The 111,563-nt window shown below is 63.7% G+C and carries 110 protein-coding genes and 2 tRNA genes (1 of these 112 running past the window's edge); 40 read left to right on the top strand and 72 right to left on the bottom strand.

The genetic code is table 11. The features are described from left to right. Nucleotides 1-48 precede the first annotated feature (48 nt). The 3 genes from QJT82_RS19610 to QJT82_RS19620 are packed head-to-tail and all read left to right on the top strand — an operon-like array spanning nt 49 to nt 894. Nucleotides 49-270, top strand: a complete 222-nt coding sequence (locus tag QJT82_RS19610) for a hypothetical protein (protein ID WP_281446654.1) — start codon at nt 49-51, stop codon at nt 268-270. Between the two features lies 1 nt (nt 271). Next, complete coding sequence (locus QJT82_RS19615; protein ID WP_264641811.1) at nt 272-628, top strand: hypothetical protein; 357 nt, start codon at nt 272-274, stop codon at nt 626-628. After that, complete coding sequence (locus tag QJT82_RS19620) at nt 625-894, top strand: hypothetical protein (RefSeq protein WP_264641810.1); 270 nt, start codon at nt 625-627, stop codon at nt 892-894. Before QJT82_RS19615 ends, QJT82_RS19620 begins: the two co-directional genes overlap by 4 nt. 352 nt (nt 895-1,246) lie before the next feature. Here QJT82_RS19620 and QJT82_RS19625 read toward each other — a convergent pair whose 3' ends face one another. After that, a complete protein-coding gene (locus tag QJT82_RS19625) occupies nt 1,247-1,873 on the bottom strand; it encodes a recombinase family protein (protein WP_264641809.1) in 627 nt (208 codons plus the stop codon). 620 nt (nt 1,874-2,493) lie between these two features. Between QJT82_RS19625 and QJT82_RS19630 the strand changes: the two genes are divergently transcribed. From QJT82_RS19630 to QJT82_RS19640, 3 genes are all read left to right on the top strand, one after another. After that, complete coding sequence (locus QJT82_RS19630; protein ID WP_264641808.1) at nt 2,494-5,886, top strand: phage tail tape measure protein; 3,393 nt, start codon at nt 2,494-2,496, stop codon at nt 5,884-5,886. Between the two features lie 175 nt (nt 5,887-6,061). After that, nucleotides 6,062-6,325 (top strand): hypothetical protein, encoded by a 264-nt coding sequence (locus QJT82_RS19635; RefSeq protein WP_264641807.1) that lies wholly within the window; start codon nt 6,062-6,064, stop codon nt 6,323-6,325. A gap of 145 nt (nt 6,326-6,470) precedes the next feature. Beyond that, nucleotides 6,471-6,674 (top strand): AlpA family phage regulatory protein, encoded by a 204-nt coding sequence (locus QJT82_RS19640; protein WP_264641806.1) that lies wholly within the window; start codon nt 6,471-6,473, stop codon nt 6,672-6,674. Between the two features lie 20 nt (nt 6,675-6,694). Here the strand turns inward: QJT82_RS19640 and QJT82_RS19645 are convergent, their stop codons facing one another. Further along, complete coding sequence (locus QJT82_RS19645) at nt 6,695-9,292, bottom strand: AAA family ATPase (protein WP_264641805.1); 2,598 nt, start codon at nt 9,290-9,292, stop codon at nt 6,695-6,697. 131 nt (nt 9,293-9,423) lie between these two features. On the opposite strand from QJT82_RS19645, the gene QJT82_RS19650 reads away from it, so the two are divergent. Continuing rightward, nucleotides 9,424-10,431 carry a DUF4238 domain-containing protein gene (locus QJT82_RS19650; RefSeq protein WP_264641804.1) on the top strand — a complete coding sequence of 336 codons (1,008 nt, stop codon included), beginning with the start codon at nt 9,424-9,426 and terminating at the stop codon, nt 10,429-10,431. Between the two features lie 147 nt (nt 10,432-10,578). Here QJT82_RS19650 and QJT82_RS19655 read toward each other — a convergent pair whose 3' ends face one another. The 11 genes from QJT82_RS19655 to QJT82_RS19705 form a co-directional block, all read right to left on the bottom strand. After that, the gene (locus QJT82_RS19655) at nt 10,579-11,406 is read right to left on the bottom strand and encodes a hypothetical protein (protein WP_264641803.1); all 828 of its coding nucleotides are present in this window, start codon (nt 11,404-11,406) and stop codon (nt 10,579-10,581) included. 115 nt (nt 11,407-11,521) lie between these two features. Beyond that, nucleotides 11,522-13,240, bottom strand: coding sequence for a restriction endonuclease subunit S (locus tag QJT82_RS19660; protein WP_264641802.1), 1,719 nt, complete (start codon nt 13,238-13,240; stop codon nt 11,522-11,524). Then, on the bottom strand, nt 13,237-14,691 hold the full coding sequence (locus QJT82_RS19665) for a class I SAM-dependent DNA methyltransferase (protein WP_264641801.1): 1,455 nt from the start codon (nt 14,689-14,691) through the stop codon (nt 13,237-13,239). Before QJT82_RS19665 ends, QJT82_RS19660 begins: the two co-directional genes overlap by 4 nt. A 3-nt stretch (nt 14,692-14,694) precedes the next feature. Further along, nucleotides 14,695-17,139 (bottom strand): DEAD/DEAH box helicase family protein, encoded by a 2,445-nt coding sequence (locus QJT82_RS19670; RefSeq protein ID WP_348652647.1) that lies wholly within the window; start codon nt 17,137-17,139, stop codon nt 14,695-14,697. A 443-nt stretch (nt 17,140-17,582) separates the two neighbouring features. Further along, nucleotides 17,583-17,660: transfer RNA gene (locus tag QJT82_RS19675), tRNA-Pro, on the bottom strand. Between the two features lie 98 nt (nt 17,661-17,758). After that, a complete protein-coding gene (locus QJT82_RS19680) occupies nt 17,759-18,352 on the bottom strand; it encodes a MerR family transcriptional regulator (protein ID WP_028340938.1) in 594 nt (197 codons plus the stop codon). A gap of 128 nt (nt 18,353-18,480) precedes the next feature. Continuing rightward, on the bottom strand, nt 18,481-18,816 hold the full coding sequence (locus QJT82_RS19685) for an integration host factor subunit alpha (protein WP_035631661.1): 336 nt from the start codon (nt 18,814-18,816) through the stop codon (nt 18,481-18,483). Between the two features lie 129 nt (nt 18,817-18,945). Then, on the bottom strand, nt 18,946-19,923 hold the full coding sequence (locus tag QJT82_RS19690) for a beta-ketoacyl-ACP synthase III (protein WP_028340939.1): 978 nt from the start codon (nt 19,921-19,923) through the stop codon (nt 18,946-18,948). Further along, the gene (gene plsX / locus QJT82_RS19695) at nt 19,920-20,981 is read right to left on the bottom strand and encodes a phosphate acyltransferase PlsX (RefSeq protein ID WP_028340940.1); all 1,062 of its coding nucleotides are present in this window, start codon (nt 20,979-20,981) and stop codon (nt 19,920-19,922) included. Before plsX ends, QJT82_RS19690 begins: the two co-directional genes overlap by 4 nt. Nucleotides 20,982-21,290: 309 nt before the next feature. Then, nucleotides 21,291-21,884: a DUF177 domain-containing protein gene (locus QJT82_RS19700; protein ID WP_028340941.1), complete on the bottom strand. Its 594-nt coding sequence runs from the start codon at nt 21,882-21,884 to the stop codon at nt 21,291-21,293. Then, nucleotides 21,881-22,432 (bottom strand): ubiquinol-cytochrome C chaperone family protein, encoded by a 552-nt coding sequence (locus QJT82_RS19705; RefSeq protein ID WP_028340942.1) that lies wholly within the window; start codon nt 22,430-22,432, stop codon nt 21,881-21,883. Before QJT82_RS19705 ends, QJT82_RS19700 begins: the two co-directional genes overlap by 4 nt. Nucleotides 22,433-22,569: 137 nt before the next feature. Here QJT82_RS19705 and bamE point away from each other — a divergent pair, with 137 nt between their 5' ends. Continuing rightward, on the top strand, nt 22,570-23,046 hold the full coding sequence (gene bamE, locus QJT82_RS19710; RefSeq protein WP_018271914.1) for an outer membrane protein assembly factor BamE: 477 nt from the start codon (nt 22,570-22,572) through the stop codon (nt 23,044-23,046). Nucleotides 23,047-23,190: 144 nt separating this feature from the next. Beyond that, entirely contained in the window at nt 23,191-24,198 is a 1,008-nt protein-coding gene (locus QJT82_RS19715) for a tripartite tricarboxylate transporter substrate binding protein (protein ID WP_028340943.1), read from the top strand. 42 nt (nt 24,199-24,240) lie between these two features. On the opposite strand, the gene QJT82_RS19720 is transcribed toward QJT82_RS19715, so the two are convergent. From QJT82_RS19720 to glyA, 9 genes are all read right to left on the bottom strand, one after another. Then, entirely contained in the window at nt 24,241-24,396 is a 156-nt protein-coding gene (locus QJT82_RS19720; protein ID WP_016844991.1) for a hypothetical protein, read from the bottom strand. A gap of 154 nt (nt 24,397-24,550) precedes the next feature. After that, nucleotides 24,551-26,671 carry a sodium-translocating pyrophosphatase gene (locus tag QJT82_RS19725; RefSeq protein WP_028340944.1) on the bottom strand — a complete coding sequence of 707 codons (2,121 nt, stop codon included), beginning with the start codon at nt 26,669-26,671 and terminating at the stop codon, nt 24,551-24,553. Nucleotides 26,672-26,956: 285 nt separating this feature from the next. After that, nucleotides 26,957-27,958, bottom strand: coding sequence for a thiamine-phosphate kinase (thiL, locus tag QJT82_RS19730; RefSeq protein ID WP_028340945.1), 1,002 nt, complete (start codon nt 27,956-27,958; stop codon nt 26,957-26,959). A gap of 136 nt (nt 27,959-28,094) precedes the next feature. Further along, nucleotides 28,095-28,589: a transcription antitermination factor NusB gene (nusB, locus tag QJT82_RS19735; protein WP_028340946.1), complete on the bottom strand. Its 495-nt coding sequence runs from the start codon at nt 28,587-28,589 to the stop codon at nt 28,095-28,097. 2 nt (nt 28,590-28,591) lie between these two features. Then, entirely contained in the window at nt 28,592-29,083 is a 492-nt protein-coding gene (ribH, locus tag QJT82_RS19740; RefSeq protein WP_016844995.1) for a 6,7-dimethyl-8-ribityllumazine synthase, read from the bottom strand. 214 nt (nt 29,084-29,297) lie between these two features. After that, nucleotides 29,298-29,906 (bottom strand): riboflavin synthase, encoded by a 609-nt coding sequence (locus tag QJT82_RS19745; protein ID WP_028340947.1) that lies wholly within the window; start codon nt 29,904-29,906, stop codon nt 29,298-29,300. After that, the gene (ribD, locus tag QJT82_RS19750) at nt 29,906-31,078 is read right to left on the bottom strand and encodes a bifunctional diaminohydroxyphosphoribosylaminopyrimidine deaminase/5-amino-6-(5-phosphoribosylamino)uracil reductase RibD (protein WP_028340948.1); all 1,173 of its coding nucleotides are present in this window, start codon (nt 31,076-31,078) and stop codon (nt 29,906-29,908) included. Before ribD ends, QJT82_RS19745 begins: the two co-directional genes overlap by 1 nt. Beyond that, nucleotides 31,075-31,557, bottom strand: a complete 483-nt coding sequence (gene nrdR, locus QJT82_RS19755) for a transcriptional regulator NrdR (RefSeq protein WP_016844999.1) — start codon at nt 31,555-31,557, stop codon at nt 31,075-31,077. Before nrdR ends, ribD begins: the two co-directional genes overlap by 4 nt. 84 nt (nt 31,558-31,641) lie before the next feature. After that, nucleotides 31,642-32,943 (bottom strand): serine hydroxymethyltransferase, encoded by a 1,302-nt coding sequence (glyA, locus tag QJT82_RS19760; protein ID WP_028340949.1) that lies wholly within the window; start codon nt 32,941-32,943, stop codon nt 31,642-31,644. A 627-nt stretch (nt 32,944-33,570) separates the two neighbouring features. On the opposite strand from glyA, the gene QJT82_RS19765 reads away from it, so the two are divergent. After that, a complete protein-coding gene (locus tag QJT82_RS19765) occupies nt 33,571-35,847 on the top strand; it encodes a TonB-dependent siderophore receptor (RefSeq protein ID WP_028340950.1) in 2,277 nt (758 codons plus the stop codon). A gap of 191 nt (nt 35,848-36,038) precedes the next feature. Here the strand turns inward: QJT82_RS19765 and QJT82_RS19770 are convergent, their stop codons facing one another. The 3 genes from QJT82_RS19770 to QJT82_RS19780 are packed head-to-tail and all read right to left on the bottom strand — an operon-like array spanning nt 36,039 to nt 39,003. After that, the gene (locus QJT82_RS19770; protein WP_028340951.1) at nt 36,039-37,538 is read right to left on the bottom strand and encodes a tripartite tricarboxylate transporter permease; all 1,500 of its coding nucleotides are present in this window, start codon (nt 37,536-37,538) and stop codon (nt 36,039-36,041) included. Next, on the bottom strand, nt 37,538-38,038 hold the full coding sequence (locus QJT82_RS19775; RefSeq protein WP_028340952.1) for a tripartite tricarboxylate transporter TctB family protein: 501 nt from the start codon (nt 38,036-38,038) through the stop codon (nt 37,538-37,540). The genes QJT82_RS19770 and QJT82_RS19775 overlap by 1 nt, the downstream gene beginning before the upstream one ends. Further along, nucleotides 38,035-39,003, bottom strand: a complete 969-nt coding sequence (locus tag QJT82_RS19780; RefSeq protein WP_028340953.1) for a tripartite tricarboxylate transporter substrate binding protein — start codon at nt 39,001-39,003, stop codon at nt 38,035-38,037. Before QJT82_RS19780 ends, QJT82_RS19775 begins: the two co-directional genes overlap by 4 nt. 331 nt (nt 39,004-39,334) lie before the next feature. Between QJT82_RS19780 and QJT82_RS19785 the strand changes: the two genes are divergently transcribed. The 3 genes from QJT82_RS19785 (at nt 39,335) to QJT82_RS19800 (ending at nt 41,090) form a co-directional block, all read left to right on the top strand. Further along, complete coding sequence (locus tag QJT82_RS19785; protein ID WP_028340954.1) at nt 39,335-39,568, top strand: hypothetical protein; 234 nt, start codon at nt 39,335-39,337, stop codon at nt 39,566-39,568. Nucleotides 39,569-39,677: 109 nt separating this feature from the next. Next, entirely contained in the window at nt 39,678-40,067 is a 390-nt protein-coding gene (locus QJT82_RS19790; protein WP_028340955.1) for a PRC-barrel domain-containing protein, read from the top strand. An 843-nt stretch (nt 40,068-40,910) separates the two neighbouring features. Beyond that, nucleotides 40,911-41,090, top strand: coding sequence for a hypothetical protein (locus tag QJT82_RS19800; RefSeq protein ID WP_028340956.1), 180 nt, complete (start codon nt 40,911-40,913; stop codon nt 41,088-41,090). A 526-nt stretch (nt 41,091-41,616) separates the two neighbouring features. On the opposite strand, the gene QJT82_RS19805 is transcribed toward QJT82_RS19800, so the two are convergent. Further along, nucleotides 41,617-41,874, bottom strand: a complete 258-nt coding sequence (locus QJT82_RS19805) for a DUF3551 domain-containing protein (protein WP_080686760.1) — start codon at nt 41,872-41,874, stop codon at nt 41,617-41,619. Nucleotides 41,875-42,064: 190 nt separating this feature from the next. On the opposite strand from QJT82_RS19805, the gene QJT82_RS19810 reads away from it, so the two are divergent. Next, nucleotides 42,065-42,445 (top strand): hypothetical protein, encoded by a 381-nt coding sequence (locus QJT82_RS19810; RefSeq protein WP_028340957.1) that lies wholly within the window; start codon nt 42,065-42,067, stop codon nt 42,443-42,445. Between the two features lie 313 nt (nt 42,446-42,758). On the opposite strand, the gene QJT82_RS19815 is transcribed toward QJT82_RS19810, so the two are convergent. The 4 genes from QJT82_RS19815 to QJT82_RS19830 all read right to left on the bottom strand — a co-directional run bounded on the left by QJT82_RS19815 (nt 42,759) and on the right by QJT82_RS19830 (nt 45,077). Then, entirely contained in the window at nt 42,759-42,980 is a 222-nt protein-coding gene (locus QJT82_RS19815; RefSeq protein WP_016845010.1) for a hypothetical protein, read from the bottom strand. Nucleotides 42,981-43,000: 20 nt separating this feature from the next. Beyond that, complete coding sequence (locus QJT82_RS19820; RefSeq protein WP_016845011.1) at nt 43,001-43,231, bottom strand: hypothetical protein; 231 nt, start codon at nt 43,229-43,231, stop codon at nt 43,001-43,003. Nucleotides 43,232-43,434: 203 nt separating this feature from the next. Beyond that, a complete protein-coding gene (locus QJT82_RS19825) occupies nt 43,435-43,953 on the bottom strand; it encodes a MarR family winged helix-turn-helix transcriptional regulator (RefSeq protein WP_028340958.1) in 519 nt (172 codons plus the stop codon). A gap of 662 nt (nt 43,954-44,615) precedes the next feature. Beyond that, complete coding sequence (locus QJT82_RS19830; RefSeq protein WP_016845013.1) at nt 44,616-45,077, bottom strand: DUF6163 family protein; 462 nt, start codon at nt 45,075-45,077, stop codon at nt 44,616-44,618. Nucleotides 45,078-45,290: 213 nt separating this feature from the next. Between QJT82_RS19830 and hemB the strand changes: the two genes are divergently transcribed. The 3 genes from hemB (at nt 45,291) to QJT82_RS19845 (ending at nt 48,035) form a co-directional block, all read left to right on the top strand. Further along, entirely contained in the window at nt 45,291-46,355 is a 1,065-nt protein-coding gene (gene hemB / locus QJT82_RS19835) for a porphobilinogen synthase (RefSeq protein ID WP_028340959.1), read from the top strand. A gap of 259 nt (nt 46,356-46,614) precedes the next feature. Further along, nucleotides 46,615-47,172 carry an RDD family protein gene (locus tag QJT82_RS19840; RefSeq protein ID WP_028340960.1) on the top strand — a complete coding sequence of 186 codons (558 nt, stop codon included), beginning with the start codon at nt 46,615-46,617 and terminating at the stop codon, nt 47,170-47,172. Nucleotides 47,173-47,258: 86 nt separating this feature from the next. Then, a complete protein-coding gene (locus tag QJT82_RS19845) occupies nt 47,259-48,035 on the top strand; it encodes an arginyltransferase (RefSeq protein ID WP_028340961.1) in 777 nt (258 codons plus the stop codon). A gap of 99 nt (nt 48,036-48,134) precedes the next feature. Here QJT82_RS19845 and QJT82_RS19850 read toward each other — a convergent pair whose 3' ends face one another. After that, nucleotides 48,135-49,508, bottom strand: coding sequence for an Nramp family divalent metal transporter (locus tag QJT82_RS19850; RefSeq protein WP_028340962.1), 1,374 nt, complete (start codon nt 49,506-49,508; stop codon nt 48,135-48,137). Between the two features lie 121 nt (nt 49,509-49,629). Between QJT82_RS19850 and QJT82_RS19855 the strand changes: the two genes are divergently transcribed. Genes QJT82_RS19855 through QJT82_RS19865 form a run of 3 tightly spaced genes read left to right on the top strand, consistent with a single transcriptional unit; the run spans nt 49,630 to nt 53,171 of the window. Next, nucleotides 49,630-50,760 carry a PspA/IM30 family protein gene (locus QJT82_RS19855; protein ID WP_051447881.1) on the top strand — a complete coding sequence of 377 codons (1,131 nt, stop codon included), beginning with the start codon at nt 49,630-49,632 and terminating at the stop codon, nt 50,758-50,760. Further along, the gene (locus QJT82_RS19860) at nt 50,757-51,419 is read left to right on the top strand and encodes an OB-fold-containig protein (protein ID WP_028340964.1); all 663 of its coding nucleotides are present in this window, start codon (nt 50,757-50,759) and stop codon (nt 51,417-51,419) included. The genes QJT82_RS19855 and QJT82_RS19860 overlap by 4 nt, the downstream gene beginning before the upstream one ends. A 3-nt stretch (nt 51,420-51,422) precedes the next feature. Next, on the top strand, nt 51,423-53,171 hold the full coding sequence (locus tag QJT82_RS19865) for a flotillin domain-containing protein (protein WP_035631642.1): 1,749 nt from the start codon (nt 51,423-51,425) through the stop codon (nt 53,169-53,171). 184 nt (nt 53,172-53,355) lie between these two features. Here the strand turns inward: QJT82_RS19865 and QJT82_RS19870 are convergent, their stop codons facing one another. Beyond that, nucleotides 53,356-54,165: a LuxR family transcriptional regulator gene (locus QJT82_RS19870; protein WP_259242779.1), complete on the bottom strand. Its 810-nt coding sequence runs from the start codon at nt 54,163-54,165 to the stop codon at nt 53,356-53,358. Between the two features lie 36 nt (nt 54,166-54,201). Next, nucleotides 54,202-55,767, bottom strand: a complete 1,566-nt coding sequence (locus QJT82_RS19875) for an amidase (RefSeq protein WP_259242777.1) — start codon at nt 55,765-55,767, stop codon at nt 54,202-54,204. A 232-nt stretch (nt 55,768-55,999) separates the two neighbouring features. On the opposite strand from QJT82_RS19875, the gene QJT82_RS19880 reads away from it, so the two are divergent. Beyond that, nucleotides 56,000-57,241 carry an MFS transporter gene (locus QJT82_RS19880; RefSeq protein WP_035631662.1) on the top strand — a complete coding sequence of 414 codons (1,242 nt, stop codon included), beginning with the start codon at nt 56,000-56,002 and terminating at the stop codon, nt 57,239-57,241. 112 nt (nt 57,242-57,353) lie between these two features. Here the strand turns inward: QJT82_RS19880 and QJT82_RS19885 are convergent, their stop codons facing one another. Then, nucleotides 57,354-58,610, bottom strand: a complete 1,257-nt coding sequence (locus QJT82_RS19885; RefSeq protein ID WP_028340968.1) for an adenylate/guanylate cyclase domain-containing protein — start codon at nt 58,608-58,610, stop codon at nt 57,354-57,356. Nucleotides 58,611-58,784: 174 nt separating this feature from the next. Here QJT82_RS19885 and QJT82_RS19890 point away from each other — a divergent pair, with 174 nt between their 5' ends. Further along, complete coding sequence (locus tag QJT82_RS19890; RefSeq protein WP_028340969.1) at nt 58,785-58,976, top strand: hypothetical protein; 192 nt, start codon at nt 58,785-58,787, stop codon at nt 58,974-58,976. Here the strand turns inward: QJT82_RS19890 and QJT82_RS19895 are convergent, their stop codons facing one another. Beyond that, the gene (locus QJT82_RS19895; protein ID WP_028340970.1) at nt 58,977-59,855 is read right to left on the bottom strand and encodes a DMT family transporter; all 879 of its coding nucleotides are present in this window, start codon (nt 59,853-59,855) and stop codon (nt 58,977-58,979) included. It lies immediately after the preceding gene. A 79-nt stretch (nt 59,856-59,934) separates the two neighbouring features. Between QJT82_RS19895 and QJT82_RS19900 the strand changes: the two genes are divergently transcribed. Beyond that, nucleotides 59,935-60,753 (top strand): helix-turn-helix domain-containing protein, encoded by an 819-nt coding sequence (locus QJT82_RS19900; RefSeq protein WP_035631643.1) that lies wholly within the window; start codon nt 59,935-59,937, stop codon nt 60,751-60,753. Here QJT82_RS19900 and QJT82_RS19905 read toward each other — a convergent pair. The 13 genes from QJT82_RS19905 to rpoZ all read right to left on the bottom strand — a co-directional run bounded on the left by QJT82_RS19905 (nt 60,744) and on the right by rpoZ (nt 73,799). Next, nucleotides 60,744-61,559, bottom strand: coding sequence for an N-acyl homoserine lactonase family protein (locus QJT82_RS19905; protein WP_051447888.1), 816 nt, complete (start codon nt 61,557-61,559; stop codon nt 60,744-60,746). The two genes, QJT82_RS19900 and QJT82_RS19905, sit on opposite strands and share 10 nt — an antisense overlap. Nucleotides 61,560-61,696: 137 nt before the next feature. Beyond that, on the bottom strand, nt 61,697-62,653 hold the full coding sequence (locus tag QJT82_RS19910) for a cation diffusion facilitator family transporter (RefSeq protein WP_028340972.1): 957 nt from the start codon (nt 62,651-62,653) through the stop codon (nt 61,697-61,699). 173 nt (nt 62,654-62,826) lie between these two features. Next, nucleotides 62,827-65,082 (bottom strand): DNA topoisomerase IV subunit A, encoded by a 2,256-nt coding sequence (parC, locus tag QJT82_RS19915; RefSeq protein ID WP_028340973.1) that lies wholly within the window; start codon nt 65,080-65,082, stop codon nt 62,827-62,829. An 81-nt stretch (nt 65,083-65,163) separates the two neighbouring features. After that, on the bottom strand, nt 65,164-65,421 hold the full coding sequence (locus tag QJT82_RS19920) for a hypothetical protein (protein WP_035631644.1): 258 nt from the start codon (nt 65,419-65,421) through the stop codon (nt 65,164-65,166). Nucleotides 65,422-65,584: 163 nt separating this feature from the next. Further along, nucleotides 65,585-66,334: a DNA repair protein RecO gene (recO, locus tag QJT82_RS19925; protein ID WP_028340974.1), complete on the bottom strand. Its 750-nt coding sequence runs from the start codon at nt 66,332-66,334 to the stop codon at nt 65,585-65,587. 56 nt (nt 66,335-66,390) lie between these two features. Next, nucleotides 66,391-66,771: a hypothetical protein gene (locus QJT82_RS19930; RefSeq protein ID WP_028340975.1), complete on the bottom strand. Its 381-nt coding sequence runs from the start codon at nt 66,769-66,771 to the stop codon at nt 66,391-66,393. A gap of 14 nt (nt 66,772-66,785) precedes the next feature. Continuing rightward, nucleotides 66,786-67,709 carry a GTPase Era gene (gene era / locus QJT82_RS19935; protein WP_016844010.1) on the bottom strand — a complete coding sequence of 308 codons (924 nt, stop codon included), beginning with the start codon at nt 67,707-67,709 and terminating at the stop codon, nt 66,786-66,788. Further along, complete coding sequence (rnc, locus tag QJT82_RS19940) at nt 67,702-68,523, bottom strand: ribonuclease III (protein ID WP_028340976.1); 822 nt, start codon at nt 68,521-68,523, stop codon at nt 67,702-67,704. Before rnc ends, era begins: the two co-directional genes overlap by 8 nt. Next, nucleotides 68,520-69,281 carry a signal peptidase I gene (gene lepB / locus QJT82_RS19945; RefSeq protein ID WP_028340977.1) on the bottom strand — a complete coding sequence of 254 codons (762 nt, stop codon included), beginning with the start codon at nt 69,279-69,281 and terminating at the stop codon, nt 68,520-68,522. Before lepB ends, rnc begins: the two co-directional genes overlap by 4 nt. Nucleotides 69,282-69,564: 283 nt before the next feature. Beyond that, a complete protein-coding gene (gene acpS / locus QJT82_RS19950) occupies nt 69,565-69,981 on the bottom strand; it encodes a holo-ACP synthase (protein ID WP_028340978.1) in 417 nt (138 codons plus the stop codon). Further along, entirely contained in the window at nt 69,978-70,748 is a 771-nt protein-coding gene (locus QJT82_RS19955; protein ID WP_028340979.1) for a pyridoxine 5'-phosphate synthase, read from the bottom strand. The genes acpS and QJT82_RS19955 overlap by 4 nt, the downstream gene beginning before the upstream one ends. Nucleotides 70,749-70,904: 156 nt before the next feature. Beyond that, nucleotides 70,905-73,196 (bottom strand): bifunctional (p)ppGpp synthetase/guanosine-3',5'-bis(diphosphate) 3'-pyrophosphohydrolase, encoded by a 2,292-nt coding sequence (locus QJT82_RS19960; RefSeq protein ID WP_028340980.1) that lies wholly within the window; start codon nt 73,194-73,196, stop codon nt 70,905-70,907. Nucleotides 73,197-73,406: 210 nt separating this feature from the next. Continuing rightward, nucleotides 73,407-73,799, bottom strand: coding sequence for a DNA-directed RNA polymerase subunit omega (gene rpoZ / locus QJT82_RS19965; RefSeq protein WP_016844003.1), 393 nt, complete (start codon nt 73,797-73,799; stop codon nt 73,407-73,409). A 362-nt stretch (nt 73,800-74,161) separates the two neighbouring features. Here rpoZ and QJT82_RS19970 point away from each other — a divergent pair, with 362 nt between their 5' ends. Both QJT82_RS19970 and QJT82_RS19975 read left to right on the top strand, forming a co-directional pair. Then, complete coding sequence (locus QJT82_RS19970; RefSeq protein WP_028340981.1) at nt 74,162-74,794, top strand: NYN domain-containing protein; 633 nt, start codon at nt 74,162-74,164, stop codon at nt 74,792-74,794. Further along, nucleotides 74,775-75,434 (top strand): uracil-DNA glycosylase, encoded by a 660-nt coding sequence (locus QJT82_RS19975; protein WP_028340982.1) that lies wholly within the window; start codon nt 74,775-74,777, stop codon nt 75,432-75,434. The genes QJT82_RS19970 and QJT82_RS19975 overlap by 20 nt, the downstream gene beginning before the upstream one ends. A 180-nt stretch (nt 75,435-75,614) precedes the next feature. Here QJT82_RS19975 and QJT82_RS19980 read toward each other — a convergent pair whose 3' ends face one another. The 4 genes from QJT82_RS19980 to dapA form a co-directional block, all read right to left on the bottom strand. Continuing rightward, nucleotides 75,615-76,196, bottom strand: coding sequence for a peroxiredoxin (locus QJT82_RS19980; protein WP_028340983.1), 582 nt, complete (start codon nt 76,194-76,196; stop codon nt 75,615-75,617). A 100-nt stretch (nt 76,197-76,296) separates the two neighbouring features. Then, nucleotides 76,297-76,770 carry an SsrA-binding protein SmpB gene (gene smpB, locus QJT82_RS19985; RefSeq protein WP_016843999.1) on the bottom strand — a complete coding sequence of 158 codons (474 nt, stop codon included), beginning with the start codon at nt 76,768-76,770 and terminating at the stop codon, nt 76,297-76,299. A 1-nt stretch (nt 76,771) separates the two neighbouring features. After that, entirely contained in the window at nt 76,772-77,188 is a 417-nt protein-coding gene (gene mscL, locus QJT82_RS19990) for a large conductance mechanosensitive channel protein MscL (protein ID WP_028340984.1), read from the bottom strand. A gap of 59 nt (nt 77,189-77,247) precedes the next feature. Continuing rightward, nucleotides 77,248-78,138 carry a 4-hydroxy-tetrahydrodipicolinate synthase gene (gene dapA / locus QJT82_RS19995; RefSeq protein ID WP_028340985.1) on the bottom strand — a complete coding sequence of 297 codons (891 nt, stop codon included), beginning with the start codon at nt 78,136-78,138 and terminating at the stop codon, nt 77,248-77,250. A 331-nt stretch (nt 78,139-78,469) separates the two neighbouring features. Between dapA and QJT82_RS20000 the strand changes: the two genes are divergently transcribed. The 5 genes from QJT82_RS20000 to QJT82_RS20020 all read left to right on the top strand — a co-directional run bounded on the left by QJT82_RS20000 (nt 78,470) and on the right by QJT82_RS20020 (nt 83,290). Then, the gene (locus QJT82_RS20000; protein WP_245288726.1) at nt 78,470-80,971 is read left to right on the top strand and encodes a transglycosylase SLT domain-containing protein; all 2,502 of its coding nucleotides are present in this window, start codon (nt 78,470-78,472) and stop codon (nt 80,969-80,971) included. Nucleotides 80,972-81,210: 239 nt separating this feature from the next. After that, a tRNA-Ser gene (locus tag QJT82_RS20005) sits at nt 81,211-81,304 on the top strand. Between the two features lie 296 nt (nt 81,305-81,600). Further along, on the top strand, nt 81,601-81,882 hold the full coding sequence (locus QJT82_RS20010) for a hypothetical protein (RefSeq protein WP_051447883.1): 282 nt from the start codon (nt 81,601-81,603) through the stop codon (nt 81,880-81,882). A gap of 285 nt (nt 81,883-82,167) precedes the next feature. Further along, the gene (locus tag QJT82_RS20015) at nt 82,168-82,842 is read left to right on the top strand and encodes a hypothetical protein (RefSeq protein WP_028340988.1); all 675 of its coding nucleotides are present in this window, start codon (nt 82,168-82,170) and stop codon (nt 82,840-82,842) included. Between the two features lie 166 nt (nt 82,843-83,008). Continuing rightward, nucleotides 83,009-83,290 carry a hypothetical protein gene (locus QJT82_RS20020; protein ID WP_028340989.1) on the top strand — a complete coding sequence of 94 codons (282 nt, stop codon included), beginning with the start codon at nt 83,009-83,011 and terminating at the stop codon, nt 83,288-83,290. Between the two features lie 428 nt (nt 83,291-83,718). On the opposite strand, the gene QJT82_RS20025 is transcribed toward QJT82_RS20020, so the two are convergent. Continuing rightward, nucleotides 83,719-84,627: a DMT family transporter gene (locus tag QJT82_RS20025; protein ID WP_259242765.1), complete on the bottom strand. Its 909-nt coding sequence runs from the start codon at nt 84,625-84,627 to the stop codon at nt 83,719-83,721. A gap of 96 nt (nt 84,628-84,723) precedes the next feature. On the opposite strand from QJT82_RS20025, the gene QJT82_RS20030 reads away from it, so the two are divergent. Next, on the top strand, nt 84,724-85,512 hold the full coding sequence (locus tag QJT82_RS20030) for a helix-turn-helix transcriptional regulator (RefSeq protein WP_035631649.1): 789 nt from the start codon (nt 84,724-84,726) through the stop codon (nt 85,510-85,512). Nucleotides 85,513-85,727: 215 nt separating this feature from the next. Here QJT82_RS20030 and gcvA read toward each other — a convergent pair whose 3' ends face one another. After that, nucleotides 85,728-86,627 (bottom strand): transcriptional regulator GcvA, encoded by a 900-nt coding sequence (gene gcvA / locus QJT82_RS20035; protein WP_028340993.1) that lies wholly within the window; start codon nt 86,625-86,627, stop codon nt 85,728-85,730. Between the two features lie 186 nt (nt 86,628-86,813). Between gcvA and QJT82_RS20040 the strand changes: the two genes are divergently transcribed. The 4 genes from QJT82_RS20040 (at nt 86,814) to QJT82_RS20055 (ending at nt 90,210) form a co-directional block, all read left to right on the top strand. Continuing rightward, nucleotides 86,814-87,317, top strand: coding sequence for a PaaI family thioesterase (locus QJT82_RS20040; RefSeq protein ID WP_028340994.1), 504 nt, complete (start codon nt 86,814-86,816; stop codon nt 87,315-87,317). Next, nucleotides 87,317-88,579 (top strand): MFS transporter, encoded by a 1,263-nt coding sequence (locus QJT82_RS20045; RefSeq protein WP_259266155.1) that lies wholly within the window; start codon nt 87,317-87,319, stop codon nt 88,577-88,579. The genes QJT82_RS20040 and QJT82_RS20045 overlap by 1 nt, the downstream gene beginning before the upstream one ends. 89 nt (nt 88,580-88,668) lie before the next feature. Then, complete coding sequence (locus QJT82_RS20050) at nt 88,669-89,373, top strand: helix-turn-helix domain-containing protein (protein WP_051447884.1); 705 nt, start codon at nt 88,669-88,671, stop codon at nt 89,371-89,373. 72 nt (nt 89,374-89,445) lie between these two features. Further along, nucleotides 89,446-90,210: a sulfite exporter TauE/SafE family protein gene (locus QJT82_RS20055; RefSeq protein ID WP_028340997.1), complete on the top strand. Its 765-nt coding sequence runs from the start codon at nt 89,446-89,448 to the stop codon at nt 90,208-90,210. 41 nt (nt 90,211-90,251) lie between these two features. On the opposite strand, the gene QJT82_RS20060 is transcribed toward QJT82_RS20055, so the two are convergent. From QJT82_RS20060 to QJT82_RS20105, 10 genes are all read right to left on the bottom strand, one after another. Next, on the bottom strand, nt 90,252-90,518 hold the full coding sequence (locus QJT82_RS20060; RefSeq protein WP_018271956.1) for a hypothetical protein: 267 nt from the start codon (nt 90,516-90,518) through the stop codon (nt 90,252-90,254). Nucleotides 90,519-91,599: 1,081 nt separating this feature from the next. Beyond that, a complete protein-coding gene (locus QJT82_RS20065) occupies nt 91,600-92,022 on the bottom strand; it encodes a hypothetical protein (protein ID WP_155258521.1) in 423 nt (140 codons plus the stop codon). A 30-nt stretch (nt 92,023-92,052) separates the two neighbouring features. Continuing rightward, the gene (gene gatB, locus QJT82_RS20070) at nt 92,053-93,540 is read right to left on the bottom strand and encodes an Asp-tRNA(Asn)/Glu-tRNA(Gln) amidotransferase subunit GatB (RefSeq protein ID WP_016843985.1); all 1,488 of its coding nucleotides are present in this window, start codon (nt 93,538-93,540) and stop codon (nt 92,053-92,055) included. Between the two features lie 247 nt (nt 93,541-93,787). Beyond that, nucleotides 93,788-95,149, bottom strand: a complete 1,362-nt coding sequence (locus QJT82_RS20075) for a patatin-like phospholipase family protein (RefSeq protein ID WP_028340998.1) — start codon at nt 95,147-95,149, stop codon at nt 93,788-93,790. 156 nt (nt 95,150-95,305) lie between these two features. Beyond that, a complete protein-coding gene (locus tag QJT82_RS20080; RefSeq protein ID WP_028340999.1) occupies nt 95,306-95,596 on the bottom strand; it encodes a hypothetical protein in 291 nt (96 codons plus the stop codon). 3 nt (nt 95,597-95,599) lie between these two features. Then, complete coding sequence (gatA, locus tag QJT82_RS20085) at nt 95,600-97,075, bottom strand: Asp-tRNA(Asn)/Glu-tRNA(Gln) amidotransferase subunit GatA (RefSeq protein ID WP_028341000.1); 1,476 nt, start codon at nt 97,073-97,075, stop codon at nt 95,600-95,602. Next, a complete protein-coding gene (locus QJT82_RS20090) occupies nt 97,072-97,314 on the bottom strand; it encodes a hypothetical protein (protein WP_028341001.1) in 243 nt (80 codons plus the stop codon). The genes gatA and QJT82_RS20090 overlap by 4 nt, the downstream gene beginning before the upstream one ends. Before the next feature lie 78 nt (nt 97,315-97,392). Beyond that, nucleotides 97,393-97,680, bottom strand: a complete 288-nt coding sequence (gene gatC, locus QJT82_RS20095) for an Asp-tRNA(Asn)/Glu-tRNA(Gln) amidotransferase subunit GatC (RefSeq protein WP_016843980.1) — start codon at nt 97,678-97,680, stop codon at nt 97,393-97,395. Nucleotides 97,681-98,041: 361 nt separating this feature from the next. Next, the gene (locus QJT82_RS20100) at nt 98,042-99,121 is read right to left on the bottom strand and encodes a nitronate monooxygenase family protein (protein WP_264641799.1); all 1,080 of its coding nucleotides are present in this window, start codon (nt 99,119-99,121) and stop codon (nt 98,042-98,044) included. 18 nt (nt 99,122-99,139) lie between these two features. Next, nucleotides 99,140-100,180 (bottom strand): nitronate monooxygenase, encoded by a 1,041-nt coding sequence (locus QJT82_RS20105; RefSeq protein WP_080686762.1) that lies wholly within the window; start codon nt 100,178-100,180, stop codon nt 99,140-99,142. Between the two features lie 58 nt (nt 100,181-100,238). Here QJT82_RS20105 and QJT82_RS20110 point away from each other — a divergent pair, with 58 nt between their 5' ends. The 3 genes from QJT82_RS20110 (at nt 100,239) to QJT82_RS20120 (ending at nt 102,616) form a co-directional block, all read left to right on the top strand. After that, a complete protein-coding gene (locus QJT82_RS20110) occupies nt 100,239-101,129 on the top strand; it encodes a LysR family transcriptional regulator (RefSeq protein ID WP_028341004.1) in 891 nt (296 codons plus the stop codon). Nucleotides 101,130-101,204: 75 nt separating this feature from the next. Then, a complete protein-coding gene (gene ruvX, locus QJT82_RS20115; protein ID WP_028341005.1) occupies nt 101,205-101,687 on the top strand; it encodes a Holliday junction resolvase RuvX in 483 nt (160 codons plus the stop codon). Nucleotides 101,688-101,689: 2 nt separating this feature from the next. Further along, nucleotides 101,690-102,616 carry an AEC family transporter gene (locus QJT82_RS20120; protein WP_028341006.1) on the top strand — a complete coding sequence of 309 codons (927 nt, stop codon included), beginning with the start codon at nt 101,690-101,692 and terminating at the stop codon, nt 102,614-102,616. Nucleotides 102,617-102,661: 45 nt separating this feature from the next. On the opposite strand, the gene QJT82_RS20125 is transcribed toward QJT82_RS20120, so the two are convergent. The 3 genes from QJT82_RS20125 to QJT82_RS20135 all read right to left on the bottom strand — a co-directional run bounded on the left by QJT82_RS20125 (nt 102,662) and on the right by QJT82_RS20135 (nt 105,546). After that, nucleotides 102,662-103,780 carry a GNAT family N-acetyltransferase gene (locus tag QJT82_RS20125; RefSeq protein ID WP_245288724.1) on the bottom strand — a complete coding sequence of 373 codons (1,119 nt, stop codon included), beginning with the start codon at nt 103,778-103,780 and terminating at the stop codon, nt 102,662-102,664. Nucleotides 103,781-104,104: 324 nt separating this feature from the next. After that, nucleotides 104,105-105,316: an ABC transporter substrate-binding protein gene (locus QJT82_RS20130; RefSeq protein ID WP_028341008.1), complete on the bottom strand. Its 1,212-nt coding sequence runs from the start codon at nt 105,314-105,316 to the stop codon at nt 104,105-104,107. Nucleotides 105,317-105,375: 59 nt separating this feature from the next. Further along, complete coding sequence (locus QJT82_RS20135; protein ID WP_155258522.1) at nt 105,376-105,546, bottom strand: hypothetical protein; 171 nt, start codon at nt 105,544-105,546, stop codon at nt 105,376-105,378. Nucleotides 105,547-105,661: 115 nt separating this feature from the next. On the opposite strand from QJT82_RS20135, the gene QJT82_RS20140 reads away from it, so the two are divergent. Next, nucleotides 105,662-106,027: a hypothetical protein gene (locus QJT82_RS20140; protein WP_051447885.1), complete on the top strand. Its 366-nt coding sequence runs from the start codon at nt 105,662-105,664 to the stop codon at nt 106,025-106,027. A 163-nt stretch (nt 106,028-106,190) separates the two neighbouring features. Here QJT82_RS20140 and QJT82_RS20145 read toward each other — a convergent pair whose 3' ends face one another. The 5 genes from QJT82_RS20145 to QJT82_RS20165 form a co-directional block, all read right to left on the bottom strand. Next, nucleotides 106,191-106,964, bottom strand: a complete 774-nt coding sequence (locus QJT82_RS20145) for a CPBP family intramembrane glutamic endopeptidase (protein WP_028341009.1) — start codon at nt 106,962-106,964, stop codon at nt 106,191-106,193. A 128-nt stretch (nt 106,965-107,092) separates the two neighbouring features. Continuing rightward, entirely contained in the window at nt 107,093-108,736 is a 1,644-nt protein-coding gene (locus QJT82_RS20150; protein WP_028341010.1) for an acyl-CoA dehydrogenase family protein, read from the bottom strand. Nucleotides 108,737-108,895: 159 nt separating this feature from the next. Then, nucleotides 108,896-109,348, bottom strand: a complete 453-nt coding sequence (locus QJT82_RS20155; RefSeq protein WP_028341011.1) for a hypothetical protein — start codon at nt 109,346-109,348, stop codon at nt 108,896-108,898. A gap of 32 nt (nt 109,349-109,380) precedes the next feature. Then, a complete protein-coding gene (locus QJT82_RS20160; protein ID WP_028341012.1) occupies nt 109,381-109,794 on the bottom strand; it encodes a hypothetical protein in 414 nt (137 codons plus the stop codon). 227 nt (nt 109,795-110,021) lie between these two features. Next, nucleotides 110,022-110,756, bottom strand: a complete 735-nt coding sequence (locus QJT82_RS20165; RefSeq protein ID WP_028341013.1) for a M15 family metallopeptidase — start codon at nt 110,754-110,756, stop codon at nt 110,022-110,024. Between the two features lie 268 nt (nt 110,757-111,024). Here QJT82_RS20165 and QJT82_RS20170 point away from each other — a divergent pair, with 268 nt between their 5' ends. After that, nucleotides 111,025-111,563: the 5' portion of an aspartate carbamoyltransferase catalytic subunit gene (locus tag QJT82_RS20170; RefSeq protein ID WP_026192854.1), read on the top strand. Its footprint extends 415 nt past the window's final position; 539 of the gene's 954 nt are visible here — the first part of the coding sequence; the start codon lies at nt 111,025-111,027; the stop codon falls past the right edge of the window.

Consider the following 111,563-nt stretch of genomic DNA (forward strand, 5'->3'; position numbering starts at 1 on the left):
ACTATGCGCAGACCGAGGAGTTCGGTATAGCCGCGTGACTCAAACCAAATGGCCTCCGGCAATCCCGGGGCGGTTCACAACGCTCGATACGAGCGTACCCGCACGATTGGCGTCGTGCTGCCCATTTCCCTCGCCGATGCAATCGAAGAGCAGGCAAAATCCGAGCTGATCGCCAAATCCTCTTGGATGCGGCGCGCGCTCTTGGCCGCTCTGAACAACGCCTGCCTGCGCGAGGAAACTCCGTATGGCCGTGAAAGCGAGACTGCCTGAGATGACCGACCAAATTGAAGACGCGATCGTCTCTGCCGCCCGCGTCAAAGGCTTTGCGATCAACTCCACGACCATGACAACGGTCGCAATCGATTTGGCCGGAAGCACCCTGGCTGACGATCTGATCACGATACCGGGAAAGGGTTCGCTGTCCATCCAAGATTATCTTCGCGACCTGCATGACCGCGCACCGTCCGGCTTCAGTCGGCTGCAACAGCCAGACAAACCGGACGCCGAGCAAACAGTCACGGAGCTTCGCCGGAAGCGACCGCTCGACGCCGCATGGCATGACCGCCACTCCAGAGCCACAGGCATCACCAAGACCATGATGGACGAAATCGCGAGGAGCCGCGCATGACCTATCGAAGATTACGAAGTTCAGTTGCCACCAGGGAGGCCATCGAAGCGATTCCGCCCGACGCACGGGAGCAACGGGCTCAGCATCTCGTGGCCCGTGAACGAGGCCAGCGACTTGCCGCTGCTCAGGCCGCCGTGGCAGCCGCGCTTGAGGCGCATGAACGCGCACTGGCCAGTGTTCCAGCGGCTGAGGCCGATCTCAAGGCCGCCCGTGCAAAGCTCGACGAAGTCGAGAGGGAGGTAGCAGCGGCGACGCCGGCTGCTTAAATGTTTGGACCGCGGTTTTCAGCTTCTCCAGAGTCGCCGCGATCCATCGGAGGCGCGGTAGATGATATTCAGACGACTCGCAGGACTGCACGCACTCGCGTTGGCTCTCACTGTTGCGCCTCTCGCCCTGCTTCCAACACCGGCAGCCGCTGAGAGCCTGTATGCGACACCGACCCGCGATGGTCGTGAACGTATCCCTCGCACCGGCGCTTGCCCTACGGGCTTCGTTGGCAAGGGCAACTTCTGTGAGGCGCTGCACCAGGACACACGGCGCGCCTTCCCCGTCATCCCGGGCAAGCCGTGCCCGTCCGGGTCGTTCAGGAGCGGCGATGCCTGTGTCAGTTTTAGATGATCAAGCGGCCTTCTGATCCTTCATCCGCTTGACGATCTTCGCGATAGTCGCCCGGCCACACCCAGTCGCCTTTTGAATGTCGTTCCACGACATCCCGGAGGTCAGCATGCCTTCGATACCGGCATTCCGATCCACGTTTTCCGGACGGCCTTGAAACTTCCCTTCCACCCGCGCCTTGGCGACTCCTTGCGCCTGACGGCGGCGGCGGTCTTCGTAATCCTTCCGTGCCGTCGCAGCCAATAGATCCAGCAAAAGGCCATTCACAGCCTCCAAAACGCGGCCAGTGAAACCATCCGCGTTAGAACCCATGAGTTGGTGCGACGTTGGCAGGTCAAGAGCGACAATGCGGACGCCCTTGGCGTCGATCGTGGCCCGGAGTTTCTTCCAGTCGGCGTCGTTGAGACGGCTCAGCCGATCCACTTGCTCAATCAAGAGAACGTCGCCCTCTTGAGCGTCGGACAGCAGCTTGAATAGTTCCGGCCGATCCAACTTCGCACCGGACTCGTTCTCGCGATACCACGACGCGATCTTGAGCCCGCGTTCGGTAGCGAAGGCTTTCAACTGGCCCTCCGCACGGCTCGCGTCCTGATCCCGAGTGCTGGCCCGCAAATATGCGCGTACGAACATTGGAAAGACCCTCAAAGTTCCGTTTGACTAGTTCTCTTATATTGGTCTCGTTTGACTAGTTCAAGATCTATCTTCGAGACCCTCCAAGCCGGTGCCGCTGGGGTATACCCAAAGTGAACTAGGCTCTTTACCTTGGTCACCTGCGCCGCGCAGTGGCCCTGCCCGGCCCCTGTGCTGGCCGCGCCATGGCGAGGGGCTGCCGAGAGGCACGGCCACGGTGGTGCTCTCGGTCGATCGACGGCCAGCGACTCAGCCGTCCGCCAGCGCGTCCCGCACGCGTGGCGGCTGTCAGTCCTACAGCCGGTGAAACCGTCTGCCCCTGCCCCTGAGAAGATGCTGGCCCATGGCTGCCATGGACTCGACGGGTCGCACCCAGCACTGACCGTTCGTCACGGTGATAGTCGACGCGGAAAAGGCCAGTGAGGTTTCCCAGCGCTCGCGAGCGCGGAAGGGGTGAAGGCGAGATTTTTTGCGCGGCATGCCCCCTCGGTTGGCCACCCCCTTCCTACTAGCGAGCAACAAAAGGGCTTTTCTCAGACCCCACCCCCAAAAGAAAAAGACCCGTCCCCATTCGGGAGGTCATCGTCCGCGCGCTCGGCGCGCCAATTAACAAGAGAAACATGTCAGAGATCATCAACGTCCACGCATCATTGACCGCGAGCGACACCGCGAGCCCGGTCATCGCCGGCCTCCTCAAAAACGTGCGCAAGCTTGAGGCAGCAATCAAGTCCATCAACGGCGTCTCAGCGTCCAAGCTGTTCCCGGATAATCTTTCGACCGGGCTTCAGAAGTTCACGGACGATGCTCGCAAGGCCGCTGCGACCTATCGCAATGAGTGGAAGAGTGCCTATGACGCTCGCCTGCGTGATGTCAGGGCATTCCATCGTGAGTTGGACCGACTCGACCGCCAGCCCCTCAACCGCCGACAGGCTGAGCAGCGTCTCGTTGATCGTGGTGTTAGGTCTACCAACCGCGGTGCGCTTCCCCGTGGCATCTCGCCAACCACCGCGCTCATTTCCGGCGGCATCACCATCTCTGGCGTGGCATCCGCGTTCAAGAAACGGATGGAAGCTGAGGCTGCCGAGACCAAGGCGCAACTCTTCGGCGGCTTGTCCGCAGCAGAAGTGAAGCGGCTTCGTGGCTCTTGGTCGGACGAGGTCGCGATCAAGTTCGGCGAAACCGCGGCAGCGGTATTAGATAGCTACACGGAGGCATTGAAGCAGGGCTTCGACGGCACGGCCGCAAAGAAGATCACTGAGAACGCCTTGGAAGCGTCGTCAGCGCTCGAAATGAACATCGGCGAGCTGATGAAGCTGGCAGGTAAGACTGCGACCAGCCTCTATGGCAACGTCCGGAACGCCGACCCAGCCCGCGTTGCCAGAATGATGACCTCGGTTGCTGTTGCCGCCGCTGCGACCGCCGCAGACCCGAATGAAGTGGTTGAGGCGAACAAGCGTGCCCTGTCCGCCTTGAGCACGACGAAGATGAAGGAAACCGACCTGAGCGCCTTCACGTCGGTTGGCATCTCGGCAGGTCTACAGCCGAACAAGGCAGGCACGTTCCTCGGTTACCTGACCTCGGAATTTGCAAACGCCGGCAACGCTCGCGGCCAGCGCGGCAAAGATCTGGACCAAGCTGCACGTATGATCGGGTACGGCAGCCGCGCGCAGATGGCTCAGAGGATGGCCTCGGCTCCAACCGAGTTCATGTTGGATATGTTTTCGAAGATGAGGAACATGCCTGAGCAGAACCGAGCGAAATTCGCGAATTTCGCCGGCATGCGGGAGTGGCGCGATGAGCTGGTGCAGATGGCCAAGGCCGCCGATCAAATCCGGGAGACCTTGAAGGAAATCGATCAGAAAAGCGACGCGGTTTCCGCGTTCTCCCGTACCAAGCTCAACTCGCTTCAGAAGCGCTGGGACCGCATCAAGACGATGTTTGGTCTTGCATGGGAAAAATTCGGAAGCGGATTCGAGCAGAGCTTCATTGAAGTGTCGGATTGGTTCGATAAGCACACCAGCATCGTCACCTCCGGCAACATCGCGGAGAAGTCGAGAGAGTTTGTCGAAAGGCTGAAGAAGGCCTTCGGCGTCGCCAACATGGGCGAGGCTCTCGACACGATCGCCGTGAAAATATCGTCGATCGACGTAGACAAGATCATCGGGTTTGCGTCGGGCTTCCTGGGCGGGCTCAAGTCAGTCTCCGATACCGTCATCACCATGTTGAAGGGCGTTGCCGCCGCCATGGGCAAGGACGGCAACAGTGCTGAAGTCCTGGGTAAGCTGGCCGGCCAGATCGTTGGATTGTCCGTTGCACTCGGACTGCTCGCCCCGGTTATCGCCGTGCTCTCTGGCTTCGCGACCATCATCAGCCGCATTGCCGGGCTTCTCGCTGGCCGCGCACTGCTTGGGGCTGCCAGAGCGAACCCTGTCGGAACGACCGCGTGGCTCGCTTGGCTGCTGGCACAAAACAGCGACATTGGCGTTTCCGACTCCGCGATCAAGCGGCCTGGAGAAACGACAAGCCAGTGGCGAGAACGTCAACGTCAGCACAAGAAAGACCTGTACCACAAGCAGTCTGGTGAGGGGTTCGAGCCGACGAACATTCACCCGATGAACTATCTGTCAGACAAGCTCGACAAGTTCGGCGGCAAGATCGAACGCGCCTCGCTCATGAGTGCCGATTTCAGTTCTCGTGGCCGCCTCTACGGTGTCGGCGGTGGGCTCAGTGGTAGCACGGCAGTGGGCGCCAACATGAACCGCATCGCCGGCGGTGTCGGCACTCCCGATGCTCTATGGAAGAGCGTCACGCCAGGCGGCAAGCTCCCGAACTTCGGTGTCGGCTCCGGTGGCATCATCAAGCGCAGCAGCATCCCGTCCTTCAATGGGTCGGGTGGCAGCTTGGCGGGCGGCGGCGGCCTCAATCGCAGCGCGTTCGAGAAGGTGTTCGCTGGAACGGCGATGGCCGGTAAATACGATCAGGTCGTTGCGGCGGCCAAAGCAAACGGCATCAGTCCAGCGCTTCTGGCGGGCGTCATGGCTCACGAGACTGGCGCGGGCAAGAACCTGAACGGCAACAACCCGGGCGGAGTCATGGACCCGTCGACCAACTGGTCGAGGAAAATGCGGTACGGCAGCCTCGACGCTGGCATCGACAAGACGGCGGCCACCGTAGCGAAGAACTTCCACCGGGCCGGCGGCGATCTCGGTGTCATGGGCAGAAAGTTCTACGCTCCGATCGGAGCGGCGAACGATCCGAACGGCTTGAACAGGTATTGGTCTGGCGGCGTCGGCAAGTACATGAAACAAATGTCAGATGGCACGTCTGGCATTCCTGTTACGCCTGGAACGGTGGATACCAACAACTTCAAGGGAGTTCCACTCAGGGGCGGTGTTGATCCGCGCATCCAGGAAATCGTGAATGCCGGAGCAACCCATCTGCCGGAGGGCTACTCGCTCAAGATGACCTCGGGATTCAGAGGCGCCGGACAAGCCAACCACAACGGCAACGCCGCCGACTACCAGATCATCGGGCCGGACGGAAAGGCGCTCCCGAACCGAGGCAATGATCCGACTGGCATGTACCGTCTCCTGGCTCGCTACTCCTACGGAGAGATGCTGGCTCGGTATCCCGAGTTGAAGGGTAGATTCGCCTGGGGTGGTGCCTTCGGCACGAAGCTCGGAGGCGGAGGTCCTCGCGACCTGATGCACTTCGACGTCAACGGAGAGCGGGGTCGATACGAACAATTCCAGCTCCGCAACATGGGAGCAGTCCCCGGCACGCGCTACGGCATCACCAGCGGCGTACCGACGCCGGCCGAGGCTGTTCGTAACGTTCCCGTGGCTCCGGTCGCTCCTGCGACGCTGGGCGCCGGTCAGATGCGTGGCGGTTCCGCGACGATCAACATCAACGGCAACAGCCACGACCCGGAAGCTCTCGCAACACTGGTCCAGCGCCGCGTTGACGAGCAGATGAACTGGCGGACCCACGACACTGACTCCGAATATACCTAACGACTAACCCGGCCCTACGGGGCCGGAAGGGAGAGTCATCACTGTGAGGCGGATGTAGCCTCGCCTCCTCGCCTTGATAGCTCTCCCGTTTGCATTTGCACGAATGCAACGCCCTTGAATGCGTACATGGCCTTAGTCACTGTGTCTCTGGTCAACACGCGAGAGGATCATTCTGATGAAGAAAGAATATCGAGACTACATCACCGAATTTTGCAGCGGAAAATGGATTGCCAAACCTATGGATGGAGACCAGTTCGAGATGCGATCAGTCTATCCTCCGCGCCTTAACGCGGCCATCGATGCACTCCATGCAGCCCTGGAGCAAATCCCGACCGTCCCCGTTGCCGAGATCACCGGGCCGCGTTGGCTGAGGGAATGGCTGGCGCGCCCCACCGTTATCATCGACCTCGATGCAGCGTATGCACGCGGTGCTTGCTGAGACGTAAGCCAGTCCGACCATCGGACCCTTTGGAGCGCCCTCGGCCAGTCCAGCCGATGGCGTTGTTGCTTCGTTCGCATGGACTGATCGCGATCCGATGCATCACACTTGCCGCCCAACGCCTTTTAACGCTCGAAGGAAACTCATGAACGACAACAACCAGACACCCCGCAAAATGCTGAACCTGAAGCAGGTGCTCGCGCTCGTGCCATTCAGTCGATCAACCATCTATCGAGAGATGGAGGAAGGTCGTTTCCCGAAGGCTCGCGAGATCGCGCCGCGCCGCGTCGCTTGGTACGAGGACGATGTGTCGGCTTGGCAGCTTGAGCTAGATCGAAAAGTTGCGTGAATCGAAACGTTGTCTCTTCATCACTTCTTCCGTCGTTTGCGGATGGCCTCCACCCACTTCTCAAGTGAATCGATGTCTTCCTTCAATTCTGCAGGTTCCGGCACGGGTGCGCGCGCAGCTGCCGCCTGATCATGACCTGTCAACCATCTTGAACACTTCGTCATTGCCGCGTCTAACTCTCGACAATCCTCGGCGGTGATGTCAGCCACCATAGCCACTTGCTGTGTTTGAACGCTGGGACGGAACCGTTCAACAATTCCGCCTAGAAGCACCTCTTCAAGCGCACGCTCCCAGGCTTCACGCAACAAGCCGTACGTGTGCTTCGCATCTTTTTCGTAGGCGTCCTGATGGCCATTGCGAAAGAGCTTGTCAGCCGCCTGGTGGGCGTTCTTGAGGTATCCGATCTTCTTTTTGACGGGCAGCGCGACCCATGGCAACTCCTCGACGCATACGCCCGCGCCCTTGGAGAGCTGTCGTATATGCTGGTCTAGTTGTTCGACTTTAAGTTCTTCGGAAATTTGCTTGAGAAAGAGCAGAAACACGACATCGTGCGTGAACACAATGACCTGCCTGACCTTCGACTCCTTTACAAGCCGCCGAGCTACGCTTTCGCGCCACCTGTAGTCCAGTGATGAAACGGGATCATCGAACACTATCCCTGAGGGGTCATCGGCTGTGCTAAGCTCCGCGAAGAATGCTGCAATCGATAAACATCGCTGTTCTCCTTCGCTCACTACTTTCGGCAACTCCACTCCCGGGGCGCGCGTCAGTCCCAGCTTGTGATATAGAATACCATCCGCTCCGCCTGCCTCTCGAAGCTCGACCTCAACGTGACGAAAATTCAATTCCTTAAGCTCATCTTGGAAGCTTTGCTTTAGCTTTTGGGAAACGACCGTCTTCGTAACAGTGGTGCTCTTTTGAGTAATCGCCTGCGTCTTCGTCTCGTCGATAGCTAGACCGTAGGCGGCATATTTCTTCTTGCGCTCAATCTCGCCAAGCACGGCCGGAAGATGTTGCGCAAGCAGCTTACGAGCGTGCAACTCGTTCAACTCAGCGCTCATAGGTTTTTGAACTTCGTCAGCCTTTGCCTCGTAAATTGCTTCGATCCGAGCCTGCAGCTGCTCGGCCAGCTCGACTACTGCATCAACCGTGCTCACCAAGTCCGGGCAGTCAGAGCTGAGCGGCTCGTCCTTGGTTAACGCTAAGACTACCGCGGTACGGCGTCGCTCGTTGGTGGCAAGCGCCGCTGCTATGGCGTCAGCCAGCACGCCCTGCTCGATCCGAATTTCCTTGAGTAATTCGTCAATCGATTCCGTAGAGATCCTAAGATCGATGAACGTTTTTCTGAGTTGAGCAAACCTTTCTCTAAGCCCGCGCAACTCCCTTTCCGAAGTTGAGGTCACAAACGCCTCGAACTGCCTCAGTCTATGGCTTGCGGCATGAGCGATGTCCTGCTGGCAGAGCACGCAGCGCGACCCGCTATCGACCACGGGAAATGACTGACCAGGATAAGCACTCTCCGCAGAGAACCGTCGCGCCGCCTCCCAAAGCGACGTCCACGCTTCCGAGCCAGTTCCGGTTAGCACGTCGCCAGAGAACGTCACCTCGCGTAACCTCTTCGCCTCCTCACTCTTGTGATGGACCTCTACTCGAAGAGCGAACACGTCCGCCACGGCGTTGGCGGAAAGTGCCGCCTCGACCTCCTCTAGTTGCCTTACAAGCGATCGTACGCGCGTTGCGCGAATATTGAGCTGCTGCGCGAGCTTCTCCCGATCACCCGCTCGCAGGTCGTTCAACGACTTCTCAAGGAAAGTAGATCGCGCCTCCTCCTCCGGAGACAGTTGGGCCAAGGCCTGGACAGCTTCTGGCTTCGTGAGAGAGCTGACACTCGCGAGTAGCCTCGCAGCAGCGGTGCCGTCCGGGATCCTCTGCTGCACAGCGCTCAACGTATTCGATAAGAGCGCGCGCTGTTCACTCTCAAGGTTCGCGCGAATGGTCTTACACGCTTTAACGAGCTTATCGAACAAGTCGAGGCCGAAAGGCCGGAATGCGACGTCGGTCTTTTCGGTCAGGTACACCGCGGCAGATTGCGTGTCGAATACGCTTACCCGAGAAATGAATTCGTCCTCGCCACCACCGACCCACTCACGGGCCTGAGCTTCGTCTCCAACCCGATATTTGATTGCCACCCCAACAGCCGGCGGCGCGCCACCGGAAATAACATTTCCTAAGATTTTCTCCCGGCCGCGCGCACGGCAGGCGCTCTTGAGTATTCGGGTGTAGCCGCTCTTACCAGCAGCATTGTCACCGTAGACCACGGTGAGTTGGGAGCCAAACCGAAGGGTTTGGTCTTCAGCAAGTGCATTGACACCCCGTTGATGAAAGATGGACAAGAGCGAAGCCGGAACAGTGCCTGCCGCTTTTATCGGAACATCATCTTGCGTGAGCGGAGTCATATCCACCTGCTCCGCCAACCCAAACGAACATTTGCAAATCGCCCCGAGTGACTCGATGTCGCCCTCGGACAGGTCGCCATTTTGAACAAGGCGGCGCAGAGCGTCACGTTGCCACGCCGGCCGTTCATACGACCAATCAAGTATTTCTTGAATTACGGTCACGGAGGACTTCCTACTATGAAAAATAACCCTTAGGTTGCACAGCCAGCTGGCACGGTCAATTCGGCTATGGCCAGACCGCATGAGCAAAGACCAGTGCGGGTCACAGAGCCGCAAATAATGAGCTTCGAATAGTGAGCGATGAGAAGAAGGGAACGGCGGCGCGTAAGCACCACTACGTGCCGCAATTCTACTTGCGCGGATTCACCGACGAAAAGGGACAGCTTCTGGTCACGGATCGTCCCAGTGAAAAGACATTCCGCACTGACCCCAAGAACGTTGCAGCGCAGCGTGACTTTAATGCCGTGTCGATTGAAGGTGTTGACCCCCAAGCAGTCGAAAAGGGACTAGCAGAGTTCGAGGGAAAGGTTGCCCCCGCGCTGGAGAGAATAAAGACGGCGACATCCCTCTCTGCCAAGGCGGATCGGGAGCTGCTGATGAGCCTCATCTGCGGTTTGGCGATTAGAAATCCGCGTCAACGGGCCACAATCAACGACTTCGTCAGCGAGATTGCTCAGGCAGTGGCTGAAATGGCTTTGGCAACGAAGGAGAGATGGGACAGTCAAGTCGCGCAGATGAAAGCCGACGGCGCGTGGGACGACAGTACCAACGTAACCTTCGAAGATATGCAAAAATTCATAAAGGCGCGAAACTACAAGATCGAGGTCGCCAAAGAGTTCAACATCGGAGTTGAAATCGAACAACACGAACGACTGCTCGAACACATCTCAGCGCGCAAATGGCAGATCGTCAAAGCAAAAGATGGATCTGGCGGCTTCGTCACAACGGACGTGCCGATATGTCTTCGTTGGTCGGACAATATGGATCATGGCATGTTTGGTCCGGGCTTCGGCGTACCTGGTACGCAGGTCATTTTCCCGCTCTCGAGCAAACTCGCCCTCATGGGTAGCTTCGAGGGCCAGGAGAACACCGTTGAGGCCGACGTATTTACAGTTGGGAGTATGAACTCCATCATCATTAGCAATGCGCGAAGACAAGTTTACTCTCAGGATTATAATTTCAGCTACATGCGACCATTTCCCGAAGAGATCGGGAGTGGAGCAACGCTCAATCAAGACGCGACATTCTTAGCAGCCGGCAAGCCGAAACAAGGGAACATCCTCCCACTGCGGAGCAAATAACTTATTGCTCGCTTCGGTGTGCGGCGCAATCCAGGCGCACCTAACAGCGATCGACGTCTCGAACCAGTTTGATCATGCATAATTCTCGCGGCCGAAGTTTGCGATGAACACCTTCATAGTGATCTCTCACCTTCCTGGTCTAGTCGATTAACTGCCGCGGGCAAGCGCGGCCTGGACCAGTTCGGTGATGCGTTCGTACGCAATCTCCTCGATCTCTTCTCGTTCAAAGTCGCTGTCCGTGACGTCACGCTCGTGAAACATTTGAAGGACCGCGTCACCAAAGTACTCAACCTCCTTTTCCCAACTTTCGAAGATCGCCTCCCCATAAGCACCGGTCTTTACGAGCTTGCGGTACCGTGTGAGGAGAGCCGGAAGGTGGGGTGCTGTTGCGCGGTCAAGGTACATCTGCAGCCGTGCGATCTGCTTCTCTCTCGAACCGATTCGTTGGCGCTGCTCTCCTTCGCAACGCTTCTCCCAGAGCTGCATAAGCACCTGCCATTCGCGAAACAGCAGATCGCCGACAGGACCTATCCCACCATGCCAGGCCGTTAGGAGACCAGCGATGTACCGTTCATCTTCTGTAAAGTACCGCTCAACTACGGCCGCTATTGACGTTTCTAGACAGACTGGCTCACCATTGTTGATACTGGGCTCGACCTCATCGGCGATGAATTGGAAGGTCTTAGCACGAGCAGACCTCCACGCACTCCACCATCGGCCGGGCAAAGGCTCATCGCAGTCCGAGGCATCTAAACAAATTCGCCACAGCGCTTGGCCTACGTAGAATTCGACAAGTTCATATGAACCAAAGTCTCTCACATGCACCGACGCCTTGCGGGCAAATGGCGCCAACGTTCGCTTGCGCTGATTTTCGTCGTCCTTTGCTTTGAGATAAGGCACTAGAACGTCGTCAAGATGGCCAACCGTAAACCTGCAAACGGGATTATCGAGATTGTGCTCTTTCAGAAACTTCATGGCTGAGATGCGTGCTGCTCCGATTTCCTACCTCGGGTTGGCGGTAGTTGAGGCTTGATGAGGTGTACTTCCCGATGAACCGGTTTGCTGACGTCTACGTTCTACAGCCGCGCAGTCATTCCGCGGCTTCAAGTTTCCGGACATCAGTCGGCCCCAGGGCTTCAACCAACAGCGCCTCAAGCAAGCGGTGGCGGATCATGGCAGCGGCGGTAAGGTTCGCCGCCAGCCGATCGCAAAGCGCCATTAGTGCGCGAACCTTGGCTAATATACGGTGTTGTTCGGCGAGAGGTGGAATCGGAAACGCCAGTTTGCGTAGATCCACTAGATGCAAATGTTTAAGGGCGGCGCCCTTCGGAACGATGGTATCGCGAATAAGGTCAGCGCTGATACATAGAGCCAAAAACGGAGCGATTACAGGCAGGACCATTTTCATCAGCGCAACCGACACAAAAATTGAGAACGGCCGGTCCGTCTCGACGACGCGCGTGACCCCGATCGTACCATCCTTCGTAATTAGCAAATCTCCTTTCTCCGGGTGCGTCCGCTTGATGAATTCGGCGTGGTCGCGGTCCGTAATGAACTTAGTCTCCCGAAAGCTTATGCCCGGGCCCTCCGTCAGGTTCTTCACCGTGACGAACGGTATTCCTGACGCAACATAGTTCGGCGTCTTATGCACCCCGTCGCTTATCTTCAACGAGAGGTCCTGCGCTCTGGCCCAGCACCAACCCGAGGGAGTTGAAAAAGGCTTCTCAGCTTCATCCACACCTGGCAGCGGTCGATCGCCTTTGATGCCGCGTTGTTCCAATAGTTGGCTCTTCTCCTTCGCGATCCGCTCCAGTAGGCCCGCAGCAGGCTCGTCGCCCACATCCTGCGGCGCCAGCTTCCCGCTGACTGCCAAGTTGAGGATCGTCCGGCGCAAATGCGCGATCTGATCGTCGCGTGCGGTCAGGGCTGGCAAAGATTCAAGGGCAAAGACGACATCCTCGCGGAAGTCGTTAGGATCAGGCGAGTTGAGCCGGGCGTGGATCGCCCTCCCCAGTTGGTCGCGCACCGCCTCGCGGCTCCCCCGCGCAGCCTCAAGCCTGTCGCACAAGATCATCAGCTCATCGACTTTAGCGACGATCCGGTGCTGCTCAGCGAGCGGTGGAAGGGAGAACCAATGACTCCGAATAGTCGAAAACGTAATGTTGGCTATGTTGGTGGTCTGAGCAGAGCCAGTCCGAAAGGCTTGACCGGAGTATTCGGACGTCAGAAAAATCTTCGCATATTGCGGAACGATGCCGCGTACCCGTATTGCCGCAAGGAAAGCTCCGAAAGTTGCTTCGTAGCGTACATCATCGACAATTGAGCACTTACCCACGAGCGCGTAGCTATTTGCAATTGAGATGAGAATATCTCCGACTTTCACCGATTGATCGTCACTTGAGAAATGTTTTGGAACGTAGATCAAATCATCCCAAACCGTCCTGTCTTGGATGTTTCCCGATCGCAAACAGGGAATCAGTCCTGGACGCTGCGCATTCGATTTTTCGGACGCAGGGAATGAAATGCCGCGCACAAGGTCGGCAACCGCTCCCAGGTGGGTCCATTCCCAACAGGACGGTATCTCAAATGGAGCGGTCTCGCTTGGCGAGGGAGATTTGGATCTCTTAGTCTGCTGCTCTTTCTCCGCAGCAATCCGACTCAGCAATGCCGACGCCGGTTCATCTTTCGCGTCCTGCGGCACGAGCTTACCGCGCACGGCTAGGTCGAGAATGAAGCGGCGCAGGCGGGTGATCGCGTTGGGCGCGTCGGCGATCTCGTAATAGTGCGATAGTAGGCGTTCAGCATTCATTGGATGAGTGCCTCAGCGAGAATTGCCTTCAACTGAGCGCGCAAGCCCGATGCCTCGGCCTCGGCGGCAGCTAAGTCGGCCAGCAGCGTCTCAGGATCGCCGTGATCGTCAATCACACCATGCGGATTCTTGACGTCGAGATTGTAGCCGCGCGCTTTGATCTCCTCTGCGCTAACGCGCCACGCCTGCGCCGTCTCTTCGCGGCCTTTCCGCTCGATACCGCCCCACCAGTCGATGCAACCTTGGAAATGTTCCAGCCGGATCGGCCTCGTCATCGAATAGGCTTTCTGGCCTTCCGGCAATCGATGCTCGTAGAACCAGATGTCCCTAGTTGGCGCACCCTTCTCGAAGAACAGCAAGTTGGTACCGATCGAGGCGTAAGGTTTAAACACTGAATTGGGCAGGCGGACGATGGTGTGGAGGTTGCACTCCTCCATCAAGTGCTCCTTCAGTCGGGCTTTGACACCTTCTCCGAACAACGTGCCATCGGGCAAAACCACCGCGGCACGGCCGTTTACCTTGAGCAAGCGCACGATGAGGGCGAGAAACAGATCGGCCGTCTCCTTGGTCCGGAAGGTCGGAAAATTGTTTTCAATGCCGTCTTCCTCGCGACCGCCAAACGGTGGATTGGTGAGCACGATATCGACGCGCTCATCTTTTCCCCACGAAATCAGTGGGCGAGCCAACGTGTTGTCGTGGCGCACGAAGCTTGGGTCTTCGACGCCATGCAAAAGCATGTTGGTGACGCACAGCATGTGCGGGAGCTGCTTCTTCTCTACCGCACGCAAAGCGCCGTGCATCTTTTCGCGTTGCTTGGGGGTTTTGACGTAAGTCTTCTCCATGTGACGGATGGCACAAGTGAGAAAGCCGCCCGTGCCGCAGGCGGGATCCAAGAGAATCTCGCCCGGATGCGGGTCGATTCGGTCGGCCATGAACGCCGTAACGGCACGTGGCGTGTAATATTCTCCCGCATTGCCGGCCGATTGCAGGTCGTTGAGCAGCTGCTCATAGAACTCGCCGAAGTGCCGTCGCTCGTCGAGATTGTTGAAATCTATTTCGTTGATCTTGTTGACCACCTGCCGGATGAGATGACCGGATTTCATATAATTATAAGCGTCCTCGAATACGTCGCGCACGACACGCCGTCGATCACCCGGTTTGCCGGTGAGCTTCAGCTCTTTCAATACCGGGAACAGCTCGTCATTGATGAAATTCAGCAGCGACTCGCCGGTGATGCCCTCGGGGTCCGCCGCCCAGTTGCGCCACTGATACTGTTTCGGGATCGGTGAGCGGTAACCGTCCCTGGTCAGTTCGAGTTCCTGATCCTGATCGTCGATGATCTTGAGAAAGAACATCCAGGTAAGCTGGCTGATGCGCTGCGCATCGCCGTCGACGCCGACGTCCTGGCGCATGATGTCCTGAATGGATTTGACAGTGGTGCGAACGATCATTGCCTATGCGGTCTCCTGATACAGTGCGTCCTGCATTTCGTGGACGGCCTTCTCGAAGCCCTCCTTGCCGCCAAACGCCTTAATGAGTTGGACGACGCTTCCCATCTCGGTAAAGGGTGTCACCTTCAGCACGTTGGCGTCATCGAGATTGAGCACGCCTTCGTCGTGATATTTTTCGAGCAGCGCATCGAGCACGGCGCGGGCCTGCGGCCCATATTTGGTGAACACGTCCCGCTTCCTGACGTTCTCGGCCCGCTCGCGCCGCGTCAGCGGCTTCTTGTCGAATGCGATGTGGCAAATTAGATCGAAGGGGTCGAGGTCCTTGCCAAGCTCCTCGGCGATGGGATCAAGCGGCAATCCCTCGGCCTCCAGTTCCTCGATGATCGCCTGCTTGCGCTCGGCCGACTTCCAGCGCTTGAGGAAATCGTCGAGGCTGGCGAAGCGCCTCTTCAACGCTGCCTTGGTAAAATCGCGCAGGGATTCGGTGACAAGCTTGCCGTTTTCGTCCAGATATTCGACGCGCTCGGTGAGGATGCGGGCGCCGACGCCATCGACGTAAATCTTGCGGATCGGGTCACCGGGCGGTGACGGCAGGCCCGGCTGATCAACGATGGTTTCATCCTCACCTGGCATCGGTGGGATCGTATCGTCGCCCTCGGCTGTGGCCGGCTCATCGTCGGGCGGCGCGATTGGATCGCCTTCGTCGGGCGTGTAAATCTGTACCGGATCGCCATCGAAATCCGGATCGGCGAAATGGCTCGTCGCGCCGCGAAAGTCGATCAGCGTGAAGAAGAACTTCTTGGAATCTTCATGAACGCGGGTGCCGCGCCCGACGATCTGCTTGAACTCGGTCATCGAGCCCACCGCGCGATCGAGCACGATCAGGCGACAGGTCTGCGCATCCACGCCAGTAGACAGAAGCCGCGACGTTGTGACCAGCACGGGATATTTTGACTCCGGGTCGATGAAGTTACCGAGCTGATCCTGACCTTCCTTGTCGCCGCCGGTGATGCGCATGACATAGCGCTGGTTCTCCGCGACCAGATCGGCATTCTCATTTATCAAAGATTGTCGCATCCGCGCCGCGTGCTCCTCATCGACGCAGAACACGATGGTTTTCTGAAACCGGTCGCCGCTTTCTTTGAGGAACTCGGTGATCTTTTTCGCGGTGAGCACAGTGCGGTCGTCGAGCACCAGTGTGCGGTCGAAATCCTTGGCATTATAGATGCGGTCCTCGACCTCGTTGCCGTCGCGATCAAGCTGCCCGAGTTCCGGGCGATAGCCTTCCACGTCGCGGTCGATGTGAACCTTGATGACCTTGTAGGGCGCGAGAAAGCCGTCGCTGATCCCCTGCTTCAGCGAATAGGTGAAGACCGGCTCACCGAAGTAATCGGTGTTGGAGACGTATTCGGTTTCCTTCGGCGTAGCGGTAAGGCCGATCTGCGTCGCGCCGGAAAAATGGTCAAGGATTTCCCGCCATGCCGAATCCTCTGCCGCGCTGCCGCGATGGCACTCGTCGATCACAATAAGATCGAAGAAGCCGGGCGAGAACTCGCGATAGAGCTTCTGGCGTTCCTCGGGGCCGGTGATCGCCTGATAGAGCCCGAGATAGATCTCGAAGGCGCTGTCGATCCGGCGCTTCTTGTCGAGCGCCAGCGTCAAATCAACCGTAGTGCCATCCTGCCGCTCGATGGTCTTGGCGTTGGTCGAAAGCTTCGCCATCGCCGGGCCGAACGGGCGGAAGTCGTTCACCATTGTCTGGTCGATGAGCACGTTGCGGTCGGCAAGGAATAGGATGCGCCTCTTGCGACCCGCCTTCCATAGACGCCAGATAATCTGAAACGCCGTGTAGGTCTTGCCCGTGCCGGTCGCCATCACCAGCAGCACGCGGTCCCGGCCCTTGGCGATTGCCTCGATCGCGGCGTTGACGGCGTTTACCTGATAATAGCGGGGAGCCTTGCCGCTTCCGTCGTCGAAATAGTCCTGTAGCACGATCTGTTCGGCCTCGGCGTCGAGGCTCTTCCAGGCGCAATACCGCGCCCACAGATCGGCAGGCGACGGAAAGTCGTCAAGGCCAAGGTTCGCTTCGACCGGGACGCTCCGCCCGGTGCGGTCATGGAACACGAAGCCGTCACCGTTGGAGGAAAACACGAAGGGGATATCCAGGGTCGCGGCGTAATCGAGGCCTTGCTGAATGCCGTCGCCGACACTGTGGTTGTTGTCTTTGGCCTCGATCAGCGCGATCGGGATGTTCGGCTTGTAATAAAGAACGAAGTCGGCCTTCTTCGCTTTACCGCGCGTGACGAGCTTGCCGCGAACGATGATCCGACCCTTGGTAAAATAGACTTCTTCGCGCACCTGCAACATTTCGTCCCAGCCGGCGCGCTTGACGGCTGGCAGGATGAACTTGGTGCAAATGTCGCGCTCGCTCAAACCTCGCTTATCCATCCCCTGCCGAACCCCTCGCGGCCCCTTCAACGCTATACAGGCACAAAGTGCGAGGCTGCCTCCCCGCCAATCACCGATTGTAGCCACCGAATCCGGTCGCATCCAGCGTGGCTCGTCTGTACAATAGTCGAACGGCTTTCGTGCATTTGGGAATCTACTGCCGACACTAGCGCTGCTGATCCGCATCGCCTTGGGTTGTACTGCGGCCAGGAGCGATATGATCTCGGCTGAATGGGCCGACTCATTGTGCTCGGCGATAGAACTGATTTCGGCGACAGAGGCTCGTCTCCGCCGGTCCAAAACTCAAAGAGAATCGGCGATTCGCGAGAGTGCCTAGACCACGTAGTTCTCCGTTCCTTGCCCCAACCTTGCCCCAACGAATTTTGGGGGCAAGGACTAAAAATGGGAAAGCACGAGAACCTACTGATTTTATTTGATTATTTTGGTCGGAGCGAGAGGATTTGAACCTCCGACCCCTAGTCTCCCAGACTAGTGCGCTAACCGGGCTGCGCCACGCTCCGATGCCGTTCCATTAGCTGCGATCCTGCGTTCGCGCAAGGCGGGGCAGGCTCTCAAAGACTGTATTCCGAGGTCGGTTCCCTTAGCAGGCGTCCTTGCCTTAGCCGTCCTTCATCGCCGCGTCGATCACCTGCCGGCAGGCGACCAGCTCCTGCAGCACGCGTTCGAGCCGCTCCCGATCGACTGACGGAACGGAGGGACGAACCGGCGGCGCGGCGGGCGCCTTGCCCGGCTGGGCGTGCGCCTTGTAGGTCGACAGGATCGGATCCTCGTCGGGATCGACGAATCGGTAGTCGATCCCCTTCTCGTCGCCATCGCCCTCCTCGCCGTCGAAATCGAGGCCGTCGCTGCTCTCGAGGTCGTCGGGCTCGGCCATGCTGTTGCCGACGGCTTCCTCGACCGCGCCGAACGAGACCGCCGCGGTCTGGTCGGCGATGCCCTGCACCGACTTGATGCCGTGCTCCTTCAGGATCCGCTGCACGCCGCGGATGGTGTAGCCCTCGCCGTACAGCAGCCGGCGGATGCCCTTGAGCAGGTCGACGTCGTCGGGGCGATAATAGCGGCGTCCGCCGCTGCGCTTCATCGGCTTGATCTGCGCGAAGCGCGTTTCCCAGAATCTCAGCACATGCTGGGGAATATCGAGTTCATCAGCGACCTCGCTGATGGTACGGAACGCATCCGGCGCCTTGTCCAAATGCCCGCTCCTCTGGCTTCAATGCCTGGAGCCTTTTCCGTTCCAATTGAATCGGAACGGGGCTCCGGATTCTAGTTTTGCCGCGTTTTCTTCACGCGAACCGGGTATCCACTTCGCTTGAAAACGCTCTAGTCGGCCTTGCTGCCGTCGCCATTGGTGACGACATGGCCATTGATCCGCTGCTTCAGGATCGCCGACGGCTTGAACACCATCACCCGCCGCGGCGAGATCGGCACCTCGGTGCCGGTCTTCGGATTACGGCCGATACGCTGGCCCTTCTTGCGCACCATGAAGGAGCCGAATGAGGACAGCTTCACCGTCTCGCCCTTTTCCAGGCAATCGGTGATCTCCTTCAGCACCAACTCGACAAATGCCGACGATTCCGTGCGCGAAAGACCCACCTTTTGGTAGACCGCCTCACACAAATCGACGCGCGTAACTGTTTTTCCGGTTCCCGTGGTCATCGCCTGCCCCGCACTCTCGGCGAACAATTTCTTGACTGAAATTAAAAGCTTAGCGCGCAATGGTCAACAGCGACAAGCATCCGGGTGCAGAAAGATACCAGCAACCTGTCGATACTCTTTGGCGATGCGCTACCAGCGCACGAGCGCCGAGCCCCAGGTGAAGCCGCCGCCCATCGCCTCGAACAGCACCAGATCGCCCTTCTTGACGCGCCCGTCCTTCACGGCGACCGACAGCGCGAGCGGGATCGAGGCCGCCGACGTGTTGCCGTGCTTGTCGACAGTCAAGACCACCTTCTGCGGCGCAATATGAAGCTTGTGCGCCGACGCATCGATGATTCGCTTGTTGGCCTGGTGCGGAATGAACCAGGTGATGTCCTCGGCGGTGAAGCCGGTGGCGTTGAAGGCGTCGACGATCACGTCGGTGATCATGCCGACGGCGTGCTTGAACACCTCGCGGCCCTCCATCCGGAGATGCCCGACCGTCCGGGTCGAGCCGGGCCCGCCATCGACGAACAGCTTGGCCTTGTGGCGGCCGTCGGAGCGCAGATGCGTCGTCAACACGCCGCGGTCGCTGGTGGTGCCGGAATGCTGCTGCGCCTCCAGGACGACCGCGCCGGCGCCGTCGCCGAACAGCACGCAGGTGCCGCGGTCGTTCCAGTCGAGGATGCGCGAGAAGGTTTCGGCACCGATCACCAGCGCCCGCTTGTGGGTGCCGGCGCGCAGGAAATTATCGGCGGTGGCCAGCGCGAAGACGAAGCCGGAACAGACCGCCTGCAGGTCGAACGCGACGCCATGGTTGATGCCGAGCCCGTGCTGGACGGCGACCGCGGTGGCGGGAAAGGTGTTGTCGGGCGTCGAGGTCGCGAGCACGATCAGGTCGATCGACTGCGCATCGACTTGCGCATGGGCGAGCGCGGCCTGCGCCGCCTTGATCGCCAGATGCGAGGTGAATTCGTCGTCGGCCGCGATGTGGCGCTCGCTGATGCCGGTGCGCTGCACGATCCAGTCATCCGACGTGTCGATCCGGCTGGCCAGTTCGGCATTGGTCAAAACCCGCTCCGGCAAATATGAGCCGCAGCCGAGCACTACCGAACGTATAGCAGTCACGAGACAGCCTCCTGCGCGGTCTGCGCCTGCACCAAGGCGCTGCCGTCGCGATTAAGCATCTGATTGATCTTGGTGAGGAGATCGAAGTGGGCCATCTCATAGCCAACATCCACCGCATAGGCAAAGCCTTCCGCGTTGGTGCCGCCATGGCTCTTGACCACCACGCCCTTCAGGCCGAGCAGCAGGCCGCCATTCGACTTGTTGGGATCGAGCTTGTCGCGCAGCTTCTGGAACGCGCCGCGGGCCAGCACATAGCCGATCCGCGCCAGCCAGCTCGATGACATGGCCTCGCGCAGCAGCGTGAACATCTGGCGCGCGGTTCCCTCGGCGGCCTTGAGCGCGATGTTGCCGCTGAAACCTTCCGACACGATGACGTCGGCGAGGCCCTTGCCGATCGCGTCGCCCTCGACGAAGCCGATATAGTTGAACTGGGTCGAGTTCATCGCGCGCAACATCTCGGCCGCCTCGCGGATTTCCCCATGCCCCTTGATCTCCTCGGATCCGATATTGAGCAGGCCGACGGTCGGCCGTTCGAGGTTGAACAGCACGCTCGCCATGGCGCTGCCCATCACCGCCAGCGTCGCCAGATGGCGGGCGTCGCCGCCGATCGTGGCGCCGAGGTCCAGCACGACAGAGTCGCCGCGCAGCGTCGGCCACACCGCCGCAAGCGCCGGGCGGTCGACACCGGGCAGCGTCCGCAGATTGAGGCTGCCCATCGCCATCAGCGCGCCGCTGTTGCCGGCGGAGACCGCGACGTCGGCCTGGCCATGCTTGACGGCGTCGATCGCGAGCCACATCGAGGACGCCCTGCGGGTCCGCCGCAGTGCCTGGCTCGGCTTCTCATCGTTCTTCACGGCGACGTCGGTATGGATCACTTTCGATACCGCCTTCAGCGCCGGATGCTTGGCAAGCTCCGGCTCGATCTGGGCCCGGTCCCCGACCAGCAGGAATTCGCTGTCGGGATGACGGCTTAACGAGATTGCGGCGCCGGGAATGACGACGGAAGCGCCGACATCGCCCCCCATGGCGTCAAGCGCTATTCGAACCTTTTGAGGCATGAACGTCCCGGAAGCCTGCTTTCCCGCAGCCTTCAGACGAAGACCGCGAGTTTGAAGTCACCGCCGTCAACGGCGCGCGGCGAAACACCAACTCGCGTCCCGGCCGGGCCGCGACAATAGCGTGTCCTCGATCCGACACAACCTCTTGACCGCAAATGAGGCAGCTGCCGAACCGTCACGCAACACATCAAAGCATACCAGAAATACATTGTATTTCAATGTATTGTGACGCTTATTTGAAGTAACTGGGAACACCGCTCGCGCAAGCTTGCAGGCAAGCCATCCCCGCAAATGTGGCGCCGGCTACCCTCAATTCCCCTTGGGCTTCTTGCCGTCCGGCTTTTCCTTCAGCGCCTTCAGGGCCGCGAAAGGATGATTTTCCGGGTCAGGCACATCAACCTTCTGTTCAAAGACCGCATCCACCTTGCGCGGATACGGGTCTATGCCGAGAAACAGCGCATCGGTGGCGAGCCGGCCGATGTCGATGAAGCCGCCGACGATCGGCTCCGGCGGGTCCGGCGTTTCCTCATCGCTGTCATCGGCGTCGTCGACCAGGTCGGCCATTTGCGGAATCTGCTCGGGCGGCGCGAACACCACATCGATCGGCTCATCGATCTCGTTCTCGATCGGATCGAGCGTCACCACGCAGGTCTGCCCGATCCTGGCCTTAACTCTGCCGGTGACGTGGTAGCTGCCGTCGCGCTTGGGCTGCAGGTCGAACTCTGCATGCGCGGAGACGACTTCCCGCAACTCGGCAAGTTCGGCCATCGCCTTGCGCGCCGCCTCGTCGGCCGCGATCTCGCGATGCAGGCCGGTCTCCGGGATCTGCGCGACATTAACGAGAACCCGCCAGGGGTCGCGGTCGCGCCGTGCATCGGGCTGCCCTGTGGTGCCGCCGCTCATGCCGCGGTCCCCGCAGCCTGTGGTACCGGAAAGCGCCACGCGCCCTTGGCCAACGCCGCGAGATCGGCGCGCGCCAGCTCTTCGATCGCCTCCCCGGCGTAGGCGGCGAGCTCGCGGGCCTTGTCGATGTTCTGACCGTTGAGGATGTTCTTGCAGAACGACTCGGCCAAGGCTGCCTCGCTGTCGGTCAGCGCCAGATCATAGGCCGCGGTGCGGCCGTAGAAGGCCTCGCCGAAGGCCTGCATGCGCTTGGGCACCGTGAGGTCGCCGACGCCCATTTCGCGCAGATTGTCGTCCATATCGATGCAGAAATGATCGAACAGGGCCTGGGACAGCCCCACGCCGCCCTCGACGGATTTGAGGCGCCGCAGCACCAGCCACAGATGCATCAGAAGCAGGTCAAAACGGCCGTTAACCGTGTCCGGAACGCCCAAGTCACGGTAAAACAACGGTTCTCGCGCCTGCGTCACGATCATGCCATAGATGGTCTCAATGGTGCTGCGCGCGGGCACCCGGGGTCTTCTGAAGTGATTGAACGGCCAAAGCATGACGGGTTCCGGCTGCCGGTCCCCAAAGGGTCGCCTGTTGAGAGGTCGCCCATTGGAGCTCGGCATGATTGCAATCCATTGAGCTGCCCGGTACGTCAATGCCTCGGCCGATGCAAGGGGACGGATCAGTTCCGCCGATGAACCACACTCTTTCACGACAGTCTCGCGCCGCTTCCGCGCGCGGGTTCTTTTCGCGTCTCCGCGCCGTCGCGGCGATTGGCCTCGTCTGCGCCGCACTCGGCGGCTGCGCCGGCGAACAATTCCAGAAGGGCTACATCCTGCCGGAAGGGGCGCTCGAGCAAATCCCGATCGGCGCGAGCCAGGACCAGGTGCTCATCGTCCTCGGCACGCCCTCGACGGTCGCAACGCTGGACGGCGAGGTGTTTTATTACATCTCGCAGCGGACCTCTCGCCCGGTCGCCTTCATGAATCAGCGGGTGATCGACCAGCGCGTGATCGCGGTCTATTTTGACAAGAACCGGCAAGTGCGCCGGCTCGCCAATTACGGCCTGAAGGACGGCAAGATCTTCGACTTCGTCAGCCGGTCCACGCCGACGTCGGGCCAGGAAATGTCCTACCTGACACCGCTCTTCAAGCTGCTGAGCTTCAACTAGAGCGAAGTGGACTCCGGTTCGCGTGAAGAAACGCGTCAAACCGGAGTCCAGAGCTTAAGCCGCTGCGCCAAGTTGTCGCTTGCCCGAGGGGCAAGCGGTCCCCTAGTTTGCTCGCAAACAAAAGCCTGAGCAGGGGGTAAACGCATGAGAGCCAAGAGATTTTCCCGTCGTACGGTATTGTCGGGCACAGCAGCAATGACGGCCGCGTCGATCCTGCCGCGCACAAGCCTCGGCGCCGGCGACTGGCGGCCGACCGAGACCGTCCGCATCATCGTGCCGGCGGCGGCGGGCGGCTCGACCGACGTGATGGGGCGGCTGCTCGCGGCGCATTTGCAGCCGCTCTGGGGCCAGTCGGTGGTGGTGGAGAATCGCTCCGGCGCCGGCGGCACCATCGGCACATCCGAGGTCGCGCGCGCCAAGGGCGACGGCCACACCATCCTGATCGGCAATCCCGGCCCCAACGCGATCGCCTACAGCATCTTCCGCAACCTGACCTACAAGGCCGACCAGTTGCAGCCGGTCTCCAACATGATCCGGATCCCGAACATCGTGTCGGCGCATCCGTCGACCGGCCTCAAATCGATCCCCGAATTGATCGCCTTCCTGAAGCAGAACCCGGACAAGCTCACCTACGGCTCGTCCGGCACCGGACAGAGCCCTCACCTCACCGGCGCCTGGTTCCTGCAACTCACCGGGCTGAAGATGACGCACGTGCCGTTCCGCGGCGCCGGTCCCGCATTGCAGGCCGGGCTCGCCGGCGACATCCAGATCCTGTTCGACAATCTCTATCCGTCGCTGCCGCAGGTGCAGGACGGCAAGCTGAACGGCCTCTGTGTCACCACGCCGGAGCGCAGCGATTCCGCACCGAACCTGCCGACGATGCGCGAGGGCGCGCCGGAACTGGCAAAGTTCGACGTCTCGTCCTGGTTCGGCGTCTTCCTGCCGAAGACCGCGCCTGCCCCGGTGCTCGACGAGCTGAACCGCCAGGTCAAGGCGATGCTGGAGCGCGACGACGTCAAGAAGAACATCGCCGGCATGGGCGCGCGCGCCGACTACGGCACGCCCCAGCAATTCTCCGATTTCGTCGACGCCGAGACGAAGAAGTTTGCCGCAATCATCGAGAAGGAAGGCTTGCAGATGGAGGTCAAGTAGCAGCCGCCGCCGCGATCGTTCGTGAGCATGTCGCGCTTCATGCTACGACGACTTGTTGATCTTCTTGACCTTGGCGTCGGTCGCTTCAATCGACATCGCCAGTTCGAGGATCGCCTTCGAGAGCAGTTCGATGGCCTCCTTCTGATCCTGTGACTTGGAAGCGCGGAGCGCGTAGTTCCGTGCGGATGAGAGCGACATCGATTGATCTCCGTGTTGTTCGCGTCTGGGTCTCGGCGGATATCGTTGGCGGAAAGTCGATCAGTTCGGCAAGCACACCGAAAGAAGCCCATGCAGAAATAAAAATCCCGCGGCTCGCACCGCGGGATTTTGCGCTTCAGTCGTGTCGCGCCGCTCAGTGCGCCAGGATCGCCAGCAGCAGCAGCGCCACGATGTTGGTGATCTTGATCATCGGATTCACCGCCGGGCCCGCCGTGTCCTTGTAGGGATCGCCGACGGTATCGCCGGTCACCGCGGACTTGTGGGCGTCAGAGCCCTTGCCGCCGTAGTGGCCGTCCTCGATGTACTTCTTGGCGTTGTCCCATGCGCCGCCGCCCGAGGTCATCGAGATCGCGACGAACAGACCGGTGACGATGACGCCGAGCAGCATGGCGCCGACCGCGGAGAAGGCCGCCGACTTGCCGGCTGCGCCACCGCCCGCGATCGCATAGATCAGGAAGTAGACCACGATCGGCGACAGCACCGGCAGCAGCGACGGGATGATCATCTCCTTGATGGCCGCCCGGGTCAGCAGGTCGACGGCTTTGCCGTAGTCCGGCTTGTCGGTGCCCTGCATGATGCCGGGCTTCTCGCGGAACTGACGGCGCACTTCCTCGACGATCGCACCGGCGGCGCGACCGACTGCGGTCATGCCCATCGCACCGAACAGATACGGCAGCAGGCCGCCGAACAGCAGGCCGACCACGACGTAAGGATTGTTCAGGGAGAAGTCCGGGTTGACGCCCTTGAAGTAGGCATGGGCGTTGGCGTCGCTGATGAAGAATTTGAGGTCCTGGTTATAGGCCGCAAACAGCACCAGCGCACCGAGACCGGCGGAGCCGATCGCGTAGCCCTTGGTCACCGCCTTGGTGGTATTGCCGACCGCGTCGAGCGCGTCGGTCGACTTGCGCACTTCCTTGGGCAGCCCCGCCATCTCGGCAATGCCGCCGGCATTGTCGGTGACCGGGCCGAAGGCGTCGAGCGCGACGATCATGCCGGCCAGCGCCAGCATGGTGGCGGTCGCGATCGCGATGCCGAACAGGCCGGCCAGGCTGTAGGTGACGAGGATGCCGGCGATGATCACGATCGCGGGCAGCGCGGTCGCTTCCATCGAGACCGCGAGACCCTGGATCACGTTGGTGCCGTGACCGGTGACCGAGGCCGAGGCGATCGACTTCACCGGGCGATAGTCGGTACCGGTGTAGTATTCGGTGATCCAGATGATCAGGCCGGTGACGACGAGACCGACCACGCCGCACCAGAACAGCGCCATGCCGGTATAGTCGACGCCGTCGAGCTTGCCGAAGCCGACCAGCCAATTGATCACGAGCGCGACGCCGACCAGCGACAGGATGCCGGTGGCGATTAGGCCCTTGTAGAGGGCGCCCATGATGGACTGGCTGGCACCGAGCTTGACGAAGAAGGTGCCGATGATCGAGGTGATGATGCAGATACCGCCGATCGCGAGCGGCAGCGTCATCATGTTCACCAGGATCGGCGTCTTGGCGAAGAAGATCGCCGCGAGCACCATGGTGGCGACCGCGGTCACCGCATAGGTCTCGAACAGGTCCGCCGCCATGCCGGCGCAGTCGCCGACATTGTCGCCGACGTTGTCGGCGATGGTGGCCGGGTTACGCGGATCGTCCTCGGGGATGCCGGCCTCGACCTTGCCGACGAGGTCGCCGCCGACGTCCGCACCCTTGGTGAAGATGCCGCCGCCGAGACGGGCGAAGATCGAGATCAGCGAGGCGCCGAAGCCGAGCGCCACCATGGCGTCGACCACGGTGCGGCTGCCCGCTTCGAGACCCATGAACTTGACCAGCACCATGAAGTAGATGGTGACGCCGAGCAGCGCGAGACCGGCAACCAGCATGCCGGTGATCGCGCCCGCCTTGAAGGCGAGCTCGAGGCCGCCGGCGAGCGAGGTGGTTGCCGCCTGCGCGGTGCGGACGTTGGCGCGCACCGAGACGTTCATGCCGATGAAGCCGGCAGCCCCCGACAAGATGGCGCCGACCGCAAAGCCGATCGCCACGAGCAGGCCCAGGAAGTAGGCCAGCACCACGAAGATCACGATACCGACCATGCCGATCGTAGTGTACTGCCGCCGCAGATAGGCCTGTGCGCCCTCGCGCACCGCGGCCGCGATTTCCTGCATGCGGGCATTGCCCGCATCCGCGTTCAAGACCGACTGCGTCGCCCAGATCGCGTAGACGATGGAAAGCGCCCCGCAGAGCACAATCAACCATAAAGCTGTCATGTTGCCTCAGATCCTTGATGTAACCCCCGCGCCTTCTTGTGCCGCTAGGGGGCGGCAGGCGCTTATTTTGCGAGGACAATCCTCCCCAAAAACGGATTGCCTCAAATCGGGCGCGACCTTGCCAAAATCGTTACCGGTGTGCAACGCCACCTGTGGCCGAAAACGCCGATATCGGCAGCTATTTAGAAGGAGAATCGGCGCCATCAGGCGCGGGAAGTCTAGCGCTGCTTCCGTTCCGACGCGTTTTCTTAACGCGAACCGGTGCCCGCTTCGCTCGAAAACGCTCTAGAAATGGCTGTAGGACAGCCGCTTCAACTTCAGTTCCCGACCCTGCCCGTCAAGGAAGCTTGGTGGCGACAAGCCTGCGATCAGGCCGCCGATTGCGGTTACCGCGACCCTGGCCTGCCGTGCGTCCCGCAGAAACGCGTCGACATGATCGCTCGGGACCGCGCACAAGAGCTCGTAATCATCACCGCCGGCCACCAAGGTCTCGATATCAATCGCCTTGCGCGCGAGCAGCCCTGCGGCTGCAGACGACAACGGGACACTCGGCACATTGATCACGGCCGCCACACCACTGGCTGCGCAAAGCTTGGCCAGATCGCCGGCAAGACCGTCGGACACATCCATCGCGGCGCTGGCGTGGGTGCGGACGGCCTTGGCCAACGCGTTGCGCGGCTGCGGAACGCGGTAACGGGCGGCAAGAAAATCCCGCCCGACAACATCGTCCGCCAGAGCCGCGGCGACCGGGCCACCCCGGAGCACATCGAGGCCGAGCGCGGCGTCTCCGATTGTGCCGGTGACGAACACACGGTCGCCCGCCTGTGCCCCCGCGCGATGCACCATCGTGCCCTGCGGCACCCGGCCGAACGCGGTGATCGAGATCATCAGCGGCCCCGGCGTCGAGACCGTGTCGCCACCGAGCAGCGGGCAGCCGAAATGCGCGGCGTCCTCGCCGAGCGCCCGGGCAAACGGCTTCAGCCAGGCCTCCTCGGCGCCGCGCAGCGCCAGCGTCAGCACGAAGCCTGCCGGCACCGCGCCCTTGGCGGCGATGTCGGAGAGGTTCACCCGCAGCGCCTTGCGCGCCAGCGTATCGGGCGGATCATCGAGAAGGAAGTGCACGCCCTCGACGATGGCGTCCGTGGTGACCACGATGTCCTCGCCGGCAGCCCTCAGCGCGGCGGCGTCATCGTCGAGCCCGAACGCACCCGGATCGGTCGCGAGCGGCTTGAAATAGCGCGCGATCAGGGAGTCTTCGCCGGATATCGGTTTGTCGCTCTGCGTCACGATAGCAGCCCCGTCATCCTGAGGTGCGAGCGGAGCGAGCCTCGAAGGATGCACGGCCCCAGCCGGGCCGCCGCCCTTCGAGACGGCCGCTGCGCGGCCTCCTCAGGGTGACGGTCAAGCGATCATATGTCTCCACTCAGCTCCGCACAAACTCGTCGCCGCGGAACTGGCGCGCGATCTGGTCGAGCACGGCGTTGACCATGCCGGTTTCGTCCTTTTCGACGAAGGCGTGCGCGACATCGACATATTCGGAGACCACCACCCGGCCCGGCACGTCCTTGCGGTGCTCGAGCTCGTAGGAGCCTGCCCGCAGCACCGCGCGCAGGATGGCGTCGATCCGCTTCAGCGGCCAGCCCTTCGACAGCGCCTCGTCGATCAGCGGATCGAGCTTGGCCTGGTCGCGCACCACGCCGGAGACCACGTCGCGGAAAAACGCGGCTTCCGCCGGCAGGTATTTCTCGCCCTCGACCTCGTTGCCGAGCCAGTGGCTCTCGAACTCGGCGAAGATGTCGTTGATGCCGGCGCCGCCAATGTCCATCTGGTAGAGCGCCTGCACCGCCGCGAGCCGTGCCGCGCCGCGGCGGTTGGCTTTTCTGTCGGGGGCTTTCGCGGGCTTCTTGCTGTCAGCCATGGTCAAGCCTTTGCCAGGCGGCGTTTGATCCGCAGCATCGCCAGCGCCGCACGCGCCGCGTCGCCGCCCTTGTTCAGCTCGCTGGCACGCGCCCGCGCCCAGGCCTGCGCCTCGGTGTTGACGGTGAGGATGCCGTTGCCGAGCGGGAATTTCCGGCTGACTGCCAAATCCATCAATCCGCGCGAGGACTCCTGCGAGACGATTTCGAAATGGATGGTGTCGCCGCGCACCACGCAGCCGAGCGCGATCGCCGCGTCATAGGGCTTGCCGTTCGTTTCAGCCGCATCGATCGCGATCGCGATCGCCGCCGGGATCTCCAGTGCGCCCGGCACCGTGATCACGTCATGGCTGGCGCCTGCGGCCTTGATCTCGGCAAGCGCGCCTTCCAGCAGCGCATCCTGGATGTCGTCATAAAACCGCGCCTCGACGATCAGCACGCGTGCGCCGGTAATGTCAGTCTGGTCCTTCAGGGGTGCGCGCCGCGCGTCAGCCATTGCAATACCAATCGGAACTTGGGGAGGAGTTGTGCAGCGTTTTAGGCGCAGCAGGGGCTAAAGCCAAGGGCAATACTGGCCCGGATGTCACCGCGATCAGCCCGATTTTTCAGGCCGGGTTCGCCTGCAATGCATAGGCCGCCCGGGCTGAAAATCGCCCGAGGCGCATAGGCAGATAGGGACGTCTGTCTTGGCCGCAATGCCCAGGCCGAAGCTATTTCATCTCCGACAGCCGCGCCGCGTAGCGGGCCATCAGATCGACCTCGATATTGACCTCGCTGCCGGCCTTCCAGCCGCCCAGGGTCGTGACAGCAAGCGTGTGGGGGATGATCAGCACCGAAAATGTCACGTCGTCGACCGCATTCACGGTCAGCGACACGCCGTCCAGCGTGATCGACCCCTTCGCCGCGATGAAACGCGCCAGTTCGCGGCTGGTTCGCAGCTCGAAGCGCGCCATGTCGGGCAGGTCGTCGCGCTTGACGATGGTGGCGATGCCATCGGCATGCCCGGCCACAATGTGACCGCCGAGTTCGTCGCCGATCTTGAGCGCGCGCTCGAGATTGAGCTTGCCGCCCTGCGCCCAGTGCTTGGCGGTGGTCATGCCGAGCGTCTCGGCCGCGGCATCGACATCGAACCAGGTCTTGCCATCGGCGGTGCCGGAGGCGACGACGGTGAGGCAGACGCCGTTGCAGGCGATCGAGGCGCCGTCGGCGATCGTGGTCTGGTCGTAGTCGCAGGCAATCCGCATGCGATGCAGTTGCCCCTGCGCTACCTGCTTCAGGCTGGTGATCTCACCGATATCGGTGACAATTCCGGTAAACATTACGCACGCTCGTAGATCATGAGACTGTCTTTGCCGAGGGTTTCGCTAGCACGAAGGCGAAAGGCCGGCGACTGCGTGATTGCGTCGAGCGGCATTGCGTCCAGCGCGGGAACGCCGCCGACACCGATCGCATCAGGTCCGCGCAACAGCCAGATTTCATCGACCAAGCCCGCTGCCACGAAAGAATTTGCTACGCGCGATCCGCCCTCGACCAGCAGCCGCGATATCCCCTTCTCCGCCAGCGCATGCAGAACGGACGGCAGATCGAGACCTTCAGGCGCAGTGGCGGCGACGCGGATCACCTGCGCCCCGGCGGCGCCGAGCTTCACCGCGGCAGGCGCCTCCGCCATGTCAGAGGTCAGCACCCAGAGCGGCGTCTCGCGCGCCGAATGCACCAGGTGGCTGTCGCCTGAAATGCGCAGCGCACGGTCCAGCACCAGGCGCACCGGCGAGCGCGCCGCCATCCCCGGCAATCGGCAGGTCAAGAGCGGATCGTCGGCCTTGACCGTGCCGATGCCGACCAGGATCGCGTCGCTCTGCGCGCGCAGCAGATGCACCCGGGTCCGCGCGGCCTCGCCTGATATCGCGACCGGCTTGTGGCCGCTGGCGGCGATCTTGCCGTCGGCGGACACCGCGAGCTTGAGGATCACATGCGGGCGCTTGTCGCGGATGCGGCGGAAGTGTCCGGCATGGTCGCGCGCAGCCTCCGCCGCGCACAGCCCGACATCGACCGCGATGCCTGCGGCACGCAGCTTGGCGTGCCCCTGCCCCGCGACTTCCGGATTAGGATCCTCGATCGCCGAGACGACGCGGGCGAGCCCGGCCGCAACCACGGCATCCGCACAGGGCGGCGAGCGGCCGAAATGCGAGCAGGGTTCGAGCGTCACGTAGAGCGTGGCGCCGCGCGCGGCGTCACCTGCGCGACGCAGCGCCTCGACCTCGGCATGCGGCCGGCCGCCTGCTTGCGTCCAGCCGCGGCCGACGATCACGCCGTCCTTGACGATGACGGCGCCAACCGCCGGATTGGGCCAGGTACGCCCGAGCCCGCGCCGGCCAAGCGCCAGCGCCAGCTGCATGAAGCGCAGATCGGCCGCCTTTGCCGCTTCCTTGGCTGCTTCCTTGGCCTCTTTGGCCTTCTGCGCGAACTGGTCTTCCAGAATGCGGAAGATCATTTGCGTAGCGTCGCGAGCCGCGGGTCCTCTTCGCCGGTCAATTCGTCGAGCACGGCCTCGAAGTCCTTGGCCTCGCGGAAATTGCGATAAACCGAGGCGAAGCGCACATAGGCGACGTCGTCGAGCTGGCGCAGATGCTCCATCACGATCTCGCCGATCGCCTCAGAGGAGACCTCGGCTTCGCCGCCGCTCTCGAGCTCGCGCACGATGGTCGACACCATCTTCTCCACCCGCTCGGATTCCACCGGGCGCTTGCGCAAGGAGATCTGCAGCGAGCGAACCAGCTTGTCGCGGTCGAACGGCACGCGGCGGCCGTTGCGCTTGATGACGGTCAGCTCGCGCAGCTGCACCCGCTCGAAGGTCGTGAAGCGGAAGTTGCAGGCCATGCAGACGCGACGCCTGCGAATGACCGCGGAGTCCTCGGTCGGACGCGAGTCCTTGACCTGCGTGTCGAGAGAATTGCAGCTCGGGCAGCGCATCCGACGGGACCTCTACACGAGCATGATCCGGAAAAGTGCGAAGCGGTTTTCCGAAGAGATCATGCTCAAAAAAACGAACGAGCCTTACTGATAGATCGGGAAGCGATCGGTCAGCGCCTTGACGCGCTCCTTGATCGCGGCCTCGACCAGCGGCGCCTTGCCGTCCGGCGACTGCGCCAGCGCGTTCAGCACTTCGGCGATCATGCCGCCGACCTGCTTGAACTCGGCGACGCCGAAGCCGCGCGTGGTCGCCGCCGGCGTGCCTAGACGCAGGCCCGAGGTGACGAACGGCTTCTCGGGATCGAACGGGATGCCGTTCTTGTTGCAGGTGATGGCGGCGCGCACCAGCGCCTTCTCGGAGATGTTGCCCTTCAGCCCCTTCGGCCTGAGATCGACCAGCATCAGATGGTTGTCGGTGCCGCCGGAGACGATGTCGAGGCCGTGGCCGCGCAGCGTCTCCGCCAGCGCCTTGGCGTTCTCGACCACGTTCCTGGCGTAGACCTTGAAATCCGGCCGCAGCGCTTCGGCGAACGCCACCGCCTTGGCGGCGATGACGTGCATCAGCGGACCGCCCTGCAGGCCCGGGAAGATCGCCGAGTTCAGCTTCTTGGCCAGCGTCTCGTCATTGGTGAGGATCAGGCCGCCGCGCGGGCCGCGCAGCGACTTGTGCGTCGTCGTGGTGGTGACGTGGGCGTGCGGCACCGGCGAGGCATGCACGCCGCCGGCCACGAGGCCCGCGAAATGCGCCATGTCGACTAACAGATACGCGCCGACCGAGTCCGCGATCTCGCGGAAGCGCTTGAAGTCCCAGGCGCGCGAATAGGCCGAGCCGCCGGCGATGATCAGCTTCGGCTTGACCTGCTCGGCCTGTTTCTGCACCGCGTCCATGTCGATGATCTGGTCCTCGCGGCGCACGGTGTAGTGCGCGGCCTTGAACCACTTGCCGGACATGTTGACCGGCGAACCGTGGGTGAGATGGCCGCCGGCCGCGAGGTCGAGGCCCATGAAGGTGTCGCCGGGCTGCAGCAGCGCCAGAAACGCCGCCTGGTTCATCTGGCTGCCGGAGTTCGGCTGGACGTTGGCGAAGCCGGCGCCGAACAGCTTCTTGGCACGCTCGATCGCCAGCGTCTCGGCGACGTCGACCCACTCGCAACCGCCGTAGTAGCGCGCGCCCGGATAACCCTCCGCGTATTTGTTGGTCATCACCGAGCCCTGCGCCTCCAGCACGGCGCGGCTGACGATGTTTTCGGAGGCGATCAGCTCGATCTCATGACGCTGCCGGCCGAGCTCGCCCTTGATCGCGGCGGCGATCTCGGGATCGGCCTCGGCGAGGGTCGCGGTGAAGAAGGAGTCGGGCGCGGAAGCGGTCTTGGTGGATGAGGTCATCGGCGAAATATCTCCACCGCCGCAAGCCTTTAGGCAGGATGCGGACGGTCACGAGTGGCGGTCGAAGCTGGTTTCAGAGCGTTATCACATCGCCCCAAAATGGCCAAGCGGTTGCGGTCCCTGCCGGTCAATTATGCCAGATATGGTGGGGATGGCGGGGATTGCCAGCCGGCGGGGTGGCCGCCCCCGCCACCCGGTTCCAGCCGCCCGGCGAGCACGGCTGAGGCGGCCGCCGAATGGAACGTGACGCCCCCCTTCCCGTCCGCGCGGGGCTAACGGACAAGACGACCAGCACCTCGAGGTTTGCAAGCGCTGCTCGTGCAACCACGCGACATCAAACTCGCTTGATCGCGACAGACTCGCCTGATCGCGACGCGCGCGATCGCGATGCATTGACTCACGAGACGGCGAGACGATTTTTGAATCGTTCGATTTTTGAATCGTTCAACACTGGATCGATTCAAAGCTCTCACGCGATGCGTGCAATTGCGCGTCATGCGCCGTGTCTCCCGGTCACACAGCCAAGCTTTGCGCGCAACTTCGACAGCTTCTAACCGCGTGCAGGCTGCTCGCGAAAATCACCGTGATAACGACTCGCTCAAGATTTTTTTACGGAGCGTGGAATAAATGTCGTGCAGGTGGATTCGGCCGCAGCGGTTTGCTGCTTCGGCTGTCGCTGTGTTTTCGGTTGTCGGTGCGGACGATGTCTTCGCCCAGACGCAATTGCCGTCCGTGACTGTCGAAGCGCCGCAACGGCAAGCGGCGCGACCGCAGCAGCCCTCGCAACGAAGCACGCGCGCACGCAGTGCCTCGCGCCGCGCGACGGCCGCCCCGACGGGCGCGCAGCCGCAGGTCGCTCAGCAGCCCGCGGGCGCCGGCGGCGGGCACGAACGCGCCAACGGCCCGGTCACCGGCTATCTGGCGCGGCTGAGCGCCAGCGGCACCAAGACCAGCACGCCGATCATCCAGACACCGCAATCGGTGTCGGTCATCAGCGCCGAGCAGATCCGCGACCAGAAGATCGTCAGCAAGTTCGACGAGGTGCTGCGCTACACGCCGGGCGTCATCGGCGGCACCTATGGCGCCGATTTCCGCAACGACTGGTTCATGATCCGCGGCTTCCCCGCGCAGAACGAGTCGCTGTTCCTCGACGGCCTGCAGCTGTTCTACACCTCCTATGCGAGCTGGAAGCTGCAGCCCTTCAATCTCGAGCGCGTCGAGGTGCTGCGCGGTCCGTCCGGCATCCTGTATGGCGGCTCGGCGCCGGGCGGCCTCGTCAACGCGGTGAGCAAGCTGCCGCAGGCCGAGCCCATTCGCTACATCGAGACCGGCGTCAACAATTTCGGCAACGCCTATACCCAGTTCGACATCGGCGGCGCGACGGCGCAGCCCGGCAATGGCCAGGTGCAGTACCGCCTGGTCGGCCAGGCCCAGGGCGGCGGCACCCAGACCGACTATGTCTACGACAACAACTTCTTCTTCGCCCCGTCGGTGACCTGGCGGCCCGATGCCGACACCAGCCTCACCGTGTTCGGCATGGCCTCGCACAGCAACACCCGCGCGCTGAACTTCCTGCCCTATGTCGGCACCGTCACCAACGCGCCGTTCGGCCGGATTCCGACCAGCCTGTTCGTCGGCGATCCCAGCGCCGACCAGTTCCGCCGCGATCAGCAGATGGTCGGCTACCAGTTCCAGAAGAGCGTGACTGACAGCGTCGATTTCCGCCAGAACGCGCGCATGGCGCATGTCGACGTCTATTATGCCGGCCTCTATGGGCTCGGCTACGCGACGACGCCGGCCGCCGCCGACATCACCCGCGGCAATTTCTACACCCGCGGCATCGCCACCCAGCTCAACCTCGACAATCAGCTCGAATACCGTTTCACCACCGGCGCGCTGCAGCACACCGCGCTGGTCGGCGTCGATCTGAAATATTACGGCATCGACGACCGCCAGGGTTTTGGCATGGGCACGAATCTCAACGTGCTCAATCCGGTCTATGGCACCAACCTGCCGTACAGCGGCCCGCTCTATCAGAACGGCTATCTCGCCCAGGGCATGGCCGGCCTCTATCTGCAGGATCAGGTCAAGCTCGACCGCCTGACGGTCGTGCTGTCCGGACGCCAGGACTGGGTCGATCTCACCAACAACAACCGGATCGGCGCGTCCCAGGGCCGCGACGACAGCAAATTCTCCGGCCGCGTCGGCGCGATCTACAATTTCGACAGCGGCGTTGCGCCCTACGTCTCCTACATGACGGGCTACAATCCGGTCATCGGCACCACCGCGTCCGGCCAATTGCTGCTGCCGGAAACCTCCGAGCAGACCGAGGTCGGCGTCAAATACGAGCCGGTCGGGCTCAACGCACGGTTCGGCGTCGCGTATTTCGACCTCAAGCGCAAGAACGCGCTGACAACAGATCCGAACAACCCGCTGTTCCAGACCCAGAACGGCGAAGTCACCTCGCGCGGCGTCGAGCTCGAGGCGGTCGCGAACATCACGCGCGATTTCAAGCTGGTGGCGAGCTACACCAATTACGAGCTGTTCGTCAGCAAGGACCTCAATCCTGCGCTGATCGGCACCGTGCCGACCAACGCGCCGCGGCAGCTCGCATCGGTGTGGACCGACTACACCTTCCGCGATGGCCCGCTCACCGGCTTCGGCTTCGGCGGCGGCGTGCGCTATGTCGGCTCGTCCTTTGCCGACACCGCGAACACCGCACGCGTCCCGGGCGTCGTGCTGGGCGACCTCGCCTTGCATTACGAATGGGACAACAACTGGCGCGCGGCGCTCAATGTCGTGAACGTCACCGACAAGATCTATGTCGCGAGCTGCGCGACCATCAGCTCCTGCTATTACGGCGATCGCCGCCGCATCACGGCGAGCCTCGCCTACAAATGGTGAGCCGAACTTTCCGTTCACGGAAAATCCTGCGACAGCGAGGCTGCGTTCAGCCGCCTCGCTTTTTTCGCCGTCGTCAGGGTGGTGTCAGCTTGTCGCGCTAGGTTTCGCGTCGCGGCGATATTTGCCGTGCCCAGACTGGCCCGCTCCGAAATGCGAGCCCCGGAGCGGGCCTTTTACGGTCTGGTCGCGCCCTAATCCTCGTTCGCCTTGAATCGCCCGAGCCCCTTGAGCACGAACGGCGCCAGCAGCGCGATTAGCGCGATGCCGAGCAGCGTCGCCGACATCGGGCTTTGCAGCAGCACCATGGGATCGCCGAGGCTGATCGCCAGCGCGCGGCGCAGCTGGCTTTCGGCGATCGGCCCGAGGATCAGCCCGATCACGACGGGCGCGATCGGGAAGTCGAACCGGCGCATCAGAAAGCCCATCACGCCGAACGCCGCCAGCATCGACAGCTCGACGACCGACGGCTTCGCCGCGATCGTGCCCATGGTCGCGAACACCAGGATGCCGGCATAGAGCCAGGGCTGCGGAATCGCCAGCAGCCGCACCCAGAGCCCGACCAGCGGCAGATTGAGTACCAGCAGCATGCCGTTGGCGATGAACAGGCTCGCGATCAGGCCCCACACCAGGTCGGGCCGCTCCGCGAACAACAGCGGCCCCGGGTTGAGGCCGTATTGCTGGAAGCCCGCCAGCATCATTGCAGCCGTTGCCGAGGTCGGCAGCCCGAGCGTCAACAGCGGCACCAGCGTGCCGGCGGCGGACGCGTTGTTCGCCGCTTCCGGCCCTGCGACGCCTTCGATCGCACCCTTGCCGAATTCCTCGGGATGTTTGGTCAGCCGCCGCTCGGTGGAATAGGACAGGAATGTCGGGATCTCCGCCCCGCCGGCCGGCAGCGCCCCGATCGGGAAACCGAACAGCGTGCCGCGCAGCCACGGCTTCCACGACCGCCGCCAGTCCTCCCGCGTCATCCACAGCGAGCCGCGCACCGGCTCGAGCTTCTCCTCGGCGTGATGCCGGCGCGAGGCGACATAGAGCGCCTCGCCGACCGCGAACAGGCCGACCGCGAGCGTCGTCACCTCGACGCCGTCGAGCAGCTCGGGGATGCCGAAGGCAAGCCGCGCCTGACCGGTCAGCTTGTCGATGCCGATCAGCCCGAGCGTGAGGCCGATGAACAGGCTGGTGAGGCCGCGGACCGGCGAGTCGCCGAAGGTTGCCGACACCGTGACGAAGGCGACGCACATCAGCGCGAAGTAATCCTCCGGCCCGAAGCGCACCGCGAAATCGACCAGCCATGGCGCGAGGAATGCAAGGCCGACGGTGGCGATGGTGCCGGCCACGAACGAGCCGATCGCCGAGGTCGCCAGCGCCGGGCCGCCGCGGCCGGCCTTGGCCATCTTGTTACCCTCGAGCGCGGTCGCCATCGACGCGCTCTCGCCCGGCGTATTGATCAGGATCGCGGTGGTCGATCCGCCATACATGCCGCCGTAATAGATGCCGGCGAACATGATCAGCGAGCCGCCGGGATCGAGCTTGTAGGTCACCGGCAGCAGCAGCGCGACCGTCAGCGCCGGACCGATGCCCGGCAATACACCGACCGCGGTGCCCAGGAACACGCCGATCAGGGCGTAGAGCAGGTTCATCGGCTGCATGGCGACCGCCATGCCGTGCGCCAGCGCGGCGAAAGTATCCATCACAGCAGTCGCTCCAGCGGGCCGGCGGGAAGGCTCAGCGTCAACAGCTTGTCGAACGCGAGATAAATCAGCGTCGTGATCACGAGCGCGATGGCGGTGTCGGCCAGCACGGCCCGCCGGCCGAACGCCGCCGACGTGGTGACGAACAGCGCCGAGGTCGCGAGGATGAAGCCGCCGCCAAGGCCGATGATGGCGATCAGGAGCGCCAGGCCGCCGATGATCAGCCACACCGGTTTCGGATCCATGCTCTCGCGCGGCGGCAGCTTGCCGCGCAGCGCGTCGGTCAGATTGCCGATCGCCAGAATGACGAGGCCGATCGCGATGACGACCGGCATCGCCTCCGGCCCCATGCCGTACATCGTGGTGGACGGCAGCTTGCTGGCGTCCCACACCAGCACCGCGGCAAGCCCGGCAAGCGCGGCCGCGATGACCACGCCGGCGCGATCGACGCGGCGCGCCGGCGCCGGCCGGAGGTTTTCAGACGCCGCGTCCGGCGTCATGACTTCACGAGGCCGACGGACTTCAGCACCTCGGTCACGCGCGTGATCTCCTTCTTCAGGAAATCCGCGAAGGCGTCGCCACCGAGATAGGCGTCATCCCAGCCCTTCTGCTTCAGGATCTCCTTCCAGGAATCGGACTTCACCATCTTCTCGACCGCATCGCTCAGCACCTTGCGCTGCTCCGGCGTGATGCCGGGCGGAGCGACCACCGAGCGCCAATTGGCCAGCACGAGATCGATGCCCTGCTCCTTGAAGGTCGGGATGTCGACGCCGGGCAGACGGTTCGCCGACGTCACGCCGAGCGCGCGCAACTTGCCGGCCTTGATCTGGCCTTCATATTCGCTGAGGCCGGAAATGCCGGCCGTGACCTTGCCGCCGAGAATGGCTGCAAGCGACTCGCCGCCGCCCGAGAACGGAATGTAGTTGATCTTCTTGGCGTCGGCGCCGACCGTGCCCGCGAACAGCGCCGCCATCACATGGTCGACGCCGCCGGCCGAGCCGCCGGCAAAGGTCACCTTGGCGATATCGGCCTTCACCGCGGCGGCAAGATCCTGCGCCGTCTTGATCGGCGAGTTCGCCGGCACCACGATGACCTGGATCTCCTCGGTGAGGCGCGCGATCGGCGTCACCTGATCCAGCGTCACCGGCGACTTGTTCATGGCGAGTGCGCCCACCATGACGAAGCCGTTCACCATCATCTGGTTGCCGTCGCCCTTGGCGCCGTTGACGAACTGCGCGATGCCGACGCTGCCGCCGGCGCCGGGAACGTTGGTGACCTGGACGCTGCGCGCGACGCCGGAGGCGACCAGCGCCTGCTGCATCGAGCGCGCCGTCTGATCCCAGCCGCCGCCGGGCGCCGCCGGCGCCATCAGCTTGAGCTCGAGCTGCTGCGCGGGCGCCGGTCCGCTCGCCCCAAGCAACAGCGCGACGACCGCGCCGACCAGGCGCATGTGGGACGGGATCATGGGGCTTCCTCCTGAATTTTCGGAAAGCAGCCTGCCGATCGCCGGCTGCATCCGGTCACGTGATCGCATCGCCACTCGGACAGCGCGGTCCCTTCGGGTCAGGAATCGCTCGCCGATCTCGCGTCTGCGTGTCCCTAGCGACCATTCGCCACAACCTTCGGCAAGCCGCAGGGCACGGCTAGCCAGTGCTGCAAATCGCCGCACCATCGCCGGTCATTTTTCGCTTGCTTTGATTCGGAGCGGCTCGCCAACGCAAGCCTGGTTCTAGGAACCTTCGCCATTTACTCCCGTTCCACCTCGGCCGATTGGTACGGCTATTGGAGGAGAGAACATGAACGTTAAGACCATTGTCGCGGCAACTTTGCTTGCCGCTTTCGTCACGCCGGCATTTGCAGCGGATGAATTCTACGTCGTGCAAGACGTGAAGACGAAGAAGTGCACGATCGTCGACAAGAAGCCGGTCGACACGACGACCACCGTCGTCAGTCCGTCGGGCACTGTCTACAAGACGCGCACCGAAGCCGAGACCGGCATGAAGAGCGTCAAGGTCTGTACCTCGGACTAGGAGGCGATCGAATGCCAGTCATCATTCTCTGGGCTGTGCCGGCGATCATGGTCATCGGCGGCGGCATCTACCTGATCGGCCATATGCACTGAAGGCAAGGAGACCTCTTATGAAGAAATTGGCTATCGGCTGCATCATGGCCGCAGCGTTCGCTACCGCCGCGCATGCCGCTACCACCATGCCCGCCGCGCCGGCGGACAGTTCGACCATCACCAACTACTACAAGCAGAATGTCTACGACCCGAAGGAATCCAAGATCGGGACGATCGACGACGTGCTTGTCGACAAATCCGGCAAGGTGACCGGTCTCGTCGTCGGTGTCGGCGGCTTTCTCGGCGCCGGCGAGAAGGACGTGATCGTGCCATTCACGGCCGTCAAGTCTCAAAAGAAAGACGACAAGTGGTGGCTCACGCTCGACGAGACCAAGGACAGCCTGAAGGCCGCGCCTGGTTTCAAATACGATCGTGCCAGCACGACCTGGAAGCCGGAGAACAAGTAGCACCGAGGTCCCGCCTGCTCACTGAAGGCAGGCGGGACGCTGCGGCAGATCACTCACGCGATGATGGCGCTGTCGAAGCTCGCTCGAAACGCAATGCGCCAAACAACGAAATGGCCCCAGCACCTTTGGGGGCCTGGAGGCCGGTGCTGGGGCCGTTTGCCTGATCCGGGGCTGAACTGTTGGAGCCAGGCAGCCCCATCCGGCAAGAACCGCGCGGTTCCGGCATTAGCTTATGTAAATCGCTGCGGGATATCCCAAGGCGAGTGTCTTGCGCGCAACAGCCGATTGGCTGGGCAAAGCCGGCAGCTCAGGGCGAAGCCGGCGCGACCGTCGAATGAGGGTCTCGGTGGAGCCCTCGGTCGAATTTCAACCTGGCAATTTTCACCCGAGCAAAAGCCAGGCCATGGAGGCGATGAGAGCCACAAGCGACACGGTCGCAGCGCTTACAAAGGCAATCTCCACACCGTCGATATGGTGGTGGTTTGTATGCATTGAGCGTCCTCCTAGATGGGTGCCCGCGGACCTTGGGACAGCAGCCACGCCGTCAAATTGGCGGTGGTTTCGTCATGCCGCGCCTGCCTCAACAGGGTCTCTCGCTCTCGACAGGGAGGAAGGTTCTTGGCCCGTTGACGTAGCCTTTTGGCTTCCTGGGCAAGGCGTTCTTCAAGATGGAAAATCTGCCTAACCCGGCGTCGTCGCTTCATGGCTCCTCTCTCCAACGCTGACGTTTGGCTGCCCCCAAAGCAAAATCAAAAAGCCCGGGAGCGTGAAAAGTTCCCGCCAGCTTCGCGTCAATGAGATCAGACGGATGGAACTGCCGGAACGGCGTGGAAGTTACAGGACATGGGCATCGCCAAGGACCTGAAGAAGCAGGCCAAGACCGCCGAGCAGGCGGCGGTCCGGACGGCTGACGAATTCGCGGCCGAGCAAATGAAGAACCTCGCCCAGGCCTTCCGGGCTCAGGCCGAGGTCGTCAAGCGAAACAAGAAAAAGAAGAAAGATGAGCTTCACCGTAAAGGCTAGGTGCAAGTTTGGAGAGATCGTGCACCGTCGTGGCACCGCCGAGGCAGCTCTGCGCAAGGCAAAAGAGCTTTCACGATCCCAGTGTTACGACATCCACATTGTGACACCTGAAGGCCGAGACTACGACTCGTCCGAGTTTGGGGATCTTCCCCGCACGCCGTTGGCTGTGCGCGTTGCTCAGAAAGGTCACACCTATCCATAGAGCAGCAGAGGTTTCAAAAAGGCCGGTTCAAAAAGCGGCCCCAGCGAGGGGGTACAGGCTGAGGCCGGAGCAACTTGGTGCTCGATTCTAACCTGGACCCGACATTTGCCGCCGCTCCGTCCGGTATCGGCGCTTGCGAAGTTGAGGTACCTCTTCTTGGCTACGAAACTCCTGGACCCGCCAGCAGACCAATTGTCGTCAGGATTTTGCATCACCCATCCTGGGGCCAGAGCCATCGCCGCTCGCATGCATTTCAAGCGGGCGGCGTTCGGTTATGAGCGCCCCCCTCCGCGACCCGCCTTGCGCGCGCCATTGGCGAGACAATCAATAGCGGCTGCGATATCCCTGCCGCTGCTGACCAAATGCCGCGCGAGGATTGATGCCGCAGGTCACGTTCCTTCCGGAAGCTGACGCGAGACACTGGGCGCGGGTTCGGTACATGCAATCGCCGGGATAGCCGACGCCGCGCCCCTGCACGCACCAGGGATAATCCCGGGCGCTGGCCGGGCTCACATTTGCCAGCCCTGCAACGCCGAACGCCAGGACGAACGCCAGGACAGCGAATAGGACAGTTGTGCGCATGATTGGCTCCTCGCAAGCAATCGAGGACCAACGGAGCGGCAAGATCAGCGTTCCCTTCGGGTCGTGGCCGGCTGGTGCGCCGGCAGGACCGCGGGCCGCAGCTGGAGCGGCTGCGCCGAGAGCGAGCGCAGGAACCATGCTCCGTCGGGTCGGTTGTCGGAAACCATCCATCCCACACAAGTCAATTGGCATGCCGTCACGACTGCTTTGGTTTCTGACTTTTCCGGTTCTGGTTGTTCTGGGTGGCTGCGGCGATCAACTCGAGTGCGATTCAATCGAAACCCGGAAGGCCGTGCTCCAGACCATCTCCAACGATCACCGCAATCCGCTTGTCAATTTCGCCGCCAGGGAGTCGACGGCAAAGCCCACCGCGGAAAACTCAAAGCCGCAATATCTCCTCGGTGAAAAGATCGTCACGACGTCGGCCAGTGAGGACAAGCGAACATTGCAGTGTAGCGGCGGCATCTCGGTTTCCCTCGGCGACATCAAGGCTTCCAAGGAAGTCGAATTCACGGTGCAGAAATCAAGCGACGGAAAGCTGGCGGTTTCGGTTGCTCCATTTCAGTTTTGAGGTGCGACAAACTCAGTGTCGTCCTGGCGAAAGCCAGGACCCATTACCCCAAATCTCAATTGTTGCGCGACGCTGGGGCCGCGATCCCGTTCATCGTCAAATGCGGTGGTTACGGGTCCTGGCTTTCGCCAGGACGACGATCGTGTGTGAGGAACCCGCACCGTCATAGCCAGGTTGGCGATCCAGTACGCCGCGGCCTCTCGGCTCAATCACCGCGGCCTCTGAAATACTGGATCACCCGCTTTCGCTTTCGCGGGCGATGACACCGAACAGCTGTTTGCCAGTTGAACCAGACTGCGAAGCCGCGCCGGCCTTACAGCCCGGTATACCCGGCCTTGACATGGTCGGTGCTGCCGTCGAGCTGGCGCAGATAGGTCAGCCCACACACCGTCAAGCGATGCGGATCGCGCTCGCCGGCGTCGAACAGCGTCTGCACGTACTCTGTCACCTTCGCGCGCGCTTCGTCGCTTGCAGCGGGCGTGCGATTGAGCAGCAGATCATACGTCTGCATGATCCGATCGATAGCGGCTTCCATTGAAGTCTCCGGGTTGACGCTCAGGCGACCACCAGCGTCTCGGCCTCGAACTTCGCGATCGCCTTGTTGGCGAGGCGGAGGCGGTTCATCTCGCCGCGCTGGAACAGCTTCACGATGATGCCGAGCAGGCGCTCATTGGTGGCGAAATTGTCGGGAATGGCGCCGGATTTGCGCAGATAGTTCGAGGCGATCGCGTAGGCGTCACCGACGACCTCGACGTTCAGCACCTCAATCCCGCGTTCGAGCAACATATCCCTGCCTCTCCGTTGGCTAACGGATAAGCCGCAGGGAATGCCTTGGTTCCTCGCCGGGGCTCATTTATTTTCGCAGGTGCAGCATGAAAAACGCACCGGCCGGGCATGACCGATGCGTTGACTGGAGCAAGGTTGAACTGGAGGAAGGCTGCCGGTCTTCTCGAGCGGCCGGCTTGGCCATCAGGCGAAAACAGGAAGGCTTAGAGGCGATACAGGATCTGGTCGGTCCAGAAGCGCTCGAGGCGATGCAGCGACTTGTTGAGGCTCGCGAACTCCTCGTTCGAGATGCCGCCGACCTGCTCCACCGTCTTGACGTGCTTCTGATAGAGCGCATCGACGATCTTGCGGACTTCCTGGCCCTGCGGGGTCAGGCGGATGCGGACCGAACGGCGATCGACGCGCGAGCGCTGATGATCGAGGAAGCCGAGCTCGACGAGCTTCTTCAGATTGTAGGAGACGTTGGAGCCGAGATAGTAGCCGCGGGTGCGCAGCTCGCCGGCGGTCAGTTCCTTGTCGCCGATGTTGTACAGGAGCAGCGCCTGCACCGAGTTGATGTCGGCGCGGCCGCGACGATCGAATTCGTCCTTGATGACGTCGAGGAGCCGGCGATGCAGCCGCTCCACCAAAGTCAGGGCTTCGAGATAGAGCGGCTGCACCGGAGCTTGATCGGCAGCGCGATCAGCGGCATTCGCCGCCGTTGTCGCAACGGCTTTCATCATGACACTTCCCCTGTTTGTCGTTTTTATCGACTTTATTCGACGAAACTTGTGTCCCGCCTGATAGGTCCAACGTAAGGGGGCCGTTTGAATATCCGCTTAAATAAGAGAATAAAGAGATCATGAATTTAAGACAGTGAATCGTGGATTAAGCCCATGGATCAAAGGCTTTTCGCAACTTTTCATTGACGGTGGCAGACCCTTGTTCACGCTTCGTCTGCCTGCCCTGTCACATTCGGAAACAGCATCGTCTGAATTCGAAACGGTGGCGTAACGGGTATGAGGGAACCCTTTACGGTGACCGATCGGTTACCGGAAAATTCTTTGAAAATTTTATCGGAGTGCATCGGCGGGACGTGCACGCGACGCGCGCAAGCGGTGCTGATCCGGTGCGGGGCCAGACCGGTTCCGCCGTCGGCCCGCGCAAAGCCGGCCGGCACACGCGCCGAGATCCGGTGAAATGGGTCCCGACGGCAGGTCCCGCAGAGACGGTCCCGGAAGGGGTTGTCTCAAACGGATGCGATCTGTCGGAACCCAACTATCAGAACCAGCGATGCTGTCTTCTCGTTGCGCGCACGGCTGCCAAATATTGCCGGCCGCGGCCGGCTATTCGTGGCGCTGTCGCCACGGGGCAACAGTGCATCAGGCCATCGCTGCACGCCGGCCTATGGCGGGCGTTCGCGCGCCGACATCCAGGCCAGCGCGAGATAGGCGGCGAGCATCAGCGCCTCGAGCCCGACCACGGTGAGACTGCCGCCATAGATGCCGGGAAACATCAGCTCGATGACCGCCATCGACACCACGGTGGTCAGCCACACCACGGCGCCCCACGGCGTCGCGAGCCAGAGCCCGACGGCGGCGACGAGCTCGATGACGGCGAAATAGATCGTGGCGGTCTGCCAGGCCATCGACTGGTTTTCGAAGGCCTCCTCCTCGCCGCCGACGAAGCCGGTCACCTGGGCCCAGTGATAGAGGCCCTTGGCGACCGAGACGACGGCCATGATGCGCAGGAAGATGACGAGGCGCCGCGTCCACGCGTTGTCGTCCGGCTCGATCCGGTCGGACGAGATCGCGCTCACCGAGATGGCATTGTCCCGCGCCTGATCGCGTGCAGAGGTGTCAGACATCCGAATCGCCGCATAGCGGCTGCAAAATGGGGTTCATGGGCGCAGTCTTGGCCCGCCGGGGACGCAAAATCAATTGCCGTTGCGGCAAATCAAGGGCGCCACGGATGCAATAGCGGCGCAATGACGGCGCCCCTGACAGGTGCTAGAACTGGACTTATATCAGGTCCAGACCTTATCAGGTCCAGAACTGCCGTCCGTCGAGGAGAAGAAGACATGGCGATCAAATTCGGGCGCCCGATCGAACTGCGCGATGCGCCGCGGCGCCAGACTGATGCCCTCGCCTCCCCCTCGCTCGACCTCACGATCCGGATGCGGCGCAATCGCAAGTCGGAATGGGCCCGCCGCTTGGTGCGCGAGAACGTGCTGACCACCGACGACCTGATCTGGCCGATGTTCGTGGTCGATGGCCACAACACCCGCACGCCGGTGGCCTCGATGCCCGGCGTCGACCGGCTCACCGTCGACCAGATCGTCCGCGACGCCGAGCGCGCGGCAAAGCTCAACATTCCCTGCATCGCGCTGTTCCCGTTCACCGAGCCCTCGCTGCGCGACGAGCACGGCTCGGAAGCGCTCAATCCCGACAATCTGGTCTGCCAGGCGGTGCGCGCGATCAAGAAGGAGTTTCCCGACATCGGCGTGCTGTGCGACGTCGCGCTCGATCCCTTCACCAGCCACGGCCATGACGGGCTGATCGAGGGTGGCAAGATCCTCAACGACGAGACCGTCGCGGTGCTGGTGAAGCAGGCGCTGACCCAGGCCGAGGCCGGCTGCGACGTGATCGCGCCGTCGGACATGATGGATGGCCGGATCGGTGCGATCCGCGAGGCGCTCGATGACAACGGCTTCGGCGACGTGCAGATCATGTCCTATGCGGCGAAATACGCCTCCGCTTTCTACGGGCCGTTCCGCGACGCAATCGGCTCGGCCAAGACGCTGACCGGCGACAAGCGCACCTACCAGATGGACAGCGCCAATTCCGACGAGGCGCTGCGCGAGGTCGAGCTCGACATCGCCGAGGGCGCCGACATGGTGATGGTGAAGCCGGGCATGCCCTATCTCGACATCGTCCGCCGCGTGAAGGACCATTTCGCGATGCCGACCTTCGTGTACCAGGTGTCCGGCGAGTACGCGATGATCGCGGGCGCCGCCGCCAATGGCTGGATCGACGGCGAGCGCGCGATGATGGAGAGCCTGGTCGGCTTCAAGCGCGCCGGCGCCGACGGCATCCTCACCTATTTCGCGCCGAAGGCCGCCGAAAAGATCAAGGCGGAGAGCTGATAGTTTCCTCCGCCGTCATTGCGGGGAGCTCGCGACAAAATTGCAAAGCAATTTTGCACTGAAGCGACGATGCTATCCATGCCGCCGCGAGCTCAGCAATGCGTTGCTTCGCTCCGCTCGCAATGACGGCGTGGAGGTAGAACCGCTCAATTCAGCCGCCGAATCGCCGGAATATTTCGGCTAGTTAATGTTCGCGCAGGCTTGGCGAACGCGCCTCCTGTTCCCATCTCCTGCGCGGGACTTTCATCGGAGGTTGGTCATGTCCTACGGCAATGACGGCGGCACCTGGCGCAATGAGGCCTGGCGCAACGACGGCGGCGTTCCCCCGCATGCGTTCGATCCGTTGATGCAGCCGGACCTGTTCCGCGGCGTGCTGACGCGGCGCGTGTTTGCATTCCTGATCGACCTGTTCGTGCTGTCGGTGCCGGTGATCCTCGCCGCGATCTTCATCTTCCTGTTCGGATTGGTCACCTTCTTCCTGGGTTGGCACCTGTTCGCCCTGCTTGCTCCGGCCTCGATCGTCTGGGCGATCGTCTATTACGGCGCCTCGATCGGCGGGCAGCACTCGGCCACCATCGGCATGCGCATGATGGATCTGGAACTGCGCACCTGGTACGGCGCGCGCGGCTATTTCGTGCTCGGCGCCACCCACGCGGTGCTGTTCTGGGTGACGATCTCGTTCCTGTCGCCGCTGGTGCTCCTGATCGGGCTGCTCAACGGCCGCCGCCGGCTGCTGCACGACATCATCCTCGGAACCGTCATTATCAACAGCTCGGTCCGGACCCCGGTCGCCCCGGCCGCGCGGGCCTCCTATTAGGCCCGCCTAAACCAATTGACCGTTAGCCTCAGGGGGGCGATGCTCACTCGGCTGCCTTTATTGTTTGTGGAGCCCGACGATCTGACGTGACCCAGCATTCGCGTGATACTCCCCAGTTCTATTTGACGGCGCCCTCGCCCTGCCCGTATTTGCCGGGCCGACACGAGCGGAAGGTTTTCACGCACCTGGTCGGCGACAAAGCGGGCGATCTCAACGACTTGCTGACCCATGGCGGCTTCCGCCGCAGCCAGTCGATCGCCTACCGCCCGGCCTGCGACCAGTGCCGGGCCTGCGTCTCGGTCCGGGTGATCGCCAACGAATTCCGCCCCTCCCGCAACTTCCGCAAAGTGCTGGCCCGCAACGCCGACGTCATCGGCGAGCAGCGCACCGCGGTGCCGACCTCGGAGCAATATTCGGTCTTCCGCGCCTATCTCGACCGCCGCCACCGCAACGGCGGGATGGCCGACATGACCGTGCTCGACTACGCCATGATGGTCGAGGACAGCCATGTCGAGACCCGGATCATCGAGTACCGCAAGCGCAATGCCGACAGCGCGATCACCGGCCGCGGCGACGAGCTGATGGCGGTGGCGCTGACCGACGTGCTCAGCGACGGGCTGTCGATGGTCTATTCGTTCTTCGAGCCCGGGCTGGAAGCCCGCTCGCTCGGCACCTTCATGATCCTCGACCACATCGCCCGCGCCCGCCGGCAGGGCCTGCCCTACGTCTATCTCGGGTACTGGATCGAGGGCTCCAAGAAGATGGACTACAAGGGCCGCTTCCTGCCGCAGCAGCGGCTCGCGCCATCGGGCTGGCTGCGCGTCGACGCCTCAGGCGAGGTGCTCGCCGAGCCGCAGGACTAGAGCATTTTCGGTTCTGATTGAATCAGAACCGAAGCTCTAGATTCGTGTTTTGACGCGTTTTCTTCACGCGAACCGGTATCCACTTCGCTCGAAAACGCTCTAGCTGCCGAAGAACGTATCGATCAGCAGCTTCACGTTCAGGATCACGATCAGCCCGGCGACGATCCAAGCCGCCACCGCGACGGGGCGCGAAATCGCAAATGCGCCCATCTTGCGCTTGTCGGATACGAAGCGCACCAGCGGGATCACCGCGAACGGCAGCTGCATCGACAGCACGACCTGGCTGAACACCAGCAGCTGCGCCGTGCCGCTCTCGCCATAGAGCGCGGCGACCACGATGACAGGGACGATCGCGATGCCGCGGGTCACCAGCCGCTGCAGCCAGTCGGGCAGCCGCAGATCGAGAAAGCCCTGCATCACGATCTGGCCGGCCAGCGTCGCCGTTACCGTCGAGTTGAGGCCGGACGCCAGCAGCGCCACGGCAAACAGCGTCGAGGCGATGCCCAGGCCAAGCAGCGGCGACAGCAGCTCGAACGCCTGGTCGATCTCGGCGACATCGGAATGGCCGCTCTTGTGGAAGGTCGCGGCCGCCAACACCAGGATCGCGGCATTGACGAACAGCGCCAGCATCAGCGCGATGGTGGAATCGGTGGTCGCCCATTTGATCGCGTCGCGCCGCCCCTCCTCGGTGCGCGGATAGGCGCGGGTCTGCACGATCGAGGAGTGCAGATAGAGATTATGCGGCATCACGGTGGCGCCGATGATGCCGATCGCGATGTAGAGCATCTCCGGATTGGTGACGATCTCGCGCGAGGGCATGAAGCCGCCGATCACGGCGGCAACCGGCGGCGCGGCGGCCGCGATCTGGACGACGAAGCAGACCGCGATGACGATCAGGAGCGCGATGACGAACGCCTCGAGGAAGCGGAAGCCGCGGTTCATCAGGAGCAGCAGCAGGAATGCATCCAGCGCCGCCAGCAGCGCGCCGCCGATCAGGGGAATGCCGAACAGCAGCTTGAGCGCGATCGCGGTGCCGATCACCTCGGCGAGGTCGCAGGCGATGATCGCGGCCTCGCAGGCGAGCCACAGCAGCAGGTTCACCGGCCGCGAATAGGTTGCGCGGCAGGCCTGGGCGAGATCGCGGTCGGTGGCGATGCCAAGCCTTGCTGCGAGCGCCTGCAGCAAAATCGCCATCAGGTTGGAGAGCAGGATGACCGACAGCAGCGTGTAGCCAAACTTCGATCCGCCCGCGAGGTCGGTGGCCCAGTTGCCGGGGTCCATGTAGCCGACCGAAACCAGATAGCCCGGCCCGGCGAAGGCCAGCAGCCGCCGCCACCACAGGCCGCCCGACGGCACCGCGACGGTCGCGTTCACCTCCGGCAGGCTGCGCACATGTCCGGCATCGCCCCGCCAGCCGCCTGGCACGGCATTGGGGACGGAAACGGAAGACAGTTCAGGGGTCCGAGCATCCATATGACAAGGATGGCTGATCTCTCTCGTTATTGCAACTCATTTGCAACTGCATCTAGGCTCACGAAAATGATACCGACCGCCCAGCTTGTAAAGTACTGAGGAAGTACTTTACGTTAGATGCATGATCAAGCTACCCGTCGAGACGCCGACCGCAACGCTGCGCTACGCCCTCGCCCCTGACCCTTCGGGCATCGAGGCGATCGAGGCGACCTTTGCGGCCTACGACCGGATGATGGCGATCCTCGCCGAGGTCGCCCCCGTCGGCGCCAACCTGGTCTCGCTGCACGCCCAGGCCTACGAGAAGATCCGCAAGGAGACCGGCCTGCCCGCACGGCTGGTGACGCTCGGCCTGCGCGACCGCGCCAATTACATCGCAGGCTCCGCCGTCCGCCGGATACCGCTCGACGACAAGTTGTTTGCGATCAAGGGCCCAACTTCACTGACCATTAGCACTCTCAGCGGACGCGTCTTGGTGCCGTTCGATGTGCCGGGATATGTCTCGGGCTGGGAAAGCCCCTTCCCGGCGCATTTGATCTCGGATGGACGCGGCTACGAAATCCACATCGCCGTCAAATCGAAATCAGCACCACCGGAGGAGAAGACCATGCTTCACGAAGGCATCCTTGCGCGCATGGGCCGGCTTCTTGCCGCCATCGCGAGCCAGACCATCGACAATGTCGAGAACAACAACAAGGTCGCGCTGGTCAAACAGGCGATCCGCGAGATCGACGCCGGCGCCGACGAGGCGCGCTATGCGCTCGGCAAGTCGCGCGCCGAAGAATTCCGTTTGAAGAAGCGGCGCGAAGAACTGGATACCGAAACGACTGGTCTGAACGAGAAGATTCGTCTCGCACTTGCGGAAAATCGCGAGGATCTCGCGCGCGCCGGCGTCGCACGGCAAATTGATCTGGAGTCGCAGGTGATCGCGCTGGAACGCGCGATGGATTTCATCGAGCTCGAAATCGACGAGCAGACCAAGGCGCTGCAGGCCATGCTCGGCGCGCGCCGCGAGGCGGAGACGCGCCTGGCCGATCTGGAGCAAAGCCTGATCCGCGAGGCCCAGGACGAAACCAGCCGGGGCCCATCCGCGACCAATACATTGAGTGCTGAGCGCGCCATGGCGGCGATCGCCCGGGTCACCGGTGTTCCCGCCTCCAGCGTGCTCGGCGACAAGGAGCTTGACGAACTCGATCGCCTGCATCGCGAAAAGGAAATCGCGGCGCGGCTTGAAAGGATCAAGTCAGAAAAATGAGTGCAGTTGGCGACATTCTGCTCGCCCCCGACGTGCGGCCCTTCGCGGTCGCGGCTGCGATCATGGTGGCACTTGGCGGTATCGAATTGCTGAGCACCATGATCGGACTTTCGATCAGCGAATTGATCGGCAAGGATTTCGCGGTCGAGGCCGAGAGCCACAACGCTCTCAGTGGCCTGTTTCTCTGGATCAACGCCGGGCGGCTTCCCCTCCTGATCCTGATCATCCTGATCCTCGGCATCTTCTCGATCGGAGGCTTCCTGCTTCAGGGACTGGCGCATGCCGCAGGCACCGCCATTCCGGTCTCGATTGTCGCGGTGGTTGCTGCCGCGGGCAGCATCCCCGTGATCAGAAATACCAGCCGCGGCCTCGCCCGCGTCATTCCGCGCGACGAGAGCTATGCGGTCAACGACAGCGACTTTGTCGGCAAGGTCGCGACCGTGTCGGTCGGCCCGCTCGATCAGGGCCTGCCCGGCCGGGTCCGTCTCAAGGATGTCTTCGGCAACTGGCACACCGTGTCGGCGCGTGCCAGCGCGGAGTCCGGGGCATTGCCGGTCGGCGCCAGCGTACTGCTGGTCGATCGCGACGCCAAGGGCTTCATCGCGATTGCCGCTCCAGCTGACCTCGTCGAACAACAACCGTCTTCCAACAGGGCATAACACATGTGGGAACTTGCTGTACCCGTCGTTATTGGCGTCATCGTCATCCTCGTTATCGGTCTCTTGTTCGCAAAACTCTACAAGCGCTCGACCCGCGACGAGGCCTATGTCCGCACCGGCCTCGGCGGCCAGAAGGTGGTTCTCGACGGCGGCTCGCTCGTGCTGCCGATCTTCCACTCCACCGCGGCGGTGAACCTGAAGACGCTGCGGCTCGAGGTCGCGCGCGGGGGCCCGGACTCGCTGATCACGAAGGACCGCATGCGCGTCGATATCGGCGCCGAGTTCTATCTGCGCGTCAAACCCGACTCCTCGTCGATCGCGCTCGCCGCGCAGACGCTTGGCAACCGCACCAATGACGCGGCCGAGCTGCGCGAGCTGGTCGAGGCCAAGTTCGTCGACGGCCTGCGCTCGGTCGCCGCGACCATGAACCTCGAGGAATTGCAGGAACAGCGCGCCACCTTCGTCAAGGCGGTGCAGGACGCGGTCGGCGCCGACATCCAGAACAACGGTCTCGAGCTCGAATCGGTGTCGCTGACGAAGCTCGACCAGAGCGACATCAAGCACTTCAATCCGAGCAATTTCTTCGACGCGCACGGCCTCACCACGCTGACCAAGATCACCAAGGAGCGTGAGCAGGAGCGCAACCAGATCGTCCGCACCACCGAGGTCAACATCGCCCAGCAGGACCTGGTAGCGCGGCAGACCACGCTGACGATCGAAAGCACCAAGCGCGAGGCCGAGCTCGCCCAGCAGCGCGACATCGCCAACAAGACCGCCGCGATGCGCGCGCAAACGGCGCAGGTCGAGCAGACCGCGTTGCAGAACGAGGCCGAATACCGCATCCAGCAGGAGCTTGCGGTCGCCAACAAGCAGACCGAGGCCAACCAGGCCCGCGACACCCGCAAGATCGAGGCCGATCTCGCGGTCAAGCGCCGCAATACCGAGATGGAGCGCGACCTTCAGATCGTGGCGCAGGAAAGCGCCATCGCGGTCGCAACCAAGAGCAAGGAGCAGTCGGAGGCCCAGACCATCGCCGAGACCGCGCGCGCGGTCGCGATCGCCGCCGAGGAAAAGGTCACCACTGCCCGCGCCACCGAGATCGCCGAGCGCGACAAGATCATCAACGTGATCGCGGCGCGCAAGGCGGCCGAGACCGACGCGATGCCGATCACGGTGATGGCCGAGGCGGAACGCCAGGCCGCCGCCAACAAGGCGGAAGCCACCAACGTGCTCGCCAAGGCCGATGCGGCCGCCGCCACCACCCGCGCCGCCGGCGTCAAGGCGCTCGGCCAGGCCGAAGCCGAGGTCGCGACGATGAAAGCGGAGGCGCGCAACAGACTGAGCGCCGACATGATCGCCTACGATCTCAACCTCGCGCGGATCAACGTGATCCCGAGCGCGCTCGCCGAGGCGGTGAAGCCGATCGAGAAGATCTCCGACATCCGGATCTTCGACACCGGCAGCATGCTCGGCCGCGGCGGCGCCAACGGCCACGCCAACGGCAATGGCGGCCTCGGGCTCGGCGACGGCCTCGCCGCGCAGCTGCTGTCGGTCTCGGCGTTCAAGCCGATGATCGACAAGATCCTCTCGGAGGCAGGCTTCCCGGCCGGAGCCGACGCACTCACCAGCCTGACCAGCGCGCTGGCGCAGCGCAAGGCCGAGGTCGCTCCGGCGCCTGCAAACGGCGAGGACAGCCGTCCTGCAACACTGGTCGGCACCATCACCGGCCAGCTCGCGCCCACGCCGCAATGAAAGCGCCGAGGTGTTGGGCTGAATCAGTCTGATGGCAAACGCACTTCACCTCTCCCGCTTGCGTTGGATAGCATCGACAGATGCGATCCTGTTGCCGCCTCAGGGCGTGATGTTCCCACAGATGGCGCCTGAGCATGGGCGCATTCTTGCCCGTGCATGTCCGCCGTAGGTTGAACAAGTTGTTCTAGGCGAATGGCATGTCTATGAGCCGAAGCTGGATCGCCTTCGCTATCGCATGCGGCCTGTTCGACGCGTTGAGGTGCGCGATCGCACGCTTCATGTGAGAACGTACGGTCTCGCAGGACAAACCGAGGATCAGGGCAATGTCATCCGAGGTCTTCCCTTGCGCGGCGAGGGACAGGCACTCCCTCTCACGCGCGCTGAGCCAGGCCTTGGTGTCGGCGGCTTGGTTCCACAACCATCTCCGGAGAGAGGTGTTCTGGAATTGATGACACAATGCGAACAGCCCATTGACAACCGTCGGTGAAGAACCGGTCTCGTACTTCGTCGCGCTTTCCGAAATCGCGCTGACGAACGCAAATGACCCGTTCGGCATGTGCATCGGAATCGTGATTCCGTAGTGCAGGTTCTTGTCGTTCAGGTGGTCCACGCACGCCCGCTCGCCAGTGCTCAGGCGTTCATGGGTTTGTACGTCGATCCACTTTAGGGGCAAGGTCGTCGTGAAGCAGAACCGGTAGTAGGGATCGCAAAGGTGGCTCCAGTGCCGATCCCATCGATTTGGAAAGGCTCGCGTCTTCACGACGGGTGACGTGAAGCTGCCGTCTTGCGCTCTCGGCGTGCTGGCCATGCCGTAGGCGAAGGAGGAAAAACCCAGATCCGACAGGGCTTGATGCAATGCATCCAGGGCGGACTCGAGGTCACCCGCCTGTTCGAGGTCGACCGCGAAGCGTCCCATCAGAGCTTCGCGGTCGGCGGTGGGAAATGCGTGGGCTGCTGGGAGAGACATCAAGGTCCATCTCTCATCACGGGCCATAATGGTCCTCCTGCGGCCCGCAGGTGTCAAGCCACGCTAGACGGCCAGCTTCGGTCGCCGACGCTGCCAGGGGTGCGTCGCGCCTTCGAACGCGGACGCGATGCGGAACACCCTCAGGTCGTCATAGGCTGGACCGACAATCTGCATCCCAGTGGGCACGCTTGTTTCGGCATCGAAACCGGTGGGCACGGACATCACCGGGAGGGTGCCGACCAGGTTGAAGGGATACGTCATGAACCAGCCGATAAAGGGGTTCACCGGCTTCCCGTTGATGGTGAGCGGCTCTTCGCTGCTGCGCCCTGCGACGATCTTCGTCGTCGCGGTGGTCGGACAGATCAGCGCGTCGTGGGTCTCGAAGAGCTTCGACATCGACGCGTACATCTTCTGCCGCACGGTATTCAGGTTGTAGAACTTCGTGACGTCGAGCTTCTTGCCCTCTTCGAGGATCTTGATGACGTACGGGTCCACGTCGTTGCGGGACTTGGTCAGAAGACTGCCCGCCAGCGCGTAGAACACGCCCTGCCACCGGGTGTTCCATGTCTCTTCGATTTCCTTGGTCCAGCCGATGTCGACCTCATCGACCACGGCGCCGAGCGAACGCAGGACCGACACAGCATTGCGTGTGTTCTTCTCGACCTCAGGATCGACCGCGAAATAGCCCAGGTCCATCGACAGCGCGATCCTCATGCCGGCGATGCCGTCGAAGGTCGGCGGGATGACCACCTTGTCCCGCAGGGACGACATGTCGGCCGGATGCTGGCCGGAAGTGACATTCTGCATCAGCCCGCAATCGCCGACGCTGCGGGCCAGTTCGCCATAATGGATCAGCCACTCATTCGGGTGCTCGCGGTCGTTGGGGTTGCGTCCCCATGGCGGCTTGTAGCCGAACACGCCGTTCATCGCGGCCGGGATGCGAATAGACCCGCCACCATCCGTGCCGTCCGACAAGGTCGTGTAGCCGGCGGCCAGGGCCGCGCCGCCTCCGCCGGTCGAGCCGCCGGGGGTATAGGCAGGGTTCCACGGGTTGTGCGTGACGCCCCAAAGCAAGGACGCCGTCACACCTGAATGCGCGAACTCCGGTGTCGTCGTGCGGCAATGCATGATCGCCCCTGCGGCGAGAAGGCGCTCCACAGTCGGCGCGGATTGGTCCGGAACGAAATCCTTGTAGAGCCGCGAGCCGTAGGTGGTGATCTTGCCCTTGACGGAGTGATAGTCCTTGATGGCAAGCGTGATGCCTTCCAGCGGGCGGACCGCTTCACCGCGCACGTACTTGCGCTCCGCAATTCGCGCCTGTTCCAGCGCCTCGTCGAAATAGGTGGACGTCGTTGCCTTGAGCGTCGGCTCCCATGCTTCGACCTGTTTGATCTGCGCCCGCAGCAGTTCGACCGGCGATAGCGTCTTGGCCTTGAATCTCGCGAGCGCCTCGCCGGCCGTCAGATAGGCAATGTCGTCGGCATCGGCCTTTTCGGACGGCCCCGCGGCGGCCGCGCGCGATGCTGCCGGCAGGACCGCCCCCGCGACGCCTGCAAGGGCGATGCTCAGGAGCCGGCGACGCTCCGTATTCGGCTGGGCTTCAAAACTCTCGTAGGAGGCTTGGCTCATGATTTCTCGTCTCCCGTTGGTGGAGCCGGTGAGCGACCGGACAGCTTCCGCCAATTCGACGCCGCGCGATTCCAAGTCACAATTCCCCTAAAGGGTGAATCGAGATGAGAACGAGACGGAACTGGTGCTGCGCCGCCACGCGGGCCTTTGTTTTGTGGTTATCGGGAAACGGGTGGGATCGGACCTCTTCCAACCACACACTATGGGCAGTCGAATGATCAAGGATTCCGTCATGTCCGCCGATACGCCTCGCCTGCCGGCCACCTTCAACCGCCTGGCCTGGTCCAACCTTGCCGCACAATCGGCCGAACAGATTGCGCTTGCGGCTGCGCCGATCGTCGCCGTGCTGCTGCTTGGCGTCGGCGAAGGCCAGACCGGCCTGTTGCAGACCGCACTGACGCTGCCCTTCATCCTGTTTGCAATCCCCGCCGGCCTGCTCGCCGACCGCGTGTCGCGGCGCTGGGTGATGGCGGGCTCCGAAGCGCTGCGCGCGGCCGCGCTTGCCGCGATCCTGCTGCTCTTGTGGCTCGGCCTGATGACGCTGCCGCTGCTCGCCCTGCTCGGCTTCATCGCGGTCTGCGGCACGGTTGCCTATAGCGTCGCTGCGCCGGCGCTGGTCCCCTCGCTGGTGACGTCACAGCAATTGCCGGCGGCGAACGCCCGCATCGAGCTGGCGCGTACCGTCGCGTTCGCCAGCGGCCCCGCGCTCGGCGGCGTGCTGGTCGGCTGGGTCGGTGCCGCGCCGGCGTTCGGCTTCGCCGCGGCATTGTCGGCGATCGCAGTCGTGCTGCTCGCCGGCATCTACGAGCCGGCGCGCCAGCCTGCCCCGCGGCGCCATCCGTTGCAGGACATCAAGGAAGGCGCAGCCTTCGTGATGCACCACGCCTTGCTGCGACCAGTGTTCATCACCCAGTTCATCTTCAACACGGCGTCGTTCCTGCTGCTCGCGGTGTTCGTGCCCTATGCGGTGCGTCATCTCGGGCTCAGCGCCACCGGTGTCGGCACCACGCTCGCGATGTACGGCGTCGGCATGGTGGTCGGCGCGCTGTTCGCAACGCGCGTGATGAAGCGGCTGGCGTTCGGCACCGTGATCGGGCTCGGCCCGGTCACCGGCTTCGTCGCCGCGGCCGTGATGGCGCTGACGACCTGGATTGCGACGCCGCTGCTCGCGGGCCTCAGCTTCTTCCTGCTCGGCGTCGGCCCGATCCTGTGGGTGATCTCGACCACCACGCTGCGGCAGTCGGTGACGCCGCCATCGCTGCTCGGCCGCGTCTCGGCGATCAACATCATGAGTTACGGCGCGCGCCCGCTCGGCTCCGCGCTCGGCGCCATCGTCGGCGGCCTCTACGGTGCCGAAGCCTGCCTCTATCTCGCGGCCGCGATCTTCGCCGCCCAGGCGCTGGTGATCCTGATGTCGCCCGCGGTGTCGCTGACGCGGCAGCCCGACATGGTCGGCGAACCCGCGCGCTGCTGAGCGAGACTATCTCATCACGTCATTGCGAGGAGCGAAGCGACGAAGCAATCCATGTCTCCGCAAGCGGTGAAATGGATTGCTTCGCTTCGCTCGCAATGACGGTGGAGAGACGCTAGCTCGCCAGGTACCGCTCGTACTTGCCGCCGACGACCTCGTCGGCGGCGACAGCCGGATCCAGCGTGTAGAGATCCTGCGCATGGCCGATGCCGCGCAGCGCGAAGCGGCCGGTGGAGACCAGATAGTTGCGGCCGGCGGCGTCGAGCCCGGTGCGGAAATCGGTCGAGGTCAACAGTTCGCGGTCGACCGAGGCGCACATCGAGGCGATCCGGCTGACCTCGTTGACGGCGGGCCCGACCACCGTGAAATCCAGCCGGTCCTCGCTGCCAATATTGCCGTAGAACACCTGGCCGACATGGAGCCCGACATAGGCCGTGGTGGTCGGCCGGCCCTCGTTCTCGCGGCGATCATTCAGCACGCGGATGTTATGTCGGAATCTGTGCTCGGCCCGCAGCGCCGCCCGCTTGGCGCCTGCCACGTTCTCGCCGGTGAACATCGCCAGCACGCCGTCGCCGATCAGCTTCAGCACCTCGCCGCCGGCGTCATGGATCGCGTCGATCGAGGCCTGGGCGTAGTCGTTGAGGAACGGAATGATCTCGTCCGGGCCGATCCGCTCGCTGATCGCGGTCGAGCCGCGCACGTCGGAGTACCACAGCACGGCCTTGATCTTCTCGGTGATGCCGCGCTGCATGCGCCCGCGCAGCACCTGCTCCGCGGTATCGCGGCCGAGATAGACCCGTCCGAGCGTGCGGGCGATCTCGACCTGCGCGGCCGATTTGATCGCAAGCCCGAGCACCGGCACCAGGTCGCGCAGCGCCGCCATATGGTTCTCGTCGAACCCATCCGAATGGCGGGTGGTGTAGTAGGAGTAGAAGCAGTCCATCTCGCCGATCGTGCCGGCCTCGCCGAAGCGATGCACGAAGGCGGCGAAATGCTTGTGGCCCTTCTCGGCCAGCTCGCCGATCATCGAGAAATCGTGCGAGGTGTCGGCGAGATCGATCACTATCTCGTCATGGCCGTTTTCGAGCATGTGGTAGAACGCCGACCGCCGCCAGGTCTGGCTGGCCTCGCCGGTGCTGGTCGAGCCGTATTCGAAGATGTCGGCTTCATTGCTCTCGCCGTCGTTCCAGCGGAAACCGCGTCCTTCGAAGATCGGATGCAGGGTATCGATGAAGACGATCGCCCGCGACAGCGGCATGCCCGCGGCCCGGCAGCGCTCGCAGAAGCCGCGCAGCAGGTCGTTTTCCGGCAGGCCCGTCAGACCCTGGCGGACCAGCCAATTCATCAGGCGCAAACGGGGCGTCAGTTCCATAAGTCGGATTATGCCGGGCAATTGGTGCGGGAGGAAGGGCTGGTGGTCGCGTGACAGATGCGGACGCCAATGCGGCATTGCAAGGCCGCCCGCGCCACCATTTCGCGCGGAACACGGCCGCCGAACGGCGCCGATTCCGCTTCCTTTTGTCCGGCCCTTCGCGCACAACGGCGCATGGACAATGACCTTGGCCCGCCAAACCCGATCCGACGCCTCATGCAATGGGCGACCACCCCGCCGCAATCCTATGGGGTCTATCTTGTCGGCCTTATCCTGGTGTTCGTCCTGTCGTTCTACGCCGGCACGCTGAAGCCGAAGCACTCGCCTGCCCCATCGGTGACCACGCCGGCCGCCCCGCGCGGCTGATCAGACCGATTTGGTTTCCGACGTTGCGATCCAGATGCCCGCGAAGACCGCGATCAGACCGACAACCAGATTGGCCGTGATCGGCTCGCCGACCAATTGCTTCGCAAGCAGCCCGGCGGCGATCGGATTGACCGTCATGGTGTTGGCGACGCGGGTCGGCGAGGCTCGCTCGAGCGCGAGCACCCACAGGATGAAGGCCAGCGCACCGCCGGCTATGCCGAGATAAAGCCCCGCGATCCATTGCGACGTGCCGAACTCGCGCAGCGTCGCCAGGCTGCCGGTGAACGACCCCACCGCCACCAGCGCCGCCGCGCCGGCGCCCATGCCGACGGCAAGGAAACCGAGCGCGCTGGAGCGGCGGATGAACGGCCGCGACAACACGTTGTAGAAGGCCATACAGAGCACCGCGGCGGCCATGATCAGTTCGCCGCGCCATGCGCCCGATGGCGCTGCCGCCAGCCCGGATGCCAGCGCCGCCACCACGCCGAGCACCGCGATCGAAACCCCGATCGATTTGCGCATCGTCAGCGGCTCGATGCCGAGCAAGGCGCCGACCACCATGGTGGAGAGCGGCAAGGTCGCCAGCGCCAGGCTGGCGCGCGCCGCCGTCGTGTAGGACATCGCGAGATTATAAAGCACGAAGAACACGCTGAAGAAGGCGACGCCGAGCGCCGCGACCGCCGGCAAATCCGCGCGCCGCGGCCACTTCGCCCCGAGCAGGATCGCCGCCGGAAGCACGCAGAGAAAGCCGATCGCCCAGCGCAGGATCGCCAGTGTGATCGGGTCGGCATTGCCCGCCAGGTAACGGGTGATCGCCGCGGCGGTGCCGCCGAGGCAGCTCGAGACCAGTGCAATCGCAACGCCGATCCACTCGCCCATCCCGATCCCCATGCGTTTTCGGTTCGCTTGTGGCATCTTGCCCGGCGAGATCATTCAGGCAACTACTTCACAGGTATTCATGTCGCAGCAGCGCGATTTTTCGGCCAGCCTGCGCTGGTGGCGGCAACGCAAGGGGCACTCGCAACTCGAGCTCGCCGGGCGCGCGGATATCTCCCAGCGCCATCTCAGCTTCCTCGAGCTCGGCCGCGCCGCACCGAGCCGCGACATGGTGATCCGGCTTGCCGCGGCGCTCGACGTGCCGTTGCGCCAGCAGAACGCGCTCTTGGTCGCGGCCGGCTTCGCGCCGGTATGGCGGCAAACCGACCTCGCCGCGCCGGAGCTCGCCCAGATCCGCTACGCGCTCGATTTCATCCTGGCGCAGCAGGAGCCTTTTCCAGCGGTCGTGGTCGACCGGCACTGGAATCTGCTGCTCGCCAATTCGGGCGCGGGGCAGCTGGTGGAATTCCTGGTCGGGCCGCTGGTATCAGGCACGGCGGTCAACCTCGCCGATGCGCTGGTCGCGCCCGGTGTGTTGCGCCCCTATCTCACCAACTGGACCGAGGTTGCCGGCTACTTCGTCCGCAGCGTCGAGGCCGATGCCGCTGCCGACGGCACTACCGCGACGGCGGAATTGCTCAAGCGCCTTCTGGCCTATGACGGTGTCGAGGCCGCGTTGGCCGCGCCGCCGGGGCCCACATCCGGGCCCGTGCTGCCGATGCTATTCCGCAAGGGCGACGTCAGCCTGCAATTGTTCACCACCATCGCAACGCTGGGGACGCCGCAGGACGTCACGCTGCAGGAGCTACGCATCGAAAGCTTCTTCCCGATGGACGATCAGACCGCGCAGGTTTTTCGAAACTGGTCGAAAGCGAACGCCGCCAAGGCGGCTCAATCATAGAAGTCCGGCGACAGCTTCAGCCCGTCGCGCTGCGCCTTGTCGTGGTTGATCCAGAGCTGCGCCTTCTCTTTCGTCAGCGTGTCGGCGATCTTCTGCATCGAGGCCAGCGTCTGCTCCTTGCTCGCGTTCATGCTCGGCGCGCGCCGATTGTCCCAATTGTCCCTGAAGTGAACGGCATCGCCGGTCAGCACCACCGCGCCTGTCTTCGGCAGTTTCACCAGCAGCGACTGGTGGCCGGGCGTGTGGCCCGGCGTCGACAGGATGGTGACGCTGCCGTCGCCGAATACGTCGCGGTCGCCTTCGAGCTTCGTCACGGGATGCTCGGGCTTGAAGCGCGGCGCGTTGTTGGCGCCGGGCCATTCATACTCCGCCTTCTGCACATACAGCATCGCGGCCGGGAACAGCTCGACATTGCCGATGTGATCGGGATGGGTGTGCGAGACGGCGATCGCCTTGATGTCCGACGGCTTGACGCCGAGCTGGTCGAGCTGCGCGGCGAGCGTCTTCGGCCGCCGCCAGGTGACCGCCTTCGGATCGGCCGGCGCAAGGCCGTCCGGCATCGCCGCCACCGCGTCGGGAATCCCGGTGTCCCACAGGAACCAGCCCTGGGCATGCTTGATCAGGTAGCAATTGTCGACGAAGTCCATCGACTTGCCTTCATTGACGCCGGGCGACCAGCGTGAAATGTCGCCTGCAACGCCTTCGCCGCAGTTGAGGATGTAGAGCTTCTCGACGCCTGATTTCGCCGCCTCGGCGTCCGCATGCGGCAGCGCGCCCACGGCCCAGAACAAGATCGCAAGACCGATTGCCTTCTTCACGTCGCCCTCCCTTGATCACGCCGGCCATCCGCGCGGTCGCAATGTGCCGTGTCGTCGCCGCCCGTGGAAGACGGGGACATCGGTCGAGCGATCAATTGAATGCGAGTGCGTGGCGGCTGCGTCGGCTAGACCATTTCCGCCGGCGCCAGCCGGCAGGTCTCGCTGCTGATCTCGACCTGCAGCGTGGCGTGGTGGATGCTGAAGCGCTCCGAGAGCTCGGCGCAGACATGATGCAGGAAGACATCGTCGTGTCCGCCGGGCCGCACCAGATGCGCGGTCAGCGCGGTCTCGCTGGTGCTCATCGCCCAGATGTGCAGGTCGTGAACTTCAGTCACCCCCTCGAGCGCAGCGAGGTAGTCCCTCACCTCTTTGAGATCGATCCCCTTCGGCACCGCGTCGAGCGCGAGGTTGACGCTGTCGCGGGCGAGCTCCCAGCCGCTCAGCAGCACCACCACGGCGATAACCAGGCTGATCGCCGGATCCAGCCACTGCCAACCGGTCGCCATGATCAAGATCGCGGCGATCACGACGCCGACCGAGACGCCGGCATCCGCCGCCATGTGCAGATAGGCGCCGCGGACATTGAGATCGCTGTCGCGGCCGCGCATGAACAGCAGCGCCGTGCCGCCATTGATCAGGACGCCGAGCGCCGCGACCCAGACCACGGTCCAGCTTGCGACCTCCGCCGGTTCACGCAAGCGGTTGATCGCCTCGACCGCGATGCCGCCGACCGCGATCAGGAGCAGCCCGGCATTGAACAGCGCCGCCAGGATCGAGGCGCGACGGTAGCCATAGGTGTGCGTATCGGTCGGCCGCCTGCCGGCGAGCCATGCCCCGCCCCAGGCCAGCAGCAGCGCGATGACGTCGGAGAGGTTGTGAACGGCGTCGGAGACCAGCGCCAGCGAGTTGGCGGAATAGCCGAAGATCAGCTCTGCGACGACGAAGGCGGTGTTCAGCGACGCGCCGACCGCAAAGGCCGTGCCGAAACTGTCGGGCGCGTGGCTGTGCCCGGCATGGGAATGCCCGGCGTGGGCGTGTCCGTGAGAATGACCGCTGTGGTCGTGGTCGTGATTGTGCGCCATGGCAACCGTCGCCCGATGTCGTCGGCGACGGTTATAGCGCGGTGAAATGTGGATACTATCACACCGCGCTCGTTATCCGCGTAGCCCGGATGGAGCGCAGCGCAATCCGGGATCGTTGCCAAACGCGAAAGCGGCCCCGGATTTCGCTTCGCTTCATCCGGGCTACAACACCGCTACTCCACGCCGCGATTGAACTTGTTCGACTTCGGCAGGCCGTGGGCGAGCCGGCCGGCGTCGGCGCGGTTGCCGCGCCAGTCGGCCAGTTCCTTCATGGTCATGCTGTGCTCGCGGCCGGCGGAGTCCTTCCAGGTCAGGCCGGCCTTGGCGTCGAACACCGCAACGTCAGACAGCGACGCGCTGGTGTATTTCTGCAACCGCACGCCGCGGCCGCGCGCCATCTCCGGCACCTGGTCGAGGCCGAACAGCACCATCTTGTGGTTGGTGCCGATCACCGCGACGGTGTCGCCGTTCACGGTCGTGATCGCGCGGGCCTCGTTCGGCATCTCGACGTTGAGCACCTGCTTGCCCTTGCGGGTGTTGCCGACGCAGTCCTCTTCCTTGACGACAAAACCCTGCCCTTCGCTGCTCGCGATCAGGAACTTGCGCTCGCCCTTGTTGACGAACAGCGAGATGATCGCGGCGTCCTGCTCGAGATCGATGAACATGCGGATCGGCTCGCCATGGCCGCGGCCGCCCGGCAGTTTTGCCACGTCGAGCGAGTAGAACTTGCCGTTGGTCGCGAACAGCAGCAGCTTCGAGGTGGTCTCGGCGAAGAACGAGTGCTCGAGCTTGTCGTCGGTCTTGAAGGCAAGGCCGGAGAGATCCTCGACATGGCCCTTCAGCGTCCGCACCCAGCCCTTCTCTGATATCACGACGGTGCACGGCTCGCGCTCGACCAGCGCTTCCTCGATCGCGGCGAGGTCATGCTCGGGCGCATCGGCGAAGGTGGTGCGACGCTTGCCGAGCGGCGTCTTCGGTCCGAAGATGTCGCGGACCTTGCGGACCTGATCGCTGACCTTGGCCCACTGCTCCGTCTCGGACGCGAGCAGGCCCTCGATCCCCTTCAGCTCCTTGCGAAGATCCTTGTCCTCGGTGCGGATCTCCATCTCCTCCAGGCGGCGCAAATTGCGCAGGCGCATGTTGAGGATGGCTTCGGCCTGGATCTCCGTGAGCTTGAAGGTCTTGATCAGGACCGGCTTCGGCTCGTCCTCGGTGCGGATGATCTTGATCACCTTGTCGAGGTTCAGGAAGGCGATCAGCTGGCCGCCCAGGATTTCGAGCCGGTGCTCGATTTGGCCCTTGCGGAAGTTGGAGCGGCGGACCAGCACGTCGCGCAGATGGTCGAGCCATTCGCGCAGGCACTCGGCAAGGCCGACCACCTTCGGGATGCGGCCCTTGATCAGCACGTTGAGGTTCAGCGAGATCTTGCTTTCCAGCTCGGTCAGCCGGAACAGCGACTCCATCATCAGCGCCGGATCGACGGTGCGCGATTTCGGCTCGATCACGAGCCGGACGTCCTCGGCCGACTCGTCGCGGACGTCGGCAACCAGCGGCAGCTTCTTCTCGTTGATGAGTTCGGCGATCTTCTCGACGATCCGCGACTTCTGCACCAGCCACGGAATTTCGGTGACGACAACCACCCAGGTGCCGCGCGCGCCCTCTTCCTGGGTCCAGCGCGAACGGGTGCGGAACGAGCCGCGCCCCGTGGTGTAAGCCTCGACGATCGCTTCCTTGGAATCGACCACGATGCCGCCGGTCGGGAAGTCCGGGCCCTTGACCCATTTCAGCAGCGCCTTCGATTTGGCGTCGGGCTTCTCGATCAGATGCAGCGCGGCGTCGCAGAGTTCCGCGGCGTTGTGCGGCGGGATCGAGGTCGCCATGCCGACCGCGATGCCCTGCGCGCCGTTGGCGAGCAGGTTCGGGAAGCCGCCGGGCAGCACCACCGGCTCTTTCGACTGGCCGTCGTAGTTGAGGCGAAACTCGACGCCGTCCTCGTCGATGCCGTCGAGCAGCAGCCGCGCGACCTCGGTCATGCGCGCTTCGGTGTAGCGGTAGGCGGCCGGATTATCGCCGTCGATATTGCCAAAGTTGCCCTGGCCGTCGACCAGCGGGTAGCGCGAGGAGAAATCCTGCGCCAGGCGTACCATGGCGTCATAGATCGCCTGGTCGCCATGCGGATGGAACGAGCCCATCACGTCGCCGACGATCTTGGCCGACTTCTTGAATGCGGCGCGCGGGTCGAGCCCGAGCAGGTCCATGCCGTAGAGGATGCGCCGGTGCACCGGCTTCAGCCCGTCGCGGGCGTCCGGCAGGGCGCGATGCATGATGGTCGAGAGCGCATAGGCGAGATAGCGCTCCTCGAGCGCGTCACGCAGCGGCACCTCGTGAATTTCGGCCGGCTCTTCCGGCGGAATCTGTCGTTTTCCCATGGGGAGGCGTTAAACCTTGGCGGTGAATCGGGCAAGCCGCGAATCATGCCAACCGCCCATCGATGCACCTGATTCGCGCGATTATTGCGCCGACTGGCCGGCGGTCCGCACGGGCTTGACGGGAGTTTCCTTGAGGCAATGGCGGGCGATTTCGATCTCGGCGTCGGTCGCACCATGGGCTCTGGCCCAGCTTTCGGCGGCCGAGGCCGAGTACCTGGCGACGTAGTAGCGAACCACCGTGCAGGAGACGCGACGGAGCACGCCCCCCTGCTCGCCGGCCATTGCGTCCGGTGGCAGCGTCAGCAACGCCGCTGAAATAATAATTCCCCGCAGAAACATCGGTCGCCCATCGATGGAACCACGCCCCCGCAATGCTTCACGAGGCGATCTCGTTCCCGTCCCGCCGCGCATGACAGGGGCGCGGGAATGTCAGTGCTTCGCGCCATCGACCTGCAAGGCGAGCTCGATGACCTCGATCTCATCAAAACAGCAGGGCGCGGGATCACGTCCCCGCCAGCCGCCTCCGCCGCCGGGCCACGGCGTTGATAAATCCGTCGCGGGCGTCGGAATGGCCCTGGCCGCGGGGCTCCAGCACGTGGCGGAGGAGGAACAGGCCGGTAATCTGGAAACCGTCGAGCAGGTCCTGGTCCGACCAGCTGTTGGCGCCGCCCTCGCCTTCGCGCAGGAACGCCGGCAGCGGCAACAGCCGCTCGCGCCACTGCTCACCGGCGGCGCGGGACACGGCGCCGCCGGATTTCGGCGATACATAGATCAGGTCCGACGTCTCCCCGGTGGCCGCGCAGTTTCCCAAGTCGAGCCCGAAGCCGAGCTCGGTCAGCATGGCGAGCTCGAACCGGATCAGGTGCACGGCGGCAACGCCGGCGTCCTCGAAATCGTCGAGCGTCCCTTGCAGCATCCAGTAGATGTCCTCATGCGGATCGCGCTCCGGCAGCAGCCGGGCCAGCGCCGCCAGATGCGTAACGCCGTAGACCGCATGCGACGAGCCGAGCAGCGTCGCCGCGCGCAGCCGCGTGCCCTCCAGCACATACATGCCGAGATGCTCGTCGAGCCGCGCCCGCCACACCGCGGTAACGCTGTTGCCGGGCTGCAGCAGCGGCCGCATCCGCGAGCCGGCGCCGCCGCGCACCAGGCCGAGATGGCGGCCGTGCTCGCGCGTCAACAGCTCGACGATGGCGGAGGATTCGCCATGCCGCCGCACGCCCAGCACGATGCCTTCGTCGGTCCATTCCATGCGCGGAGTCTATCAGGATTCCGCGGATGAACGCAGCTTTCCTCACGCGTCATGCCCTACGCGTTGAACCAGCCTCGCGCGTCGCCGGTGAAGGAATAATACAGCCCGGCCGTGGTCAGGATGCATGACACCACCTCGATGGCGCTGTCGATCTCCATGCCTCTTGCGCCGATGACCTGCATCAGGGACATCACCGACAGGACAAGCACCGCGAGCAGCGCCCAGCGCGGCCAGTTCTTGCGGTGCTGCGCGGCAAGCCGGACGAAATACATCAGCAGCAGGATCATGCAGCCGGCCGTCAGGGTCTCGCCCATGATCATCTGCTCGGTCTTCAGGACGGTCGGCGTGCGGTCCTGGAACGCCACCGACAGCGCATCCAGCGTCAGCGACAGATAGAGCAGAACCTCAAACCACAGCACATTTCTGGGCACGTTCATGCAAACGTCGACTCTTATTCCTTGGGGAATTCCAGTCCCATTTCCTTGTAGCGATCGGGATCGTCACCCCAGTTCTCACGCACCTTGACGAACAGGAACAGATGCACGGGGACACCCATGATCTCGGCGATCTCGGCACGCGCCTGCGCGCCGATCGACTTGATGGTGGCGCCGCCCTTGCCGAGCACGATCTTGCGCTGGCTCTCGCGCTCGACAAAAATCGTCTGCTCGATGCGGATCGACTTGTCCTTGCGGTCGGTCCAGCTGTCGGTCTCCACCGTCGACTGGTACGGCAGTTCCTGATGCAGATGGCTGTAGATCTTCTCGCGCGTGATCTCGGCCGCCAGATGCCGCATCGGCGCATCCGACATCTGGTCCTCGGGATAGAGGAAGGGCCCTGCGGGCACCAGCTTGGCCAGCGTCTGGCGCAAATCGGCAACGCCGTCGCCGGACAGCGCCGAAATCATGAAGGTGTGCTCGAAGCGCATCCGCTCGTTGGCGGCCTGCGCCAGCGCCAGCAGCTTCTCGCGCTGAACGAGATCGACCTTGTTCAGCACCAGGATCTTCGGATGGGCGACGGTTTCGAGCTTGGCCAGGATCGCGTTGGCCTCTTCGTCGAGGCCCGACTTCGCATCGAGCAGCACGCAGACGAGATCGGCGTCGTGCGCGCCGCTCCAGGCGGTCGACACCATGGCGCGGTCAAGCCGGCGCCGCGGCGCGAAGATCCCGGGCGTGTCGACCAGGATGATCTGCGCGTTGCCCTCGATCACGATGCCGCGGATCAGTGCGCGCGTGGTCTGCACCTTGCGCGAAACGATCGTGACCTTGGAGCCCACCAGCGCGTTGACCAGCGTCGACTTGCCGACATTGGGCGCACCGATCAGCGCGACGAAGCCACAGCGCGTCGCGTCCCCTTGCCCTTTGGCCTCGTCAGTCATTGGTGCCGACGCCTTCGCGCTCGATCATCGCGGATGCTGCCGCCTTTTCGGCCGCGCGCTTGTTGCCCCCGAGGCCCTCGGCGGAGGCCAGGCCCGGCAGGTCAACCGCAACGCGGAATTGTGGATCGTGATGCGGGCCGGTGCGTTCGACCTCGCGATAGACCGGCGTCGGCAGCCCCTTGCCCTGCGCCCATTCCTGCAACACGGTCTTGGGATCGCGCAGCGGCCGGCGCAGCTTGTGCATCCGTTCGGTCCAGTTGCGCTCGACGAACTGGCGCGCGGCCTCGTAGCCGCCGTCGAGAAAGATCGCCCCGATCACCGCTTCGCAGATGTCGCCGAGCACGGACTTGCGCAGCCGGGCGCCCTCGACCGCCTTCACCATGCCGAGCTTGATGTCCTCGAGCAGCCCGAGCGCCTTGGCGACGTCGGCGCAGCTCTCCTTGCGCACGAGGTCGGCGAGCCGCTTCGACAATTCGCCCTCGTCGGCCTTGGGGAACGACCGGAACAGCATGTCCGATACGATCAGCCCGAGCACGTGGTCGCCGAGGAACTCCAGCCGCTGGTAGCTGTCGGCGCGGTTGCGGGTGGCGGGCTTCAGCGCGGACACGTGGGTGAACGCGGTGGTCAGCAGCGCGGGATCCTGGAAGGTGTACCCGATCCGCGCCTCGGTGCCCGCGATCGCGGCCTTCTCCTCAGCGGCCTTGGCCGCCTTGCTGCGCCGTTTCTTCGGCGCGGCTGTGCTGTCGGCGGCAGGCGTCTGGCTCGGCTCGCCGGTCGGCGCTTGATCGTTGATGGCTGCGGTATCGTCGTTCATCGCACGATAGAGAATAGGCGATTCCACCGCACGGCAAGCGGCCAGCGCCAGATCATCCAGGCCTGCTCACCCTCGGCGATCGAGAAGAAGATCATCTGGGCTCGCCCGATGATGTTCTCGAACGGCACGTAGCCGACCTGCGACAGGAAGCGGCTGTCGGTGGAGTTGTCGCGGTTGTCGCCCATCATGAAGAAATGCCCGGGCGGAACGGTGTAGACGATGGTATTGTCCATGTAGCTGTTGTCGGTGCAATCCAGCGTCTCGTAGCTGACGCCGTTCGGCAGCGTCTCCTTCCAGCGCTTGACGCGGGCGGTCGCATCCGCCGAGCCACAGGGATCCTCGCCGACGAAATCGCTCAACCGCTCCCGCTTGATCGGCTCGTCGTTGATGTAGAGCAGCCCGCTCTTGACCTCGATGCGGTCGCCGGGCAGCCCGATGACGCGCTTGATGTAGTCGGTGGAGTCATCCCGCGGCAGGCGAAACACCACGATGTCGCCGCGGTTCGGGTCCGAGCCGAAGATGCGGCCCGAGAAAATGTTCGGCGAGAACGGGATCGAATAGTGGCTGTAGCCATAGGAATATTTCGAGACGAACAGGTAGTCGCCGACCAGGAGCGTCGCCTTCATCGACCCGGAGGGGATGTTGAACGGCTGGAACAGGAAGGTGCGGATAACGAGCGCGATCAGAAGAGCATGGATGACGACGCGGATGGTCTCGCCCAAGCCGCTTTCAGATTTGGTCCCGGTTGTCACGCTCATTGCTTTCCCAATTCCCGTGGACTGATGTCCACGCGGTGGCAGAACGTTCTCTTCGCGCGAAGCGTTCGGCCTTCGCGTGAGGAAAATGGCCTTGATTCTGATCTTGAGGGCAAATTCCGGCCTAAACCCGGAATCAGCGTCTCGCTCGATATAACCCTGCGGCGTTTTAGACGGTTGTTCGCAGGGGCGCAATCAATCGGCGCCTCAAAACTTCGCAATTCATTGAAATATCAATGATTTTTTAGTTTGCTGAAGTTTTCCGGCAGATTCCGGCACCCCGCGTTCATCTGGCGGGGGCAACCGCCGAAATTATGACGAAGGCCTGGGCCAACGGCCAATCGTCGGTGATCGAAAGATCGATCTGCGCCTGCATGCCCTCGGGCGTCAGTTCCTGGAGCCGGGCCAGCGCCCCGCCGGTCAGCCGCATCGACGGCCGTCCGCCGGGCAGGTTCACGACGCCCATGTCCTTCCACCACACCCCGCGCCGGATACCGGTGCCGAGGGCCTTGGAGCAGGCCTCCTTGGCGGCAAAGCGCTTGGCGTAGGTTGCGACCACCATCTTCTCGCTGTTGGCGCGGCGCATCGCCTTGGCGCGCTCGGCATCGGTGAAGATGCGGTCGAGGAATCGCTCGCCATGGCGCTCGATCACCTTGGCCACCCGGGTGATGTCAATCAGGTCCGAGCCGATGCCGATGATCATGCGCTGACGCCACCCTGCGCCCTGGCGCGGCCGCGGTCCATCGCCGCACGCATCTCACGCACCGTCCCGGCAATGCCGACGAACAGCGCCTCGCCCATCATGAAATAGCCGATGTTCAACTCCCGGATTTCGGGCAACGCGGAAATCGTCTCCGCGGTGTCATAGTCGAGCCCGTGGCCGGCATGGACCTCGAGCCCGGCCGCCTGCGCGAGCTTGGCGCCGGCGACGATGCGCTTCCATTCGGCCTCCGCCTTGTCCTGGTGACCGTCGACCACGGCGTCGCACCAGCCGCCGGTGTGGATCTCGATCACCGGCGCCTTCAGCTTCGCCGCCATCTCGATCTGCCTGGGATCGGCGGCAATGAACAGCGAGACGCGGATGCCGGCGTCATTGAGCCGTGCGATGAACGGCGCCAGCGCGTTGTGCTGGCCGACGACGTCGAGGCCGCCTTCGGTGGTGAGTTCCTGGCGCCGTTCCGGCACCAGGCAAACCGCGTGCGGCTTGGTGGCGAGCGAGATCCGCAGCATGTCGTCGGTCGCCGCCATCTCGAAATTCAGCGGCTTGGAGATCTCGGCCTTGAGCCGCGCCATGTCCTCGTCGCGGATGTGGCGGCGGTCCTCGCGCAGATGCGCGGTGATGCCGTCGGCGCCGGCCGCGATCGCGGCAAGCGCCAGCCGCACCGGATCGGGCCGCGCACCGCCCCGCGCGTTGCGCAGGGTGGCGACGTGATCAACATTGATACCGAGACGCAGCGGCGGAGGCGACATCAAATCACTCTCTGACAAACCAGTTGAACCATCCCCTCATCCTGAGGAGCGGCGCCTGCGCCGCGTCTCGAAGGATGTGGCCCCGTCTCGGGCCGCATCGTCCGGAGACGGCGCTGACGCGCCTCCCCACCATGAGGGCCGATGACAGGCGGAAGCCTAACCATTGACGCGCTCGACCCGAGCGACGACGGCCTTGGCGCGCAACTGGGCGATGATAGCGCTGAGATGCTTGAGGTCATAGACCTCAAGATCGATGGTCAGCTCCGTGAAGTCAGGCGATTGGCGCGACATGTGGATGTTGTCGATGTTGCCGTCGTGCTCGGCGATCACCGTCGCGATCTGGGCAAGGCTGCCGGGCTCGTTGACATTGTGGACCAGGATGCGCGCAGGAAAGCGCTGCGGCATGGTTTCGTCGATATCCCAGCGCACGTCGAGCCAGCGCTCCGGCTCCTCCTCGAAATCCTTCAGCGCCGGCGACTGGATCGGATAGATCGTGATCCCCTCGCCCGCCGTGACGATGCCGACGATCCGGTCGCCCGGCACGGCGCCGCCGTTCGGCGCGAACTTCACCGGCAGGTCGGAATTGATGCCGCGCACCGGGATCACCGAGGTGGCGCGCGCCGGATGCGGCGGGTTCTGCGTCTTCAGCTTGGCGGCGAGGCCCTTCTTGGCGCCGTAGCGCACCAGCCGCTCTTCCTTGTAGTCGGGATACATCGCACGCGCGACATCGGAAGCCTTGATCTCGCCGCGCCCGACCGACGCCATCACGTCCTCGATCGAGGTGCGCGCGAGCCGCGGCAACGCACCCTTCAGCTTGTCGTCGGCATATTCGATCTTGGCACGGGCAAACAGGCGGTCGACGATGCGGCGGCCGAGGCCGGCATACTGGTCGCGCACCGCGTCGCGGGTGGCGCGGCGGATCGCGGCCCGCGCCTTGCCGGTGCGGGCGAGCGCTTCCCAGGCCGACGGCGGCGCGGACTGCGCCTTCGAGGTCAGGACCTCGACCTCGTCGCCGTTCTGCAGCTCGGATGACAGCGGCGCGAACTTGCCGTTGATCTTGCAGCCGACCGCGCTGTTCCCGACGCCGGTGTGAACGGCGTAGGCGAAATCGATCACGTTGGCGTTGCGCGGCAGCGCGATCAGCTTGCCCTTCGGCGTGAAGCAGAACACCTGGTCGTGGAACAGCTCGAGCTTGGTGTGCTCGAGGAATTCTTCCGGATTGGCGCTTTCCGAGAGGATGCCGATGGTGTGGCGCAGCCAGGCGAAGGCGTTGGACTCGTGCTTCATCCGCTCGTGCGGCGAGCCCGCGCCCTCCTTGTAGAAGGCATGCGCGGCGATACCGAACTCCGCGATCTGGTTCATGTCCTCGGTGCGGATCTGCAGCTCGACGCGCTGCTTGCCCGGCCCGATCACCGTGGTGTGGATCGAGCGGTAGTCGTTCTGTTTCGGGGTCGAGATGTAGTCCTTGAAGCGGCCCGGCACCACCGGCCAGGTGGTGTGGACGATGCCGAGCGCGCGGTAGCAGGCCCCGACATCGTCGAGGATGATGCGGAAGCCGTAGATATCGGACAGCTGCTCGAAGCCGACCGACTTGCGCTCCATCTTGGTCCAGATCGAAAACGGCTGCTTGCGGCGGCCGAACACCCGCGCGGTAATGCCGTTCTTCTGCAGGTTCTTGGAGAGCTGGGTTTCGATCTCGCCGATCAAATTGCGGTTGCGCTCGGCCAGTGAATCGAGCCGCTGCTTGACCACCGCATAGGCCTCGGGATCGAGCACGAAGAACGACAGGTCCTCGAGTTCCTCGCGCATCTCGTGCATACCCATGCGACCGGCCAGCGGCGCATAGATATCCAGCGTCTCTTCGGCGATGCGGCGGCGCGAGGCCGGCGGCACGAATTCCAGCGTGCGCATGTTGTGCAGGCGGTCGGCGAGCTTGATCAGCAGCACGCGGACATCGTCGGCGATCGCAAGCAGCAGCTTGCGCAAATTCTCGGCTTGCTTGGCCTCGCGCGACACCAGTTCCAGCCGCTTCAGCTTGGTCAGGCCTTCGACCAGCGCGCCGATCTCGTGGCCGAACACATTGTCGATCTCGGCCCGAGTCGCCTCGGTGTCCTCGATCGTGTCGTGCAGCAGCGCCGCCACGATCGTGGCGTCGTCGAGCTTGAGGTTGGTGAGGATCGCGGCGACCTCGAGCGGATGCGAGAAATAGGGGTCGCCGGAAGCACGCGTCTGCGTGCCGTGCGCCTTCATGGCGTAGACATAGGCGCGGTTGAGCAGGTCTTCGTTGGTGTCGGGGTTATAGGAGCGGACGCGCTCGACGAGGTCATATTGTCGCATCATTCGCGTCCGCGGCTTGGCCGGCCTTTCCGCCGTGGACGACGTCGGCGCCACCGCGACCGTTTCGGTTGCAGCCTGCATCTGGATGGAACTGCGGCGTCGATACGCCATGAACTCGCTGCCTCTCGCGCGGGACCGGAATGTCCCACCTTTCTTCAATCTAGTGCGCTTTCGAATGAAGCAGCACCCCGCGCGGGCCCTGGAACCATTCAATTTCGCGCGTCCGCATAGGACGCACCGTAACAGCAAAATTGTCAACAAAAGCAAAGGCCCGGAGCAATGTCCGGGCCTTCGGTAAATCGGTTCGAAACGACGGCGAGCTTACTCGTCTTCCTCGGGCTGCTCCTCCGGGGGCGCCAGACCCTCGAGGCCCTTCAGCAGCTCTTCCTCGGTCATCCGCTCGACCGCGACCTCGGTGTCGTCGGCGTCGACGCTGGCACCGGCGGAACCGATCAGCGGCACGGTGTCGGGCTCGGGCTCGTCGACCTCGACGAACTTCTGCAGGGAGTGCACGAGCTCCTCTTTCAGGTCTTCCGGCGAGATCGTCGAATCGGCGATCTCCCGCAGCGAGACGACCGGATTCTTGTCGTTGTCGCGATCAACCGTGAGTTGCGACCCCGACGAGATCATCCGGGCGCGATGCGCGGCCAACAGGACGAGGTCGAAACGATTGTCGACCTTGTCAATGCAATCTTCGACGGTGACGCGAGCCATCTCGAGGCGCTCCGTGGTAAAAGGGACCGAACATGTAGGTTATGAGGGTTAGTTATAGGCCTAGCCCCCGTTTCGCAAGGTAAAATTTGTGATTTGCCTTCCGAACAGGCTCTGATAACCCGGTCTGACGGGGGGCCAGAAGGGCCGGAGCGTCTGACGACATGGCCAGGTTGCTGTCCCAGGCGAGTAAATCTCTTCATTGCAATGTCAAGGGTCTAGGCTTTTTGCCCTCGCCTCACCATAATTGCGGTGGTGACTGTCGTGGGGAAAGATTCACAGAACTTTAGGCAGCAACGCCGGAAATTGCGCGCGGTTGATCACCGCCGCGCTAAGAACACTAACAACCACGCGAGAACACTTTGATGTCGTCACCTGTTTCCAACAAGATCGCGCTCTTCATCGACGGAGCGAATCTTTACGCCACCGCAAAGACGCTGGGCTTCGACATCGACTACAAGCGCCTCCTCAAGGAGTTCCAGAGTCGCGGTACGCTGCTCCGTGCGTTCTACTACACGGCGATCATCGAGGATCAGGAGTATTCGTCGATCCGCCCGTTGATCGACTGGCTCGATTACAACGGCTACACCGTCGTCACCAAGGCGACCAAGGAATTCATCGACGCCAGCGGCCGCCGCAAGGTGAAGGGCAACATGGACATCGAGCTCGCCGTCGATGCCATGGAACTCGCCGAGCACATCGACCAGATGATTCTGTTTTCCGGCGACGGCGACTTCCGCTCGCTGGTGGAAGCCGTGCAGCGCCGCGGCGTTCGCGTCACGGTCATCTCCACCATCGCCAGCCAGCCGCCGATGATCGCCGACGAGCTGCGCCGCCAGGCCGACGTCTTCACCGACCTGGTCGAGCTGCAATCCAAGCTCGGCCGCGATCCGTCGGAACGTCCGGCCCCGCGCGAACCGCGCCACCACTCCCCGCAATTCCTGCAGCGCGCGACCACCATGGCCCCACGGGGAGCCGATGACGAATTCGACGAGTAACCTCGTCACCGCTGCCACGCGCCCCGACAGCAACTGTCCGCTCTGTCCACGGCTGGCCGAGTTCCGCACGCAGGCGCGCGCGCGCGAGCCGGGCTGGTTCAACTCACCGGTGGAATCGTTCGGCGATCCGAATGCGCGGCTGTTGATCGTCGGGCTCGCGCCGGGTCTGCAGGGCGCCAACCGCACCGGCCGTCCCTTCACCGGCGACTACGCCGGTGATCTGCTCTATGCGACCCTGCTCGAATATGGCTTCGCCAGCGGCGTCTATCAGGCGCGGCCGGACGACGGGCTGAAGCTGGTCGACGCCCGGATCAGCAACGCGGTGCGCTGCGTGCCGCCGCAGAACAAGCCGCTGCCGGCCGAGATCAACACCTGCCGGCAGTTCCTCCGCGCCACCATCGCCACGATGCCGAAGCTGCGCACGATCGTGCTGCTCGGGCGAATCGCCCACGAATCGACTCTCAAGGCGCTGGATGTTCGCTTGGCGGCCGCGCCTTTTGTGCACGGTGCCGTGCATAGTGCAGGCAAATTCAAGCTCTACGACAGCTACCACTGCTCGCGCTACAACACGAACACCGGCGTGTTGACGACCGATATGTTCCGCAAGGTGTTCGCGACCGTGCGCAAGGAGCTCGGCTAGCAAACGCGACAGCCTTGGGCGGAGGCATGCACAATTTCGGAATATTAGAAATATATCCCTGAATTGCCCGACGTGTCAAGTTGCCTGGTCGAACGCCGGCCGCCGCCGGCTACGTTGCATGGGGTTGTTCTCGATATTTTGGCAGCGTGACCTGCGGCGGCCCCATCACATCACGTTGCGCTAGTCCCTCCGCGGATTGGCCTTCAGCCAAGCCAGCACGTCGCCGGCGTTCCGGTCGGGCGGGAACACCGGGTAGAACACGTGCGTGATGCGCGCGTCGTCGATCACAAGGGCGAGCCGCTTGATCAGGGTCAGGCCCGCCACCGACATGGTCGGCAACTTCAACGTGTGCGTCAGTTCCAGCGCTTCGTCGGACAGCACCGGAAACGGCAGATGCAGGCGCGACGCCATCTCGGTCTGGTACGCATTGCTTTGCGTCGACAGCCCGAACACCTGGGCAGCACCGGCCGCCTTCAGCTCGGCAAACAGGTCGCGGAAGGCGCAGGTCTGCGGCGTGCAGCCGCGGGCGCCAGGGATCATGTCCCAATCGTCGACCAGCCCGATCTTGCCTGGCTCGCCGGTTCGCGGATAGGCGAACACCACGGTGCGGCCCTTGAGCGCCGACAGCGTCACCGCGGTGTCGTCGGTGGCACGCAGCCGGACCGGCGGGATCGTCATGCCGACGAGGTGCGCCGCGCCGCCGTCATCCGTGGGCGCCGGGATCTTGCTCCAGTCGACATCGGTAAGGCTCGGTTGAGTCATGGCCCAAATCTCCATCCACCGTCATCGCGAGGAGCCCGCGACAAAATTGCGGAGCAATTTTGCGCTGAAGCGACGAAGCGATGACGACAAATCAACCGCCCTACCCGCGCGCCCGCATCAGGCGGCCCTTCTCGCGGCCCCAGTCGCGCTTCTTCACGGTCTCGCGCTTGTCGTGCAGCTTCTTGCCCTTGGCGACCGCCAGCAGCAGTTTGGCACGGCCGCGCTCGTTGAAGTACAGCTTCAGCGGAATGAGCGTCATGCCCTCGCGGTCGACCGCTCCGAGCAGCTTGTTGATCTGCTTGCGATGCAGCAGCAGCTTCCGCGGCCGCTTCGGCTCGTGGTTGAAGCGGTTGGCCTGCAGATATTCAGGAATATTGGCGTTGATCAGCCACAGCTCGCCGTTCTTGGAATCCGCATAGGATTCCGCGATCGTGCTCTTGCCGCTGCGGATTGATTTCACCTCGGTGCCGGTCAGCGAAATGCCGGCCTCGATCGTGTCCTCGATCGCGTAATTGAAGCGGGCCTTTCGGTTCTCGGCAACGACCTTGATGGGACGTTCGTTCTTCTCGGCCACTTTAGCTCTTCTTGAGGAGGTCGCGGATTTCCGTCAGCAGCACGGCCTCGGCGGACGGCTTCGACGGCTCGGCAGGCTTGACCTCTTCCTTGCGCTTGAACTGGTTCATGGCGCGAATGACCATGAACAGCACGAAGGCGACGATCAGGAAGTTGAGCGTCAGCGTCAGGAAGTTGCCCCAGGCCAGCACCGCACCCTGCTTCTTGGCGTCGGCGAGGTTGGTTGCGGTGACGGCCTTGGAAAGCCCGGTGAAATAGTTGGAGAAGTCGAGACCGCCCGTGATCGCGCCGATGATCGGCATGATGACGTCGCCGACCAGCGAGGTGACGATCGCACCGAAGGCCGCACCGATGATGACGCCGACGGCGAGGTCGACGACATTGCCCTTCATGGCGAACTCGCGGAATTCCTTCAGCATGCCCATCCCCTTCTGTTCGACATTGCGCACGGCACTGGTCGCGGCGGCAGCGGTCCGGCTCAGTTGATCAGGCCGGCATGCACCATGGCGCTGCGGACCGCCTGGCGGGTCGCTTCGGTGACCGGCACCATCGGCAGGCGCAGCTTCTCGTCCAGCTTGCCGAGCAGCGACATCGCGTACTTCACCGGCGCCGGATTGCTCTCGATGAACAGGTTGGTGTGCAGCGGCATCAGCTTGTCATGGATCTTCAGTGCCGTGGTGACGTCGCCCTTCTGCCAGGCGATCTGGAACTCCGAGCACAGCCGCGGCGCGACGTTCGAGGTCACCGAGATGCAGCCGTGGCCGCCATGGGCCATGTAGCCGATGATGGTGGCGTCCTCGCCGGAGAGCTGGTTGAAATCCTCGCCCATCGCCGCGCGCTGCTGCGAGACCCGCACCATGCTCGCGGTGGCATCCTTGACGCCGGCGATGTTCTTCAGCTCGAACAGCCGCTTCATGGTGTCGACCGACATGTCGATCACCGAACGCGGCGGGATGTTGTAGATGATGATCGGAATGCCGATCGCATCGTTGATCGCCTTGAAGTGCTGATACATGCCTTCCTGGGTCGGCTTGTTGTAGTACGGCGTCACGACCAGCACCGCGGTGGCGCCGGCTTTCTCGGCGTGCTCGGCGAGCTCGATCGCCTCCTTGGTCGAATTCGAGCCGGCACCGGCGATCACGGGCACCCGGCCCTTGGCCTCCTCGATGCACCACTCGACCACCCGCTTGTGCTCGTCGTGGCTCAGCGTCGGGCTCTCGCCTGTGGTGCCGACCGGCACCAGGCCGTGAGTGCCCTCGGCGATCTGCCAGTTCACGAGGCTGCGGAACGCCGCTTCGTCCACCGAGCCGTTTTTGAAGGGCGTCACCAAGGCAGTGAATGATCCCCGGAATTTTGTCTTGGCTGCCATGGACTTCCTCCAAACGCTTCAGGCTAAAGGCTAGGTCGACGGACCCTTGTTGTTGGCGTGCTTCACGTCCGTGCGACCGGCACCCGGTTGTTGCGAAACGCCATGAAAGGCAATTCATATCGGGTCTGGCCGACAGGCGAAAGGGCCGTACCGTACCTATTCCCAACGGTAATCTGCGGCGCGCGAAATCGTTTCCAGCCGCGATTTTGCCGTTGTGCTGGCGCAAACAGCCGCACCGGCAGGCTTCTTAGTATTTTGTGTACGTTTTCAATCAAATAAGAACCCATGGCCCAAACGACCAGATGATTCGGGGCCGCAGAGGACTTCTGTGATCCGTTCCGTTCGCGCAGGCACATTGCGGTCGACGGCGCTGGCGACGAGCCTGGCGCTCGTTGTCGGCCTTGCCGCCATCACGGCCGATGCCTGGGCTGCCGAGGATGCTCCAACTGCAAAGCAGGCTGCCCAAGACACGGCCTCCAAAAGCGCCGCCTCCAAGACCACGGCGAAGTCCACGGCTCCGAAGGCGGCGGCTTCAAAGCCAACGGCAACCAAACCCGGCGCCGCCAAGACAGACGCAGCCAAGCCCGACGCTCCCAAGACCAGCGCTGCCAAGACTGAAACTCACAAGACCGAGGCTCACAAGACAACGTCGTCCAAGTCCGGCGCGGTCAAGACAGACGGTGCCAAGGCCGCTCCTGCCAAGACCGAAGCTCACAAGCCAACGGCTCCGAAGACCCCGGAATCCAAGGGCACCACGTCCAAGACCAACACATCCAAGACCACCGCGGCCAAGCCCGCCGCTCCGGTTGCAACGGGAACTGTATCGAACAGGTCGGTGCCCGCGCCCGCACTGGTTCCGGCAACCCGCCAGCATGCCGCACCGATCGCGCGCAAGCCGGTGCTGCCTGCGGCCGTAGCCGCGACATCCTCGACGTCGCAGTCGGACAAGGAAGCGCTTGCAAGCGTCGTCGAGCTGCTGCGCAAGCGCAAGCCGGCGGACGCCACCGAGGCCGAGGCCTCGATCTCCGATCCGGTCGCGCGCAAGCTTGCCGAATGGCTGATCCTGCGCAGCGAGGACAACGGCGCCTCGGTCGAGCGCTACCGCGCCTTCCTCGATGCCAATCCGAGCTGGCCGTCGCAGACCTTCCTGCGTCGCCGCATCGAGGCCTCATTGTGGGACGACCGCCGCGACGACTCCGCGGTCTGGACCTGGTTCCAGAATGAATCGCCGGTCTCGGCCAAGGGCCGGCTCGCGCTCGCCAAGGTGATGATCGGACGCGGCGACCGCGGCAATGCCGAGCGCCTGGTCCGCGAGGCTTGGCGCAACGACGGAATGAGCGAGGACACCGAAAACACCGCGCTCGACCTGTTCGGCTCGCTGCTCACTGCCGGCGACCACAAGGCACGCATGGACACCATGCTGTACGGCACCGACAACGAGGCCGCCGGCATGCGCGAAGCCAAGCGCCTTGGCTCCGGCTACGTGGCGCTCGCGAAAGCACGCATCGCCGCCACCCGCAAGGGTTCGAACCTGCGCGCGCTGCTGGAAGCCGTGCCGAGCGAGCTTTCCGGCGACACCGGCTATTTGTTCGCCAGGATCCAGTTGCTCCGCCGCGAGGAGAAATTCGCCGAGGCCGCGCGGCTGATGCTGAGCGCACCGAAGGAAGCCTCCCGCCTCTACAATGTCGACGAATGGTGGATCGAGCGCCGGCTGCTGGCGCGCAAGATGATCGACACCAACGAGTTTCGCACCGCCTATCTGATCGCGCGCGACGCGGCGCTGCCGGCCCGCGACATCTACAAGACCGAGCAGGAATTCACCTCGGGCTGGATCGCGCTGCGCTTCCTCAACGATCCCGCCCTCGCCGCCCAGCATTTCGCGCGGATCGGCGTCGGCAGCGCCAACCCGACCGCGCTGGCGCGTGCCGGCTATTGGCAGGGCCGCGCCGCGGAGGCCGCCGGCCGCGGCCAGGAGGCGCGCGCCGCCTACGGCCGCGCGGCCGAGCAGTCCACCAGCTATTACGGCCAACTCGCGCGTGCCAAGCTCGGCCTGCCGCAGATCGAGCTGAACAGCGCGCCGCGCGGCCGCGGCGCCGAGCGGCTGGAGATCGTTCGCGCGGTGGCGCTGCTCTACGAAATCGACGCGCGCGAGCTCGCGATCCCGATCTTCGGCGACATGGGCGACAATGGCGATCCGGAAGCCCTCGCCGGCCTCGGCGAGCTCACCGGGCGCCACGGCGATGCCCGCGGCATGCTGCTGATGGGCAAGGCCGCGCTCAACCGCGGACTGCCGTTCGACCACTACGCCTATCCGGTCAACGGCATTCCGTCGTTCCGCCAGGTCGGGCCGGAGGTCGAGCAGAGCGTCGTCTACGCGATCGCGCGCCAGGAGAGTGCGTTCAATCCGGCGGTGGTGTCGCCGGCCCAGGCCTACGGCCTGATGCAGGTGACGCCGGACGCCGGACGTTATGTCTGCAAGCGCGCCGGCATCGGCTTCGACCTCAACCGGATGAAGACCGATCCGGTCTACAACGCGATGCTCGGCGCCGCCGAGCTCGGCGGCCTGCTCGAGGACTACCGCGGCTCCTATATCCTGACCTTCGCCGCCTACAATGCCGGCCGCGGCAGCGTGCGGAAGTGGATCGAGCGCTATGGCGATCCGCGCGATCCCAAGGTCGACGCGGTCGACTGGGTCGAGCTGATTCCGTTCTCGGAGACGCGGAACTACGTCCAGCGGATCATGGAAAACCTGCAGGTCTACCGCGCCCGGTTCGGCGGCGGCACCAAATTGCAGATCGAGGCCGATTTGCGCCGCGGCGCCAGCGTGGAATGAGCCGTCGCCACGGGTTTTCAACAGGCTTGGCGCCGTGCGCTTCCAGCCGCGATCCAATATCCGGCTAATTCATTGTTATACCTTGCATTTTAAGCATCCAGGCGCTCCGACGCCTGCCGATTGGCGCGATATATGAAGGCTCGGGGACGGCCGGCGGCCGAGCTGCCCTCAAATCACCTTGGCGCAATCTGAATCTGCCGCTTGCGGCTCAGCGCCCTCTCGGGCATATCGGCGCCATTGGAGACGTGGCCGAGTGGCTGAAGGCGGCGGTTTGCTAAACCGTTATAGGCTTGTAAAGGCCTATCGAGGGTTCGAATCCCTCCGTCTCCGCCATACTCATTGTGGTGTCCAGCCCGGAGACATGGGTAACAGGTCGTACCTAAGACATGGGTGACAACCTCGTGCCGAGCGGGTTGTCGAGGGGTTGCAGGGTTTTCTGCTCCAGGTCGAAGTATTCCAGATCATAGTGCATGAAGCTGACGAGCCAAATGCCGGCCCCTGGCCTGGACCGGTCGTCACCTCCGCGTGAATGAAACATCATTCCCGGCGCCGCGAAGCGAGCGCGCAACAAACCGCGCCCACGATCCCTGCATTGTTTTCTTTCACCTGAACATTTCCGGGGTAAGGCCATGCAGCAAGACAGTGGCATCCAATTCCAGGATCTCGACCAGGTTCTGCGTAACGCCCAGCTTCGCCGATCCGCCGACGTTGGCTTCTGGCTGCGACAGCGCTTCTCATCCAAAGCAGGCAGGCTCGTCGTCGCAACTTCGCTGGCTTGCATGGTTGTTGTGCTGGCGATCGTTGCTGCCCCGCGGCCGGTCTCAAGCGCTGCGCTAGGCAGCGAGTGGCAATGCAGCAAGGCGGCGTTTGTTTTGACGACCTGCCGTCAAGCCGACCCTGCGCGCTCATAGCAATCGGCCGCGTCCGGGGGTCGTACGGTAGCAACGTCAATTGACATGGGTGAAACCATTGTCCGGCGACTCCGTAGCTGGAGCGCCGGCCTATTTCTTCCATTTTGGCACTACGGGCCGGCTGGGGCCGTTCGGTCTTTCCCAGTCACGAACGGCCTCACTTTTAAGTCCATCTCTGACCTGCGTCAGCTTTCCCTCGGCTTGATTATTTGGCATCAAATGATCATGCAGCGTGCTCGAAGAATCCGCCGGCCGGTCGGGATCGGGCTGAAGGCGAAGAAATAAATGGATGTCCCAAGTCGCGGTCTCAGGTTAGCGATCTGTTTCGCGCTGGTTCTCGTTCTGCCTGCTGCGCAGACGCCGCCGACGCTGCATTCGCGGGACGAGTGGCGTGTAGTTGACAAGGAATGTCGCGACGTCTTGCCTCCGCAGGCAAAGATACAGGCATGCCTCAACCTGCTGAGCGATCGACGCCTCCCGACCGCCTATCTTGCGTCGATCAACAGCGAAATATCGAGCACGTTCCAAAGCTTGCGGGATTACGGCAACGCCATCAAGTACAAGAAGATCGAAATTGAACGCACCTCGGCGAAGCAGCTTTCTTCGTCGGATGAAGCGCTTCCTGCCAGTTTTGGCGCGATGTCTCTGCGTTACACGGAGCTCGGGACACTCCAGGCACTCAATCGCCAAACCAACTTCGGCAGTCAGTCGGATGAAGCCCGCCGAGGCGCCACTGAGGAGCAAAATACCTACAACCTTGCGCTTCAGTACAACCCGATGAACTACAGGGCATATCGATACCGGGCTGAAATTCGCAGCCAATTCTGCGAGAGCGCGTCCGCCGCTCAGGACATGGAGGCAGCGGTCAGGTTTGCCGAACAGGCTGGAGATCAGGACGCCGCTCGAGACTTCAAGCGTGTCACGCTAGGTGCTTGCGTTCCGGCTTGGCGGCGAGACTAGTCTACGAGACCCCATCAGACTGTCGTTCACCCGGTGGCGCACCCTGCGCCAGACCGCCGACCGTATTCCTACGGACCCTAGGTTGGCAGGCAATTTGCGATGTATCCGTGAATAGTTCGGCGCCGCTGTTCTCGATGTGCCGAACTCAGACATTCGGAGCACGCAAATGAACATGCATCATCGTTTTGAGACAGCTCGCGGACGTGGCGGACGAGAGTCGACGGTCAGCAAGATGTTGTCCGATCTCATCCTGGCCTGCCAGCAGATCGAAGCCGATATCGCGACCGAAGAACAGCGCGCGGGAATTTACGACCGATCGGACGCGAGGTATCCGATCTTGGCAAGGTCGCTCAATGAGCGGTACGCCAATCTCAAGCGAACCATCGCCACACTCGAACAGCGGGTCGCCGAGAGATCTCAGCACAAACTGGTCACCGACGCAGCATAGCTCGATCTTTGACCAACTTCCTGTACGCTGGCAGAGCGACCGATGCGATGAAGCATCAGTGCGGGCGCTGACCGACATCAGCCGCTGCCGCGGGTGGATGGATCGAGGTTCCGGTTCTCGCCCGGCGGGATCGGACCAAAGCCGGGATATCGGTACAAGCTCGGAGGAGCCACCTGTTCGCTTGGGCGGATGATGAAAGGCTGCCGCACGCGCCTATGATGCGCAGTTGCGGCGTCGGCAACCGCGCTCGACAGGAGCACAAGCGGCAGCATCAGGACCAGGGAAATACGTAAGCATACGCGCAAGGCAACACGCATCGTGATCACTCCGTCTCACCGAACAGGTGATCGCAGAACGTAGCGCCCTATTCTGCCCTGGCCTCTCACATGCGATCAAAACGGCGAGATCGCCAATCGATGACTTGCGAGTCATCGCGCATCGTGGGCCGTCTTGACCGGCCGCGGCAAGGCCTGCGCGCAGGCGACGCCGAGCAGCGCGAGGCCGCCGCCGATGACGTGGAATGGCCTGACCGGCTCACCCAGCATCACGATCGCGGCCGCGGCCGTCAGCACGGGCAGCAGGTTCATGAAGATCGCGCAGCGGTTCGGGCCAAGCTGCGCGACGCCGCGGATCCAGAGAAACGGCAGCACGACCGAGGCCAGCGCGCCGGCATAGACGATCAGCGGCCAGGTTTCGGCGTTGACCTGCCGCAGCGGCGCCGGCGTCGCGAGGAAGGCGGGAAACATCACGGCCAGCGCGCACAGCGCCTGCATGTAGGTGGATTGCCATCCAGTGATCGGCAGATTCCAGCGTTTCAGCAGCACGCCGTACAGCGCATAGACGATCGCGGCCAGCAGCATCAGCGCGTCGCCCGCATGCACGCCGTTCTGCAACAGCAAGGACAAGTCGCCGCCGCTGACGAGATAGACGAGGCCCGCAAACGACAGCGGCGCGCCGCAGATCATGCCAAGCGTCGGCGGTTCGCCGAGCAGCGCGGCACTGAGGGCGACCGTCAAGAGCGGCGTCAGCGCGGTGAACACCGCCATGTTGGTCGCGGTGGTGGTCTCGGCCGCCAGATACGACAGGCTCTGGAACAGGCACATCGCGAGGAAGCCGAGGATCGCGAGCGGACCGAGATGCGGCCAGATCGCATGGCGATTGCGCCAGGCGCCGCGCGCCACGAACGGAGACATCAGCAGCACTGCGACCAGCAGGCGATAGAAGGTGATCGCCTGCGGACCGATCGTGTGCGCCGAAAGGCGAGAGACGATGACGTTGCCTGCCCACAGCACGATGGCAACGAGGGGATAGAGAAGTGCAGCTTTTGACTTGAACATGACCCGGCAGCGCGTTGGTGAAGATCACACCAGCAACTAGCTGTCGCGCCGAAGTCCGTCTCACGCTAGACTGACCTCACCTAGCGAGATTGGGACATGCGAGATGAAGACGTGTTGGACGAGCTGATCACACGGCACCTCGACTATCACGCCACGGCGCGGCCGATGGCGGCCATGGAGATCGACTATCCGAGCGGCGCGTCGACCGGCCTGCACGCGCATCCGCGCGGCCAGCTGCTCTACGCGATCGAAGGCGTGATGGTCGTGCGCTGCACTGAAGGCACCTGGGTGGTGCCGCCCAATCGCGCGGTGTGGCTCGTGGCCGATCTCGAGCACGAGGTCCGGATGTGCGGCGCGGTCAAGATCCGCACCGTGTTCGTGGACGCCAACGCGGCTCCCAATCTGCCGCAGGCCAGCTGCGTGTTCGCGGTCTCGCCGCTGCTGCGCGAATTGTTCGTCGCCGCGATGCGCGTCCCGCTGGACTATGCGCCCGCGACCTCCGACGAGCGCCTGATGCGCGTGCTGCTCGACCAGCTGCGCGAAGTCGATGTGCTGCCGCTGCATCTGCCGATGCCGCGCGACGAAAGGCTCGCACGGGTCTGCGCCGCGCTGGTGGCCCGCCCGGACGATGGCTCCACAGCCGAGCAATGGGCACGCCGGCTGAAGCTGACGTCGAAGACCATCCATCGTCTGTTCGCCAGAGAGACCGGCATGACGTTCGGCGAATGGCGTCAGCAGGCACGTTTGCTGTTCGCGCTCGAACGCCTCGCGCGCGGCGCGCGCGTGGTCGATGTCGCGCTCGATGCCGGCTATGCCAGCCAGAGCGCCTTCACCGCGATGTTCCGCAAGCATTTTGGCGTGCCGCCCAACGCGTTCTATCGGTAAGCCGTCCACTGCAGCTGTGCTCCCTCTCCCCGTTCTTACGGGGAGAGGGTTGGGGTGAGGGGCTCCATCCGCGTATCCTATGATAGCTGCGTTTGCGGAGGCTCCCCCTCACCCGGATCACATTGCGCTTCGCTCCATGCGATCCGACCTCTCCCCGCACACGGGGCGAGGTGAAGCAGAGTCCGTTGCTCGACCTGACATAATCTCGTCGCGCTTTAGTGCTCCGCCGCCGACTGAGCCTCCGGTCCCAGCATCCATTCCCTGAACGCCGTGATCTTCGGAAGCGACTGCCGGTTGTCGGGACAGACGAGATAGTACGCGAACTCCTCCAGATGCGCGGTCTCGAGCAGCTGGACCAGTTCACCGCTCGCGATCTCATTGGCCACCATCGCGGCCGGCAGCAGGCCCGCGCCCTGCCCCGTCAGCACGGCCTTCAGCAGAAGGCCGCTGTCATCGAACGAGGGTCCGCGCGGCGTGCGAACCTCCGCGATGCCGTTGGCCTGAAACCAAAGGCTCCATCCCTTGCGATCGGCGTCATGCACCTGCGGCCAGCTTGCGAGCGCGCCAGGAGATGCCGGTCGGCCGAGGCGCGCCACCAGCGACGGCGATGCGACCGCCACCATCTCCACGGTGACGACGCGGTCGCTGCGCAGCCCGGGATAGCGGCCAAGGCCGTGGCGCACCGCGACGTCGACGCCGCTGCGCGAGAAATCGACCACTGTGTTGCTGGTGACGATCTGCAGATCGATCTCGGGATGCGCGCCCTGAAACGAGGCCATGCGGGGCACCAGCCAGGCTGATGCAAAGAACGGCGTGACGCTCACCGTCAGCGTGCCGACATCGACGGATGCCGCGACGCGGCGCGAGGCATCCGCGATCTGGCGAAACGCGTTGCGGATCGACGGCAGATAGTCGCGGCCGGCGTCGGTGAGATGGATGCCGCGCGGCACCCGCTCGAACAGCTTCACGCCGAGATCGGCTTCGAGCGTCTTGAGCATCTGGCTGACCGCACCCGGCGTCACGCATAGCTCCTTGGCCGCGAGCTTCACCGAGAGATGGCGAGCGGCGGATTCGAACGCCTTGAGCGCGTTCAGGGGTGGAAGCCTGCTTTCCATGATTTAGATTTTCTAATCTGAATCGTCCAGCAAATCTGGTTTGCTAACTCGGCCTTCCGGGCGCTCTATCAGCTTAATCCGATGCTGAAAGCCACGTCAATGCAGAGAAAGTCGAACCATGGAACTTAGATTTTCTAACCTTCTATGCCGCTCCCGACGGCCCCACTTTCTTGATGGAGCCAGGCCATGACCGAGGTCGCAAACAAGCTCGGCCTCCACGAGATCGCTCCAGGCGGCAAGACCGGCCCGCGCGTCGAGCGCATCAACGCGTCGCAAGCCGGCAGCCTGCCCGGCCTCCTGGACTTTCAATGGCTCGAAGCCGGACGCGGCCACATCCGCGGCCGCTTCGAGATTGCCGCAAAACACTTCTCGCCGCACGGGCTGCTGCACGGCGCAAGCATCGTCGCATTGGCCGATACCGCATGCGGGTTCGGCTGCCTCGCGTCGTTGCCGGATGGCGCCATCGGCTTCGCCACCGGAGAGTTGAAGACCAACTTCATCGGCGCCGCGCGTGAAGGCGGCGTGCGCTGCGAGGCGCGCCTCGTTCACGCCGGGCGCACCACCCAGGTGTGGGACGCCGAGATCCGCAGCGAGGCCACAGGCAAGACCATCGCGCTGTTTCGCTGCACGCAGATGCTGCTCTACCCGCGGAGCGTGGCCGGCGGTCGCGCGGCACAGGGAGAACGATGATGAGGAATGCCGTCATGCACGCCGGTTATCAACGAACCAAGCCGTTCTACGGCTGGTACGTGGTCGCAGCAGCCTTCGTCGTCACATTGATCGGCTTCGGCAGCGCCTACACATTCTCGTCCTTCGTCGAGTCCCTGCAGCGGGAGTTCGGCGTCTCGCGCGGCTCGGTGTCGCTGGTGTTCTCCTTCGCGGGCTTCCTGTATTTCGGCCTGGGGATGATCTCCGGTCCGCTTGCCGATCGCTGGGGCGCACGCAGGCTCGCTGGCCTCGGAATGGCGCTGGTCGGTCTCGGCATGGTGCTGGCGGGACAGGCCCAGACCATCCTCCAGGTCTACGCCGCCTACAGCATCGGGATCGGCGCCGGCGTCGGCTGCGCCTACGTTCCGACCTTGGGCGCCGTGCAGCGCTGGTTCGTCAGGCGGCGCGGTTTTGCGTCGGGCCTCGCCGTCAGCGGGATCGGGGTCGGCACATTGGCGATGCCGCCGCTCGCGACCTGGCTGATCACGAGCCTCGGCTGGCGCGATGCCTATGTCGTGCTGGGCGTTGTCGCCGCCGTTGCCGGGATCGGTGCATCGCTGCTGATCGCGGACGATCCGCGCCGCTACGGCACCGGACCGGACGGCGATCGGCTCGAGACGGTTTCGGGCGCGCCGCTCCGCCAGGGCGTCTCGATCCGCGGCGCGGTGCGGACCCCGCGCTTCGCCGGGCTCTATGCCGCCTGCCTGATCAGCGCGTTCGGGGTGTTCGTGCCCTTCGTGCACCTCGTGGCCTTTGCAGTCGATCATCAAGTCGCGCCGACGCTTGCCGTGCTGCTGCTCGGGATGATCGGGGTCGGCAGCACCGCCGGCCGCTTCTTCCTCGGCGGCATCGCCGACCGGGTCGGCCGCGATGCATTCCTGGTCGCGATGTATCTCGGCATGGCCGTCTCGCTGGCGATCTGGGCGATCGCCGGCACATTCTGGTCGCTCACGGTCTTCGCGCTGCTGTTCGGCCTGTTCTATGGCGGCTGGGTCGCGATCCTGCCCGCTGTGATCACCGACCATTTCGGCGGCCGCAATGTCGGCGGCATCATCGGCATCCTCTACACCAGCGTCGCTGTTGGCACGCTGCTGGGCCCGAGCGCCGCCGGCTTCGCCTACGACATCAGCCACAGCTACTTCATTCCGGTGGCGATCAGCGCAGCCGCCAACCTCGTCGCCGCCCTCATCGCAATGGCGACCATGCGAACGGCCTCGCCGATCGTTTCGGTTGCGCAGGCGTGATGCCCTCATGACGGTCGGCGATCCCTGTGCTAGCGTTCCGGGCTCACCTGCCCGATCGCTTCAAGACCTCTGTGATCACTCCGTTCGCCATGACCAATACCTGGACTTATCGGCGAGCGGACAGTGACGGCATCGTCGAGCTGGCATCGTGGCGCGGCGCCGGCTCGCTTTGCCTCAAGCCGCACTTCCACGACGAGAACCAGATCGTGCTGGTGCTGTCGGGGTCGCGCGCCTTTCGCATCGGCGGCGCGACCGTCACCGTGCCTGCCGGCCATGCCGCGCTCATTCCGGCGGGAATGCTGCATGCGCCGATGACGATGTCGGACGAGGAAACGGTCTGCCTGAACGCCTACGTTCCTGCCGGCCGCGTCTGCTCATCGGTGCGGATCATCCGCTTCGGGCAGCGTTGGCGGAACCTCGACGAGATCTCGCCTGAGCACATCAGCGAGATCGCCGACGACATCCTGTCGCGCGCGCCGTCCCACCCCGCCGGGTGCACCGGCAGGACGAAGCTCGGCATCGCGCTGACCGAGAGCGTCGCGCCGATCGGCGCGATTGCCGCCGGCTTCGGGCGAAGCCGCGAAGGGTTCAGCCGCATGGTCAGCCGCGAGCTCGGCATCCCGCCGCATACCTTCCGCCTGCTGGCCCGTCTCAATCTTGCCCGGCAATTGCTGCGCGCCGGCGAGCCGATTGCGGCAGTCGCAGCCGATGCGGGCTTTTCCGACCAGAGCCACCTCACCCGGCTGTTCCGCCGCACCTTTGGCACGACGCCGGGCGTCTACTGGCGCGGCTGAAGTGACGTCACAGACGTTCCAGACCGATTGGCGCGCCGCCCGCTAGCCTGCTCACCCTCACGAGGGTGAAGAATGGATACCCAGACAAGTCTTCTGTTGCTGGCGGCCGGGGTCGCCGGAGGCATCATCAATGCACTGGCGGGCGGCGCGACGCTCATCACCTTTCCGGCGATGCTCGCGGCAGGCCTGCCGGCCGTCATCGCCAATGCGTCGAATGCGGTGGCGATCTTGCCGGGCCATTTGATCGCAGCGCTTGCCGATCGCAGCAAGCTGCCGCCGCCGACGCGGCGCACGATCAGCTTCGTCGCGGTCGCCACAGTGGGCGGCGCGGTCGGAGCCGGCGTGCTGTTGCTGCTTCCCGAGCGGCTGTTCGTGCTGCCGGTACCAGCCTTGATTGCATTCGCAACGTTGCTGTTCGGCTTCGCGCCGCAGATCCAGAGATGGACCCTCGGGCGCGAGAGGGCCGCAGCGCTGCCCTCGACCGGCGCGAGCGGTGCTATCCTTGGATTGTCGTGCGTCTATGGAGGGTTCTTCGGTGCCGGATTAGGCGTCATCCTGACCGCGGTGCTGTCGATCACCGAGCCCAACGACATCAGAGCGATCAAGGCGTTGAAGAACCTGCTCGCAACCTGCGTGTCGCTCGCTGCCACATTTATCTTTGTCTTTCAGGGAGCAGTGCGGTGGCCGGAGACCTTGGCGATGCTGCTCGGCGCCATGATCGGCGGCTATGCCGGAGGCTTCCTGATCCGGATCCTTCCTGGCCACATCGTCCGGCAGTTCGTCATCGTGGCCGGAGCGCTGATGACCGTGATCTACGCGGCGCGATACTGGTTCTAGGTGGAGCGAGGGAGCCGAGGCTCCCATCGATATCGGTTGGCTTAGTGCGTCGTCATCCAGGCGCGGGCTTCACGCTGGGCAGCCGCGATCTCGACATCGGACATCTGCTCGGCGACTTCGCGGCGGTGCGCGATCGCGTCAGTACGTCCCTTGAGCGCCGCCAGGTTGAACCATTTGTGCGCCGCGATGAGGTTGACCACACCGGAGCGGCCGCTCGCCCAATACATGCCACGTTCGAACAGCACGTCCTGGATTGCCGTTGCGGCAACCGGGACAGCGCTTTCCTGATCGATGACCCCCTGAAACATTCTCATTCCCCTTTTTGTTGTTGGCCGCCCTCCCCCGAGCGCGGCCCCCGCCCACTGTTAAAACTACCCTGTCATTCCCCGGGCTGATCTCTTGATCATGCCCCGCGCCGATCCTTGGGATCACCGCGTGCCGGTTACCGGCTTGTTGGGATGATCATGGCCCATCAAATTTGAAGAGCGGTTTAAGTATCGCGATGAACGGGATGTAAATCGGCACCGTCAGCGGCGCCTCCAGGAATCGCAGAAGTGCCTGCGCCGCAGGCACTTCCTTGCATTCGTGAACGCCGGTTTACCCTGGTGCTTGGGACAACGATAACCATGGCGGACATTGGCCGCGGGCGCCGGCAGGTCTGCCAGGCAATCAGGTTCGAAATTGACGGAGGGGTAGCGCGACCAACGGTCGAGCCGCGGAACGGCGCGCGGTCGGGTGCAGAGACAAAAGCAACGCGAGGCCGTCAGGCCCGACGTCGATCCGGAACGGGGATGGGGAAAGTGGCTGCCGGGCGCGGACTGCGCGGGCCGCCGGAACGAGGGGGTCGGCGAACACGTCAGGACCAGATTTCAGCTCGGCATTCTCGCCGGTGAAATTGCGGAACCAAGCGGGCTCCGCACCGAACGAAGAAATCTCTGTTTCTTCTGCCGGACCGGTTTTGGGAAGGTTGCCCTCTCCGAAATTCGATCCAGCCGTTTGACCTGATGTCTCGCCGACACCCTCTTTCGTCAGCCAGAGCCTTGGGGGTGGGATGTGCCTTTCAGCAGTCCGTCCGCTGGCTCTCGCGACGTGCCGGCGTCAAGCCGCCGGCAATCCTCTCAAGGCGAGAGGCTTACTTCTTCTTGGCGACCTTGCGGGTCTTCTTCGCAGTCTTCTTCACTGCGCTCTTCGCCTTCTTCGCCTTCTTCGCCTTCTTTGCCTTCTTAGCCATGTTGCCCTCCAGTATGTGAGATGGCTCTTACTTCGCTGCGTGCACTCGGGAATCGATATGCACTACTTCCCGAATACACCAACAGACCGAAAAAAACAGTGTCCCGCTTAAGGAAGTGTTGACGCAGCGCTGGCAGTGCGCACCGTGCGCGCCGCCGTTCAAATCGACGCGTCATTCGCGCGACGATGCAAGAAACGCAACGGCCGCCGACATCGGCATTTGTCAACGTTGCAGGAAACGCCTTCTGTTGTAGGCTTTTCTTGAATTCGCATTCGAGCGATCGACGCGCGACCGTCATTGCGTTGAGTCGCGAGCGCCGACGAAAAGCGGCGCGTCGCCGACGCCGAGTCGTAATTTTTGGCAACGAAAAAATTTTCGTGGGTAAGACGGGTTTTGCCTCGTTTGAGGTCATCCGAACCGGATTTGCGAACGAATCGCGGCTTCGGCGATTCGGCGCCGATGGCGCCGGCGCGCCGTGAACGGAGGGTGTGAGGCAGGATCACGCCGCGTTCACGCGCGCGCGACGACGCCGGAGGTGACGGCAAGGAAGCATGCAAGGGAGCATGATCCGGCTGGATCATGCGCCAAGGACAACATCGTTGTCCTGTTGTTCAGATGCCGAGCTTCGACTTCAAGAGGTCGTTGACCGCCTGCGGGTTCGCCTTGCCGCCCGACGACTTCATCACCTGGCCGACGAACCAGCCGACCAGTTGCGGCTTCGCCTTCGCCTGCTCGACCTTGTCGGGATTGGCCGCGATGATGTCGTCGACCACCTTCTCGATCGCGCCGAGGTCGGTGACCTGCTTCATGCCGCGCGCCTCGACGAGCGCGCGCGGATCGCCGCCTTCCTGCCAGACGATCTCGAACAAGTCCTTGGCGATCTTGCCGGAAATCGTTCCCTCGCCGATCAGGTCGACGATCGCGGCGAGTTGCTCCGCCGACACCGGCGAGGCTGCGATCTCGACGCCTTCCTTGTTGAGGCGACCGAACAGTTCGTTGATCACCCAGTTGGCGGCGAGCTTGCCGTCGCGCGCCTTGTCGGCAAGACCTGACAGCACCGTCTCGTAGAACTCCGCGCTCTCGCGCTCGGCAACCAGCACGCTCGCATCATAGGGCGACAGGCCGAAGCCCGTAATAAAACGGGACTTCTTCTCGTCCGGCAGTTCCGGCAGCTGCGCCTTGAGATCGTCGACGAAGGCCTGGCTGAACTCGAGCGGCAACAGATCGGGATCGGGGAAGTAACGGTAGTCGTGCGCCTCTTCCTTGGAGCGCATCGAACGGGTCTCGCCCTTGTTCGGGTCGAACAGCCGGGTTTCCTGGTCGATCGAGCCGCCGTCCTCGATGATCTCGATCTGACGCCGTGCCTCGTACTCGATCGCCTGGCCGATGAAGTTGACCGAGTTCATGTTCTTGATTTCGCAGCGGGTGCCGAACGCGGTCTCGCCGTAACGGCGCACCGAGACGTTGACGTCGGCGCGCAAATTGCCCTTCTCCATGTCGCCGTCGCAGGTGCCGAGGTAGCGCAGGATCGAGCGCAGCTTGGTGACGTAGGCCTTGGCCTGCTCGGCGTCGCGGATGTCTGGCTTGGAGACGATCTCCATCAGCGCGACGCCGCAACGGTTGAGGTCGACATAGGACATCGTCGGAGACTGATCGTGCAGCAACTTGCCGGCGTCCTGCTCCAGGTGCAACCGCTCGATCCCGATCGTGACGCTGCGGCCGCCGTCGAGCTCGAGCGACACCTCGCCCTCGCCCACGATCGGCGACTTGTACTGGCTGATCTGGTAGCCCTGCGGCGAGTCCGGATAGAAGTAGTTCTTGCGGTCGAACACCGAGCGCAGGTTGATCTTCGCATTCAGCCCGAGACCGGTGCGCACCGCCTGGCGGACGCACTCCTCATTGATCACGGGCAACATGCCCGGCATCGCGGCATCGACCAGCGAGACATGGGAATTGGGCTCGCCGCCGAACGCGGTCGATGCGCCGGAGAACAGCTTTGCGTTCGAGGTGACCTGGGCATGGATCTCCATGCCGATCACGACCTCCCAATCGCCGGTGGCGCTCTTGATCAGCTTGTGCGGGGCGGCAGATGCGGTCATGGATCTCGGTTTCCGGATAAAGGATATCTGGGATGGATTGGGCTTCGCGCAACCGATCGCGCCAGTCAAGCCGCCTTGCACCTATGGACCCCCTCATGGTGAGGAGCGCGGAACGCGCGTCTCGAACCATGAGGCCCCGCCGGCGGCCTACATCCTTCGAGACGCTTGCTTCGCAAGCTCCTCCAGCGACAAAGGCGAAGCCTTTGCGCGGGGATGAGGATAGACGGTGTCGATGGGCGGCCGAAATCTAGAGCCCGCGCCGGAACTGCTGGTACGCCTTGCTCGAGCGCAGCGCGTCGGCGCCGCCCGCGATCAGCTGGTCGACCTGCTCCGGCGGCAGCGACAGCCGCGTCGGGATGGCGTTCAGGATGCCGGCGCGGTCCGGCCCGAGCCGGTCGAAGCCGAGCCGCTCGACATAGATCGCGACGTCGCCGCATTTCCAGCCGGCGCCGACGCCGAGCCGGCTGCGCTCCGCCGCCGACAGCCCGCAGCGCCAGCGCTTCAGCTTGCCGGACCAGTCCTCGGCGAGCGCCGTGAAGGCGGCGTAGCTGGAGCGCACGCTGGCATCGATCGCGGTGTCGGCGGCTGCGGACACCAGTTCGACGCCGCTCGGCCCTTCGAGCGTCTGCACGAAGTCGCCGGAGATGCCGCGGCCGGCGTCGACCACCAGGAACAGGATGCGCTTTAGCTTGGCCGCTTGCCGTTCGTTCAGCGGCTCATAGGGCCGTTGCGCGGCGAGCAAGCCGATGCTCAGTCCCGACAGGCCGTAATTGTCGACGAGGCCGCCATCGAGCAGCTTGACGTAGCGCATCGAGCCGTCGCGGTAATGCGCCTGGGCCTCGGCGTAGGCGCGCAGCAACGGCTGTGCGTTCGGATCGTTGCGCACCCGCTCGAGCCAGGCCGGCAGCGGCGCGGCGCAACCGCCGGGATAGGTTTGCAGCACGATCGGGGCGAATGCCAGCGGCACCGCGGCCGATGCCGCCACCGCTTCGGCGACACGATACGATCTGATGTCGCTGCACAAGGCGTCGAACGATGTCTTGCCGTACACGAACGGCGTGCGGTTGTAGATATCAGACGCGTTGATCCAGACCCGCGGCCGGCGATCGTCGGCCAATGCATCGAACCGCGCGCCGTCGAACAAATTCTGATCGAGCCAATCGGTGAACTGGCTGTCGTTGACGCCGCCGCCGAGCGCGCGCCCGATATTGCCGAGCGAGATCCGGGTCTTCAGTCCCTCCTCGGCGTTGCGCAGCAGGAAGCGCTGGCGGAAATCGTCGAGCGCCGCGCGGCGCTTCAATCCGAAATAGGCGGCGGTGACCGATCCGCCGGAGACGCCGGAGACGAAGTCGACGCGGTCGAGCAGCGTCTTCGTGCCCGCCGCGCTCGACCGCGTATGGTCAAGCTCCTCCAGCACGCCGAAGGAAAACGCCGCCGCGCGGGTGCCGCCGCCGGAGAACGATAGCGCGAGCAGCAGATCATCTTCGTAGGCCGGAATGTCGCGGGCGCTGCTGTTGTCGGCGAGCGCGGCGCCGAGCGGTACGTTGCCGGGCAGATTGTAGACGGAGGCGCAGCCGGCAAGGCCCGCCGCCACCACGGCCACCAGCATTGCTGACAGCCATCCCCCTATGCCCGACCCACGCACGAATACTCTCTTTTGCCGCTGGCCCCCGCCCGGTTCCATTAGCCTATCACGGCCAATCTGGGCGGCGGCATGGCGGCCGAAACAGGGTTAATGCTCGCGGTGCCTCCGCACCGGCGTCCTTTAGCCGCGCTGCGCCAGCAGCGTGGCAACGATCCGCTCCCACTCGGCTTCGAGCGTATCCTTTGCGACCGGCTGGCCGGCCTGGCGATACCAGTAGCCGGCGTTGCCGAGATCGCCCTCGACGCGATGCAGATAAGCATGCACCCAGGCCGAATTGGCGTCGCCCTCATCCTGCGCGATGCGGTGCGCCTGGTCCCAATCGCCCTTCTTCGCCCACCACAACGCGGCGAGCGGCGGCGACAGCGCCGCATCGGGCGCGGCGTCAGCGAGACTGGCGCGGAAATCCGCCATCGCTCACCACCATTTGGGCGCCGTGAAGCGGCCCGTCGCCTGCTCGATCACCTCGCCGAGCGAGAACAGCGTCTCCTCGTCGAACGGACGGCCGATCAGTTGCAGGCCGAGCGGCAGGCCTTGCGAGTCCTTGCCGGCGGGCACGGCGATGCCCGGCAGGCCCGCCATGTTCACAGTCACGGTGAAGATGTCGTTGAGATACATCTCGACCGGATCGGCGCCGCCCTTCTCGCCGATGCCGAACGCCGCCGACGGCGTCGCCGGCGTCAGGATCGCATTCACGCCCTTGGCGAAGCAGTCCTCGAAGTCCTTCTTGATCAGCGTCCGCACCTTCTGCGCACGCAGATAATAGGCGTCGTAGTAACCGGCCGACAGCACATAGGTGCCGATCAGCACGCGGCGGCGCACCTCGTCGCCAAAACCATCGGCGCGGGTGTTCTCGTACATCTCGATGATGTTCCTGCCCGGTTCGCGCAGCCCGTAGCGCACGCCGTCATAGCGCGCGAGGTTCGACGAGGCCTCGGCCGGCGCCACGATGTAATAGGCCGGCAGTGCATATTTGGTGTGCGGCAGCGACACCTCGACGAGTTCGGCGCCGGCGGCCTTCAGCCACTGCGCGCCCTCGCTCCAGAGCTTTTCGATCTCGGCCGGCATGCCGTCGAGCCGATATTCCTTGGGAATGCCGATCTTCATGCCCTTCACGGACTTGCCGATCGCGGCCTCGTAATCCGGCACGGCGATGTCGACCGACGTGGTGTCCTTGGGATCGTGCCCCGCCATCGAGCGCATCAGGATCGCGGCATCGCGCGTCGAGCGCGCGATCGGGCCGGCCTGGTCGAGCGAGGACGCAAAGGCGACGATGCCCCAGCGCGAGCAGCGGCCATAGGTCGGCTTGATGCCGACGGTTGCGGTGAACGCGGCGGGCTGGCGGATCGAGCCGCCGGTGTCGGTCGCGGTCGCGCCCATGCAGAGAGCCGCCGCCACCGCCGAAGCCGAGCCGCCGGACGAGCCGCCCGGCACCAGCGTGGTGTTGGAGCCCTCGCGCCGCCACGGGTTGGTGACCGGGCCGAAGCACGAGGTCTCGTTCGACGAGCCCATCGCGAACTCGTCATTGTTGAGTTTGCCGAGCAGCACCGCGCCGTCGCGCCAGAGCTGCGAGGTCACCGTCGACTCGTAGGGGGGAATGAAATTGCCGAGGATCTTCGAGCACGCCGTGGTCCTGATGTCGCGGGTCGCGAACAGGTCCTTGATGCCGAGCGGGATGCCGGCGAGCGGTCCGCCCTCGCCTTTTGCAATTTTCGCGTCGGCGGCCCTCGCCATCTCGCGGGCGCGGTCGGGCGTTTCGAGCACATAGGCATTGAGCACGCGCGCGGCTTCGATGGCGGCGAGATGCGCATCGGTCAGTTCGCGAGCGGTGAAAGACTTGCTCGCCAGGCCCTCGCGGGCCTCGGCGATCGTCAGCGATGTCAAATCAGTCATTTATTGATCGGGCTGCAGAAGAACGGAGACAGGGTCTTGTCGTTGGCGGGGTCGTCTTGGCGTGCCAGGTTATTTGCCTTGGCGTTTTCCTTGGCGCGCTCGGCGTCGAGCGCCTCGAGATGGTCGAGCACGGCGTCCATCGCGGCGTTGGGATCGGCGACCTTCCCCTTGCGCTCCATGGCATCGAGGAAGTCCATATAGGCCTTGTAGGCCTTCTCATCGTCGCACAGCAGACACATTGGGTTTTGTCGCTTTTGTTTGACGCGTTTCCTTCACGCGAACCGGGATCCACTTCGCTCGAAAACGCCTTGCTTGCGTTACTCGACCACCTTCGGCACCAGGAAGAAGTCGTTCACGGTGTCGGGCGCGTTGCGGACGATGACGTCGGCGATCTCACCATCATTGACCACGTCGGCGCGCTTCCTCATCTCCATCGGCGTCACCGAGGTCATCGGCTCGACGCCGTCGATATTCACTTCCGACAGCTGCTCGACAAAGGCCAACATCGCGTTCAGCTCGCCCTGGAGATGGGGAACTTCGGCGTCGCTGACCGCGATCCGCGCCAGATGCGCGATGCGGCGGACGGTCGTGGCGTCTACGGACATTATATAGGGCCTCGGGGCTGAAAGGTCAGCCTGCCGTATAGCAGAGGCCGGTTTTGCGCCGCAACCGCGCGAATTTGCCCGCCCAATGGGGCTTTGGAGCCCATCCGTCGACCGGGCAAGACATCCTGCCACGCATTCCGGCTGCGAAACGCACGATGAAACCACTTCGCGGCCGCCGCGAAGTCGTCCCGAAACATTCACGGCGCCTACTTGACCCAAACAAAAAGTTCGGAGCGCGTCATGTCAATGCTCAACGGCAGCCCCCGCCCGGAGGGCTGGGACCCCGCCCTCTGGTCGATCGGCACGGCGCTGGGGGTCGCGATCCTCTACGTGGCATGTCTGGTCTGAAAGAGCTGGCGCGTCAGGCCTGAGACAGAGCCCCCATCCGCGCCAGCGCGGCACCCGCCAGCGCGCGGGTCAACTCGGCCGCCGGCATTTCCTTGCCCATCCGCACCGCCTGCCCGGCCCACAGATTGGTGAAATCGACCTTGCCCTGCTTTTCGGCAGCCGCCTTCAGCGGTCCGAGGGCGGTCGCGGCGTGCGGGAACGCCGGCGCATCCGGCGAGATCGGCCCGACCTCGCGCATCACGCGGTTGGCGACGCCGCGCGCCGGGCGGCCGGTCATCACATTGGTGATGACCGTCGATTCGTCGCTCGCCTGCGCCAGCGCGATACGGGCTTGCGCCGTCACCTTGGACTCCGGACAGCGCAGATAGGCCGAGCCGACCTGCACGCCGGAGGCGCCGAGCGCGAATGCCGCTGCGATCCCGCGTCCGTCGGCAATGCCGCCGGCCGCGACAACCGGCACCTTCACCGCATCCACCACCTGCGGCAGCAGCGAGAACGTGCCCGGCTGCTCGGCGATGTTGTCGGTCAGGAACATGCCGCGATGGCCGCCGGCATCGGCGCCCTGCGCGATGATGACGTCGGCACCGTTCTCCTCGAGCCAGATCGCCTCCTTCACCGTCGTCGCCGACGACATCACGGTGGCGCCGGTGGCTTTCACCCGCTGCAACAGGTTTGCCTCAGGCAGGCCGAAATGGAAGCTGACGACCTCAGGCTTCAACTCTTCGACCACCGCGCAGAACGCCGTATCGAACGGCGCGCGGTTCGCCGCATTGATCGCCGCATTCGGATCGAGGCCGCGCTCGCGGTAATACGGCGCCAGCCGCTGCCGCCAGTTCGCCTCGCGCGCCGGATCGGCGTCGACCGCCTTGTGGCAGAAGAAGTTGAGGTTGACCGGCGCTGAGACGCGCTGGCGAATGATGTTGACCTGCTCGCGCGCCTTCTCGGCCGACAGCATCGCGCACGGCAGCGAGCCGAGCCCACCGCCCTGCGCCACCGCAATCACCAGCTCCGCATCCATCACGCCGGCCATCGGCGCCAGCACGATCGGGAATTCGGTCTTGAAGCGATCGATCAATCGACGGTCAGGCCACATGGTGTGCCTCGCACTTGTTCAGGTCAAAGAGGAAAGAGAGTTGCGCCGGCCCTGCAGCGACTGCTCGGCCTCGGCGACGATGCGACCGACGATCTCGGTCGCCGGAACGATATCATGGATCAGGCCGACGGACTCGCCGGCAAACACCGCGGCGACATCGAAATTAGCCGCGGCCTTCGCGGCGGCATACTCCACCGCGACCTCATCCGCGCGCTGCATCAGTTCGATCTCGCGCCCGCTCCAGCGCCGCAAATGATCGTTGGCAAGCGACCGCGCGGTGAACGGCGCCGGCCACATCAGCTTGCGCGACCAGTCGAACACCACGCCGCGCACCGTCTCGCCGCTCTTTGCCGCACAGATCAGCTGCTTGGCCTGCTCGGCCGCGTCGGCCTCAACGCTGGCGTAGAAGCGCGTTCCCATCAGCACGCCGGATGCGCCGAGCATCATCATCGCCGCGAGGCCCCGGCCGTCCGCGATGCCGCCGGCCGCGACCACAGGCACGCGCCCCGCCGCGAAATCGATGATCGCCGGCACGATGTCGAGCGTGGTGCGCGATGCGCCGTGACCGCCCGCCTCCGTGCCCTGCGCGATCAGGATGTCGGCGCCGCAATCGAGCGCTTGCTGTGCCATGTCCTCGCTCTGCACCTGGCAGATCAGCAGCGCGCCTGCGGCCTTGATCTTCGGCGCGAATGGCGCGGGATCGCCGAATGACAGCATCACCGCGCGCGGCCGCGCATCCAGCGCGATGTCGATCAGCTCGGGCTGCCTGGCGAGGCTCCAGGTGATGAAGCCGATGCCGAACGGCTTTGCAAAACCCTTCACCTTCGCGGTCTCGGTCTGCAGCCGCGTCTTGTCGCCGTAGCCGCCGCCCAGAATGCCGAAGCCGCCGGCATCGCTGACCGCCTTGACCAGCGCGCTGCCGGCAATCGTGTCCATCGGCGCGAGCAGGATCGGATGCTCGATGCCCAGACGTGCCGTCAATTCGGTGCTGATCGGCATGCGCTTGCTCCCTGTTCTGGACTTGCTGTTCTGGACTTGCAGCCTAAGCGGGCTTAACATTCTGTGAAAATGAATACTAGAGAACGCTACCATCTCTAAAACGAAACGGTGGTCCCCGATGGAATTGACCGACCTGCTCACCTTTTCCACCGTCGCCCGGCTCGGCGGCATCACCCGGGCCGCCGACGAGCTGAACACCGTGCAGTCCAACGTCACCCAGCGCATCAAGGCGCTGGAGGCCGAGATCGGCACGGCGCTGTTCGAGCGCCACAGCCGCGGCATGTCGCTGACCGGCGCCGGCCGTCGCCTGTTGCCGTATGCGCAGCGCATGGCGGCGCTGTCGCGCGAAGCCGTGCTCGCCGCGCGCGACGATGGCGAGCCGAAGGGTCCGTTGTCGATCGGCTCGATGGAAACCACCGCCGCGGTGCGGCTGCCAACGCTGCTCGCCGAGTTTCATCGCCGTTATCCGGCGGTGCGCCTGACCTTGCGCACCGCGCCGACCGCGGACCTCGTGGCCGCCGTGCTCGACGGCTCGCTCGATGGCGCCTTTGTCGCCGGTCCGATCGAGCATGCCGAACTGTCGGCGACATCGGCCTTCACCGAGGAACTGGTGCTGGTCACCGCGCAGCGCTGGAAATCGCTGGCCGCCTTGCGCGCCGGCACGCCAGAGTCGGGCCCGACCGCGCTGGTGTTCCGCACCGGCTGCACTTACCGGCAGCGCCTCGAACAGGTGTTCACCGAGTTCGGCTGGCCATCGGCCGTCCGCTTCGAGTTCGGTACGCTCGACGGCATGGTCGGCTGCGTCGCCGCCGACATGGGCGTCACCCTGCTGCCGCGCGCCGTCGTCGAACGCGATCACGTCCAGCGCGACATCAACATCCACAAGCTCAACCCGCAGCATGCGCATGTCGAGACGCTGTTCATCCAGCGCCGCACGGCGCATCAGTACAGCGCCTTGCAGGGGCTGGCCGCGTGCCTTCCCGGCGACGACCGTGTGATCGCCGCCTGACCGGCGTTTTCGCATGGACGCCTGCCCGCAGCCGGGCTTTGCCTCGGCGCGCGGCTGCGTGCTAATCGCAAGGGCATGCCCGCCCCCATCCTTCCCTTGATCGAAGCTGCGCCGCACTGGCCCGAGCGCGGCGCGCTTGTCGGCCTCGACCTCGGCACCAAGACCATCGGGGTCGCCGCCTCCGATCCCGACCGGCGGCTCGCCACCGGCGTCGAGACCATCCAGCGCAAGCAGTTCAAGGTCGACGCGGCGCGGCTGCTCGCGATCGCCGCCGAACGCAATGCCGTCGGCTTCGTGCTCGGCCTGCCGATCAACATGGACGGCAGCGAAGGTCCGCGCGCGCAATCGACCCGGGCCTTTGCCCGCAACCTCGCCGGCCTCACCGCGCTTGCGATCGGGCTGTGGGACGAGCGGCTCTCGACCGCGGCGGTCGAGCGCGAGTTGATCGGGATGGACGTCAGCCGCGCCCGGCGCGCCGAGGTGATCGACGAGCACGCCGCGATCTTTATCCTGCAGGGCGCGCTGGACCGGCTCGCGAAGCTGCGCGGGGAACGCTGACCGTGGCCGTGGTGATCGCGGCGCTGCTGCCGGTGTTCCTCTTGATCGTGCTCGGCTTCGTCCTGAAACGCACGCTGATGCCGCTCGATACGCAATGGCACGGGCTGGAGCGGCTGACCTATTACGTGCTGTTCCCGGTGCTCCTGGTGCAGACCCTGGTGAAGGCTGACCTGACCACGGTGCCAGTCGCTGGCGTCGGCGGCGCACTGCTGCTCGCGGCGCTGGTGATGTCGCTGTTCTGTCTCGCGCTGCGCGGCCCGCTGGCGCGCGCCGGGGTCGACGGCCCCGCCTTCACCTCGATCTTCCAGGGCGCGACCCGCTGGCAGACCTATGTCGCGCTGTCGGTGTCGCGCAATCTCTATGGCAGCACAGGCCTTGCCCTGGCTTCGGTCGCGATGGTCGCGATCATCCCGCTGGTCAATGTGTTCAGCGTCGCCGTGCTGGCGAAATATGCCTCGTCCGAGAAGCGTTCGACCGGCGCCATCGTGATGACTGTCGTGCAGAACCCGCTGATCTGGGCCTGCGTCATCGGGCTCGTCATCAATGTCGCGCACATCCCGCTGCCGCAGATCTGGCATGACGTCGCCGACGCGCTCGGCGGCTCGTCGCTGGCGATCGGCCTGCTCGTCACCGGGGCCGGGCTGCATCTGGAAGGCATCTTCCGGCCCAGCCTCGCCGCGAGCATCGCGCTGGTGCTGAAACTCGTGCTGATGCCCGTCCTGACCGTCGCGCTCGCGGTGTGGTTCGGCGTTACCGGGTCCAATCTCGCCATCGTCGCAGCCTGCGCCGCGGTGCCGACCTCGCCGTCAGCCTATGTGCTGGCGCGCCAGATGGGTGGCGACGCGCCACTGCTCGCCCAGATCATCACGCTGCAGACGATTTTGGCTGCGATCACGATGCCGATCGTGATCGCCGCGGTCGGGCCCTAGAGGGTGTATCCGAGCGGCCTGGAATAGCGCCGCGCCTATCGGCTGCTACCAGACTTCGCGATAGTTCGCGAACTTGCGCAGGGTCTTGTCATAGCGGGCCGGTACGATCCAGGGCAACAGAAGCCTGAAGATCGCGTTCGGAAGCGGAGAGCGAAGCCGCACATAGAGATCGAGCGGATCGAGGTCGTGCCGCATCCGGAATTTCGGTTCGTAGCTGAGACCCGTGCTTCGAAGCCACCTGTAACCGTTGGCGATCGCCCAATTCATCATGTCGCGAATGGTGTAGTAATAAAGATGAAGGTCGAGTGCGACGCCATAGTCGAGGCCGACATACTCCCAGAACAGACTGTCGCCTTCGACCATGCAAAGGCTGAAGGCGATCACCTTCCCGCCACGGCGCCAGATGAAGAAGCGGACCTTGTCCTTCATGTCGCTGCCGAGCCGGCGGAGATAGTCGGCTGTCAGTTTCTCGAAACGGAATTTCGAACGGTCGAAGACCTGCAGGTAGAGCGGATAGATCTCGTCGACGGCATCCCTTGCGTCGTCGGTGACGGTAAGAGCTATGGCTTCACCGTCGGTTGCCTTGAATTTCTTGCGGAGCTGCCAGCGCGCCGACCGCGGCAGCGCATTTTGCATGTAAGCATCGAAGTCGTCGTGCTCGATATTGAGCGCCGTCATCGGCATGCTCGGCGCGCGGGCGAAGCCGCGCCGGACGAAGCAATCCAGCACCGGCCTATAGCGCGCGGGGAATTCCTTCAGGACGATGAGCTGCGCCCGGCACGATCTTGCGAGCGTGACGATTTCGCTGCAAAGAATCTCGGCGATCTTGCCGGACGGCACCGTGCTTGATCCCGCAAGATGCCCTTCCCCGGCGAAGCATCCGACCATCAGGGTGCGCATTCTGAGAAACCCGGGAACGAAGCGTCGGATGCGCGCCAGCAACGGCTGCCATTCCGCTCCGAGTCCTTCGAGAACGTCCTGGTCGAGAAGAAAAAACGGCTGGACGGCATGGAGACAGCCTGCCCGGTCGATGATCGCGAAGTACCGGTACTCGACGCGCTCGCGGAGCGTGTCCTCCAGGATTTCGTAGTAACGGTGATCCTTGCGCAGATCGGCGAAACTGGCCTCCCAAGCGGGACAACCGGCGATTTCGTCGCGCGTCACGATCTTTACGCGAAATGGCGCTGTAGCAGCCGCCGCGTCCGCTACGCTTGTTGTATCAGCCAGACTGACTGCGTCTGACGCCAACGCAATGCTCCGGGTGATGAAAAGTCTTTCAATACAGTATCAATGTACCTGATTTGGCCGCGGGCTCCTGTGCCATCCGCGCAACAAATCAATTCTTTCGAAGCCGCGTCTCTTTCGAAGCTGTCTCCCGCGATAGACCGGCCCGCCGGCGCAGTAGCGCCACAACTCGCCCTTGTGCTTCAGCAAGCAGCGAAGGCCTGCAACAATGGGCGCGGCTCGTATGGCTTCGCCTTATCGTCGCTATTTTCCAGACGAACCGACGAACGCCGTATCGAGCACGTCACCGATCGGCTGCCAGCTACGGCCATCGAACTGAAGCAACCGCAATTGCTCGACCGGTCGGAACTGAGCGGTGTTGATCTTGATGCCGGGGAGCAGAGCGGACGCCTGATAATCCCTGAGCGCCGCAGCCTGCTTCATGACGTTCTCACGCGACAGGTCGTTGCCGCATTGCCTGAGCACCTCGACCATCGTTTCGGCGGCGGCATAGCCGTAGACTGCCGCCGCGTCATCCTTGCCGCCGGCTTTAGTATACTTGTCCAGGAAGCTGTGCCAGCCGCCCTGCTCCGTTCTCCAGGCCGGATCGCTCGCATCCTTCAGGAACGCGGCGGTGATGACGCCGGTCGCATTCTCCGTGCCGGCCGGCTTGAGCACCGTCTCGATCGATGACGCCATCTGATTCACGACAAACACCGGCCGCCAGCCGTGGTCGGCCGCGGCCCGGATCACCTTGGCGGCATTTTCCGGCACTCCGGCAAACACGAAGACCTCGGCGCCCGATTGCTTCAGGATCGAGACGTGGCCGTCCAGATGCTGATCGTCGACATCATAGGCGATGTCGACCCTGATGTTGTGGGCGACGTCACCCAGCCCTTGCACCAACCCTTTGAACAATTCGCGCCCGAACTGGTCATTCTCCCAAAGCGCCACGATCTTCTTTCCGGGATAGAACGCCTGGATGTAATTGGCGTAGATGCGCCCTTCCTCGCGATACGAAGGCTGCCAGCCCATGGTCCACGGATAGAGCGACGGCTCGCTGAGATCGTGATCGCCGGAAGCAACGAAAAGCTGGGGGATCTTCCGTTCGTTGAGATATTTCCGCACCGCCAGGTTCCCCGGCGTGCCGAACGAACCGAACATCAACAGCACATTGTCGGTCTCGACCAGAATGCGCGTGAGATCCATGGCGTTGGAGGGATCCGACAGATCGTCGTAGGACATGAAGCGGATCTTGCGGCCATTGATGCCGCCGCGTTCGTTGATCATCTCGAAATAAGCGGCTTCCGCCTTGCCGATCTGGCCGAAAATCTCCAACGCGCCACTATACGGCATGACATTGCCGATGCGGATTTCGGTGTCGGTAACGCCCTGGTCGCGCACCTGCTGCGTGATGGCGCCGAGAGACGCCAGCGCGACGACGCCGGCCAGGATTGCTCGGATCAAGATAGCCATGAGAAGAGCTCGCACGACGGCAGCCGCCGCTGCCTGGTTTCAGTCCGGCCCGCGCTCGTTCATTGATCCAGATCATAGCACTCGGACGGGATGCTGGCATCCCCTTCGTCAACCTTCCGATGGGCGGCGATGCGCCACTGGTTGTTCCGGATCATCGCGCTGCGAACGGCTCCGGCGGCCATCACGATGCCGATCGTGATCGTCGCGATGGGCTTTAGGCGCGCCTTCATAGACAATCACTTCGGCTTTGCGCTCGAAGGCGACGTCGGCCTCGGTAGATGCCTGCGTTGGGCCAAACTCACCTAGCATGCTAGAGAGGAGAACGCAGAAGTCAGTCAGGGCACCATGGATGAACGGTCGAAGCCATTTGAGGCCATCGTCGGCGAAAAGCTGAGTGCCATCACTTTCGTGTTGGATTATTGGCAGTTGCAATTCGACGGACCAAGCATCAATGCTCTTACACGCTTGGAAGTCAGCGCCGACGGAGTGGTCCTACGCGATCGGCATGACCAGTTCAGAAATCTCATCTGTGGTCAAATAGGGAAAGTCGTCGCGGGCGTCGCGCTCACACGGCCGAAATCTTTTACGATCACCTTTGAAGATCGATCCGAGATAAGAATCTCACTGAAACCGGAGGACTATCGAGGACCCGAAGCGATGGTCCTCTTTGGCCATAACTCACCGACCGTGGTGGTCCGGGCAGACGATTAGAGCTCGTTGCAAGAACTGCGGATGCCCGACGCGGTACCTCGGCCGCCGTTACCCCATCCCCGTCATTGCGAGCGAAGCGAAGCAATCCATCATTCCGCGTCTGCGGAACGAGATGGATTGCTTCGTCGCTCCGCTCCTCGCAATGACGGTGAAGAGCAGCGCGCTACGATCCCGCCAGCCACCAGGTCTGGATCGTCGCCGCGAAATTGTTCAGCCCGTGCAGCAGGATGGTCAGCCAGGTCGAGCCGGTGCGGAAGCGCAGATAGCCGAACAGGAGACCGATGGTCAGCACCTGGCAGAGGAAGAACCAGTCGTACTGCAGGTGCATCACGGTCCAGACGATCGACGACAGCAGGATCGCGCCGTAAGGGCCGAGCCTGGATTCCGACCAGCCGCGGTAGAGCCAGCCGCGTGCGAACAGCTCCTCCCAGAGCGGCGCGGCCACGGCGAACGCGATCACCAATAGCCACAGCGCGCTGTGCTCCTGCGCCGATTTCAGCACGTCGCCCATGAAGCCCGGCGCCACCTCGCGGCCGGCCGCCCGGGACACCATGTCCCAAGCCCCCACCAGCACGACGAGCGCGACGACGCCGATGATCACGTTCTTCCACGACGTCCCGCGCAGCCCGAGATAATCGGCGAACGGGATCCGGGTCCGGCGGATCGCGAACCACAGCACCAGGAGCACCATCGGCAGGCCGGCAAGGACCGAGAGCGAGATCGTCAGACCGTCGGCGACCACGTGGGTGATGCCGGCCGTCGACACCTCCCCGCCCTGCGCGACGATGCGCCAGACGATGACCGTGACCTGGCCGACGAACATCGCGGCGAAGATCAACAGGCCCCACAGCGCGGTGCCCCAGAATTTCCAGACCCGCGGGGGGAGCGGCGGCGGTTCGATCGCGGCAGTCGCGTCTTGCGGCGTGAGAGAATCCATCAGCGAACCTCGGCTCTATCAATTCGTCATGGCCGGGCTTGTCCCGGCCATCCACGTCTTTCCTTGCCCTGTCGAAGCAAAGACGTGGATGCCCGGCACAAGGCCGGGCATGACGGTGGTCAATGTGGTCATGGCAGCGCCCGCGCCAGCAGCGCACGCTGATCGGCATCGGATAAGTCCACCGCGCCGTACATGCCGGCGTGGCGTTCGGCAAGCCGTGTCGCTGCGAACAGCTCGGCGTTTTTCGGCGAGACCTGGTTGAGCGCCGCGGTTGCCGCCAAGAGCGCCAGTTGCTCGACCGCAAGCCGCGCGACGCGCTCGCTGTCCGGCCGCCGGAACGACTGCCCGATCGAGGCAACAGCCTCAGCGGCGCCGGGCAGGCCCCTGGTCTCGTCGGCGAGCGCGCGCAGCACGGCGAGCGCGGCATCGGCCTCGCGGCCGAGCGCGCGCAGCACGTCGAGGCACATCACGTTGCCGGAACCCTCCCAGATCGCGTTGACCGGCGACTCCCGGTAATGGCGCGCCAAAATGCCTTCCTCGACATAGCCATTGCCGCCGAGGCACTCCATCGCCTCATAGAGGAAGCCGGGCGCGCTCTTGCAGGTCCAGTATTTGATCGCCGGCGTCAGCAGCCGCATATAGGCGGCCTCGCCCGCATCGGCCGGCGCGCGATCGAAAGCACGGCAGAGCCGCATCACCAGCGCGATGGACGCCTCGACATGCAGCGCCATGTCCGACAGCACCGCCTGCATCAGCGGCTGGTCGGCGAGATGCTTCTGGAACACGCTGCGGTGCCGCGCGTGATTGAGCGCATGCGCCAGTCCCGAGCGCATCAGCCCGGCGGAGGCGATCGCGCAATCCTGCCGCGTCAGCTGCACCATCTGGATGATGGTGCGGATGCCCTTGCCCTCCTCGCCGATCAGCTCGGCATGGGCGCCGTGGAATTCGACCTCCGACGAGGCATTGGAGCGGTTGCCGAGCTTGTCCTTCAGGCGCTGGAAGTGGATCGCATTCACCGTGCCGTCGGGCGCAAAGCGCGGCATGAAGAAACAGCTCAGCCCATCCATGGTCTGCGCCAGCACCAGGAAGGCGTCGCACATCGGCGCCGACATGAACCATTTGTGCCCGGTGACACGCCAGGCCTCGCCGTCGCGCTCGGCGCGCGTCATGTTGGCGCGCACATCCGTGCCGCCCTGCTTTTCGGTCATGCCCATGCCGAGGGTCATGCCGCGCTTGGTCCACCACGGCGCAAAGGTGGGGTCGTAGGCGCGCGTTCCGATGACCGGCATCGTCTTCGCCAGAATATCCGGCTGCGAGGCCAGCGCCGCGACCGAGGCGCGCGTCATCGTGATCGGGCAGAGATGGCCGGTCTCGACCTGGGAAGCGATGTAGAACCTTGCCGCACGCACCACCTCGGCCGCCCCGCCCGCCGGCCTGCCGTCGGCGCTCCAGGTCGAGTTGTGCACGCCGGCATGCGCGGAGTGCGCCATCAGCTCGTGATAGGCCGGATGAAACTCGACCTCGTCGCGGCGATTGCCCCTGGCATCGAACAAGCGCAGCTTCGGCGTGTTCTCGTTGGCGATGCGGCCGCGCTCCGCCATCGCGTCCGAGCCCCAATGCTTGCCGAAATCCGACAGCTCCGCCGTTGCCGCCGCCCCGCCATTGGCAGCGACCGCCGCGGCGAGCGGCGCATCCACCGTGAACAGGTCGACATTTTCGAACGGCGGCGACTGGTTGAAGACGTCGTGGGTGGCAAACGGAGCCTGCGTCATGGTCTCCTCGGCAACTGGTCTATACGCATGCGGCCCGGACAGCCGGCCTCCTCCGGCCGGGTCTCGGGCCAATCGTGGCGCGGTGGAATCGGGGGATCATAAGCCCGCGAGCCGGCGCGGGGCAGCGAAAAGTACAGGTCTGCTAGATGCTTCCATGCTTTAGATGCTTGCGCGCTTGGGCGCATGGCGGCCGAGCCAGCGGTCGACCCAGTCATTGACGCGGGTCCGGTTCGCCTCCTTCCTGGAAGCCTGGACAGGAAAAATGTCGCCGCTGCTCAATTGCCGGTTATCGGGATAGGCCGCCAACTGCAGGTTGGACTCGTGCGCGGCGCCGTCCACCGGCGAGATGTAGGCAAACCGGATCTCGATCTTGTGCTTGATGTCGGCGCCCTGCCATTTCGGATGATGGCGTGCCAGCAGCTCGGTAAGCTCGCACGGCAACAGATCGGAGGTCGAGCTCCGCGACCCCTCGGTCTTCTCCATGTAGCATTGTTCCTTGACGCTGCTGACGCGCGCGTCGATCGGCCGGAAGTTCAACCGCTTGTCGAGCTCGCTATAGACATAGAAGCTCGCGACGGCGACAGCGATCATAGCGTAGAGGCCAAGGCGCATGGGTGTGCTTCCGTCCTGTCGAACCGCGTCGGTCAGATCGAACGCGTCTTGTCCGCCTTGGTCTTGGAGGCAAGGACAGGAAACACGTCCCCGGCGCGCAGCGGCTTGCCATTGGGGAAGTAGGACATCTGCAGGCTCGACTGGTGCGAGGCCCCGTCGACCGGCGAGACATAGACGACCTTCACCTCGATCTTGTGCTTCACGTCATAGCCCTGCCACTTCGGATGCTCCTTGCGCAGCAGCTCGGCGATTTCGCAGCGGGTCAGGTCGGAGGTCGACGTCGTCTTGGTGATGACGCCGCGCTCGACCTTTTCCAGATAGCATTGCTCGCTGACGCCGCTGATGCGGGCATCGACGCGCTGATAATTCGCGCTCTTGTCGTGTCGATCGTAGATCAAGACGCCAGCGACGCCGACGACAACAATTGCGATGGCTGCGAACCGCATGCTGCATGCTCCCGTGTTGCCCGTACTTCATACGGCCACAATTAAGGAGTGTTGAAAGCGCGCTTAGCTACTTTTGCGATGGCAAGCGTCGTCTTGCGAAAATGCTTCGGATTTGAGGAAAATCCTGCGCCAACTCCGGCTCCGATTGAATCGGAATCGAAGCTCCAGTCTCTTGCTCTGACGCGTTTTCTTCACGCGAACCGGCGTCCGCTTCGCTTGAAAACGCGCTACCGCGCCCGGACGATCGGGAAGTCGTAGGCCGGCCCGCCTGTCCCCGGCAGCGAAAAGTGCCACCATTCCTTGGCATAGTTCGCAAACCCCTGCCGGGCCATCGCCGCGACCAGCATGGCGCGCCAGCGTCTTTGCGCCGGCGTGATCGATCTGGCCGCGGTGTGGGCCTTCACGTCGGAACAGTCGTAGCCGGTGCCCATGTCGACGCTGCCCTCGGGGGGGCGCGCGGCGGCCGGCGCGGTGCAGTCGGCATAGTCCCTGGCCGGATCGAACTTGCGCGAATTGTCGGCGCCAAGATCGACCAGCGTGAGATCGACCGCGCCCCCGGTCGAATGCCCCGAATGGGTGGCGATGTAGCCGAGGCGGAACAGATCGGCTTTCGAGAAGGCCGGATTGTAGCGCCGCTCGGCGACGGTCTCGGTGCCATTTTTCGCCCACGCCACCATGTCGGCGACGGCACGGGCCGGCCGGTAGCAATCGAACATTTTTAGCGACAGTCTTTGCCCGGCCAGTTCCTGCTGCACCGCCTTGAGCCGAAGCCCGACCTCGCGCTTCACCACGCATTCCGCCGCGCCATAGCCCGCGATCGGCCGGCCCATGAAATTGTTCGCGCTGGCGTAGCGGATGTCCTGGACGATGGTCGGGTCGATGTCGCGGAGGAACGCGAAGTCGCCGGGCAAGTTCTGAGCGAAGGCAGGCGAGACCGCCCCCGGGATCAACGCGATGGCCATCCATGCGATCACGACAATTTTCACGAGGTCTCGCTCCGGCGTCACGGCCGGGTATAGCCCGTCAGGAGGACGGCGTCGCTACCGCTCCGCCTATGCCCGGCCATCCACGTCTTGTTCCGGAAAACCCCGCAAAAGCAAGGAGCGGATGTCCCGCGGCGAGCCCCGGCAGGACTGCCGAGAAGGCGGCGACATCTTACTCGGGGAAAACTCCCGCGAGCCCTCTTCGCGCTTGCCCCACCGGCCATCCGCGCCTATAGCTCTCGCTTTAATGACCCCATCATTGAAATCGACTTTTGTCCTCGGTCACCGGCATCTGCTGGGCATCGAGGGCCTTTCCGCTGACGACATCACGGGCCTGCTCGACCTCTCCGAGGAGTATGTCGAGCTCAACCGCCAGGTCGACAAGAAGCGCGCCAGCCTGCGCGGCCGCACCCAGGTCAATCTGTTCTTCGAGGCCTCGACCCGGACCCAGTCCTCGTTCGAGATCGCCGGAAAACGCCTGGGCGCCGACGTCATGAACATGTCGGTGTCATCGATGTCGACCCGCAAGGGCGAGACCCTGATGGACACCGCGGTGACGCTGAACGCGATGCACCCGGACATCCTGGTGGTGCGCCACCACGCCTCCGGCGCGGTCGAGCTTCTGGCGCGCAAGGTTGACGGTTCCGTGATCAACGCCGGCGACGGCAGCCACGAGCACCCGACCCAGGCGCTGCTCGACGCACTGACCATCCGCCGCAACAAGGGCCGGCTCGAGGGGCTGACGATCGCGATCTGCGGCGACGTGCTGCATTCGCGCGTGGCGCG

Origin of the sequence: Bradyrhizobium sp. Mp19, from assembly GCF_029952935.1 — a bacterium.
Taxonomy (GTDB): domain Bacteria; phylum Pseudomonadota; class Alphaproteobacteria; order Rhizobiales; family Xanthobacteraceae; genus Bradyrhizobium; species Bradyrhizobium elkanii.

What these genes read in the sequence shown, in the direction of transcription:
- QJT82_RS19890 (WP_028340969.1), top strand. Translation starts at nt 58,785, where the DNA reads ATGGACAATGACCTTGGCCCGCCAAACCCGATCCGACGCCTCATGCAA.
- QJT82_RS19790 (WP_028340955.1), top strand. Translation starts at nt 39,678, where the DNA reads ATGAAGAAATTGGCTATCGGCTGCATCATGGCCGCAGCGTTCGCTACC.
- QJT82_RS20040 (WP_028340994.1), top strand. Translation starts at nt 86,814, where the DNA reads ATGACCGAGGTCGCAAACAAGCTCGGCCTCCACGAGATCGCTCCAGGC.
- QJT82_RS19865 (WP_035631642.1), top strand. Translation starts at nt 51,423, where the DNA reads ATGTGGGAACTTGCTGTACCCGTCGTTATTGGCGTCATCGTCATCCTC.
- bamE (WP_018271914.1), top strand. Translation starts at nt 22,570, where the DNA reads ATGAACCACACTCTTTCACGACAGTCTCGCGCCGCTTCCGCGCGCGGG.
- QJT82_RS19610 (WP_281446654.1), top strand. Translation starts at nt 49, where the DNA reads ATGGCCTCCGGCAATCCCGGGGCGGTTCACAACGCTCGATACGAGCGT.
- acpS (WP_028340978.1), bottom strand. Translation starts at nt 69,981, where the DNA reads ATGATCATCGGCATCGGCTCGGACCTGATTGACATCACCCGGGTGGCC.
- QJT82_RS19820 (WP_016845011.1), bottom strand. Translation starts at nt 43,231, where the DNA reads ATGTTGCTCGAACGCGGGATTGAGGTGCTGAACGTCGAGGTCGTCGGT.
- QJT82_RS19815 (WP_016845010.1), bottom strand. Translation starts at nt 42,980, where the DNA reads ATGGAAGCCGCTATCGATCGGATCATGCAGACGTATGATCTGCTGCTC.
- QJT82_RS20015 (WP_028340988.1), top strand. Translation starts at nt 82,168, where the DNA reads ATGGATGTCCCAAGTCGCGGTCTCAGGTTAGCGATCTGTTTCGCGCTG.
- QJT82_RS19630 (WP_264641808.1), top strand. Translation starts at nt 2,494, where the DNA reads ATGTCAGAGATCATCAACGTCCACGCATCATTGACCGCGAGCGACACC.
- QJT82_RS19920 (WP_035631644.1), bottom strand. Translation starts at nt 65,421, where the DNA reads ATGTTTCTGCGGGGAATTATTATTTCAGCGGCGTTGCTGACGCTGCCA.
- parC (WP_028340973.1), bottom strand. Translation starts at nt 65,082, where the DNA reads ATGGGAAAACGACAGATTCCGCCGGAAGAGCCGGCCGAAATTCACGAG.
- era (WP_016844010.1), bottom strand. Translation starts at nt 67,709, where the DNA reads ATGACTGACGAGGCCAAAGGGCAAGGGGACGCGACGCGCTGTGGCTTC.
- QJT82_RS19970 (WP_028340981.1), top strand. Translation starts at nt 74,162, where the DNA reads ATGTCGTCACCTGTTTCCAACAAGATCGCGCTCTTCATCGACGGAGCG.
- QJT82_RS20145 (WP_028341009.1), bottom strand. Translation starts at nt 106,964, where the DNA reads ATGGATTCTCTCACGCCGCAAGACGCGACTGCCGCGATCGAACCGCCG.
- QJT82_RS19745 (WP_028340947.1), bottom strand. Translation starts at nt 29,906, where the DNA reads ATGTTTACCGGAATTGTCACCGATATCGGTGAGATCACCAGCCTGAAG.
- QJT82_RS19655 (WP_264641803.1), bottom strand. Translation starts at nt 11,406, where the DNA reads ATGAAGTTTCTGAAAGAGCACAATCTCGATAATCCCGTTTGCAGGTTT.
- QJT82_RS19860 (WP_028340964.1), top strand. Translation starts at nt 50,757, where the DNA reads ATGAGTGCAGTTGGCGACATTCTGCTCGCCCCCGACGTGCGGCCCTTC.
- QJT82_RS19875 (WP_259242777.1), bottom strand. Translation starts at nt 55,767, where the DNA reads ATGAGCCAAGCCTCCTACGAGAGTTTTGAAGCCCAGCCGAATACGGAG.
- QJT82_RS20090 (WP_028341001.1), bottom strand. Translation starts at nt 97,314, where the DNA reads ATGTGTCTGCTGTGCGACGATGAGAAGGCCTACAAGGCCTATATGGAC.
- QJT82_RS19840 (WP_028340960.1), top strand. Translation starts at nt 46,615, where the DNA reads ATGTCCTACGGCAATGACGGCGGCACCTGGCGCAATGAGGCCTGGCGC.
- QJT82_RS19670 (WP_348652647.1), bottom strand. Translation starts at nt 17,139, where the DNA reads ATGGATAAGCGAGGTTTGAGCGAGCGCGACATTTGCACCAAGTTCATC.
- QJT82_RS19900 (WP_035631643.1), top strand. Translation starts at nt 59,935, where the DNA reads ATGTCGCAGCAGCGCGATTTTTCGGCCAGCCTGCGCTGGTGGCGGCAA.
- hemB (WP_028340959.1), top strand. Translation starts at nt 45,291, where the DNA reads ATGGCGATCAAATTCGGGCGCCCGATCGAACTGCGCGATGCGCCGCGG.
- QJT82_RS19825 (WP_028340958.1), bottom strand. Translation starts at nt 43,953, where the DNA reads ATGATGAAAGCCGTTGCGACAACGGCGGCGAATGCCGCTGATCGCGCT.
- QJT82_RS20060 (WP_018271956.1), bottom strand. Translation starts at nt 90,518, where the DNA reads ATGTTTCAGGGGGTCATCGATCAGGAAAGCGCTGTCCCGGTTGCCGCA.
- QJT82_RS19770 (WP_028340951.1), bottom strand. Translation starts at nt 37,538, where the DNA reads ATGGATACTTTCGCCGCGCTGGCGCACGGCATGGCGGTCGCCATGCAG.
- gatA (WP_028341000.1), bottom strand. Translation starts at nt 97,075, where the DNA reads ATGACTGATTTGACATCGCTGACGATCGCCGAGGCCCGCGAGGGCCTG.
- QJT82_RS19620 (WP_264641810.1), top strand. Translation starts at nt 625, where the DNA reads ATGACCTATCGAAGATTACGAAGTTCAGTTGCCACCAGGGAGGCCATC.
- QJT82_RS19725 (WP_028340944.1), bottom strand. Translation starts at nt 26,671, where the DNA reads ATGACAGCTTTATGGTTGATTGTGCTCTGCGGGGCGCTTTCCATCGTC.
- QJT82_RS19785 (WP_028340954.1), top strand. Translation starts at nt 39,335, where the DNA reads ATGAACGTTAAGACCATTGTCGCGGCAACTTTGCTTGCCGCTTTCGTC.
- QJT82_RS19715 (WP_028340943.1), top strand. Translation starts at nt 23,191, where the DNA reads ATGAGAGCCAAGAGATTTTCCCGTCGTACGGTATTGTCGGGCACAGCA.
- QJT82_RS20140 (WP_051447885.1), top strand. Translation starts at nt 105,662, where the DNA reads ATGGATGAACGGTCGAAGCCATTTGAGGCCATCGTCGGCGAAAAGCTG.
- QJT82_RS20050 (WP_051447884.1), top strand. Translation starts at nt 88,669, where the DNA reads ATGACCAATACCTGGACTTATCGGCGAGCGGACAGTGACGGCATCGTC.
- QJT82_RS20155 (WP_028341011.1), bottom strand. Translation starts at nt 109,348, where the DNA reads ATGCGCCTTGGCCTCTACGCTATGATCGCTGTCGCCGTCGCGAGCTTC.
- QJT82_RS19850 (WP_028340962.1), bottom strand. Translation starts at nt 49,508, where the DNA reads ATGGATGCTCGGACCCCTGAACTGTCTTCCGTTTCCGTCCCCAATGCC.
- QJT82_RS19880 (WP_035631662.1), top strand. Translation starts at nt 56,000, where the DNA reads ATGTCCGCCGATACGCCTCGCCTGCCGGCCACCTTCAACCGCCTGGCC.
- QJT82_RS19720 (WP_016844991.1), bottom strand. Translation starts at nt 24,396, where the DNA reads ATGTCGCTCTCATCCGCACGGAACTACGCGCTCCGCGCTTCCAAGTCA.
- QJT82_RS19870 (WP_259242779.1), bottom strand. Translation starts at nt 54,165, where the DNA reads ATGGCCCGTGATGAGAGATGGACCTTGATGTCTCTCCCAGCAGCCCAC.
- QJT82_RS19800 (WP_028340956.1), top strand. Translation starts at nt 40,911, where the DNA reads ATGGGCATCGCCAAGGACCTGAAGAAGCAGGCCAAGACCGCCGAGCAG.
- ruvX (WP_028341005.1), top strand. Translation starts at nt 101,205, where the DNA reads ATGCCCGCCCCCATCCTTCCCTTGATCGAAGCTGCGCCGCACTGGCCC.
- lepB (WP_028340977.1), bottom strand. Translation starts at nt 69,281, where the DNA reads ATGAGCGTGACAACCGGGACCAAATCTGAAAGCGGCTTGGGCGAGACC.
- gatC (WP_016843980.1), bottom strand. Translation starts at nt 97,680, where the DNA reads ATGTCCGTAGACGCCACGACCGTCCGCCGCATCGCGCATCTGGCGCGG.
- QJT82_RS19700 (WP_028340941.1), bottom strand. Translation starts at nt 21,884, where the DNA reads ATGAGCGGCGGCACCACAGGGCAGCCCGATGCACGGCGCGACCGCGAC.
- QJT82_RS20020 (WP_028340989.1), top strand. Translation starts at nt 83,009, where the DNA reads ATGAACATGCATCATCGTTTTGAGACAGCTCGCGGACGTGGCGGACGA.
- QJT82_RS19955 (WP_028340979.1), bottom strand. Translation starts at nt 70,748, where the DNA reads ATGTCGCCTCCGCCGCTGCGTCTCGGTATCAATGTTGATCACGTCGCC.
- QJT82_RS20025 (WP_259242765.1), bottom strand. Translation starts at nt 84,627, where the DNA reads ATGTTCAAGTCAAAAGCTGCACTTCTCTATCCCCTCGTTGCCATCGTG.
- QJT82_RS20110 (WP_028341004.1), top strand. Translation starts at nt 100,239, where the DNA reads ATGGAATTGACCGACCTGCTCACCTTTTCCACCGTCGCCCGGCTCGGC.
- QJT82_RS20135 (WP_155258522.1), bottom strand. Translation starts at nt 105,546, where the DNA reads ATGAAGGCGCGCCTAAAGCCCATCGCGACGATCACGATCGGCATCGTG.
- QJT82_RS20030 (WP_035631649.1), top strand. Translation starts at nt 84,724, where the DNA reads ATGCGAGATGAAGACGTGTTGGACGAGCTGATCACACGGCACCTCGAC.
- QJT82_RS19780 (WP_028340953.1), bottom strand. Translation starts at nt 39,003, where the DNA reads ATGATCCCGTCCCACATGCGCCTGGTCGGCGCGGTCGTCGCGCTGTTG.
- mscL (WP_028340984.1), bottom strand. Translation starts at nt 77,188, where the DNA reads ATGCTGAAGGAATTCCGCGAGTTCGCCATGAAGGGCAATGTCGTCGAC.
- QJT82_RS20160 (WP_028341012.1), bottom strand. Translation starts at nt 109,794, where the DNA reads ATGCGGTTCGCAGCCATCGCAATTGTTGTCGTCGGCGTCGCTGGCGTC.
- QJT82_RS20130 (WP_028341008.1), bottom strand. Translation starts at nt 105,316, where the DNA reads ATGGCTATCTTGATCCGAGCAATCCTGGCCGGCGTCGTCGCGCTGGCG.
- dapA (WP_028340985.1), bottom strand. Translation starts at nt 78,138, where the DNA reads ATGGCAGCCAAGACAAAATTCCGGGGATCATTCACTGCCTTGGTGACG.
- gatB (WP_016843985.1), bottom strand. Translation starts at nt 93,540, where the DNA reads ATGACCGCATCTGCCGCCCCGCACAAGCTGATCAAGAGCGCCACCGGC.
- QJT82_RS19895 (WP_028340970.1), bottom strand. Translation starts at nt 59,855, where the DNA reads ATGGGCGAGTGGATCGGCGTTGCGATTGCACTGGTCTCGAGCTGCCTC.
- plsX (WP_028340940.1), bottom strand. Translation starts at nt 20,981, where the DNA reads ATGCCTCAAAAGGTTCGAATAGCGCTTGACGCCATGGGGGGCGATGTC.
- QJT82_RS19615 (WP_264641811.1), top strand. Translation starts at nt 272, where the DNA reads ATGACCGACCAAATTGAAGACGCGATCGTCTCTGCCGCCCGCGTCAAA.
- QJT82_RS19660 (WP_264641802.1), bottom strand. Translation starts at nt 13,240, where the DNA reads ATGAATGCTGAACGCCTACTATCGCACTATTACGAGATCGCCGACGCG.
- QJT82_RS19685 (WP_035631661.1), bottom strand. Translation starts at nt 18,816, where the DNA reads ATGACCACGGGAACCGGAAAAACAGTTACGCGCGTCGATTTGTGTGAG.
- QJT82_RS19885 (WP_028340968.1), bottom strand. Translation starts at nt 58,610, where the DNA reads ATGGAACTGACGCCCCGTTTGCGCCTGATGAATTGGCTGGTCCGCCAG.
- rpoZ (WP_016844003.1), bottom strand. Translation starts at nt 73,799, where the DNA reads ATGGCTCGCGTCACCGTCGAAGATTGCATTGACAAGGTCGACAATCGT.
- QJT82_RS19960 (WP_028340980.1), bottom strand. Translation starts at nt 73,196, where the DNA reads ATGGCGTATCGACGCCGCAGTTCCATCCAGATGCAGGCTGCAACCGAA.
- QJT82_RS19980 (WP_028340983.1), bottom strand. Translation starts at nt 76,196, where the DNA reads ATGACTCAACCGAGCCTTACCGATGTCGACTGGAGCAAGATCCCGGCG.
- nrdR (WP_016844999.1), bottom strand. Translation starts at nt 31,557, where the DNA reads ATGCGCTGCCCGAGCTGCAATTCTCTCGACACGCAGGTCAAGGACTCG.
- QJT82_RS19705 (WP_028340942.1), bottom strand. Translation starts at nt 22,432, where the DNA reads ATGCTTTGGCCGTTCAATCACTTCAGAAGACCCCGGGTGCCCGCGCGC.
- QJT82_RS20010 (WP_051447883.1), top strand. Translation starts at nt 81,601, where the DNA reads ATGCAGCAAGACAGTGGCATCCAATTCCAGGATCTCGACCAGGTTCTG.
- QJT82_RS19930 (WP_028340975.1), bottom strand. Translation starts at nt 66,771, where the DNA reads ATGAACGTGCCCAGAAATGTGCTGTGGTTTGAGGTTCTGCTCTATCTG.
- QJT82_RS19765 (WP_028340950.1), top strand. Translation starts at nt 33,571, where the DNA reads ATGTCGTGCAGGTGGATTCGGCCGCAGCGGTTTGCTGCTTCGGCTGTC.
- QJT82_RS19805 (WP_080686760.1), bottom strand. Translation starts at nt 41,874, where the DNA reads ATGCGCACAACTGTCCTATTCGCTGTCCTGGCGTTCGTCCTGGCGTTC.
- QJT82_RS20105 (WP_080686762.1), bottom strand. Translation starts at nt 100,180, where the DNA reads ATGTTAAGCCCGCTTAGGCTGCAAGTCCAGAACAGCAAGTCCAGAACA.
- QJT82_RS20100 (WP_264641799.1), bottom strand. Translation starts at nt 99,121, where the DNA reads ATGTGGCCTGACCGTCGATTGATCGATCGCTTCAAGACCGAATTCCCG.
- QJT82_RS20080 (WP_028340999.1), bottom strand. Translation starts at nt 95,596, where the DNA reads ATGGCGGATTTCCGCGCCAGTCTCGCTGACGCCGCGCCCGATGCGGCG.
- QJT82_RS19665 (WP_264641801.1), bottom strand. Translation starts at nt 14,691, where the DNA reads ATGATCGTTCGCACCACTGTCAAATCCATTCAGGACATCATGCGCCAG.
- glyA (WP_028340949.1), bottom strand. Translation starts at nt 32,943, where the DNA reads ATGACCTCATCCACCAAGACCGCTTCCGCGCCCGACTCCTTCTTCACC.
- QJT82_RS19830 (WP_016845013.1), bottom strand. Translation starts at nt 45,077, where the DNA reads ATGTCTGACACCTCTGCACGCGATCAGGCGCGGGACAATGCCATCTCG.
- QJT82_RS19625 (WP_264641809.1), bottom strand. Translation starts at nt 1,873, where the DNA reads ATGTTCGTACGCGCATATTTGCGGGCCAGCACTCGGGATCAGGACGCG.
- recO (WP_028340974.1), bottom strand. Translation starts at nt 66,334, where the DNA reads ATGGAATGGACCGACGAAGGCATCGTGCTGGGCGTGCGGCGGCATGGC.
- QJT82_RS20065 (WP_155258521.1), bottom strand. Translation starts at nt 92,022, where the DNA reads ATGATCCAGCCGGATCATGCTCCCTTGCATGCTTCCTTGCCGTCACCT.
- QJT82_RS19635 (WP_264641807.1), top strand. Translation starts at nt 6,062, where the DNA reads ATGAAGAAAGAATATCGAGACTACATCACCGAATTTTGCAGCGGAAAA.
- rnc (WP_028340976.1), bottom strand. Translation starts at nt 68,523, where the DNA reads ATGAACGACGATACCGCAGCCATCAACGATCAAGCGCCGACCGGCGAG.
- QJT82_RS19975 (WP_028340982.1), top strand. Translation starts at nt 74,775, where the DNA reads ATGACGAATTCGACGAGTAACCTCGTCACCGCTGCCACGCGCCCCGAC.
- ribH (WP_016844995.1), bottom strand. Translation starts at nt 29,083, where the DNA reads ATGGCTGACGCGCGGCGCGCACCCCTGAAGGACCAGACTGACATTACC.
- nusB (WP_028340946.1), bottom strand. Translation starts at nt 28,589, where the DNA reads ATGGCTGACAGCAAGAAGCCCGCGAAAGCCCCCGACAGAAAAGCCAAC.
- QJT82_RS20045 (WP_259266155.1), top strand. Translation starts at nt 87,317, where the DNA reads ATGAGGAATGCCGTCATGCACGCCGGTTATCAACGAACCAAGCCGTTC.
- QJT82_RS20165 (WP_028341013.1), bottom strand. Translation starts at nt 110,756, where the DNA reads ATGGCCATCGCGTTGATCCCGGGGGCGGTCTCGCCTGCCTTCGCTCAG.
- QJT82_RS19810 (WP_028340957.1), top strand. Translation starts at nt 42,065, where the DNA reads ATGCCGTCACGACTGCTTTGGTTTCTGACTTTTCCGGTTCTGGTTGTT.
- ribD (WP_028340948.1), bottom strand. Translation starts at nt 31,078, where the DNA reads ATGATCTTCCGCATTCTGGAAGACCAGTTCGCGCAGAAGGCCAAAGAG.
- QJT82_RS20055 (WP_028340997.1), top strand. Translation starts at nt 89,446, where the DNA reads ATGGATACCCAGACAAGTCTTCTGTTGCTGGCGGCCGGGGTCGCCGGA.
- QJT82_RS19775 (WP_028340952.1), bottom strand. Translation starts at nt 38,038, where the DNA reads ATGACGCCGGACGCGGCGTCTGAAAACCTCCGGCCGGCGCCGGCGCGC.
- QJT82_RS19855 (WP_051447881.1), top strand. Translation starts at nt 49,630, where the DNA reads ATGATCAAGCTACCCGTCGAGACGCCGACCGCAACGCTGCGCTACGCC.
- gcvA (WP_028340993.1), bottom strand. Translation starts at nt 86,627, where the DNA reads ATGGAAAGCAGGCTTCCACCCCTGAACGCGCTCAAGGCGTTCGAATCC.
- QJT82_RS19910 (WP_028340972.1), bottom strand. Translation starts at nt 62,653, where the DNA reads ATGGCGCACAATCACGACCACGACCACAGCGGTCATTCTCACGGACAC.
- QJT82_RS20150 (WP_028341010.1), bottom strand. Translation starts at nt 108,736, where the DNA reads ATGACGCAGGCTCCGTTTGCCACCCACGACGTCTTCAACCAGTCGCCG.
- QJT82_RS19640 (WP_264641806.1), top strand. Translation starts at nt 6,471, where the DNA reads ATGAACGACAACAACCAGACACCCCGCAAAATGCTGAACCTGAAGCAG.
- QJT82_RS20075 (WP_028340998.1), bottom strand. Translation starts at nt 95,149, where the DNA reads ATGCTGGTGGCCGTGGTGGCGGCGGGCCTTGCCGGCTGCGCCTCCGTC.